Origin of the sequence: Curvibacter delicatus NBRC 14919 (genome assembly GCF_001592265.1) — a bacterium.
GTDB lineage: Bacteria > Pseudomonadota > Gammaproteobacteria > Burkholderiales > Burkholderiaceae_C > Hylemonella > Hylemonella delicata.
In genome coordinates this window covers 56578-167955 of the sequence record NZ_BCWP01000002.1, presented here as the reverse complement: position 1 = coordinate 167955, position 111378 = coordinate 56578, and the positions used below count along the sequence as shown (strand labels likewise).

Here is a 111378-nt window from a genome sequence, read left to right as displayed (position 1 = left end):
TGCCGGTGGCTCTCGCTGTAGTGGGCCAGCAATTGGTCAACACGGCGCGCGTTGGTTGGCGTTTCGTGGACAGCGGTGTTCATGGTGTTCTCCTCCAGATGTTGTTGTGTGGCGATTCTCGCACCGCTCAGGCGAGGACGCCAGCGGTGCAAACACGGGTGCCGCGCAGGGGCAATGGCATACGGCCCGGGGTAGTGGAGCGGCTCGGCTATAGTGCCGCGGATGAACCCGCCACCCATGCGCCAGCCGCAGTTCGTCCAGCTGCACCGGGAAGACCGTGCAGCCGTACATGCCGAACTGGTTGCCGGTCTGCTGGCGCCACAGGCCAGCCTGGCGCCCAAGTACCTGTACGACCCATTGGGCTCACGCCTGTTCGACGCCATCACCGCGCTGCCCGAGTACTACCCGACACGCACCGAAGCGGCCTTGCTGGTGGCGCATGGTGGCGCCATCGCAGCCCGGTTGCCGCAGGGTGCCACGCTGGTCGACCTGGGGGCCGGCAACTGCGAGAAGGCGGCACGCCTGTTTAACCTGCTGCAACCGGTGCGTTATGTGGCGGTCGATATCTCGGTGGATTTCCTGCGCACGGCACTGCAATGCCTGCAGCGGCAGTTTCCAGCGCTCGACATGCTGGGCGTGGGGCTCGATTTCTCGTCTGAACTGACGCTGCCGCCTGAGGCCGGGACTGGGCCGCGCCTGCTGTTCTACCCGGGCTCCAGCATCGGCAACTTCACGCCGCGGCAGGCGCTGGGTTTCCTGCGCCAGGTGCGCGCGGCAACCCAGGGCGGCGGTCTGCTGATCGGCGTCGATCTGGTGAAGCCGCTGGACATTCTGGAGCCGGCTTACGACGATGCGCTGGGTGTCACGGCAGCCTTCAACAAGAACCTGCTGCTGCATGTCAACGGCCTGCTCGGCAGCGACTTCCGTGTGCAGGACTGGCAACACGTGGCCTTTTTCAACCAGGCGCATTCGCGCATCGAGATGCATCTGCAGGCGCTGCATGATCTTGTGGTGCGTTGGCCCGGCGCAGAGCGTCGTTTCAAAGCAGGTGAGCGCATCCACACCGAGAATTCCTACAAATACCAGGCGTCAGACTTCGAGGCCTTGCTGCGCGAAGCCGGCTTCAGCCAGACCCAGGCCTGGACCGATGAACGCGGCTGGTTTGCGGTGTTCTGGGCGCAAGCTTGATGGCATGACAAAGCCCCTGGTCCTCATCGTCAGCCCGGCGCTGGCCGATGCCAACAACGGCAACTGGCAGACCGCCTGGCGCTGGTCGCGTCTGCTGGCGGGCCACTACCAAACCCGCATCGTCCAGGACTGGCAGGCCAGCCAGGGCGAGGAGGCCGTTGCCCTGCTGGCCCTGCACGCGCGCCGTTCGGCGGCCTCGATCCAGGCATGGGCGCAGGCGCATCCGGGCCGTGGCCTGGGGGTCGTGCTCACCGGCACCGACCTGTACCGCGACATCCAGACCGATGCCGCAGCGCAGCGTTCCCTGGCGTTGGCGCAGCGGCTGGTGGTGCTGCAGGCGCAGGGGCCGCAGGCCTTGCCGGTGGCGTACCGGGACAAGACGCGCGTCATCTTCCAGTCCACGTCAGCGCGGCGCGCGTGGCTCAAGAGCGATCGTCATCTGCGTGCCGTCATGGTGGGGCACCTGCGCGAAGAAAAATCCCCGGAGACCCTGTTTGCGGCTGCGCGCCTGTTGCGCAACCGCCCTGACATCCACATCGACCACATCGGCGCCGCACTGGCGCCGACCTTGGGTGAGCTGGCGCGGCAGACCGCGGCCGACTGTCCGAACTACCGTTGGCTCGGTGGCCTCGACCATGAGACGACGCGCCGGCGCATCCAGCGCGCCCACGTGCTGGTGCATGCCAGCCGCATGGAAGGTGGGGCGCATGCCATTCTGGAGGCGGTGTGCAGCGGCACGCCGGTGCTGGCCTCGCGCATCGACGGCAACGTCGGCATGCTGGGTGACGACTACGCCGGCTACTTCCCCTGGGGCGATGCGGCCGCATTGGCTGAACTGCTGCAGCGCTGCCGCGACGACAGCAGCATGATTCCTGCCTTGCAGGCACAATGCAGTCTGCGTGCGCCACTCTTCGAGCCGGCCGCCGAACGTGCTGCCCTGCTGGCACTGCTGACCGAATTGATACACACACCATGACTGCCAACACCTCCTCCAAGTCCGAACCTCGCCTGACCTCGCTCTCGCATGGCGGCGGCTGCGGCTGCAAGATCGCCCCCGGCGTGCTGTCGGACATCCTCAAGAGCGGCATTGGCATGCCGGTGCCACCGGAGTTGCTGGTGGGCATCGAGACCGCCGACGATGCCGCCGTCTACCAGCTCAATGACGAGCAGGCGCTGATCGCCACCACCGACTTCTTCATGCCCATCGTCGACGATCCGTTCGACTTCGGCCGCATTGCCGCCACCAACGCCATCTCCGACGTCTACGCCATGGGCGGCAAGCCCATCATGGCGCTGGCACTCGTCGGCATGCCCATCAACGTGCTGTCGACCGACACCATCGGCCAGATCCTGGCCGGCGGCCAGGCGGTGTGCAAGGCCGCAGGCATTCCGATTGCCGGCGGCCACACCATCGACTCGGTCGAGCCGATCTACGGCCTGGTGGCCATGGGCCTGGTGCATCCCAAGCGCGTCAAGCGCAACGCCGACGCGCGTGTGGGCGATCGCCTGATCCTGGGCAAGCCGCTCGGGGTGGGTGTGCTGTCGGCCGCGCTGAAAAAAGAACAGCTGGATGCCGCCGGCTACGCGCAGATGATCGCCACGACGACCCAGCTCAACACGCCGGGGCCGGAGCTGGCCGCACTCGATGGCGTGCATGCGCTGACCGATGTCACCGGTTTCGGCCTGGCCGGCCACGGGCTGGAACTGGCCCGCGGCGCGGGCTGCACGGTGCAGATCGACTGGGCTCATGTGCCCTTGCTCAAGGGCGTGCGTGAACTGGCCGCCCAGGGCATGGTCACTGGTGCCTCCGGCCGCAACTGGGCCGGTTATGGTGCGTCTGTCACGCTGCCGGCCGGTTTTGCTGCGGTGGACCAGGCACTGCTGAGCGATCCGCAGACCAGCGGTGGCCTGCTGGTGTCGTGCACGCCCGAAACGGTGGAGCAGGTGCTGGCGATCTTCCGCCAGCACGGTTTTGAGGCCGCGGCCGAGATCGGCGAGATCACGGCCGACGGTGTCGGCCGGCTGGTGGTGCGTTAAATCAGCGCAGGGCTGGCTCAGCCCTTGGGGGCCAGCACCGCCATGGTGATGCGCGAGGTGCAGGTCATGTCACCGTCTTCGTTGCGCATGTCGATCTGCCAGACCTGGGTGGTGCGGCCGATGTGCACCGGCCGCGCAGTGCCGGTGACCCAGCCGCTCTTCACGCCGCGCAGGTGGTTGGCATTGATGTCCAGCCCCACGGCCTGGTGGCCTTCGGGCGCGGCGAATGCGGCACCGCAGGAGCCCAGCGTTTCGGCCAGGACCACGCTCACCCCACCGTGCAACAGGCCGTAGGGCTGGCGTGTGCGGTCGTCCACCGGAATGCGGCCGACGATGAAGTCGTCACCGACTTCCAGGAACTCAAGGCCCAGGTGCGCGCCTGCCGTGTTGCGCATGAGCCCGTTCAGGATGTCAACGGAGATGGGGGTTTTCCAGATGGCTGGCATGGTGCAGTTTGCTCACGGAGGTCTCAGGCCTTGGGCAGCATGCGCCCCTCGCGTTCGTAGCGGCTGTGCCACGACAGCGCTTCGTCCAGCAGATGCGGCGTGTGCATGCCGGCCAAGCCGTTGAGGGCATGGCGCTCGGCGCGCGCCACATAGTCGCGCAGCGCAGGCTGGAAATCAGGATGGGCGCAGTGCTCGATCACCACCGAGGCGCGCTGGCGCGGCGCCAGGCCGCGCAGGTCAGCCAGACCCTGTTCAGTGACGATGATCTGCACGTCGTGCTCGGTGTGGTCCACATGCGAGGCCATGGGCACGATGCAGGAGATGGCACCGCCCTTGGCGGTGGACGGCGTCATGAACATCGACAGGTAGGCGTTGCGGGCAAAGTCGCCCGAGCCGCCGATGCCGTTCATGATGCGCGTGCCCATCAGGTGGGTGGAGTTGACGTTGCCGTAGATGTCGGCCTCGATCATGCCGTTCATCGAGATCACGCCCAGGCGGCGGATGATTTCCGGGTGGTTGCTGATCTCCTGCGGGCGCAGCACGATGCGCTGGCGGTAGAAGTCGATGTTGGCCAGGAAGTCTTCCATCGCCGTCGGGCTGAGCGACAGCGCGGTAGCCGAGGCCATGCGCATCTTGCCCGAGCGCAGCATCTCCAGCATGCCGTCCTGCAGCACCTCGGTGTAGCCGGTCAGGTTGTTGAACGGCCCCTGGTTCAGGCCCGACAGCACGGCATTGGCGATGTTGCCCACCCCCGACTGCAGCGGCAGCAATTCGCGCGGCAGCCGGCCCTTTTTGACTTCGTGTTCCAGGAATTCCAGGATGTGGCCGGCAATGCGCTGCGACATCTCGTCCGGCGGCGTGAAGGTGGTGTTGCGGTCCGGCAGGTGCGTCTCCACGATGGCCACGATCTTGGCCGGGTCGCAGCGCAGGTAGTTGTCGCCGATGCGGTCGCCAGGGCCGGTCATCGGGATCGGCTTGCGGTTCGGCGGCAATTCGGTGCCGTAGTAGATGTCGTGCATGCCCTCCAGGCCCAGGGGCTGCATGGAGTTGACTTCCAGGATCACCTTGTCGGCCTGCTCCAGCCAGGTCTTGTTGTTGCCGACCGACGAGGCGGGAATCAGCCGGCCGTCTTCCAGGATGCCGGCCACCTCGATCACCGCCACGTTGAGCTTGCCGAGGAAACCGAACCAGACGAACTGTGCCACGTGCGAGAGGTGGATGTCGATGTAGTCCATCTGCCCAGCGTTGATGCGTTCGCGGCAGGTCGGGTCGGACTGGTAGGGCAGGCGCATCTCGATGCCGCCGACCTTGGCCAGCGCGCCGTCCAGTTCGGGCGCGGTGGAGGCGCCAGTCCAGACGCCGATGCGGAAGTGGTTGCCTCCCTGGTTGGCCCGCTCAATCTGGCGCGCCAGCGCCTGCGGAATCACCTTGGGGTAACCGGCCCCGGTGAAACCGCTCATGCCAACGTGGTCGCCGTGCTGGATGAAGGCGGCCGCCGCCTCGGCGGACATGACTTTCTGGCGCAGCCCCGGATGGGCGATGCGTGCGTTCTGGCTCATACGAAAAACTTTCAGGAAAGCAGGGCTTGTGCGAATTCGCGCGCGTTGAAGGTTTCCAGCTCGTCGAGCTTTTCACCCACGCCGATGAAGTAGACCGGGACCGGCCGTTCGCGTGCAATCGCCGCCAGCACGCCGCCTTTGGCGGTGCCGTCGAGCTTGGTCACGATCAGTCCCGTGAGTTGCAGTGCGTCGTCAAAGGCGCGCACCTGGGCCAGCGCGTTCTGGCCGGTATTGCCGTCGATCACCAGCAGCACCTCATGCGGCGCCGTTTCGTCGGCCTTCTGCACCACGCGCTTGATCTTGCGCAGCTCCTCCATCAGGTGCAACTGCGTCGGCAGGCGCCCGGCGGTGTCCACCAGCACCACGTCCTTGCCGCGTGCGCGGCCGGCGCTCACCGCATCGAAACACACCGCGGCTGGGTCGGCACCTTCCTGGCTGATGATCTCCACCCGGTTGCGGTCGGCCCAGACGCCGAGCTGCTCGCGTGCCGCGGCACGGAAGGTGTCGGCCGCGGCCAGCAGCACCGTGGCACCTTCGTTGGAGAGGTGGTGCGTGAGCTTGCCGATGGAGGTGGTCTTGCCGGCACCGTTGACGCCGGCCACCATGATGACGGTGGGCTTGTGCTCGCCGATCACCAGCGGTTTTTCCAGCGGCGCTAGCAGCTCGGCCAGTGCGTCGGCCAGCAGGCCCTTGACGGCGGCGGGCTCGGTGGTCTTGCTCTCCTTCACGCGGCGCTTGAGGTCTTCCAGTAGGTGCTCGGTGGCCTTGACGCCGGTGTCGGCCATCAGCAGGGCCGCTTCCAGCTCCTCGTACAGCGCATCGTCAATCTGCGTGCCGGTGAACACCGTGGTGAGGCTGGAGCCGGTCTTGCGCAGGCCGGACTTGAGCTTGTCGAGCCAGGACTGGCGCGTCGGGGCCGCAATGGGAGCTACGGGCGGGGCTGCGGCAGGCGCGGCCGGAGCTGTCACACTGGGGGTGGCAGCATCGGCAGGGGCCGGTGCAGGGGATTTCTTCTTGAAAAAACTGAACATGTGGGGCGTTCTTAGAATCCCCAATTCTATGAAACGCATCCTTTCCCTTGTTTTCTGCGCTTTTCTGGGCCTTCCGGCCGCCGCGCAGGCGCCGGCCCAAGCCGCGCAATTCACCCTCGCCAACGGCATGACGCTCATCGTCGCGCCCGACCGGCGTGCCCCCACGGCCGTGCACATGGTCTGGCTGCGCGTCGGCGCCATGGACGAGGTGGACGGCACCAGCGGCGTGGCGCACGTGCTGGAGCACATGATGTTCAAGGGCACGCGCAAGCTCCAGCCCGGCGAGTTCTCGCGCCGTGTGGCCGCCCTGGGCGGGCGTGAAAACGCCTTCACCGGGCAGGACTACACCGGTTACTACCAGCAGATCCCGGCCGCGCGCCTGGCCGACGTGATGCAGCTGGAGGCCGACCGTTTTGCCAACAACCGCTGGTCCGACGACGAGTTCCGCAAGGAACTGGAGGTGGTGAAGGAAGAACGCCGCATGCGCACCGAAGACAACCCGCGCGCCCTGCTGTACGAGTCGCTCAACGCCGCCACCTTCCAGGCCGCGCCCTACCGCCGCCCGATCGTGGGCTGGATGAGTGACCTCGACGCCATGACGCCCGACGACGCCCGCGCCTTCTACCGCCGCTGGTACGTGCCGGCCAACGCCGTGGTGGTGGTGGCCGGTGATGTGAATGTGCAGAAGGTCAAGCGCCTGGCCGAGTTGACCTACGGCCGCATCCCGGCCCGCGCCGTGCCGGCGCGCAAGCCGCTGACGGAGCCGCCGCAGATGGGCTTGCGCCGCATCGAGGTCAAGGCGCCGGCCGAGCAGGCCTACGTGGCGCTGGCCTTCAAGGTGCCGGGCCTGCAGTCCCTGACGGCACCCACCGCGCAGGACGACGACGCCCTGGCGCTGACGGTGCTGGCCGCCGTGCTCGACGGTTACAGCGGTGCCCGGCTGGAGCGGGCGCTCACCCAGGGCCCCGATCGCCTGGCCGACGGCGCCGGCGCTTCCAATGGCTTGCTCGGGCGCGGGCCGCAGCTGTTTGTGCTCGACGGCGTGCCGGCTCCGGGCAAGACGGCGGCGCAGCTGGAAGCCGCGCTGCGCGAGCAGGTGGTCCGTGTGGCGCGTGAAGGCATTTCTGCCGCCGAGCTGGAGCGCGTCAAAACCCAGTGGGTGGCCAGCGAGGTCTACAAGCGCGATTCGGTCATGAACCAGGCGCGCGAGCTCGGCAGCCAGTGGGTGCAGGGCCTGCCGCTCGATGCCAGCGAACGCCTGCTGACCCGTCTGCGCGCCATCACGGCCGAGCAGGTGCAGGCGGTGGCCGCACGTTACTTTGGCGACGATCAGCTCACGGTGGCGCATCTGCTGCCGCAGCCGCTCGATCCGAACCGCCCGCGGCGCCAGGCACCGGCCGGCAGCCGCCACTGAGGAATGTCCATGTTTGCTATTAAAAACGTAGCTGTTTGCGCAGTTATCACGGGGGCTGTAGCCTTGTTTGGCATGCAATCCGCGCAGGCGGCGCTGCCCGTCCAGCACTGGGTGCAGCCGTCCGGTGTGGCGGTCTACCTGGTGGAAAGCCCGGCCGTGCCGATGGTGGATGTGCAGGTCGACTTCGACGCCGGCAATCGGCGCGACCCGGCGGAGAAAGCCGGCCTGGCCAATGTGACCGCGGGCATGACGACCAAGGGCGTGCGGGCGATCGGCAGCGTGAGCGCCGCCGGGCCGTCCCAAGGCGCGAAGGCCCCCTCGGGGGGCAGCGTCGTACGCGAAGCGACAAGCGTGGGGGCTTATGACTCGGCGCTGGACGAGAACGCCCTGGGCGAGGCCTGGGCCGACCTGGGCGCCGCCTTCAGTGCCGGTGCCAGCAACGACCGCATGAGCTTCTCGCTGCGCTCGCTCACCTACCCCGACCTGCTGGCCCGGGCCGTTGCGCTGGCAGCGCGCCAGCTGGCCGAACCCAGCTTCCCGCCAGACGTCTGGCTGCGCGAACGTGAACGCCTGTCGGCTGCCATCCGCGAGGCCAACACCCGGCCCGGCACGGTGGCCGGGCGGGCCTTTGCGCAAGCGGTTTATGGTGCGCACCCTTACGGCTACGAGATGACCGAGGAAACGCTGGCCCGCATCAGCGTGGCCGACATGCAGGCCCAGCATGCGCGCCTGCTGCCTTGCCGCGCCAAGGTCAGCATCGTCGGTGCCGTCACGCGCGCGCAGGCCGATGCCCTGGTGCAGCAGCTGTTTGCGCGGCTGCCCACAACCGCCTGTGAGGCGCAGCCGGCCGTGGCTGAAGTGGCGCCACTGGCCGCAGCGGTGGAGCGCATCATTCCGTTCGATTCGGCCCAGGCCCATGTGCTGATCGGCCAGCCCGGCTTCAAGCACGACGACCCGGATTTCTTTCCCCTCACCGTGGGTAACTACATCCTGGGCGGTGGCGGGTTCGTCTCGCGCCTGACCACCGAGGTGCGCGAGAAGCGCGGCTTGAGCTACAGCACCTACAGCTACTTCGCCCCGGCGCTGCATGCCGGCGCCTACACCGTGGGCCTGCAGACCCGGCCCGACCAGGCGGCGCAGGCGGTGCAGGTGGCACGCGAGGTGGTGCGCAAGTTCGTGGCCGAGGGGCCGACCGATGCGGAACTGAAAGCGGCCAAGGACAACCTGATCGGCGGCTTTGCGCTGCGCATCGACAGCAACCGCAAGCTGCTCGGCAGCGTGGCCAACATCGCCTGGTATGGCCTGCCGCTGGACTACCTCGACACCTGGACGCAGCAGGTGGCACGTGTGACGGTGGCCGACATCAAGGCCGCCTTCCTGCGCAAGTTGCAGCCCGAACGCATGGTGACGGTGGTGGTCGGAGGCAAGCCGTGAAGCCATCCCCCCAACACAAGCCCGCCGCCAAGAAGACCACGGCCCGCGTTGCCGCGGGCGAGGTCCGCATCATCGGCGGCCAGTGGAAGCGCAGCAAGCTGCCGGTGGCCGACAAACCCGGCCTGCGTCCCACGCCTGACCGCGTGCGTGAAACCCTGTTCAACTGGCTTGGGCAGGACCTCACCGGCTGGCGTTGTGTGGACGCCTTTGCCGGTACCGGCGCTTTGGGCTTCGAGGCCGCCTCGCGCGGCGCGTTGCAGGTGCAGTTGGTGGAGCAGGACGCGACACTCATTGCCCAGCTCAAGAAGATCAAGGAACAGCTGAAGGCCGAGGCGGTGCAGGTGCAGCGCGGTGACGGCATCACCGCCCTCAAGCAACTGCCGCCGGCCAGTGCCGATCTGATTTTTCTTGATCCGCCGTTTGATGCCGCGTTGTTCGACGCCGCCTTGCAGGCGGCCGCGCGTGCGGTGGCGCCTGGTGGCTACATCTACCTGGAAGCGCCGAGCGCCTGGGGCGACGAGCAGCTCACCCCGCTGGGGCTGACGCTGTACCGCCACCTCAAGGCGGGGGCGGTGCATGCGCACTTGCTGCAGCCGCTGGCCTGATCCGCTTTCATGAGGTGCCTGGTGAACGGACAAGGAACGGCCCAGACCCACTGCCACCGGGAGCACGAATAGCATGCCCACTTTCTTCAAGACAGCGTCTGAGTTCGGTGCCTGGCTTGCCAAGCATGCGGCGACGGAGTCCGAGCTGATCGTCGGTTTTTACAAGCGCGACAGCGGCCAACCGAGCATGAGCTGGCCGGAGTCGGTTGACGAGGCGCTGTGCCATGGCTGGATCGATGGCGTGCGCAAACGCATTGATGAACATGCGTACCTGATCCGCTTTACGCCCCGCAAGACGACCTCGACCTGGAGCGCGATCAACATCGGGCGGGTGCATGTTCTTCAGTGCGCGGGTCGGATGACAGAAGCCGGCTTGCGGGCGTACTCGCATCGGCGCGAGGCCAAGTCGAAGATCTACGCTTACGAGCAGACTGATAACGCCAGCCTGGAGCCAGCGCAAGAGGCGTTGTTTCGCAAGAACAAAAAAGCCTGGAAGTTTTTCGAAGCGCAAACACCGCGATACCGCCACCAGATGATCTGGCGCATCATCAGTGCCAAGCGGGCCGAGACACGCCAAGCGCGCTTGGCCAAGCTGATCGCGGCCTCGGAAAACGGTCTTCGGCTCTGAAACCGCGTACACAGCCCGTTCACCTGTGAGGCCTTGAGTACCTGAAAAACCAGCCTTCTATTGCAAATAGGAATTATTCTCAATAGAATAGAAATCTTTCATCAACCAGCCAGCAACCCAGGAATCTCCGGAGGCAGCCAGCTAACGCCTTTAGGAGTTTCTGTATGCGTAGCTGCGCAAGCTTGGCGCTTGTTTTCCGTCGCCAGCCCCTGGCCGTCCTGATTGCCGCCTTGTGTGCCTCGGGCGCGCAGGCTGCCGATGCCCCCGCCGACAAGGAGGTCAGCCTGAGCACCGTCACGGTGACGGGCAATTCGGACTACCAGGCCCCGACCGAGGGCACCGGGCTTTACACCACGCGCAAGAGCAGGTCGGCCACGGGCCTGAAGCTGAGCCTGAAGGAGACGCCGCAGACGGTGTCGGTGGTATCGCGCAGCCAGATGGATGACTTCGGGCTCAACAGCGTCAATGACGCGCTGGCCGTGACCTCGGGGATCCGGGTGGAAAAGGTCGAAACGGACCGGACCTACTACACCGCGCGCGGCTTCGACGTCACGAACTTCCAGATCGACGGCGTGGGCCTGCCCATGATGTACGGCAATGTCTATGGCGATCTGGACACCGCGCTCTACGACCGCATCGATGTGGTCTACGGCGCCAACGGCCTGAGCACAGCGTCGGGTTACCCCTCGGCGACGGTGAACTTCGTGCGCAAGCGCACGCTGGGCGACTTCGCGGCCAAGGCGGGCATCAAGCTCGGTTCCTGGAACCGCGTCCGCTTCGACGGTGACATCAACACCAAACTCAACGAGGACGGCAGCGTGCGTGCCCGCATTGTGGTGGCCAAGGAGAAGGGCGACTCCTACCTGAACCGCTACAAGCAGGACAAGACCTTGTTCTACGGCGTGATCGAGGCCGATCTCGACAACGGCACCCAGTTGGCCCTGGGGCACACCTGGCAAGAGAGCAAGTCCACCGCCGCCATGTGGGGAACCCTGCCGATGCTCTATTCCAACGGGGCGCGCACCAACTACGACGTCTCCACCAGCTCGGCCGCCGACTGGACCTATTGGAACAACACGACCAGCAACACCTTTGCCGAACTGAGCCGCGAGCTTGGCGAGGGCTGGAAGGGCAAGGCCACCTTCACGCGCACCGAACGCACCAGCCGGGGCGCGCTGTACTACCTGTCGGGGCAGCCGAATCCGACCACTGGCACCGGCCTGTCCAGCCTGGCGTCGCTGTTCGCAACCGACAGCCGCGAGGACACGCTGAGCTTGACGGCCGACGGCAGCTACACCCTGGGCGGACGCCAGCATGAGCTGAACCTGGGCCTGAGCGCCGGCCTGGCCAAGCACCGCGATGCGTCCTACTACACCGTCACAGGCGGCGCAGCGAACCCGCCCGCCGTAGCCCTGGACCGTTGGGATGGCAGCACCAACACGCCGGTTTTCGCCAGCACACCGGGCGGCAGTGCCGATTTCAAACAATCGGTCTACACGGCTCATGCCGCAACGCGCCTGAACCTGAGTGATGGCCTGCACCTGATCGGCGGCGTGCGCCAGACCAGTCTCGAGCAGGACGGCAAGTCGTACGGGGAGAGTCGGCAGACCTCGTATGCGCGCGCCACGTTTTATGGCGGTGCCACCTACGACCTGAGCAAGGACCAGCTGCTCTACGCCAGCTATGCCGAGATCTTCAATCCGCAATACCAGATCAACGTGAACCGCCAGACCCTCAAGCCGGTGGAGGGCAACAACGTCGAGATTGGCTTCAAGCAGGAACTCCAGGGCGGCAAGGGCAATGCCTCGGTGGCCCTGTTTCGCAGCGAGCAGAACAACCTGGCCGATGCGGGCGGCAATTTCGCCGACGGGACCGCCTACTACCGCGGCATCAACGCCGTCGCGCAAGGTCTGCAGGCCGACGTCACCGGGCAGCTCAGCGAACGCCTGCAGGCCGGCCTGGGCTACACCACGATGACGATCAAGGACCCCGGCGGCAACGAAGCACGCACCTTCATGCCGCGCCAGATGCTGCGCCTGAGCGCCACCTACCGTGTACCGGGCCTGGAGCAGCTCAAGGTGGGCGGCAACCTGAACTGGCAGGGCGACACCTATGCCGTGTACCAGGGTTCCGAAATCCGGCAGAAGGCCTACGCGTTGCTCAACCTGATGGCGCGCTACGACATCAGCAAGAAGGTCTACGCAACCATGAACCTGAACAACGTCACCGACCAGAAATACCTCAACAGCCTGTACTGGGGCTCGTGGGGCCAGGGCTTTTACGGCGCGCCGCGCAACATCAGTGTGGCGCTCAACTGGACCTATTGAGCGTCAGACAAAAGGGGAAGACCATGCGCTCCATTCTCGTGTTGCTGCACCGCTGGTTCGGGCTGGCCACGGCCTTGTTCCTGTTCGTGGCCGGTGCCACCGGTGCCGTCATTTCGTGGGACCACGAGCTGGACGAATGGCTCAACCCCCATCTCTACCAGGCGCGGGCCGAAGGCCAGCCGCTGGACGCGCTGACGCTGGCGGCGCGGCTGGAAGCCGCCGACCCGCGCCTGCGCGTGCGTTACCTGCCGCTTCATGTGGAGGCCGGCCACAGCCTGCTGCTCATGGTTGACCCGAAGACCGACCCCGCCAGCGGTAAGCCCCATGTGCTGGGCTTCAACCAGATTGCGCTCGACCCCGTCAGCGGTGAGGTGCTGGGCCGGCGCGAGTGGGGCAAGGTGGCGCTGGACCGCGAGAACCTGCTGCCCTTCCTCTACAAGCTGCACTACAGCCTGCACATCCCCGACGCCTTCGGACTGCCGCTGGGCACCCTGTTCATGGGCATCGTGGCCATCGTCTGGGTGTTCGACAGCCTGGTTGCGTTGTGGATCGCCTTCCCGAACTGGGCCGCCTGGCGCCAGTCCTTTGCTTTCCGCTGGCGCACCGGCGGCTACCGTCTGGTGTTCGACCTGCACCGCTCCGGTGGCGTCTGGCTCTTTCTGCTGGTGCTGATGCTGGCCGTGACCTCGGTGTCGATGAACCTGCGGGAGCAGGTCATGCGCCCGGTGGTGGCGTGGTTCTCCGAGCTGACGCCGTCACCCTTTGCCAGCCGTACCCTGAGCGCACAGCCTATCGAGCCCAAGCTCTCGGCCGCGCAGGTGCTGGTGTTGGCGCAAGCGGAGGCGCAACGCCGGCAGCTCAGCACGCCGGCCGGCGGCGTGTTCCTCTCCTCCGAGTTCGGTCTCTACGGCGTCGGTCTGTTCGAGGGCGACAACAGCCACGGCGACGGCGGCCTGGGCAACCCCTGGCTCTACTTCGACGCCCAGACCGGTGCGCCGCTCGGCGCCGATGTGCCGGGCCGTGGCAGCGCGGGCGACATCTTCCTGCAAGCCATGTTCCCTCTGCACTCCGGCCGCATCCTCGGCGTGCCGGGGCGCGTGCTGATCTCGTTCTGCGGTCTGGCCGTGGCCGCCTTCAGCGTGACGGGCGTGATGATCTGGGCGAAGAAACGGCGGGCGCGACGTCCGACCTTGCAGCGACGTGGCGTCGCCACATCGTTAGGCCAGCAAGCGGTGAAAGTCAGGTCTTGAGCAAGCCGCGTGTCTCGATGAAACTTACCACCTCATCCACCCCCGCCAGTGTCTTGAGGTTGGTCATCACAAACGGTTTCAGCCCTTGCGCATTGGTTCGCATGCGGCGCGTGTCGGCTTCCATCACGTCCAGGTTCGCGCCCACGTAGGGTGCGAGGTCGGTCTTGTTGATGACGAAGAGGTCGCTCTTGGTGATGCCGGGGCCGCCCTTGCGCGGGATCTTTTCGCCGGCGGCCACATCAATCACGTAGATCGTCAGGTCGCTCAGCTCGGGGCTGAAGGTGGCGGCCAGGTTGTCGCCGCCGGATTCGATGAAGACGACGTCGGCATCGGGGAAATCGGCCAGCATGCGGTCGATGGCCTCCAGGTTGATGGAGGCGTCTTCGCGGATGGCGGTGTGCGGGCAGCCGCCGGTTTCCACGCCCATGATGCGCTCGGCCGGCAGTGCGCCGCTCACCGTCAATAGGCGCTGGTCTTCCTTGGTGTAGATGTCGTTGGTGATGGCCACCAGGTCGTACTGGTCGCGCATGGCCTTGCACAGCATTTCCAGCAGCGTGGTTTTGCCGGAGCCGACCGGGCCGCCGATGCCCACGCGCAGCGGCGGCAGGGTCTTGGTGCGATTGGGGATGTGGTGCAGGGTCATGTTGTCAGGAGCGGAACAGGCGTGAATACTGGGTTTCGTGCTGGCTGGACAGAATGGCCAGCATGGGGCTGAAGGCTTGCCAGTCGGCTTCGGGCAACTGGCAGGCGGCATCCACCGCGGCGGGAATCTCGGCCGCCAGCCGGGCCAGGATGCGCTGGCCGGCACTCTGTCCCAGCGGCACGGCCTTGATGGCGGCTTGCATCATGTTCTCGGCCCAGCCGAAGGCGTAGGCCAGCAGGCCGTCGCGCACCGGGGCCTGGATGCTGGCGGCGGCCAGCGCAAAGGCGATGGGGTAACCCGGCTCCAGCGCGGCGCAGGCCTGCAGCTGCGCGGGTTCGATGCCTTCGTGGTTGCGAAGCCATTCCACCAGCGAGCGGCCCATCTGCACCGTCTGCGCCCGCAGCTCGCTGGTTTCGCGCGTCTGCAGCAGCCAGCTGTTGAGCGCGTGCAGGGCGGCGTGGTCGTCGGCGCGCCAGGCGCTGATGGCGCGTGCCAGCACCGGCAGGTCGGCCCGTGCCAGCGTCAGGTTCAGTTGCTCGGTCAGCCACTCGGCTGCTTCTTTTTCTGTAGCGACTCGCGCAGTATCGACGGCGGCTTCCAGCCCTTCCGAGTAGGAAAAACCACCGACCGGCAGCGCCGGCGAGGCGAGCCAGATCAGTTGCAGCAGGCTGGCGGCTGGCAGTGGTGTGTCAGTGCGCATGTCCATGATCGTGTCCGTGGCCATGGTGCTCATGCGGCTGGTCGTGATCATGGTCGTGTGCATGATCGTGCGGGTGGGCATGCCCCGCCTCATGACCGTGCGCGTGGCCATGTCCATGTCCATGTCCATGTCCATGGCTGTGACCACCTTGCGCATAAGCGCCGCCTTCGGGCTCGAAGGTCGCCTGCTGTTCCACCACCGTCAGGTGCATGGCGCGCAGCATGTCGGCCAGCACGTGGTCGGGTTCGATCTTCAGGTGGTCGGGCTGCAGCTCGATCGGCACATGCCGGTTGCCCAGGTGGTAGGCGGCGCGCGTCAGGTCAAACGGCGTTCCGTGCTCGGTGCAGGCGGTGATGCGCAGCACTGCTTGCGGTGCCGCAATCACTTGGATGAGCGAGCCGTCTTCGGCCACCAGCACGTCGCCGCCGCGCACCACGGTGCCGCGCGGCAGGAAGATGCCGAGTTCGCGGCCTGACGAGTCGGTGGCGGCAAAGCGGCTTTTCTGGCGCACGTCCCAGCCGAGTTCCACCGTCGTTGCACGCTTGAGCAGCGGTGCGGCCAGGCCCTGGCCACCGGGAAGAAGTTTGGAAACTTGCAGCATCAGAATAAAAAGTAGCGTTGTGCCATGGGCAGGCTCACGGCTGGTTCACAGGTCAGCAATTGGCCGTCGGCGCGCACCACATAGGTCTGCGCATCCACCTCCATGCGCGGCGCGTAGTCGTTGTGGATCATGTGCCGCTTGCCGATGCCGCGGATGCCTTTCACCGCCGCCAGCCGCTTGGACAGGCCGAAGCGCGAGCCGATGTCGGCCGCAATGCCGGCCTGCGAGACGAAGGTGAGCGAGGTCTGGGCAATGGCGCCGCCAAAGGCACCGAACATCGGCCGGTAGTGCACCGGCTGCGGTGTCGGGATGCTGGCATTGGGGTCGCCCATGGCCGCCATGGCGATGAAACCGCCCTTGAGGATGAGGGCGGGCTTGATGCCGAAGAAGGACGGCTTGAACACCACCAGGTCAGCCCACTTGCCCACTTCGATGCTGCCGACCTCATGGCTGATGCCATGGGCAATCGCCGGGTTGATGGTGTACTTGGCGATGTAGCGCTTGACGCGGAAGTTGTCGTGCCGGTCCGAGTCACCCGGCAGCTTGCCGCGCTGCTGTTTCATCTTGTGCGCGGTCTGCCAGGTGCGGATGATCACTTCGCCCACGCGGCCCATGGCCTGCGAGTCGGAGCTGAACATGCTGATGGCGCCCAGGTCGTGCAGGATGTCCTCCGCCGCAATGGTTTCCTTGCGGATGCGGCTCTCGGCAAAGGCCAGGTCTTCGGCAATCGCCGGGTCGAGGTGGTGGCACACCATCAGCATGTCCACATGCTCGTCCAGCGTGTTCACCGTGTAGGGGCGCGTGGGGTTGGTGGAAGAGGGCAGCACGTTGGCCTCGCCTACCACCTTCAAAATGTCGGGCGCATGGCCGCCACCGGCGCCTTCGGTGTGGAAGGTGTGGATGGTGCGGCCCTTGAAAGCAGCCACCGTGTCTTCCACGAAACCGCTCTCGTTGAGCGTGTCGGTGTGGATCGCCACCTGCGTGTCGGTTTCCTCCGCCACGGTCAGGCAGTTGTCGATGGCCGCCGGCGTGGTGCCCCAGTCCTCGTGCAGCTTGAGGCCGATGGCGCCGGCCTTGATCTGCTCATGCAGCGCGCCCGGCAGCGCGGCGTTGCCCTTGCCGAGAAAACCCAGATTCATGGGGAAGGCGTCGGCTGCCTGCAGCATGCGCTCCAGGTTCCACGGCCCCGGCGTGCAGGTGGTGGCAAAGGTGCCGGTGGCCGGGCCCGTGCCGCCGCCGATCATGGTGGTGATGCCGCTGCACAGCGCCTCCTCGATCTGCTGCGGCGCGATGAAGTGGATGTGGGTGTCGATGCCGCCGGCGGTGACGATGTTGCCCTCGCAGCTGATGATCTCGGTGCCGGGGCCGATGACCATGTCCACGCCGGTTTGCGTGTCCGGGTTGCCGGCCTTCCCGATGGCGGCAATGCGCCCGCCCTTCAGCCCAATGTCGGCCTTGACGATGCCCCAGTGGTCGAGGATGAGCGCATTGGTCAGCACCGTGTCCATGGCGCCGCCACCGGAGGGGCCCAGGCCGTGGCCATCGCGGCTGCGCTGGCTTTGCGCCATGCCGTCGCGGATGGTCTTGCCGCCGCCGAACTTCACTTCCTCGCCGTAGCCGCCGGCGCGCAGGGTGTAGTCCTGCTCAACCTCGACGATCAGCTCGGTGTCGGCCAGGCGCACGCGGTCGCCCACGGTGGGGCCGAACATCTCGGCATAGGCGCGTTTTCCGATCGTTGCCATAACTAGACTTTTCCTTGGATGAGGCCGCGAAAGCCGTACACCAAGCGGTCGCCCGCGTAATCCACCAGCTCCACCGTGCGCTGCTGGCCAGGCTCGAAGCGCACCGCCGTGCCACTGGCGATGTTGAGCCGCATGCCACGCGCGGCGTCACGGTCGAAACCCAAGGCGGCGTTGGTCTCGGCAAAGTGGTAGTGCGAGCCGACCTGGATCGGCCGGTCGCCGGTGTTCTTCACCACCAAGGTCAGCGTGCGGCGCCCGGGGTTGAGCTGGTGCGCGCCTTCGTCGATCAGCAGTTCGCCGGGAATCATGCGGGCCTCCTGGGGGGCGTCACTTGCGGCCCTGCCAGATGGCAACGGCCAGCACCACGCCGATGGCGACAAAACCCCACAGGTCGGTGGCGTGCCAGTGGCTGCCGTGCAAGCCGTGGCCGTCATGAGCAAAAGAGGCGTTGGCGCTTGTCAACAATGCGCCAGTTGCTATGAATTTGATAGCTTTTGGAAAGGTGCGAAACATGGGGGCTCCTGTTCGTGGGGGATCAGACGATGGGCTGGTGCACGGTGACGAGCTTGGTGCCGTCGGGGAAGGTGGCTTCCACCTGGATGTCGGGAATCATCTCGGCCACGCCGTCCATCACGTCGGCGCGCGTGAGCAGCGTGCGCCCTTCGCTCATGAGCTGGGCCACGGTCTTGCCGTCGCGTGCGCCTTCCATCACGGCGGCGCTGAGGTAGGCCACTGCCTCCGGGTAGTTGAGCTTCAGGCCGCGCGCACGGCGGCGCTCGGCCAGCAGGGCGGCGGTGAAGATCAGCAGCTTGTCTTTTTCACGGGGAGTGAGTTCCATATCGCTTCGCTTCAAAATCAGACCGTGCGGCCGCCAAGGCCGGCCGAACACGGGGAGTCCAGTTCCATGGCGTGCGCATCAAGTGTTCATCTGCTCATGCAATAGCCGTGCCGCCTTCTCATGACTGCCATAAGGCCAACAGGATGGCGGTGCAGCGGCCACGCCCGTACCTGGTGCGCACGCCGGCGTGCACCACGGTGGGATGTGCGCCATGTTGGTGCGCAAGGCGAGGTCGGTGCATGGCCCGCGCTCAGAGCGTCGCCAGCCGGTCATAGAGTTCGCCCAATTGGCATGGCAACTGCACAGCGGTCTTGGCCACGCGGTAGTTGCGCCAGCCGAAGATGCGGCGTGCGTAGGCATCAGCCCCGGGGTCAACCACCAGACCATGGCACTGCACGCCCAGGCGCCGCGCGGCCAACACGGCGGCGCGGGCGTCCTCGGTCAGATAGCGGGTGTCGAAGACGTCAATGTCCGACGGCGCGCCGTCGGTGATGAGCACGATGGCGCGCGGGCCGGTGGGCTCGGCCAGCAGGCAGCGCGTGGCATGGCGCAGCGCAGCGCCGATGCGGGTGGACCCGGCAGCGCGGGTGCCCAGGATGCGCTGCGTGTGCGCCGCATCCAGCGGCGTGCCGAAGTCCAGCAGCCGCAGGTAATGCACCGCAGCGCGGGTGTTGGAGGCAAAGCCGTGGATGGCAATGCGGTCCTGCCCGGCCTGTGCGGCACGCGCCAGCAGCAGCGCTGCCTGCTGCTCGACGGCCAGCAAGGGCTGCGTGCTGCCGGCAGCCACGTCGCCGGTGGAGGCCGACAGGTCAAGCAGTACCAGCACGCTGCAGCGTGGCGCCTCGTTGCCCGGGCGCACGAACAGCCGACCATCGGGTGCCAACGCCAGGCGCCGCTCCACCTGCACATCGATGGCGGCGTCGAGGTCGAGGTCTTCGCCTTCCCACTGCCGGCGCAGGCGCTGGTTGCGGCTCAAGCGGCGCCGGCTGCGCCAGGGCGTGGCAGGCTCGGCTGCGGGCGGCAAGCCGTGAAGTGTTGCGGCCGGAGGCACCACCTCGCGCACGGTGCACCAGTCGGTGCGTTCGCGCTGCAGGCGATAGTCCCATTCCGGGTAGAGGTGGCAGATGCCGTCGTCGATGGGTTGCTCTTCGGCATCGGTCGGCGGTGTGTCGGCCGGTGAGGCGTCGGCGGGCGGGGGGGGCGCGGTGGGGACCTGCAGCGCTTCAGTGGTGTCGTCGGCCGTGGCGCCGTGTTGCCAGAGGTAGCTGTGGTCGTCACGGTAGGCGGCCGGCACCACGCACTGCTGCGGGTCCAGCCGCACGCGCATCTGGCCCAGGTCGTTGGCGAGGATGGAGGCCAGACGCCGGAACGCGGCCTGGTCTTCCAGACCGTGGTCATGGCGGGTGGCGGCAAACAGCGTGCGGCCCTTGTGCACCCAGTGGTTGCCGTCAGCGTAGCGGCCGTCCAGCAGTGCGCGGCCCAGACGGGCCAGCAGGCTGGGCACGTCCAGCCCGTGCGGGTCGTGCGCCGGCTGGGCCTGCAGGAACCAGCGACGCACGCCGGGCAGGCGCTGCATCAGCAGCGCTTCAACGCGCGCATCCTCGATCGTTGACGCCACGGCCAGGCCCAGTGGCTTGAGCGTACCCGCGGCCTGGGCCGGTGGCGAGTACAGCAGGTGGGCCGCTGCGTGGGCGATGGCGGCGCGTGACAGCGTGGCATCCTGCATGACCGCCGCCGGCAGCAGCAGGTGCGTGGCACTGAGCACGGCGCGCGGGGCCGTGGACGGCGACGGGGAGGCGCCGGCCAGTGTTTGCAGCGTGAGCGTGCGCCGGCTCAGGGCGCCGAGCAGCAGGCCCAGCGCGGCGAGGGTGGGCGTGTCAGCGTCGGCGCGGCCCATTGCGGTTCAGGGGAAGTGGGCATCCACGAGGTGGCGCAACGCGGCCAGCAGGTCCGGGTCGTCGGTCAGCGCGCGCGTCAGTGTCATCTCGCAGCTGTCGCGCGGGGCCACGCCGTCGCGGATCAGGATGCCGGCGTAGATGAGCATGCGGGTGGAGATGCCTTCGTCCAGGCCCTGCTGGCGCAGCGCGCGTGAGCCCTGCGCCACGCCGACCAGCTGCGCGGCCAGGGCAGCGTCGATGCCAGCCTCGTGCGCCACGATCTCGGTTTCCACCGCGGCGTCGGGGTAGTCGAACTCCAGCGCGGCGAAGCGTTGGCGCGTGGACGGTTTCATGTCCTTGCTGCGGCTCTGGTAGCCCGGGTTGTAGGAGACCACGAGCTGGAAGTCCGGGTGGGCGTGCACCAGCTCGCCCTTGCGGTCCAGCGGCAGCATGCGGCGCGCGTCGGTCAGCGGGTGGATGACCACCGTGGTGTCCTGGCGCGCCTCCACCACCTCGTCGAGGTAGCAGATCGCGCCATGGCGCGCCGCCAGCGTGAGCGGTCCGTCGTGCCAGCGCGTGCCGTCGGCGTCGAGCAGCCAGCGGCCCACGAGGTCGGCCGCCGTCATGTCCTCGTTGCAGGCCAGTGTCACCAGCGGTCGGCCGAGCTTCCAGGCCATGTACTCGACAAAGCGCGTCTTGCCGCAGCCGGTGGGGCCCTTGAGGATGAGCGGCAGCCGGTGCGCGTAGGCGTGCTGGTACAGCGCCACCTCGCCACTGCACGGGCGGTAGTAGGGCGCTTCGGTGATGCGGTAGGCCGCGAGCGGATCGGAGACAGGGGCAGGAGCAGACACGGCGCAGCCTCGGGACAACTGGGGACATGCCGGCCCGGGTGCCGGGCCGGCGGTAGCGGCTCAGCGGTGGCTGGGCGCCTCGTTCGGGATGCCGTCGATCGGGCACTCGGGGGTGCCGACGGTGGAGCGCGTGAACGACTCGACCTGCTTGCGCGTGCCTTCCGGGTCGCTGATCCACTTGCCGTAGAACTCATACGGGCAGGCCGCCACGCCCTTGGCATCGTCGCCGCTTTCGCCGGAATTGATCTTGCCGGTGTAGCCACGGTGCAGCAGCTTGAACAGGTGGTTCTCGCTCTGGCCGTTCTTGCGGAAGTCGCGGATCAGGCTCTTGGACAGCGCTGCGTACTGCACGCCCATTTCCTCTTCACCGCATTCACCCAGCGTGCGGCCGTCGAAGCCGATGAGCGCGCTGTGGCCGAAGTAGCTGTAGACGCCGTCCCAGCCGGTGGCGTTGGCCACGGCCACGTAGCTGTTGTTGGCCCAGGCCATGGCCTTGGCCATGAGCACCTGCTGGTCCTTGGCCGGGTACATGTAACCCTGGCAGCGCACGATGAGTTCGGCGCCTTTCATGGCGCAGTCGCGCCAGATCTCGGGGTAGTTGCCGTCGTCGCAGATGATGAGGCTGACCTTCAGACCCTTGGGGCCTTCGCTGACGTAGGTGCAGTTGCCCGGGTACCAGCCTTCGATCGGCACCCAGGGCATGATCTTGCGGTACTTCTGCACGATCTCGCCCTGGTCGTTCATCAGGATGAGCGTGTTGTAGGGCGCCTTGTTCGGGTGTTCTTCGTGGCGTTCGCCGGTGAGCGAGAACACGCCCCACACCTTGGCCTTGCGGCAGGCCTCGGCAAAGATGGCGGTCTCCTCGCCCGGTACCGCAGCGGCGGTGTCGTACATCTCCTTAGCGTCGTACATGATGCCGTGGGTGCTGTACTCGGGAAAGATCACCAGGTCCATGCCAGGCAGGCCCTGCTTCATGCCGACCACCATGTCGGCGATCTTGCGCGCATTGGCCAGCACTTCGGCCTTGGTGTGCAGGCGTGGCATCTTGTAGTTGACGACGGCAACGCCGACGGTGTCGTTGCTGCTGGAAATATCGCCGTGGATCATGGTTGTTGACTCCGATTCATCTATACAAAAACAGGTGCTGCACGCGCCGGCCGTTTGCCACTCCCGATCGGAGGGACACCGTGGAACCGGCTCAGCCGGGCCACAGGTATCCGCCCCCTGCAAGGGGGGTGGCGAAGCGACACGCCCTTTGCGCAGCCTGGGGGTGAGCCCTTAGTGACTGATCATCCAGGGCCGCTTCGAAGGAAAGGTCTTGGCGCCACTGGGGGCGGTGACGGTGGCCCCGCGCTTGCCGCTGGTCGAGCAACAGCCACACCCCGCCGGGTGCTTGAGCCGCCCGTACGAGCCGTCGCGCGAGGAACGCGGCGCATGCGACGCCCGTTCGTTGGTCTCGTGCGCGCGGCGCGTTTCGCTGCTCAGGCAGGCCAGGCGCGGTGCGGCTACGAACACACGCGTGGAGGCGGTGCCGCAGTCCGGGCAGGCGCAGGGCTCGTTGCGTTGTGCCAGGCTGCGCAGGGTTTCAAACCCTCCGCAGCTCGGGCACGCATAGTCATAGGTCGGCATACGCGTGCTCCCGGCTTACTTGACGTCGGGCGAGATCGGCATCTGCACGCTGCCGTCGAGCATCTTGATCGGGCCGGCCGCCGTGGGGTTGATGTCGAACTCGAAGATCTCGGTTGGCAGCCACAGCGTGGCGCAGGCGTTGGGCACGTCCACCACGCCGCTGATGTGGCCCTGCACCGGTGCCGTACCGAGGATGGAATAGGCCTGGGCGCCGCTGTAGCCGAACTTCTTCAGGTACTCGATGGCGTTCAGGCAGGCCTGGCGGTAGGCGACGTTGACGTCCAGGTAGTGCTGCTTGCCCTGCTCGTCGACCGAGATGCCTTCGAAGATCAGGTAGTCCTTGTAGTTGGGTGTCATCGGGCTCGGCTTGAACACCGGGTTCTTGATGCCGTACTTGGCCATGCCGCCCTTGATCAGGTTGACGCGCATGTGCACCCAACCGGCCATCTCGATGGCGCCGCAGAAGGTGATCTCGCCGTCGCCCTGGCTGAAGTGCAGGTCGCCCACACTCAGGCCGGCGCCATCCACATACACCGGGAAATACACCTTGGAGCCGCGCGACAGGTCCTTGATGTCGCAGTTGCCACCGTGTTCGCGCGGCGGCACGGTGCGTGCGCCCTCGGCGGCAGCCTTGGCTTTGGCATCACCGCTGAGCTTGCCCATGTGGGCGGTGGCGGCAAAGGGCGGGTTGGCCAGGCCGGGCACGCGGTTCGGGTCGGTGGCCAGCAGTTCGGCCTCGCGCGCATTCCAGGCGTCGAGCATCTTCTTGTCGGGCAGGCAGCCGATCAGGCCGGGGTGGATCAGGCCGGCGTATTCCACGCCGGGCACGTGGCGGCTCTTGGTGAACATGCCATTGAAGTCCCAGATCGACTTCTGCGCCAGCGGGAAGTGGTCGGTCAGGAAACCGCCGCCGTTCTTCTTGCTGAAGAAGCCGTTGAAGCCCCAGGGGCTCTCGTCCTTGGCGCCGATGTCCAGCAGGTCGACCACCAGCAGGTCGCCGGGTTCGGCACCCTTCACGCCCACCGGGCCGGACAGGAAGTGGACGATCGACAGGTCGATGTCGCGCACGTCGTCGGCGCTGTCGTTGTTCTTGATGAAACCGCCGGTCCAGTCGTAGGTTTCCAGGATGAAGTCGTCGCCGGGGTTGACCCAGCAGGCCATCGGCACGTCCGGGTGCCAGCGGTTATGGACCTGCTCGTTCTGGTAAGCAGATTGCTTGAGGTCGACTTTGATGAGGGTTTCAGCCATGATGAGACTCCTTGAAGGCGTGGGACAAAAAAAGAGGGAATGACTCGGTGGGTGGGGTCAAACCGAGAGGTAGGACTTGATGCGGTTGACATCGGTCTGGGCGCGCGGGGTCTCGTGCACCAGGCGGCCGCCTTCGATCACGAACAGCCGGTCGGCCACATCCATGGCGAACGACAGCACCTGCTCGGAGACGACGATGGTGATCTCGCGCAGCTTGCGGATCTCGTTGAGCGCCTTCGCGATGTCCTTGATGATGGACGGCTGGATGCCCTCGGTCGGCTCGTCCAGCAACAGCACCTTGGGGTCGGTCACCAGCGCGCGGGCAATCGCCAACTGCTGCTGCTGGCCGCCCGACAGGTTGCCGCCCTTGCGCCGGCGCATGTCCCACAGCACGGGGAACAGCGCGTAGATTTCGTCTGGGATCTGCTTGGTCTTCGAGTTCTCCAGGCCGGTCTGGATGTTCTCCTCCACCGTCAGGGTGGGGAAGATCATGCGGCCCTGCGGCACGTAGGCAATGCCCTTGGCCACGCGCCGGTAGCTTTCGTCTTTCGAGACATCCTGGCCGGCCACCTCGATCTGGCCCGACTTGAGCGGCAGCACGCCCATCAGGCCCTTGAACAGCGTGGTCTTGCCCATGCCGTTGCGGCCCATGATGGCGATGGTCTCGTTCGTGCGGCCCTCGAAAGAGATGCCGTGCAGGGCTTCGCTCTGGCCGTAGGCCACGAACATGTCATTGACTTTGAGCATGGTGTTTTCTCCTGTGGAATCAGTGACCGAGATAGACGTCGATCACCTTCGGATCGGCCTGCACGGCTTCCATCGAGCCTTCGGCCAGGATCTTTCCCTGGTGCATCACGGTGACCTTGTGCGCGATTTGCTTGACGAACTCCATGTCGTGCTCGATCACGATCACCGAGCGGTTCTTGCAGATGCGCTTGAGCAGGTCGGCGGTGAGTTCGCGCTCGCGCGCGCTCATGCCGGCAATCGGCTCGTCCAGCATCAGCAGCTCGGGCTCCTGCATCAGCAACATGCCAATCTCCAGCCACTGCTTCTGGCCGTGCGAGAGCAGGCCGGCCTCCATGTCCAGCGCGTCGGCCAGGCCGATCTCCTCGGCCACCACCTGCACGCGCGCCTTCACCTCGTCGCTGCACTTGAAGCCCAGCGCGCCGAAGACCGAGCGCCCGGCCGGGTAGGACACCTCCAGGTTCTGGAACACCGAAAGGTTTTCGTAGATGGACGGCGTCTGGAACTTGCGGCCGATGCCGCGGCGCACGCGGATGTGTTCGTCCAGCGTGGTCAGCTCCTCGTTCTTGAACTTGATGCTGCCGGCGCTGGCCTTGGTCTTGCCGCAGATCAGATCGAGCAGCGTGGTCTTGCCGGCGCCGTTGGGGCCGATGATCACGCGCAGCTCGTTCTTGTCGATGTACAGCGTCAGGGTGTCGATGGCCTTGAAGCCGTCGAAGGAGACCGTGAGGTCTTCCACGGCCAGGGCGAAGTCGGTGTTGCTCATGGTGTGCTCCTGGTGAACTCGGTTCAGGCGGCCTGTCCGCTCACGTGGCTGGACAGCGGGGCGGTCGGGGTGCTGGTCGTCGCATTCGGCGTCTCGGTGGCGTCAAGGGCGGCGTCAGCCTTCACAGCGCGCCGGATCGCCAGGCGCTCAGCCTGCTTGCGTTGCCACCAGGGCACGACCTTTTGGCTCCACACGCCGGCCAACCCGTCGGGGAAGGCCATGGTCACGCCGATGAACAGCGCCGCCATCAGGAACAGCCAGAGGTCGGGGAAGCTCTCGGAGAAGTAGGTCTTGCCGAAGTTCACCAAGAGCGCGCCGTAGACCGCGCCCACCAGGCTCATGCGCCCGCCCACGGCGGCGTAGATCACCATCTCGATCGAGGGCACGATGCCGACGAAGGACGGCGACATGAAACCCACCTGCAGCGTGAACAGCGCACCGCCGATGCCCGAGAGGGCTGCAGCCAGGCAGAACACGAAGACCTTGAAGCTCGCCACGTCGTAACCGGAGAAACGCACGCGGTCTTCCTTGTCGCGCATGGCCAGCAGCAGCGTGCCGAGCTTGCTCTTCTGGATCCACAGGCACAGCAGCACGCTGCCCAGCAGCACGGCGCTGCAGAGGTAGTACAGGATGTACTTGGCGCTGTCGGTGCGGATGTCCCAGCCCAGCAGGGTCTTGAGGTCGGTCATGCCGTTGACGCCGCCGGTGTAGCCCTGCTGGCCGATGATGAGCACGGTCAGGATCAGCGCCACGGCCTGCGTGATGATGGCGAAGTACACACCGCCCACGCGCCGCTTGAACATGGCGTAGCTGATGATGAAGGCCAGCAGCGTGGGGATGGCGATGACGGCAATCAGCGCGAACGGCAGGTGCTCGAACGGCTTCCACCACAGGGGCAGGGCGGTGAGCTGGTTCCAGTCCATGAAGTCCGGGATGCCGGGGGTGGACTGGATCTTGGTGGTGATGGGGTCGGACGCCTCCAGCTTGAGGAACATGGCCATGGCGTAGCCGCCCAGGCCGAAGAAGACACCCTGGCCCAGGCTCAGGATGCCGCCGTAGCCCCAGACCATCACCAGTCCGAGGGCGACGAAGCCGTAGGTCAGGTACTTGCCTACCAGGTTGAGGCGGAAGATGTCGAAGGCGAGCGGGAAAACCACCAGCAGCAGCACCGCCAGCAGGGCCACGCTGCCCAGGCCGCGCTTGTTGATCCAGGTCGTGAAGTTGTTCATGGTGTTACTCCGTTGTGTTGCGGGCCGATCAGCGGCGCACCTTGCTGGCGAACAGGCCTTGCGGGCGGATCATCAGGATCACCACGATCAGGGACAGGGTCAGCACCTTGGCCATGGAGCCGGTCATGAAGAATTCGGCGATCGATTGCGTCTGCGCGATGCCGAAGGCCGAGGCCACCGTGCCCAGCAGGCTGGCGGCGCCGCCGAAGGTCACGACCAGGAAGGCGTCTACGATGTAGAGCGAGCCCGAGGTCGGCCCGGTGGAGCCGATGGTGGTGAAGGCCGCCCCGGCGATGCCGGCCACGCCGCAGCCGATGGCGAAGGTCAGGCGGTCGGTCTTCTGTGTGTTGATGCCGATGGCATTGGCCATCACGCGGTTGCTCACCGTGGCGCGGACCCGCAGGCCCCAGCGGCTCTTGTAGAGCGCCAGCAGCACGGCGCCGGTGACCAGCGCGGTCAGGCCCAGCACGAACAGGCCGTTGATCGGGATGTCCAGGCCCTCATGCGGTGCCCAGGAGCCCATCAGCCACTCCGGCAATGTGGGGCTGACTTCCTTCGGGCCGATGGCGGTGCGGAACACCTGCTGGATGCCCAGGCTCAGGCCCCAGGTGGCCAGGAGCGTGTCGAGCGGGCGCTTGTAGAGGTGGCGGATCAGTCCCCACTCCACCAGCCAGCCGGCAATGAAGGCCAGGCCGAATGCCACCGCAATCGAGAGCGGGAAGTAATACGGCATGAAACTGGGGGCGAGGTGCTCCACCAGCGTGGAGAACATGTAGACCGTGTAGGCGCCAATGGTCATGAACTCGCCATGCGCCATGTTGATCACGCCCATCTGGCCGAAGATGATGGCCAAGCCCAGGCCCATGAGGAGCAGGACCGAGAACAGGCTGAGTCCCGCGAAGCCCTGCATCAGGGTAATGTTGAGGATTTCCGAAAATTCCATGGCGTCACCTGCCTGTCTGTCTGTGTACGAATCTGGGGTGGCGACCCCTGAACCGCCAGGCGGCCGCCACCTTGTTTCCCTTCAACCGGAGCTGATTACTGGTAACCCTTCGGGAACGGGTTGGGTTCGATCAGCGCGGGCGACTCGGCCACCACCTTGAAGGTGCCGTCCTTCTGGCCCTGGGCGATGCGCGACTTGCTCCACAGGTGGTGGTTCTCGTGCAGCTTGACGTAGCCTTCCGGTGCGGTCTTGAGCTCGATGCCGGGCGAAGCGGCCACGACCTTGTCGACGTCGAAGCTGCCGGCCTTCTCCACGGCGGCCTTCCACAGCCAGGGGCCGAGGTAACCGGCCTGCGTCACGTCGCCGATCACGGCGTCCTTGCCGTACTTGGCCTTGAAGGCGGCAACAAACTTCTTGTTGTTGTCGTTGTCCAGGGTCTGGAAGTACTTCATCGAGGAGTAGAAGCCGGCGAAGTTCTCGCCGCCCACGCCCAGCATCTCGTCTTCCGTCACGGCCAGCGTCAGCAGGAACTGCTTGTCACCGGTGATGCCGGCGGCCTTGAGCTGCTTGTAGAAGGCCACGTTGGAGCCACCCACCACGGCGGTGAAGATGCAATCCGGCTTGGCGACCTTGATCTTGTTGATCAGCGAGTTGAAGTTGGTGTTGCCCAGCGGGTAGTACTCCTCGCCGACCACCTTGCCCAGCTTGCCCACGGTCTCGATGTGCTTGCGCGCGATCTTCATCGAGGTGCGCGGCCAGATGTAGTCGGAGCCGACCAGGAAGAAGGTCTTGGCTTTTTTCTCCTTGGCGCCCCAGTCCAGGCCGTAGATGATCTGCTGTGTGGCTTCCTGGCCGGTGTAGATCACGTTCTTGGACTGCTCCAGGCCTTCGTAGAAGGTAGGGTAGTACAGCAGGCCGTTTTCCTTCTCGAAGATCGGCAGCACGGCCTTGCGCGAAGCGCTGGTCCAGCAGCCGAACACGGCGGCGACCTTGTCGTTGACCAGCAGCTTCTTCGACTTCTCGGCGAAGGTCGGCCAGTCGGAGGCGCCGTCTTCCTTGATCACGCGGATCTTGCGGCCCAGCACCCCGCCCATGGCGTTGATCTGGTCGATGGCGAGCTGCTCGGCCTGGATGGAGCCGGTCTCGGAGATGGCCATGGTGCCCGTGGACGAGTGCAGCTGGCCGACCACCACCTCGGTGTCGGTCACGGCGAGCTTGGTGGTGTTCACCGCAGAGGTCGGCGGCGCGGCGGCGTGGCCCAGGGCCGGCAGGCCGACCATGGACATGGCGCCCATGGCCTGCAGCACGTGGCGACGTTGCAGGCCGGCGGCCGACGGGGTTGCGGAGGGGGCGGGCTGTTTCTTCATGAGGCACTCCTGAAATGAAAGGTGGGAACCAAGAACACCTGCAACAGGTGCTGGGCGACAGGGCGTCACCACGGCCTTGAGATTAGGGAGAACCCGAAAGACAGCCCATACGTCATTCGACGTACGCAGGGGGGTGCGGCCAAGTGAGAACGGTTCTTGCATGTGCACCAGGGATGACCACCAATGCACCAAAACCGCGCGCATGAAAAACGCCCCCCAACGCATCTTTCGCATCCGGCGCGACTACAACTCCTGGGTTGCCAACGAAACCCTGGAGGACTACGCGCTGCGCTACACGCCGCACAGTGCACGCAAATGGAGCGAGTTCCGCGTCGCCAACACCGCGCTGGGCGGCATGTCCTTCCTGGCGCTGGAGGCCATCGGCGGCGCCATCGCGCTCAATTACGGTTTCAGCAATGCGCTGTGGGCCATCCTGGTGATGGGGCTCATCACCTTCCTCACCGGCTTGCCGATTGCCGTCTACGCGGCGCGCTACGGGCTGGACATGGACCTGCTCACGCGCGGTGCCGGCTTCGGCTACCTGGGCTCCACCGTCACCTCGCTGGTCTATGCCTCGTTCACCTTCATCTTCTTCGCGCTGGAGGCGGCCATCATGGCGCTGGCGCTGCAGCTGGCGTTCGACTGGCCGCTGGTGTGGTGTTATGTGCTGTCCTCGCTGATCATCATTCCGCTGGTGCTGTACGGCATCACCTTCATCTCGCGCCTGCAGACCTGGACCCAGCCGCTGTGGGTCGTGCTGCTGCTCTGGCCCTTTGCCTGGTTTGCCGTGGCGCAGCCCGAGCTGTACGGTGAGTTCACCGGCCTGTCGGGCCTGACCTCGGGCAGCAACGGCTTCGAGCCGCTGATGTTCGGCGCCGCCGCCGCGGTGGCCTTCTCGCTGGTGCTGCAGATCGGCGAGCAGGTCGACTACCTGCGTTTTATGCCCGAGCGCACCGCCGCCAACCGCTGGCGCTGGTGGGGCGGCGTGCTGGCCGCCGGGCCGGGCTGGATCGTGCTGGGCATGCTCAAGATGCTGGGCGGCGCCTTCCTGGCCTTCGTGGCGCTGCAGTACGGCGCGGCGCCGGCGCAGGCGGCGGAACCGACGCAGATGTACCTGGTGGGCTACATGCGCTCGCTCGGCGACGCCACCGTGGCGACGGTGCTCACCGTGCTGTTCGTGGTGATCTCGCAGGTCAAGATCAACGTCACCAACGCCTATGCCGGCTCGCTGGCCTGGTCCAACTTCTTTGCCCGGCTCACGCGCAGCCACCCGGGGCGTGTGGTGTGGCTGGTGTTCAACGTCATCATCGCCATGCTGCTGATGACGCTGGGCGTCTTCGGTGCGCTGGAGAAGGTGCTGGGGCTGTACAGCAACGTGGCAATTGCCTGGGTCGGCGCGCTGGTGGCTGACCTGGTCATCAACAAGCCGCTCGGCCTGAGCCCCAAGCACGTGGAGTTCCGTCGCGCCTACCTGTACGACATCAACCCCGTCGGCCTGGGCGCCATGGGACTGGCGGTGCTGTTGTCCGTCACCGCCCATGCCGGGCTGCTGGGCGAATACGCGGCGGCCTTTTCGCCCTTCATCGCGCTGGGCACGGCCCTGGTCGCGGCGCCGCTGATCGCCTGGGCCACACGCGGGCGCTACTACCTGGCGCGCAAGGACGCCTCGCCCTGGGCGCCGGGTCAGGTGGTGCGCTGCTCTGTGTGCGAAAACCAGTTCGAGAGCACCGATATGGCCAGTTGCCCGGCCTACGGCGCGCCGATCTGCTCGCTTTGCTGCTCACTCGAATCGCGCTGCCACGACCGCTGCAAGAGCCAGGCGCGCGTGGCCGACCAGGTGCGCCAGGCCATGGCCGCCATCCTGCCGGCCAGTCTGAACAACCGCTTCAACTTCCGCGTCGGCCAGTACTTCACGGTTTTCCTCTCGCTGTGCGCGGTGCTGGCCTTCGTGCTGGGCGTGGTCTACATGCAGGAAAGCCTGCAGGCGCCGGTGGGGGTCCTGCGCATGCCGTTCATCAAGGTCTTTTCGCTGCTGGCGGTGCTGGCGGCGGTGTGGGCCTGGTGGATCGTGCTGGCCAACGAAAGCCGGCGCATGGCTCACGATGAATCGGAACGCCAGACCCAGCTGCTGCAAAAGGAAATCGATGCCCACCAGCGCACCGACGAGGCACTGCAAAGCGCCAAGGAAGTGGCCGAGGCCGCCAGCCAGGCCAAGACGCGTTATGTGGCCGGCATGACGCACGAGCTGCGCACGCCGCTCAACAGCATCCTGGGGTATGCGCAGATCCTGCTGCGCAATGCCGAGCTCAAGGGTGGCCTGCGCGAGGCGGTGACCACCATCCAGCAAAGCGGCCAGCACATGCACGCGCTGATCGACGGCCTGCTCGACCTGGCGCGCATCGAGGCCGGCCGCCTGCGGCTGGACATGGCGCCGCTGCCGTTTGCCGAATTCCTGTCGGAGCTGGCGCGCATGGTGAAACCGCAGGCCGAAGGCAAGGGCCTGTCGTTCCGGCTGGAGACGCAAGGGCGCGTGCCGGCCTGGGTGCAGGCCGACGCCAAGCGCCTGCGGCAGATCCTCATCAACCTGCTGGCCAATGCGGTGCGTTTCACCGACGCCGGTGGCATCGTCTTCCGTGTCGATTGCCGGCACGAAGTGGTGCGCTTCGAGGTGGAAGACACGGGCATCGGCATTGCGCCGCAGGACCAGGAACGCATCTTCATGCCCTTCGAGCGCGGCAGCGCCGGGCGGCGCGCCAGCGAAGCCGGCACCGGCCTGGGCCTGACCATCACCCACCTGCTGACCGAACTCATGGGCGGCGAACTCACGCTGCGCAGCGCGGTCAAGCAGGGCAGCACCTTCACCGTGCGGCTCTACCTGCGCGAGATCGAGCCGCCGGCCGCGCAGCTGGTGCGCCACCTGCGCCCCATCGTCGGTTACCTGGCGCCGCGGCGCACCCTGCTGGTGGTGGACGACCAGCCCATCCAGCGCCAGCTACTGGCCAGCCTGCTGGTGCCGCTGGGCTTCATCATGCGCGAGGCCGCCAGCGGCCGCGAATGCCTGGAAATTCTGCAGCAGCACAAACCCGATGCGGTGCTGCTTGACATCAACATGGACGACCTCAACGGCTGGCAGACCGCGCAGCTCATCCGCAGCAATGTCGGGCCCGACTTGCCGATCGTCTTCGTCTCGGCCGACCCGTTCGAGAACCGGCCCGAGCTGCTGGAAGCCGTCGGCTGCCAGGGTTTTGTGAGCAAGCCGGTGATCGAGTCCGAGCTGCTGGACCTGCTGGCGCGTGTGCTGCAGCTGGAATGGGTGCATGAGAGCAACCTGCTGCCCAGCCCGGAGGCGCCGCCGGCAGAACGCGAGCCGGCCGGCAAGCTGCCGCTGCCGGATGAACTGCGCCACAGCCTGATCGGCCTGGCGCGCATGGGCAATGCCAGCGGCCTGCGCAGCCTGCTGCGCAGCAGTGCCGAGCAGGAGCCGGCGATTGCCGACGTGCTGCAAAGCCTGGTGGTGCATGTGGACCGCTTTGACTTCTCTGCCCTGATTGAACGCCTGAAAGAAACCGAAGATGAAAGCTGAACCCGTGATGCCGCCTGCCGTCTCCAGTGTCGTCCTGGTGGTGGACGACGCCCCCGACACCCTGCGCATGCTGTGCGATGCGTTGGCCATCGAGGGCTACACCGTGCTGGTGGCGCGTGACGCCATCGAGGCGCTGGAGCGCTTCGAGATGGCGGTGCCCGACGCCGTGCTGCTCGACGCCATCATGCCGGGCGAGAACGGCTTTGCCTTGTGCCGTCGCCTCAAGTCGGAGCCCTCCTGGGCCCACGTGCCGGTGATCTTCATGACCGGCCTGGCCGAGACCGAGCAGATCGTCGAAGGTTTTGCCAGCGGCGGTGTGGACTATGTCGTCAAGCCGCTGAAGATTCCCGAGGTGCTGGCACGCCTGGCCACCCACCTGCGCAACGCGCATGTCAGCCGACTGGCGCGTGAGGCGGTGGACGTGGCCGGCCTCGGTGTGGTGCTGCTCGACTCCCAGGGCCGCATCGCCTGGCGCTCGCCGCAAGCCATGCATTGGCTGGAAGAGGCGCTTGGCCCGCAGGACGACGCGGCGCCGCTGAAGGACTGGCTGCAGGCCGCCGTCACCCAGGGCGAAACACTGACCGCGCTGCCCGACGGCAGCCAGCTGCAGGCCCAGTACCTGGGGCAGACCGGCCCGGGCGAGACCATGATCCTGCTGCGCCAGAGCGGGCCGGCGGTGGATGCCGCGCACAAGCGTTTGAGCGGTGCGGCCCTCACGCCGCGCGAAACCGAGGTACTGTCCTGGCTGGCCAAGGGCAAGACCAACCGCGACATCGCCGACATCCTCGGCATGAGCCCGCGCACGGTGAACAAGCACCTGGAACACATCTTCGAAAAGCTCGGCGTGGAAACGCGCACGGCCGCCGCGGCCATTGCCAGCAGCCTGCTGCAGGACGGCTGACAAGCAATCGGGAACTGACTTGATGCCGAGTGACACGTGCGAAACGAAGGCATCCCGGATTCGTGCGCGTTCCCAAGGGGCTTGCTTCAGATGATTTCTGCATGAACAAATGAAAACATGTTGGTTGGATTCTGGCGGCATGACGCCTAGCATCGCGTTTTCATCATTCCGTTGGGCATCATGCGTACACATAAATTTTCTTTGGCGTTGCAAGCACTCCTTGTCGCGGGCACCGTCCTTGCCTCTGCCGCGTCCTTCGCGGCTGACCAGATCATCAAGATCGGCGCGCCGCTGCCCCTGACCGGCGCCTTGTCGCCGGAGGGCACCAAGTTGCGCCAGGGTTACGACCTCTGGCTGGATCAAGTCAATGCCCAGGGTGGCATCAAGGTTGGCAAGGATCGCCACAAGGTCCAGCTGTTTTTCTACGACTACCAGTCGAACACGCCCAAGGCGGTTCAACTGGCCGAGAAGCTGATCACTGACGACAAGGTGGACTTTCTCTTCTCGCCCTTCGGTTCTGGCGCTACCAAGGCTGCCAGCACGGTGGCGGAGAAAAACGGTGTACCGTTGATCGCCTCCAGCGCCTCGTCGGCCGAGGTGTTTGACCAAGGCTACAAGAACCTCTTTGGTCTGTATACCGACAACAGCAGCCTGACCGAGCCCATCGCCGATCTGGTCAAGACCAATCTGCCGCAGGCCAAGCGCGTGGCCATCCTGGCGCGCAATGACCTGTACCCGCTGTCCCTGGCCCAGGAGTTCGAGAAGTCTGCCAAGAAGCGCGGCCTTGAGGTGGTCTACTTCGAGCGCTATGCCATCGGCACACTGGACCATGCCGCTGCGCTGGCCAAGCTGGGCGCCACCAAGCCGGACTGGATCGTCGCCACCGGCTATATCAACGACCTGATCCTGGTACGCAAGCAGCTCGCCGATGCACGTATCGACGCCAAGGTGCTGACGCTCATCAACGGGCCGGCTTATGACGAATGGGCCAAGGCCGTGGGCAAGCTGGCAGAGAACGTCACCACCGCCAGCTGGTTCCACCCCGTGTTGAACTACAAAAGCGACGACGTCTTCGGCTCCACCAAGAACTTCGTCGAGCTGTTCCGCAAGAAGTACGGTATCGAGCCCGATTTCACCCAGGCTTCCGGTGCCGCCGTGGGCGTGATCATCCAGCAGGCCATTGAGCGCGCTGGCAGCACTTCGCGCGACGCAGTACGTGCCGAGCTGCAGAAGGGCGGCTTCAAGACCTTCTTCGCGCCGATCTCCTTCGACAAGACCGGCATCGCGAATTCCTACATCCCGCCGGTGTACCAGCTGCAGAACGGCAAGGTCACCGTGGTCTATCCGGCCAACATCGCCACCAGCCAGTTCCGCACCGGCCTGGGCAACTGAAGCGGGCCCCAGCCCGGCACCCCGGGGCGCAAGCCCCGGGTGAATCTGCATCGGATCTCACGTGATTTACCTGCAAGTCCTGCTGAGTGGACTGGCGCTGGGTGGGCTTTATGCCTGCATCGCCGCCGGCTTCTCCCTGATCTGGGGGGTGTTGAATATCGTCAACATCCTCCACGGCTCCCTGATCATTCTCGGGGCCTACTTGGCCTATTTCGCCCACCAGCTCTATGGCATCAACCCCTTTGTCTTCGCGCCCTTCGGTGGACTGCTGCTCTTCGTCCTGGGTTACGTGCTGCAGCGCACGCTGATCAGGCGCGTCATGGGTGAGGCGGTGCTGATGACGTTGACGCTCACCTTCGGCCTGAACCTGCTGCTTGACAACCTGATGCTCAAATTTTTCCTGGCCGATTTCCGCAAGATCACCCTCGATCCGCCACTGGGCATCCTGGAGTTGGGCTCGCTGGGTGTGCCGGTAGACCGGCTGCTGGCCACGGGCGTGGGCCTGCTCATTGTGGGGGGGCTCTGGCTGCTGCTGCGCACCACCCAGTTCGGTCGCGCCATCGTGGCCGTGCGCATGGACCGGCAGACTGCTGCGCTGATGGGTGTTCGGGTCGACCACACCTATGCCCTGGCCTTCGGCCTGGGTGCCTTCATGGCGGGTGCGTCTGGAGCCTTACTGGCCGCCATCTTCCCAATTTCGCCTGTGGCCTCCGGGGTCTACCTGGGTAAGGCTTTCGTGATCTGTGTGCTAGGCGGCCTGGGTAGCGTGCCGGGCGTGGTGTTGGGCGGCTTCGCGCTGGGCATCATCGAGAGCTTCGGCACACTGGCGTTCGGCCCCGAGCATGCGCTCACCTTGTCCTTCCTTCTGCTGATCGGTCTGTTGATGTTCCGTCCTTCGGGGTTGTTGGGTCGTCGGGGGTTTCAATGAAAGTACGCAACTTCGTGATCCCCGCCGTGCTGGTCTTGCTGGGCCTGCTGGCCTGGCAGGCCGACAACTACGTGCTGCGCTTGAGCACCACAGTGTGCATGTACGCTGCGCTGGCAACGTCGTGGAACCTGATCGGTGGTTACGCGGGCTACCCCTCGTTCGCAACGGCCGCCTTCTTCGGCCTAGGGGCCTATGTTGCCGGCGTCTTGCAGACCCATGGCCTGGCCTTCGGCTGGGCGTGGACGGCGGCGGCCTTCTTCGTGGCTTTTTTCGCCGGCCTGCTGGGCCGGGCCATCCTGCACCTGCGCGGCCACTATTTCGCCATTGCGAGCCTGGTGGTGGCCGATGTGTTGCGCGAAGTCAGCAACTCCTGGACAAGTCTCACCGGCGGTGGCATGGGGCTGAACCTGCCCCTGCTCAAGCTCGGTAACGTGAACCAGCAAGCCCAGTTCTATTTCGCTGCGATGCTTGTCGTGGCCGCGCTCGCGCTGCTGCTCTCCTGGCACGTGAACCGCTCACGTCTGGGCTGGGCGCTGCGCTGCATCGAGCAGAACGAGGACGCCGCCCTGATCATCGGTGTCGATGCCCGCCGCGCCAAGGTGACCGCTTTTGCACTCTCGGGCTGGATCGCTGGTGCGGCCGGCGCAGTCTATGCCTCGTGGGTGACCTACATCGATCCGACCGACGTGTTCGACACGCTGCTCTCCGTCAAGCCCATCATCATGGCGCTGCTCGGCGGTGTGGGCACGGTCACCGGGCCGGTCATTGGCGCCGTGGTCTACCTCGGGCTCGAGGAATTGCTCTGGCGCAATGTGCTGGAGTTCCATGCAGGCCTGCTGGGTATCCTGGTGGTGTTGCTGGTTTTGTTTCTGTCCGTCGGGCTGCATGACGCCCGTTTGCAGAGGGCTTTTGTTTGGGTGCGTTCCCGTCTGGGTCGACAAGGCGAGGTGAACGCATGAACGCCCTGCTCGAACTCAAAGGCGTGACGCAGCGCTTCGGCGGCATTACGGCGCTGCAACAGCTCGACTTTTCCCTGGGGCAGGGCGAGATCGTGGGCGTCATCGGCCCCAACGGCGCGGGCAAGACCACGCTGGTGAACGCCGTCACGGGCGTGAACCGCATGAGCGCGGGCGAGGTGTTTTTCGAGGGACGCTCCATCACCGGCCTGCGCCCTGACGAGATCGCCCGCCTGGGCATCGCCCGCACCTTCCAGATCGTCCAGCCTTTTCCGCGCATGAGCGTGCTTGACAACGTGGCGTCCGCCGCCCTGTTCGCCGGTGGTAGCCGCACACCGGAAGCTGCGCGCGAGCAGGCCCGTGAATACTTGCGCTTCTGCGGTTTGGACGCCCAGGCCGACAAGCCGGCGGCGGCCTTGACGCTGGCCGGCCGCAAGCGGCTGGAGCTGGCCAAGAGCCTGGCACTCAAGCCACGCCTGCTTTTTCTGGATGAAGTCAATGCCGGTCTCAACCCGGCCGAGGTGGAGCACGCCCTGTCGCTGATCCAACAGATTGCAGCGAGCGGCGTCACCATCGTGCTGATCGAACACCTGATGAAGGTGGTGGTCAACTCCTGCACCCGCGTGATGGTGCTGCACCAAGGGCAGCTGATTGCCAACGGTACACCGCAGGAGGTCGTGGCCAACGAGAAAGTCATCGAGGCTTATCTGGGCCAGCGTTATGCGCGTCGCGCACAGGAGGCCGCAACATGAGTGCAGCACACAAGCCGATCCCGCCACTGCTCTCGGTCTCGTCTCTGGAGGTCGCCTATGGCGACGTGCAGGTGCTTTGGGACGTGAGCCTGGACATCCGCCCAGGAGAGATCGTCTGCCTGATCGGCTCCAACGGCGCCGGCAAGACGACGCTGTTGCGCACCCTGTCGGGCCTGATGCCTGTGCAGAGCGGCACGCTGCAGTGGGGCGGTCAGGATGTCCGGGGTTGGTCTCCGTCCGAGCGTGTCGCACGGGGAATCGCACATGTGCCCGAGGGGCGTCGCCTCTTTTCTGGCCTGTCCGTCTACGACAACTTGCTGCTCGGTGCCTACAGCCGCACCGATGGGCGCGCTGCCATTCAGCGCGACATTGAGCGGATGTATGACTTGTTCCCCCGCCTCGTTGAGCGGCGTCGGCAGGATGCCACCACCCTCTCCGGCGGTGAGCAGCAGATGTGCGCGATTGCGCGTGGTCTCATGGCCTCGCCCAAACTGTTGCTGATCGACGAGTTGTCTCTGGGGTTGGCACCCAAGGTCGTGGACGAGCTCGTCCAGACCCTGGGCCGCGTGCGTGACGCCGGCACCAGCCTGCTGATTGTCGAGCAGGACGTGGCCACAGCCCTGGAACTGGCCGATCGGGGTTATGTCATTGACCAGGGGCGCACCGTGACCGAGGGGCTGGCGTCCGCACTGCAGAACAATCCCACGGTTCGAGCCGCCTACCTGGGGGTCTGAGGCCGGCACACCGCCCCCACTTTGAAGGACATCCAAAGCATGAGCACAACCAAACCGCAAGTCACTTATTACTTCAGCTTCATTTCGCTCTGGAGCTATGTGGGCAGCCTGCACTTCCAGGAACTGGTGGCCAAGCACGATATTGATGTTGTCTACAGACCCATCGACCTGCTGGCCGTGTTCGCCGCCGGCGGCGGCAAGCCCGTGAAGGAGCGGCCCTTGCAGCGCCAAGCCTACCGCCTGGTGGAGATGCAGCGCTGGCGGGCCCAACGCAAGATCGACTTGGTGCTGCACCCCAAGTACTACCCCGCCGATCCCGCACTGGGGCACCGAATGCTGCTGGCGGCCCAGCGTGACGGACAGGACGTGGGCGCCTTTGTTCATGCTGGCTTGCGCGCTGTCTGGGCCGACGAACTCAACATCGAGGACCCCGAGACTTTGGTCGTCCTGGCCGATCGCAGTGGTTTGAAAGGGCGGGCGCTGCTCGCACAGGCCAATGAGCCGGAGTTCTTTGCGCAGTCGGATGCCCTGACGCAGGAAGCGATCGACCGGCAGCTCTTTGGTGCGCCTTTCTACTTCTACAAGGGTGAGCCCTTCTGGGGGCAGGACCGCTTGGACATGCTGGATGCGGCCATCTCCGAGTCCCGCGCTCCTTTTTTGCCGCCGACGCTCTGAATCTGCCATCACTCGCGACGAGACGCCCAAGTTTGGGGTGATGTTCGTCGCAGCCTCCTGGCATGAACCCGCGCACGGCAGCGGCCATTGCCAGCAGCCTGCTGCAGGACAGTTGACTGCGTGCCGGGTCTTGGCGGCGTCACCCGGCTCTGTTATAAGCATTTTTGGCCTCTAACCCTTATTGAATAAGCGGGAGCAGCTATATGTTTGATAGCAAGCCGGGCGCGATCAACCTGGCGCTGCAAGGCGGTGGCGCACATGGTGCCTTTACCTGGGGGGTGCTTGATGCGCTGCTGCAGGACCCACGCCTGCAGTTCGAAGGCATCAGCGGCAGTAGTGCCGGCGCCATGAACGCGGTGGTGCTGGCCGACGGCTGGCTCAAGGGTGGGCGCGAGGGCGCGCGCCAGGCGCTGGCCGACTTCTGGAACGAGCTGGGCCGCCAGATGCCCTGGGGCCTGCTGACGCGCCGCAAGGGCGACGTGATCACCATGGCGCCGGCCAGCCGCTTGCTGGCCAGCTGGGCGGGTTACTTCTCGCCCTCGCAGCTCAACCCGTTTGACCTCAACCCCCTGCGCGACCTGCTTTACCGCCAGATCGACTTCGAGCAGTTGCGCACGCGCTGCCCGTTCAAGCTCTTCATCGGCACCACGCAGGTCAGCACCGGCAAGCTGCGCCTGTTCCGCGAGCACGAGCTCACGGTCGATGTGCTGCTGGCCTCCGCCTGCCTGCCCAAGATCCACCGCACGGTGGAGATCGACGGCGAGGCTTATTGGGATGGCGGCTACAGCGCCAACCCGGCGGTGTTCCCGCTGGCCTACGACTGCCAGGCACGCGACATCCTGCTGGTGCTGCTCAACCCGCTCAAGCGCGAAGGCATACCGCAGACCGTGGAAGAGATCGAGGCGCGCATCGTTGAGCTGGCCTTCAGCGCCAATTTCATGCGCGAGATGCGCATGTTCGCGCACGCGGCCGAGTTTTCCGGCTCGGCCCTGCGGCCCAAGGGCCGGCTGGAACGTCGCCTGCAGGAGCTGCGTTTCCACATGATCGATGCCAGCCAGCTCGACAGCCTGCTGCGCACCGACACCAAGCTGCTGGCACACGGCCCGTTCTTCGAGCAGCTGCAGGAACAGGGCCGTATCTGTGCCGAGACATGGCTGGCAAAGGAGTACCATGCCATCGGGCGTCACTCCAGCATCGATGTAAAACAACTGTTTGGGTAGGGCGAAGAGACCCTGGACGCCACCAAGCTCTGGGAGGAGCCCATGCGTGACGACTCAGCTCACTCTGCCGGCCACGACGCTTCGCGCGCCATGTACCGCTGGCGCGCCTTGTCCTACGACCTGCAACTTGCCCCCTACGAATTCATCCGCCGCCACGCGGTCGAGCGGCTGCAACTGCAGCCCGGCCAGTGCGTGCTCGACCTCGGCTGCGGCACCGGCATGAGCCTAGCCCTGCTGCGCCAGGCCGTCGGCCCGCAGGGGCGTGTGGTGGCGGTGGACCAGTGCCCCGAGATGATTGCGCTGGCGCGCAGCCGCGTGCAACTGGAAGGCTGGGACAACGTCGAACTGCTCTGCGCCGAGGTGGAAGACGCCGCCTTGCCCGAGCAGGCCGACGCCACCATCTTCCACCTGGTGCACGACATCCTGCAAAGTCCGCGTGCTGTGGAACACGTTTTGCACCACCTCAAGCCCGGCGCACGCATTGCCGCCACCGGCCTGAAGTGGACCGCCCCCTGGCTGGCGCCATGGAACGCCTTGGTGGGCCTGTTCGCTGCACAGTCCATCACCAATTTCGACCGCCTGGCCGCGCCCTGGCAGCTCCTGCTCGACCACGGGGCCGAGCTGCAAGTGGAAAGCGTGCTCATGGGCACGCTCTATGTGGCCAGCGGCACGGCGCCGTCTGTCCGCCCGGGCCAGGCACGCCGCACGCATTGATATGCTTGCCGCCTGACAATCAACTTGGCCGGGCCCACCGGCCCACCCAGGAGTTTCCATGCCCTACATGCTGCTGATGATGGAGCCGCCCGGCCAGCGGCGCACACGCACCGAGGCCGAAGGCCGCGAGGTGTACGCACGCATGCAGCGTTTTGCCGAAGAACTGCAGGCACGCGGCCAGCTGCTGGCGGTCGAGTCGCTCGCCTCGCAGGCCAGTGCCGTGCGCGTGCAGGTGCGCGACGGCCAGGCCCAGGTGCTGGACGGTCCCTTTGCCGAAGCCAAGGAAATGGTGGGCGGTTTTTTCCTGATCGACTGCCCGACCCGGGCCGAAGCCGTGGCCATTGCCCGGCAATGCCCGGCGGCCGAGTGGTGCACGGTAGAAGTGCGCGGCGTCGGGCCGTGTTACGAAGACGCGTGAGGTCTGCCGGCTGGCCTAGGGTTTTTACCTAGTTGCCGGGCTGTCGATTTTGCGCCGCGTCGTTCGTCGTGGGAATGCAAGCCAGTGTTTGGCTGAACAACCCCATGAAGGAGTGCAGAGATGCGATACATGATCATTGTCAAAGCCACGCCCCAGTCGGAGGCCGGCGTCTTCCCGCCCAATATGGCCGAACTCATGGCCGTGATGGGCACCTTCCACGAAGAGCTGGCCCGCGCCGGCGTGCTGCTGGACGCCTCGGGCCTGGCGCCCAGCTCGCAGGGCTGGCGCATCCGCTACGACGGTAAGGAGCGCAAGGTGCTTGACGGCCCCTTTGCCGAAAGCAAGGAGCTGATTGCCGGCTACACCCTGATCCAGGTGCGCTCGCGCGACGAAGCACTGGAGTGGACGCGCCGTTTCCCCAACCCGGTGGGTGAGGGCTTGGCTGCCGAGATCGAGGTGCGCCGCCTCTACGAAGAGGAAGACTTTGCCGGCGTCGGCCGCTGAAGGAGGCGCACCATGGTCAGAACCATCCTCATCATCGCCGTGCTGGCCCTGGCCGGCCTGCTGCTGTTTGCCGCCACGCGGCCCGACCGTTTCAGCCTGCAGCGCAGCATCGTCATCCAGGCGTCGCCGGACAAGCTCCACGCGCTCATCAACGATCTGCACCAGTTCAACACCTGGAACCCCTACGACAAAAAAGACCCGGCCATGCAGGGCAGCTACCGTGGCCCGGCCGCCGGCCCGGGGGCGCGTTACGAGTTCAAGGGCAACAAGGAGGTGGGCGAGGGCAGCCTGGAGATCACCGCCAGCACCCCCACCCAGGTGACGATGCGGCTCGACATGAGCGCGCCCATGCAGGCCAGCAACACCATCGACTTCACCCTGGTGCCGCGCGGCAGCGCCACCGAAGTCACCTGGGCCATGCAGGGCAACTGCCCCTTCATCGCCAAGCTGATGGGCGTCTTCATCAACATGGACGCCATGATCGGCCGCGACTTCGAAGCCGGCCTGGCCAGCCTCAAGACCATTGCCGAAAAAACCTGATGCACGGGAGCACACCATGAGCACATCACCCACAGAAACTGCGGCGGCGCAAGCCGCGCGCGAGATTGTCAGCACCCGCCATTTCGCGCAGCCGCGCGAGCAGCTCTGGGCCGCCTTTGCCGATGCGCAGCGCCTAGCGCGCTGGTGGGGGCCGGCGGGGTTTCGCAACACCTTCGAACTGTGCGAGTTCCGCCCTGGTGGCCTCTGGCGTTTCACCATGCATGGCCCCGATGGGCAGGACTACCCCAACCGCAGCGTGTTCCACACCATTGAGGCACCCGCGCGTATCGTGCTGGAGCACGAGAATGCACCGCACTTCCACCTGCACATCACGCTGAGCGACGAGGCCGGCGGCACCCGGCTGGGCTGGCGCATGCAATTCGACGACGCCGCCACGCGCGAAGCCGTGGCCCGCTACGCCGTGCCTGCCAATGAGCAGGTCTTTGACCGCCTGCAGGCGGAACTCACCCACACCACTCACCAGGGAGCACTCGCATGAACCAGCAGATCTACGTCAACCTGCCCGTGCGCGACCTGGCGCGTTCCAGGGCTTTCTTCAGCGCCCTGGGCTACAGCTTCAACCCGCAGTTCAGCAACGAGCAGGGCGCCTGCATGGTCATCAGCGATGACATCTACGTCATGCTGCTGACCGAACCCTTCTGCCAGACCTTCACCAGCAAACCCCTGGCCGACGCCCGCAAGACCACCGAGGTGCTGATCTGCCTGTCGTGCGCCAGCCGCGCCGAGGTCGACCAACTGGTGGCCAAGGCCCGCGCCGCCGGCGGCACGGTGCCGCGTGCCTCGCAAGACCACGGTTTCATGTACCAGCACGGCTTTGAAGACCTGGACGGCCACATCTGGGAACTGGCCTACATGGACATGGCCGCCTGCCCGGCCACGCCGGCGCAGGCCTGAGCGCCCGACCGCCTGATGCACTCCGCCACCCACCAGGCCATTGCCGCCGTCTGGCGCATTGAGTCCGCGCGCATCGTGGCGGCGGTGGCGCGCCTGCTGCGCGACATCGGCCAGGCCGAGGAGGTGGCACAGGACGCCCTGGTGGCGGCGCTGGAGCACTGGCCCACCGAGGGTGTGCCCGACAAACCCGGTGCCTGGCTCATGGCCACCGCCAAGAACCGCGCGCTCGACCGCCTGCGCCGCGACAAGGTGCAGGGCAGCAAGTTCGAGCAGATCGGCCATGACCTGGAAGCGCAGCAGGCGCTGGTGGTGCCCGACTTCGTGGACGCGCTCGACGCCGCGCGTGCCGACGAGATTGGCGACGACCTGCTGCGCCTGATCTTCACCGCCTGCCACCCGGTGCTCAGCGCCGAGATGCGCGCCGCGCTCACGCTCAAGCTGCTGGCCGGCCTGAGCACGCACGAGATTGCGCGCGCCTTCCTGGTGAGCGAGCCCACGCTGGCGCAGCGCATCGTGCGTGCCAAGCGAACCCTGCGCGAAGCGCGTGTGCCCTTCGAGCTGCCGCGCGGCGCCGTGCTGGGCGAACGGCTGGCCTCGGTGCTGGAGGTGGTGTACCTAGTCTTCAACGAAGGCTATACGGCCACCGCGGGTGAGGACTGGATGCGCCCCGCCCTGGTGGACGAAGCCCTGCGCCTGGGCCGCATGCTGGCCGAACTGGCCGCCGACGAACCCGAGGTGCACGGCCTGCTGGCGCTGATGGAACTGCAGGCCTCGCGCACTGCTGCCCGCACCGACGCCAGTGGCCGCCCCGTGCTGCTGCTGGCACAGGACCGCACGCGCTGGGACCACCTGCTCATCCGCCGCGGGCTGGCGGCGCTGGCGCGGGCCGAGGCCTTGTGCGCCGCCCAGGGCCAGTCGCTCGGCGCCTATGCGCTGCAAGGCGCCATTGCCGCCTGCCACGCGCGCGCCGTGCAGGCGACCGACACCGACTGGGTGCGCATTGCCTCGCTGTACGAGGCGCTGGCGCAAACCACACCGTCACCCGTGGTGGAACTCAACCGCGCCGTCGCTGTGGCCATGGCCTACGGGCCGGCCGCTGGCCTGGCCCTCATCGACGCGCTGCGCGAAGACCGTGCCCTGCAAAACTACCAGTGGTTGCCCAGCGTGCGTGGCGACCTGCTGGCCAAGCTGGGCCGGCTGGACGAGGCGCGCGCCGAGTTCGCACACGCCGCCACGCTGACGCACAACCTGCGCGAGCGCGAGCTGCTGCAGGAACGTGCGCAGACCTTGGGCGAGGCCGGGGCCTGAGCGTCTGCACCGTTTCTTGTGTCTTCATCACGAAGGAGCCTCACCATGCTGAACCCGATCAAGATCACGCCCTGCTTGTGGTTCGACCAGCAGGCCGAAGAAGCCGCCGCGTTCTACACCGGCATCTTTCCCAATTCGCGCATCACCGGCGTGAGCCGTTTTCCCGATGTCGGGCAGGAGATCCACGGCCAGCCTGCGGGCTTGGTGATGACGGTGGGCTTCGAGCTCGACACCCAGCCTTTTGTGGCCTTGAACGGCGGCCCGGTGTTCCGCTTCAACGAAGCGGTCTCGCTGCAGATCCACTGCGCCGACCAGGCCGACGTGGACTACTACTGGGAGCGGCTTGGCGCCGGCGGCGACGAGGCTGCTCAACAGTGCGGCTGGCTGAAAGACCGTTATGGCCTGTCATGGCAGGTGGTGCCCACGCTGCTGACCACCTTGGTGCAAGACCCCGACCCGGCGAAAACGCGCCGCGTCATGCAGGCCCTGCTGCAGATGAAGAAGCTGGACATCGCAGGCCTGAAGCGCGCCGCGGCTTGAGGTTCAGGGTGTTTTTGGCCTCCAGAGCTTGCTGAATATGCGCAAACAGCTATAAAATTTGTAGCAATTGCCGGTGGCCAGCTTGCCAAAGCTGGCCCGCTTCAGGAGTCAACCATGAATTACCCGCTGTCTTGTGTGCTGTCCGTGTTGCTCGTGGGGCTGGGCCTGCCGCTGGCGGCCGAGGCCCGTTGCGTCACCACCCGCTACGGCGAAACACTGTGCGCCCCGGCCGAAAGCCGCTGCGTCAATGACCGTTATGGTGATCCCCACTGTTCCGGCAGCGGCGGCGATGCCGTGCTGGACCGCTACGGCGCTGCGGTGTGCGGTGTCGGGCGCTGCGTGATGGAGCGCGATGGCAATGTAATGTGCTCAACCGAGCCGCGGGGCAGCGCAGCGCTGGACCGTTATTCCCAAGCCGTCTGCACCGGTGGCTGCGAACCGGCACAGGCCAGCCGCTGCAAACCACTGACCAAGTAGGCCCGGCGGGGCAAGGGGGCGGCGGAGCGTTCGCCGTGTGAAGAACGGCTTGCTCCGGCCCCTTGCCTGACAGACTTATTTCTTCATCGCATCCTTGCCCATGGCGTCCTTGGCCATGCTGTCCTTTTTCATGCTGTCTTTCGCCATGCTGTCCTTGGTCATGGCGTCTTTTTTCATGCTGTCCTTGCCCATCGCGTCCTTGGCCATGGTGTCTTTCGTCATGGCATCCTTGGCCATGCTGTCCTTCTTCATCGCGTCTTGCGCAAAGGCGCCGCTGCCGGCCAGCAGCAGGGTGACAGCCAAAAGGGTCGAGCTGATCGTTTTCATAGTGAACTCCATTGAAGTGATGATGAGATGGCGTTAGTGCCGATTTTTCAGGGCGTCTGAGCGGTCAGGCTCAGCTGCCTCCGAACCAGTTGTACCCCTGGTCTTCCCAGTAGCCTCCGGGGTAGGTATTCGTGACGAAAATCGCCTGAATGTGTTTTGGATTTTTGTAGCCCAGCTTGGTGGGCATGCGCAATTTCATGGGGAAGCCGTACTTGGGCGGCAGGGGCTGGCCGTCGTAGGTCAGCGCCAGCACGGTTTGCGGATGCAGTGCCGTGGGCATGTCGATGCTGGTGAAATAGTCGTCGGCACATTTGAAGCCCACGTACTTGGCGCTGAGGTCGGCGCCCACCTGGCGCAGAAAGCTGCCGAATGACACGCCGCCCCACTTGCCGATGGCGCTCCAGCCCTCCACGCAAATGTGGCGGGTGACCTGGTCGGTCTGCGGCATGGCGCGCAGTTCGGCAAGCGTCCATTTGCGCTTGTCGGCGACCAGACCCGTCACTTCAAGGCGGTAGCTGCTTTCCTCGATGGCCCGGACCTCATCTTCGCCGTAATAGGCGTTGAAGGGAAACGGGCGCGTGATCATCGACTCGGGGTAGGTCGGCGCCAGCCGGTTGGGGTCAAACAGCCAGCCCTGCACATCGTCGTTCAGGCGCGAAATTCTGGTCAGTGCCGTTTCAACACTGCTTTCATCAACCAGCGAACAACCGCTGAGCATGGTCAGGCCGCCCAGTGTGAGTGAGCGGCGCAGGAAATCGCGTCGCGCGGTCTGGCCGATGCGTTGCACGGCTTCTTTCAGGACGGCATCGCCGTCGATGCGCCAGGCGGACGTGGTGGGTGTGGGGCGGGTGGTCATGGCGTGCCCTCCTTAGCGGCCGCGGAGCATGTGGAGTAGCGTGCGCGGCACCAGCGCCACCATCGCCAGATGAACGGCCACGAACGCGGCCAGTGCCGCCATGGCGAAGAAGTGGACCCGACGGGCGCCTTCATAACCGGCCATCAGTTCGCGCAGCAGCGGGAACTGCACGGATTTCCAGAGCACCAGGCCGGACAGCACCAGCAGGACGCTGTCCAACATCACAAACAGATAAGCGAGCCGTTGCACCGCGTTGTAATGCTGCGGGTCGGCATGGGCCAGCCGGCCTTGGAGGGCTGCCAGCAGGTCGGCCAGCAAGGCGCGCGGGGACAGGGGAAAGAACCGGTGCCACAGGCGCCCGCTGGCCAGATTGAAGCCCAGGTACAACAGCCCATTGCCCGCCAGCAGCCACATGGCGGCAAAGTGCCACTGAAGCGCCCCGCCCAGCCAGCCGCCCAGGGTGATACCTTTGGGAAACGCAAAGCCGAGGAAGGCCGTGGCGTTGTAGATCCGCCAGCCGCTCATCATGAGAACCACCACCGCCAGGGCATTGAGCCAGTGCGTGGCGCGCAACCAGGCGGGGTGAACGACCTCTGTCTGTGAACGCATCAAAAGAGACTCCATGGATTGCCAGGCGGGCGGAATGCCGCTGCTTGAGGGGTAGTTCGTCGGAACTTGGCTGCGGGTTACAGTTCTCAGCAAAGTCCGGCGAAATATTTTTTTCGGCACGCTGTAACCTGAAGCCGCTATGGAACGAATAGAAGAAAGAGATGTTCGGTTCGCGACCAGCGAAAACCAGTTGCGCGAGTTGCTGGTGCAGGGGCTGGACGGTGATGCCGCCGCCTACCACCGCTTCCTGAAAGCGCTGAGCGCGCATTTGCGGGCGTATTTCAGAAAGCGGCTTTTTCAGCGCCCCGACGAAGTGGAGGACCTCGTGCAGGAAACATTGCTCGCCGTGCACAACCAGCGACACACCTACCGCCTCGACCTGCCCCTGACCGCCTGGGTGCACGCGATCGCGCGCTACAAGCTGGTTGATCTGTTGCGGACCCACACGTCGCGCGAGGCCCTGACCGATCCGCTGGACGACGAGCACGAGCTCTTTGCCGTGTCCGACACCGAGGCAGACGAGGCCCGCAAGGACCTGAACAAGCTGCTGGCCGGTCTGCCCGAGCGGCAGCGCCTGCCCATCGTGCACGTCAAGCTGGAGGGCCTGTCGGTGGTGGAGGCGGCGCAGCTCACGGGCATGTCGGAGTCGGCCATCAAGATCGGCGTGCACCGGGGCCTGAAGGCGCTGGCGGCCAAAATCAGGGGAATTGCATGAAGACCGATGAACTTGTTTCGCTGCTGGCGGCCAGTGCCGATCCAGTGCCTGTGAATGCGGTGGGCCGGCGCTTTGCCGTGGCCCTGGGCTGGAGTGTGCCGGCCGCTGCCTTGGTGATGGCCGTCACGTTCGGCATTCGCCATGACTTGGCGCAGGCCATGGCGGGATGGCTGTTCTGGATGAAGCTGGTCTTTGCGGGCAGTCTCGCGCTGGCCGGTTTTGTCGCAACCGAACGGCTGGGCCGGCCTGGCATGCGGCTGACCGGCATCTGGATGGCATTGGCCGCGCCGGTGCTGCTGCTGTGGCTGGCTGCGGCCGCGGTGCTGTTTGATGCGGAGCCGGCGCAACGCGCCGACCTCATTTTCGGGACGACCTGGAAGACCTGCCCTTTCAACATCGCGCTGATCTCGCTGCCGCTGTTGGCGGCAACGCTCTGGACCATGAAGGGGTTGGCCCCGACCCGTCTGACGCTGGCCGGCGCTGGCGCCGGTCTGTTGGCCGGGGCGCTGAGTGCGCTGGTCTATGCGCTGCACTGCCCGGAGTCGGCCGTGCCCTTCATCGGTATCTGGTACGTGCTGGGCATCGCCATGCCGACGCTGGCCGGCGCGCTGCTGGGGCCCCGGGTGTTGCGCTGGTAGTGCGCAAGCATCGGCAAGGGTTGTCGGCGATGCCGTGTTGGACCGCAATGCAGCGGGAGCAGTCGATCGCAACCAAATTACGGGCGACGGGTTTGGAGGGCAAAGCAGTTCTTCGCGAAGAGCCAGCCGAGTCCTTCCGACTAATTGCCCCGCACTTTGATCGGGCACTTGTATACCTTTAAGCGCGTTGCGCAGAGCGTTCCTAACTATGCAGGCCCAGGATCGCCTCCGCGACGCGTCGGGCGCCTGCGATGGGGTTGTTCAAGCTGATCGTCGCGGGAAGTTCCACGCGGAAGCTGAGCGACTGGGCGTCCACATGCTGGTGGGCGACCACGTCATCGTGCCGCAGCACATCGACGGCCGGGGCTGCCATGTCGTAGCCCCGGACGAAGGTCACGCTAAACGGGGTCGTGAACGGAGCCTCGTTGGCCATCGTGGCATGCTCGTATCCAATACCCGACTCCGAGCCGTACATGGCTACGCGTTTGAGAAACTCGTCGACCAAGCCGCTAGCTCCGCTCACGGTGAGTCGCGCGACGATGCTCTCCACCAGGGATGGGATCGACAAGGCAGGCACGTTGGGATCTGTCTGTTGCAGACCGATGCTTACGAGGAGCAGGCGCGATTCCCCAGGGCCGTCATCAGTGGCAGCGGCAGGCTCGATCTGGTGCACGCCATGGACGGCGTGACTTGAGGTACTGCGAGTTGTGGTCTTTATCTCCACGCCCGTGCCCTCCCACGTGAGGTCCCTTGCTGAGCGGCGCCAGCCATCCCAAGCCTGGACGACCGGCCCAACGTACATATCATCTGCGCGGCGGCAGAGAGCGTCGAGAAGGAGCAATTCCCCGAAAAGTCCGATGATGGCGTTCTCGGAGATCTCCAAACGCTTGATGGCGAGTTCGATCAAGGGCTCGGTGACCGCGAAGGCGCGCTCCAGATTGACGTCAGCTTTCTCGCGCAGCAGTTCAGCGGTGATGAATGCACCCACCTGGTCGAAGTGCCCCAGGGCGGGCAAGCGTATGCGGTTGGCGCTCAACGGCGGCTGGTTGTTACGGTGCCAATAGTGGTGGTGCATCGCAGACTTCACGGTGCCAGTCCGCGGCTTCAACTGGTCGCCTGCTAGGAACAACTCCAAGTGCCCGCGATTGTTCCGGGCGATACCGACCACCTGCGCTTCGGTCAACCAGGTTATGGTTCGGTCATCTCCTGTGATGCCTGCCGGGGTGGCGTTGATCTGGTCGAGAACTTCTTCGTAGCTGGTCATGGAGGGCTCCTCGTGATGCTGGCCACTCCAGCGCGGGTAGCTGAGAACTGCTCTGGGCCTCCTGCAGGGATGCAGACTCCAACTGCGATCGTGGGGTGCAGGTCGTCCGGAAGTTGGTTGACGTAGAAGAGAATCTGACCGTCGGAGCCGCTGGGTCGCCATGTTGTGATGTCGCTCGACGGGGCGGCACCGTAGCGGTGGTAGTAGTCGAAGTAGACGTCGCCGCGATACTGGCCCGGGCCGGCGTTGGGGTCGCTCGCTCCCCAAGTCGTCTTGAGTTCGCCTCCGACCACCCTCTTGGTGGTGGCGCGAATGTTGAAAGGGAGCCGTGCCAGCGGACCAGTGGACACAGTGGCACCATCTCCGTAGCGAATGCCGACCCAGAACCGTGGCTGCTCAGCCGTCTTGCGGCCGAGGTCGGCGTAGGACCACAAATCGCCGGGGCGGCCGGTGACAAACAGTCCCGTGATCGAGCGAGCGAGAGCGGCCGACCAGAGTCGAAGGTAGGCGGCGATGGCATAAGGGCAGGCCCGCCGGGTCAAGTCCCCCTCACCGTTCCTCACAGGCGGTCGGTAGAACGGCGGGTCTGGGAGTGGGGTGGCCGCGTGTGCTCGGGCTTCGATGCGGCTCCAGAAGTCCGCTTGGAAACCCTCGCTCCCGGGCCGGTATTTGGCGAAAGTCAGGCGGTCCAAGAGTTCGGCGGCCTCTGTAAGTTTGAGTGGCACGTCCAGGATCCGGCCTCGCTGCACGTTGGCCACAGTGAGATCGCTGGAGGGTCGAGTAAAGAGTTCCGCAAGGACGGTTGCATTAGGATCCGCCTGCTGGCCGTCATTGATGACAGTGACGAAGGGGCGAGCCCCTGGAGACAGGGGAAGGTTGCCGACGCCCGTTATCTTTCCGGTGGCTTCGAAGTTGAGGCCCTGCAGAACAGCCGGTTCAGGGGAGCCGCGCATCATGCGCTCGGTGATAGCTGTGCGCACCGCTTCATCGACATCGTGATAGGCGCGGAAGAGGGCGAGTTGAGCGCTCGAGGCGAAGACGCGGCACAGTTCGATATAGGATCCGCGATACCCGAACCAGCGCTGCATCTGCATCTGAGTGTCGGCTAGTGGGTTGGCCGATGAACGTTGGAATAACGCCGTGGTCATCCCTTCCAGGGTCAGTCCCCGGGCCATGACGTTACCTGAGACGAAGATCGTGCTGATGTCGCGGGCGGCGCTCCACTTGCCGGTTCCCGGATCCTGGCTCGGCGCGTAGGCAGGACGGTCATCAGCGTTGGGGTCGCTATTGACCACGGCGACCCTAGTCCCCGGGATCATCTCGTCGATGAGCAGAGTTTCGATGGTCTTCCAGTCCGGGAAGGTCATCGGAGGCAGTACGTTGAACTCACCCTCAATTGCTTCGGCGGAGGCACGGTACTTGTCGAGCCATTGCGCCCACGGGGTGGGGGCCGCCTGTAGGTCATTCGCCAAACTTTCGGGGAGCCTTGCGTCACCTGCGTCGAGCAAATTCCGAGCCGTCGCCCGGTCCTGGATCCCAGCCCAGAGCAGGATGTTCTCAGCCCCCCGGAAGTGATCCATGATCGCGGCCGAGGGGTGGTAAAGCATCGAGTGCGGCGGAGCCACGCAGGCAAAGGCTTCGTGCTCGGTGTCGAACTGGGTAGTGATGGCGGACGCCGGGCCAAGTTTGCCGGAGCGGTGCAGGCGGATGGCGCCCGCCACCAGGAATGCGCGGACGGCGTCGGCGAGATCCTGTTGCGCGGAAATGGTCGTGGGCACGCACAGACCGGCTGCCTCCGCACGGCGGTAGAAGACCTCGCCGCCGGTGTAATAGGAACGGATCCCCACTGCCTCGGGGTAGGTCGATGAGCGAGGGGCGTTGAGGTTGCCAGGGTCGGTTGTGTCTACTGGATGGCCGACGTCGAGCGGCGTGCGAAGAGAGATCAGGAAGTCTCGCGGTGCCAGGGGGTTGTGGTCCTCCTGAAGGAGGTTGACCTGGGGTGTTGCCGTGTAGGCGATGTAGGTCGTGAATAGGTTGTCAGGGGAACCTTGCGGCGGGTCCCAGAGGTTGGCGATAGCACGTGGGATCTGCTTTAACCGGCCATAGATGGGATCCTGCGAGGACTCAACAAGGGCATCCAGGATCGAACCGTCGTCGGCCTCGTCGTCCAGCACGAGCATGTGGGTACTACGACCGAGTTCCTTGATAGCGGTGAAGACGTTTGTGCGGAGGCTTGCTGCCAAGGCATGCAGATGGTCAGTCTGCTTCATCGCCACGATGATCAGTGGCTTGCCCTGACTCAGGCGTTGGCGAACCTGAGCCGGCGGCAGCCGGTAGGTGGTTGTCAGTGGGTGCGTCTGCTCTGACAGTGCGATGCCAAGCGGTGGGCAGAGCAGGCGGCGCTTGATCTTCTGTGCGTTCTCCTTTCCCGAGTCCAACTGCTGCACCAGCCTCTCATAGGTCTGGCGCCACAAGGAGAGACGAGTCCCGGCCAGTACGACGATGATGTCGAGGCCGTTGTCGATGGCCAGGGCTGAGACACCCAGCATAGAGGCGGTCTTGCCAGACTGGACCGAACCCATGACGAGTCCGGTGCGCGATCGGCGCGATGACCACTCTTCGGTTTTCGCGGTGTCGGCTGCCAAGATTCCGCGCTGGAGAATGTAGCGGGAGTCAGCTTCAACTGAGGCACGCGCTGTGTCGGTCAAGCCGGTGAGTTGAGCCTTATAGCGGGCCCACCACGAGTCCGCCTCCTGGGGAGCGGGTGGATTGAAGTAGACGTGCTCGACGAGTGGGGAGCTTCCTGGCACTGCTATCAACTCTTCGGTTTGATGAGCATCCTCTGCAACGACGCGTACCCGGAGGACCCGAACTGCTGACGTACGGCCTCAGCTGCATGAGACGGGTCGATGTCTAGGTGTTCAAGGAGGCTCTTGCAGATCCTGGCAATGTAGTCCCACTGGGTCTTGGTCTGCGTCTTACTGGGGCGTTCCCAGTCCGCTGATTCTTCGCTGGCCACGCGGATAACATCACCCTTCGCCTCGATGCGGTCCTCGATGTCTTGCGGCGATGCTGCCAAGGCCAAGGCCATGGCCATGCCCACGAGGGTGCCCACGAGTTGGAGTTCCTGCCACTTGACGCCCTTGCCACCGTCCATAAAGTGGCCGGACCACAACTCATCGTGCGATGAGTGGAGTTCGACAGCCTGCAGCAGCAGCGAAAACAGCCTGGTTAGCGTTGAGGACTGGGCCAGCGGGTGGGACGGCTTGTTCTGAATTGCGATCAGCAACTGGTCGATCGTGCGGCTGGTCGATGCCAGGTCCTTTCCAGCGGTGTCGTGCACCAGGACGGAGATGACCCACGCGAGAACTTTAGTGCGCTTGTAGCGCGTGTCGCCGAAACCGTAGTTCTTCAGAGCAACACCGAGACGGCTAAGACCCGGGATACCGGCCAGCGACTCGGCGATTTCAGCGACATCAGTGTTAGGGTCGGCGTCACCGGCGGCGGCGAGAGTCGCTCGGGTGAGTTCGACCTCGTGGTAGACCGCGTTACGGATCTCTTCCGCGTTCAGGTGCACGCCCTGCTTGTTGTAAAGGCGAAAGACCTCATGAATCTGAGCCTGGGTGGCCTGGGTGTACTCGATGACGGGAATGGTGTACTCCACAACGTCTTCGAACAGAGACTCGACGGTGAGTTGCTGGCCAGCGACGTTAATCTCTTGGCCCTTGATCTGCGTGTAATACTTACCGCGGAGAGGCTCAAGGTATGGACCGACCAGTCCGCCGTCTCCGGTCGTGCGCAGCTTGAACGGGAAGTAATAGTCGTCCTCATGCTTGGCCTTGAGTGCGTAACCCTCCAGCGCTTTCCACGCACGACGGAAGGCCGGATAGTCGTTGCTGAACAGATCCGCCAGATTCCTGTCACCGTTGTCGTCGAGACGTCCTTGTTCGTTGAACTTCTTCCCTCTGTGCCGGGCGGTGACCTCAGCAACTTTCTGTTTGGCGACAGGATGCTTTCCTACAAACCGGAGGATTGCCGTGAGCCGCTGCTTGCCGTCGACGACTTCGTGCGGGGTGGACGATCCGGTGCGCAGCAGGATGATCGAGGGCAACGGGACGCCCCGGAGGATGGACTCCATTAGGGACTGCCGGTCACCGTTGCGCCAGACGTCGCCCCGCTGGTAGGACGGCGTTAGGTTCGGCGGCTTCTTGGTGAGTTGGAAGATCGGCCAGACTGCGGCCTTTGCCGTGACCGGTTCCGGGCTCACCGCATCTTCACGCGCGTCGAACTCGGCCCACGCGTCAGCCCAGGATTGGGTGGCCGTCGCACGGCTAGTGCCCTTGGTCTCAAGCTCTTCGAGGAAGTCGGCCTGCAGCCGGCAGGCGGTGTCCACGCGCTCTTTCAGACGCTCCAGCGCGCGGATGGTCAGCGGCGGGGAGGCGGTCCCGGGGGCGAGGAGGTCGGTGGGATCGAGTTCGAGTTCAGCGATGAGCGCCTGAAGGAAGGGTTCGCCACCCGTGAGCGGGAGGTCATCGCTGAGGTTTAGCCAGCCTTGAATCTCAGCCAGTTGGTTCGTCCATGCGCCGGAGGCGAAGTCGACGTCTACGCTGCTGAACATCGAAGACACTGGGGAAACGCCGTTGGGCGTGTCTGAAGCCTCCGAGAGGGTCGCCAACCCGTCCGCGAGGCTCTCCAGCAATTGGACCCGCGGATCCTCCTCGTCCAAGTCGTCGTTCTCGTGTTCGATGTGGTCGGTCATGCAGTAGCCCTCAACGGTTCGAGGTCAGAGTTGATGATCGGGGTAGGACGGATGAGCTTGCACAGCAATCGTTCTGCGATCGCTTTGACGACGTGGGCGTTAACTGCGTTGCCAAGGGCCTTATACGCATTGGTGTCGGACGCTGGCAACTGGATGCCGCCGAGACACTGAAGTTCAGCGCACTCGGCTGGAGTCATGTAGCGACGTTTACCGGCCAGGTTAGCACCGAGGATGGGCACCTGGGTCTCCGTGAAGGCGATGAGACTTGGGGAGGTCGTGGGACGCTTGACCCGCAGCCCAGACGCACGTACCTGCAGCACGAAGTTGTCGATGTTGCGCTCTTCACCCTGTGCGTTCCACTCCAGCTTTTGGAAGCTGGAGGGGAAGTCTTGAGGGCGCCACCGCTCTAGCCAGGGATCAATCCAGGACCGGTTGGCTTGGTAGAATTCACGGTTCTGCCTGATGAAAGTCCGCTTCCATTGTGGGAAATAGAAGTCGCCTGCGCGGTTGGCATGGCTCGGTATCCGCGTGATTTGCTCGTCGATCGTGCACTCGAGGGATTGGCCGAAGCTGCCCTTGAAGCCCATCTGGCGAAGACCCCACACAGGTCTGCTAGCCCAAACCCCTGGTGGAGTTTCGTCTTCGTAGGGGTAGGTCGCCCCGAACTCCATCGCCCAGATCGGGAAGGAAGGCAGCTTCAGCGCAGCCGGCGAGCGGCGCAGGAAGTCGCCCCACATGTCGATGGCTCGCAGCGTCTGTTCCGGGATGGCGCGCCTGGAATGTGCTTCGTGGCGCAGTACCCAGTGGATTTCGGTGGGATCCTTGTGCTTCGCCGGCCACTCGAAATAATCGAGACCCTTGAGTGAACCTACGAAGTAGGCGCGGTTTCGCACCTGTGGAATGCCGAACTCGTGGGGCGAGAAGTGCTCTACGTCGACGGAGTAACCAAGCTCCTCCAGCAAGCGGATGATCGTGGTCCTGGTGCGGCCGCCGTCGTGCTTGAGGATGTTGGGCACGTTCTCCAAGATGAAGTGCAGCGGCCGCTTGACGCGCAGGATGTCGTGCACCTTGAAGAAGAGATTGCCCTGATTTGTGTCCTTGAAGCCCAGTTGGTCTCCTGCTTTCGAGAAGGGTTGACACGGGAAACCCGCAGTAAGGACGTGGTGATCGGGCACGCTCCGGGCGATGATTTCGTCGCTGCTCAGGTCGTTAAGGTCACCCCAGACGTCGATACCGAAATTGACCTTATAGAGGGCCTTCAGCGTGGGCTCCCACTCAGCAGCGAACACGCCACGTCCCCCCAACTCATCGAGGGCGACGTGGAAGCCACCCAGCCCAGCGAAGAGGTCGACGAAACGGAAGACCTCACTAATAGTTCCCATCACTTCGGTCCTGTCCGTCCCCGCCTGATCGGGTGACATTTCTCATGGTTTGTTCAAAAGCTCGCATTGTGTCACTTCTTGCTGTGCGCGGAAACGAGGCAGGGTCATGATAGCCGCCTTAGTGAAAAGCCGCTGCAGGACCGACAGCGGCCATAAAGCGGCTGCACGGGACTGGCTGCTCTCAGCCTGAAGCAGCCACTCGGTTCAAATACAAAAGTGGCAATTACTGGCTGATTGAAGTTCTACCGCATAGCACCCATCAAGACCGAATGAGATGATGCGCTTCGTGTCACATCGCTCTAGGTCGCCCAGACCCGCGGCGGCACCGCCGCCATCTCCCACAACGTTTTCCTCCATTCAGCCCGCGCCTGCTTGAGCAGCTCCAGTGCCGGCTCCACCAGCGGGGCCAGCACGCGCAGCACCAGCACCTGGGGGTGCGGGCTGGTGGCACCGGCCGTGGCATGCAATGCGTGGCCGGCCAGCACGGTGCGCACCACCTCCAGCGCCTGCTCGCGTCGTGTGCGTTCAATCGGGGACCCGGCCACGAAAAACAGCGTGGCCATGCAGCGTTGGCCGGCCAAGCCGAGCGGGCCGTCCATCAGCCGCAGGTCGGTGGCATCAATGCGGCCCTGTTCGCGCCAGACGCCGGGCACTTCGATGTGTTGCGCAAACGTGCCTTCGACGAACGGTAACCCGGCTTCCGGCAGGCCCAGCGCGGTGATGTCCCAGCCCATCAGCTCGGCGCCGGGCGCGAGTTCAAACACGGCCTTGTTCTCGGCACGGCACTGGTTGTAGGCCAGTGCTTCCAGCGGCAGCCACTCCAGCCGCGCACCGGGGGCCAGTTGAGCGTGCACGCTTTGCACGGCGGGTTCGGTGGCCGATTTGTAGAAGCGGGTGGCACCCGGTGTGGTGACGAGGCCATGCGCCTCCGGCTGCACCTCGATCTTGATGGTCAGTGTGTCGCCGCCCACCAGGCCACCCGGCGGGTGCACCAGCACGTTGTGACACACCGCATTGCCTTCCGGGTACAGGCTTTGCAGCACGCGCAAAGGCCCTTTGTGGTGGTGGTGCGCAACGGTGCGCTGGTGCTGCCGTGTGTAGCGCAGGTCGAGGGTGGCGTGCCAGGTCATGAGGGGAGTCTAGAGCGAGTGAGGTAATGGAGCTAGAAGCGCAGGCGCAGGCCCAGCCGCAGGGTGCGCGGTTCGCCGGGGTGCACGTGCAGGTCATCCACGCTGGCGGCTTCGCTGCGCAGGCGCGAGGCGTAGTAGTACTGGATGTCGTTCACCTTCGCATCCAGCAGGTTGAACACGTCGCAGTACAGCTCGGCACGGGCGTGCAGGCGATAGCCCAAGCGCAGGTTCCAGGTCTGGCTCGGGCTGCTGCGCACGCTGTCGTCTTCCTTCAACGGTGCGGCGCCGATGGCGCGCCAGTGCAGGCTGGCCGACCAGGGGCCGCGCTCGCGCACGGTGGCGGCGATCTGCGCCACCTGGCCGACGGCATTCGGAATGGCATCACCGGCTGCAGCGGCATCGGCATAACGCGCCTGGGTCCAGGCAAGGTCGGCGTCCAGCACGAACCAGGGGGCCGGCTGCCAGCGGGTGCTCCACTCCACACCATGGCGCCGGCTGGGGCGGCCGGCTTCGGTGCTGCCGGCGTCACCCAGGTAAACGAGCTCGGAGTCGAAGTCCAGTTGCCAGAACGAGAGCGAGCTTTGCAGGCCGGGCCAGGCTTCGGTGCGCACGCCCACCTCCTGCCCGCGCGAGCCCACCAGGCCAGCCACCGGGGCCTGCGCGGTCACGCCGTCGCGCGGGTCGAGCCGGGCGGTGGTGCCGCGTGCGTCGTTGCTGTGAAAGCCGCGCCCGGCGTTGAAGAAAAACTCCGTCTGGTGCCAGGGGCCCAGCACCACGCTGAACTTGGGCGAGAGCCGGCCGGTGCGGGTGCTGCCGCTGTTGGTCGCCAGCGTGAGGCTGTCCACCGTGGCATCGAGCTGGTCGAAGCGCAGGCCGGCCACGGTACGCAGCCAGGGCGTCCAGGCGATGTGGCTTTCAGCATAAAGGCCGGCCAGGGTCTGGCGCACTTCGTCCTCGCGCACGGTGGTAGTGATGACACGGGCCGCACTGTCGTACAGGCCAACGCGGATGCGGTCGCTGCGCAGTTGCACGCCCAGTGTGTTCTGCATGGGGCGGCCGCCGGGCAGCGATTGGTCCCACAGGCGCGAGGCGCTGAGGCCGTAGACGGTGCGCTGATCCTTCTGCGCGAACTGGTCGCCCTGTGCCGGCCGGTCCAGCGCGTAGGTGAAGTTGGAATAGAGGTCGAGGTCGTAGTGCAGGGCATAGGCGGCCAGCCGGTCGCGCACGGCGCCGCGTGTGCTGTGCCACTCGCCCGACAGGCTGTGCCGGCTGGTCTGGCCGCCGTCGCTGCTGTCCAGCGAATCAAAGCGGCCGAAGGCAGCGCCCTGATAGCTGCCGGCGTCCAGCAGGCGCTGGGGCACTTGGTCGGTGGCGGTCCAGCGCGCGTGGTAGCCCATGACACTGGCCGACCAGCCTTGTGCCGCGGAGCCATCGCTGAGCGTGAGGATGGCATTGGTTTTGCGCAGCCCTTCCGGCACGCGCCACGGGCCGTCGTTGTTCATGCGCTCGAAGGCCATCAGCAGCGTCTGCCCGGCCGTGAGTTCCTGCGAGCCGGCCGCCAGCAGCCGCGCATAACCGCGTTCGCCGGTCGAGACGTCCAGCAGCGGCTGGTCGAGCCGGGTGCGGTAGACGAAGTCCGCCGCCCCGGCGGAAGCAAAGTCGCCATCGGCCGCATGGTAGGGGCCCTTGCGGTAGTCGATGCGTTGCAGCAGTTCGGGGATCAGGAAGTTGAGGTCGCTGTAGCCCTGGCCGTGGGCATGGGTGGGCATGTTCACCGGCACACCGTTCACCCGGGTGGCGAAGTCGGTGCCGTGGTCGAGGTTGAAGCCGCGCAGGAAGTACTGGTTGGCCTTGCCGTCGCCCGAATGTTGCGTGACCACCAGGCCGGGCACGAACTCCAGTGCCTCGGCGGGGCGCTGCAGGGCCCGGTCGCGGATCAAGGCCGGGCCGACGCTGCCTTGCGAGGCGGCGTCGCTGCTGCCCACGGCATTGTCGTAGTGGCCGGCAATCTCCACCACCGGCAGGCTGGCCACCTGCTGCGCCTGTGCCGCTTGGCACAACAGCAGCCCGCCCAGGCAGGCCAGGGGGGGTATCCATGCACGACGAGCGGGAAATCGCATGCAAGGGGCAACGCAAGTTCCATACCCAAAATGGTGCAGCGAGGCCTGATGGGCACTGCATAATGCACTGCAGGAGAAGCCCACCATGTCCCGCAATGTGATTGCCGTCTACCCCGGCACCTTCGACCCCATGACCCTCGGCCACATCGATGTGGTGCGCCGGGCCGCCCAGCTGTTCGACCGCATCATCGTGGCAGTGGCCGCCGGCCATCACAAGAAGACGCTGTTCACGCTGGCCGAGCGCATGGCCATGGTGCAGGAGCTTGTGAAACCGTACCCGCAGGTGTCGGTAGAGACGTTCTCCGGCCTGATGCGCGACTTCGTGGTGGCGCGCGGCGGCAAGGCCATGATCCGTGGCCTGCGCGCCGTGACTGACTTCGATTACGAGTTCCAGCTCGCTGGCATGAACCGCAGCCTGATGCCGGACGTGGAAACCGTGTTCCTGACGCCGAGCGACAAGTACCAGTTCATCTCCAGCACCTTTGTGCGAGAGATCGCCACCTTGGGCGGCGAGGTGGACAAGTTTGTCGACCCATTGGTGGCGCAGCGTCTGCAGGAAAAAGTCCGCAGCCTGGGCCGCGAATAAGCGCCACAGGTCAGCGCCAGCCGGACCTGCCGCGTCATCACAGGCTGGCCGCCGGTAGATCGGCATGGGAGTGACATGAACGAACGCATCCGCGACCTGCTGGGCCAGATCTCCTCGCTGGAAGACGACTTGCGCACCGCCCTGCATGAACAGGAGCAGCGCGTGAGCTTCACCATCAAGGGCAAACGCGTCGAGTTCGAGCAGTCGGTGAAGCAGATGCACCAGCGCCTGAAGACCGGCATCTTCCCCTGGCTGCTGAGCATCCGGCCGCTGAACCTGCTCACCTTTCCGATCATCTACGCCATGATCTTCCCCTTGCTCATGCTGGACCTGTGCGTGAGCTTCTACCAGGCCACCTGCTTCCCGATCTACCGCATTGCCAAGGTGCGGCGCGCCGATTATTTCGTCTTCGACCGGCAGTACCTGGGGTATCTGAATGTCATCGAGCGCTTCCAGTGCGCCTACTGCGCTTATGCCAATGGTCTGATGGCCTATGTCACCGAGATCGTGGCGCGCACCGAGCAGTACTTCTGCCCCATCAAGCATGCGCGCAAGATCCTCGGTACCCATGAACGTTACGCCCGGTTCCTGGAATATGGCGATGCCACGGACTACCCGGCGCGGCTGGAAGAGTTTCGTCGTGCTCTGGAAAGGAAAACACCATGAAGATCCTGTTGCCTGTGGATGGTTCGGACATTTCGCTGGAGGCGGTGCGCCGGGTGGTGCAGCTGACCTGCGAAGGGCTGCGTGCCCATGTGGTGCTGGCCAACGTGCAGGAGCCGGCTTCGCTGTACGAGATGCTGGTGGCGCACGACGCCGAGGTGCTGGACCGCATCAGTGCCGAAGCCGGTGTGCACGCGATGATGCAGGCCGAGGCGCTGCTGCAGCAGGCCGGCATCACCTACGAACGCGAAGTGGCCAAGGGTGATCCGGCGCATACCTTGGTGGACATCCTGGAAAACTACGGCTGCGAGCTGGTGGTGATGGGCGCACGCGGCCAGGGCACGCTGCGCAGTGCGCTGCTGGGCTCGGTGTCGCACGAGCTGCTGCATGCGGCCGGCGTGCCGGTGATGATCGTCAAGCCGCCGCAGGAGGACTGAGCTTGGCGGAACGCCCGTCCCCGCGCCGCGACTGGCACCTGCGCGACGCGCATGAGCTGACACGCGAACACGGTGTGGACCCGGCCCACGGCCTGCCGGACGACGAGGCCGGCCGGCGTCGCGCCGACCACGGCCCCAATGTGCTGGTGCAGTCGAAGGCGCGCGGGCCGCTGGCCTTGCTGGCCGACCAGTTCCGTGACTTCATGATCCTGGTGCTGGTGGCGGCAGCGCTGGTCTCCGGCTTTCTGGGCGACTGGATCGACACGCTGGCCATCCTGGTCATCGTGCTGCTCAATGCGGTGATCGGTTTTGTGCAGGCCTGGCGCGCCGACCGCGCCATGGCGGCGCTGCGCCAGCTTGCCGCCATGCAGGCCACGGTGCTGCGCGGCGGCCAGGTGCAGGTGCTGGCCGCCAGCGAATTGGTGCCGGGTGACATCGTGCTGCTGGAGGCCGGCAACCAGGTGCCGGCCGATCTGCGCCTGCTCGACATCGCGCAGCTCAAGGTCGATGAATCGGCGCTCACCGGCGAGTCGGTCACGGTGGAAAAACACACGCATCGCCTGCAGGGCACGCACCATGTGCTCGGCGACCGTCTCAACATGGCTTTCAAGGGCACCACCGCCACCCACGGCCACGGGCGTGGCCTGGTGGTGGCCACCGGCATGGCCACCGAGCTGGGGCAGGTGGCCCGCCTGCTGCAGACAGGCCGCAGCGCCGACGGGGAGGGCGAGGCGGGCGAGCGCATGACGCCGTTGCAGCTGCGCCTGGCCGACTTCGGCCGCCGGCTGGCGCTGGCGGTGCTGGGCATCTGCGCGGTGATCTTTGTGGTGGGCGTGCTGCGCGGTGAAGACCCGGTGCTGATGATGCTCACTGCGGTCAGTCTGGCGGTGGCTGCCATTCCCGAGGCGTTGCCGGCGGTGGTGACGGTGCTGCTGGCGCTGGGCGCGCGCCGCATGGCGCGGCAGAACGCGCTCATCCGTCGCCTGCCGTCGGTCGAGACGCTGGGCTCGGTGACCTTCATCTGCTCCGACAAGACCGGCACCCTGACGCAGAACCGCATGCATGTGGAGCAGGTATGGATGGCGGATCGGGTGTGGCATGCCGGGCAGCCGCATGACCCGGCCATGGCGGAGGTGTTGCGTGCGGCGGCGTTGTGCAACGATGCCCGCCACGGCCGCGGCAACGCCTGGCATGGCGACCCGACCGAAACCGCGCTGGCGCAGACCGCGCTGGAGGGCGGGTTGGACAAGACGGTGCTGGAGCAAGCGTGGCCGCGGGTGCAGGAGCTGCCGTTTGATTCCGAGCGCAAGCGCATGAGCACGGTCCACCGCAGTGCGCAAGGTGATCTGGTGGTTTTTGTGAAGGGGGCGCCGGAGTCGGTGTTGCCGCTGTGCACGCGGCAGTGGTCTGCCGATGGGACACAGCCCCTGCAGCAGCAGGGGGTGCTGGACCAGGCCATGGCGCTGGCCGCGCAGGGCCTGCGTGTGCTGGCGCTGGCGCGGCGCGACCTGGACGCGCTGCCTGGGGACGACGAGATGGCAGCGGTGGAGCAGGGCTTGAGCCTGATCGGCCTGGTGGCCATGATCGATCCGCCGCGGCAGCAGGCACAGGCGGCGGTGCGTGATTGCCTGTCGGCCGGCATCACGCCGGTGATGATCACCGGCGACCACCCGGCCACCGCGCTGGCGATTGCGCGCCGCCTGGGCATCGTGCACGACGGGCATGACGTCGAGGTGCTGACCGGAGCCGAACTGGCCACCATGAGCGAGCCGTTGCTGCACGAGCGTGTGGCGAGCGTGCGTGTGTATGCGCGCGTCGACCCGTTGCAGAAGATCCGCATCGTCGAGGCGCTGCAACGCCACGGCGAGTTCGTGGCCATGACGGGCGACGGCGTCAACGATGCACCGGCGCTCAAGCGCGCCGACATCGGCGTGGCCATGGGGCGCGGCGGTACCGACGTGGCGCGCGAGGCGGCCAGCCTGGTGCTGCTGGACGACAACTTCGCCACCATCGTGCGTGCGGTGCGCGAGGGGCGGCGCATCTACGACAACATCCGCAAGTTCGTGCGCTACGCGCTGACCGGCAACTCGGGCGAGATCTGGGTCATCTTCCTGGCGCCGCTGCTGGGCCTGCCGATTGCGCTGCTGCCGATCCATATTTTGTGGATCAACCTGGTGACCGACGGCTTGCCGGGGCTGGCGCTGGCGCGCGAGCCGGCCGAGCGCGGCATCATGCAGCGGCCACCGCGCCCGCCGCAGGAAAGCCTGTTCGCCCACGGCCTGTGGCAGCACGTGCTGTGGGTCGGCCTCCTGATGGCCGGGCTGTGCCTGGGGCTGCAGGCCTGGGCGCTTGCCGATGGCAACGCGCACGGCCCGAGCATCGTGTTCACCACCCTCACGCTGGCGCAGATGGCGCATGTGCTGGCGATCCGCTCCGAACACGACTCACTCCTCACACTCGGCCTGCGTTCCAACCTGGCGCTGCTGGGCGCCGTGCTGCTGACGCTGGTGCTGCAGCTGGCCACGCTGTATGTGCCGCAACTCAACCCGATCTTCAAGACGGCACCGCTGAGCGCACTGGAGCTGGGCCTGTGCTTCGGTGCTGCCGCGCTGGTGCTGCTGGCGGTCGAGCTTGAAAAATTTCTGAAACGTCGTCGCCGTATCATCTCTGCATGACCGAACTCATCCTCCTGCGCCACGGCGAGACCGACTGGAACCGTGAGCTGCGCTTCCAGGGCCAGCTGGATGTGCCGCTCAATGCCATCGGCCACACGCAGGCACAGCGCCTGGCCGCGCGGCTGGCGGGCGAGGAAGTGCAGCATCTGGTCAGCAGCGACCTGCTGCGTGCGCGCCAGACCGCCGAGCCGGTGGGTGTGCAGCGCCTGCAGCCGTTGCCCCTGGCGCCCGAGCTGGATGCCGCCTTGCGCGAGCAGCACTTCGGTGTGGCCGAAGGCCTGCGGGTGGCTGACATCAAGGCGCAGTACGCCGAAGCCTGGGCGCAGTGGATCCGTTTCGAGGAGGACTACGCCTTCGAGGGCGGCGAGAGCACGCGCCAGTTCCACACGCGCGTCATCGCGGCGCTGCGGGCGCTGGGGCGCCGCCATCCGCATCAGACCCTGGTGGTGGTGACGCACGGTGGCGTGCTCGACATGGTGTACCGCACCGCCCTTGGGCTGCCGCTCTCCGGCCCGCGCCAGAGCGAGATTCCCAATGCCGGCCTCAACCGTGTGCGCCTGCAGGGCGAGACGATCGAGATCGTCCAATGGGCCGACACCGCGCACCTGGTCGACCTGCCGCCGCAGCCGGTTTATGACCAGACCAAGCTGGCGCAGCCCCGGCCAGCGCCGGACCTGGCCGGCTCGCAGTAGGGTCTTGGCCGCAGCCCCGATAATTGGGGCTATGCGAATCCGAGTGCAAATTCCTGCTGGTCAGACGGTGGAGGCCCTATGGCGCTGATGATCACCGACGAGTGCATCAACTGCGATGTCTGCGAGCCCGAGTGCCCGAACGAGGCGATCTACCTCGGCAAGGAAATCTACGAGATCGATCCGAATCGCTGCACCGAATGCGTCGGCCATTTTGACGAGCCGCAGTGTGTGCAGGTCTGCCCGGTGGCCTGCATTCCGGTCAACCCCAACTTTGTGGAAGACCGCGAGACCCTGATGCAGAAATTCCACCGCCTGCAGGCCGAGGCGCAGCAAGCGCAGGCCGAGGCCGCTGCCCGTAAGGCGGCGGGTTAAGGCGCGGCGCTTTTCTCGCTTTTCTTCTTGTCCGCTTTCTTGTCGCCGGCGGTTCTGGCCGTGAAGTAGGCGGGTTCTTTGTGTTTCTTCTTGCTGCTGGAGTGCGGTGCGGCAGCGGCTGCCGGCGCCTTGGCTGCTTCGGCCTTTTGCGTGCTGGCGTTGGCCGCCGCTTCCTGCTTCAGCCGTTCCTTTTCCAGCGCCTGGGCGGCTTGTCGGTCGCGTTGGGTGTCTGCATCGGCTTGCGCTTTCTGGCCCTTCGTGCGGCTGTCGCTGGCATCGATGGCCACGCCGCCGGGGCAGGGTGACTGGCTGTAGCTGTCGCCGCAACGATAGACATTCTGGGCCTCTGCCCTTGTCAATAATGCGCAGACAGCTATGAAAAAGATAGCAAAAGAACGGATGCGAATCATGCGCTGTCTCCTTCGGCGGGGGCTGGCGTGGGGGCGGGCCGTGGTGGTTTCGGCCGCGGCGGTTTGCTGGTGTGGATCAGCATGGTGGCTTTTTCCATGTCGCCGGCCAGCAGTTCGGGTAGCGCCTTGAGTGAGCGGGTGATGCAGTCTTCGATGGCGGTGCGGTGCTCGGGCGAGGGCTTTTTCAGTACCCAGTTGACCACTTCGGATTTCACGCCTGGATGGCCGACGCCGATGCGCAGGCGCCAGTAGTCGTCGGTGCCGAGCTGGGCATGGATGTCGCGCAGGCCGTTGTGGCCGGCATGGCTGCCGCCGAGCTTGAGTTTGACCTGGCCCGGCACGATGTCGAGTTCGTCGTGCGCCACCAGGATTTCGTTCGGCTGGATCTTGAAGAAGCGCGCCAGCGCCGCCACCGACTTGCCCGACACATTCATGAAGGTCTGCGGCTCCAACAGCCAGACCGTCTGGCCCTTGACCGAAGTGCGTGCCACCAGGCCGTGGTAGCTCTTGTCCATCACCAGGTTGGCCTTGAGTTCGCGCGCCACGGCGTCGATCCACCAGAAGCCAGCGTTGTGCCGGGTGGCTTCGTATTCAGGGCCCGGATTGCCGAGGCCGACAAACAGTTTGATCATGCGCGGATTATCAATGCATCGCCCCGGCTGCCTGGGTTACCAAAAGAAACGGCCCACCGAAGTGGGCCGTTGCAGTTCAGGCAGCGGGGCCTGGACTTACTTCTTCTTGGCCGGAGCCTTCTCAGCAGCCGGAGCTGCTTCAGCGGCAGCGGCAGCAGGTGCAGCTTCGGCTTCTTCAGCCGGAGCCACCACCGACACCAGCACCGGGTTGGCCTTGCCGTGGGTCACGGCGGTCACGCCCTTGGGCAGCTTGATGTCAGCCAGGTGCAGGGACTCGCCCTTCTTCAGGCCGCTCAGGTCCACATTGATGAACTCAGGCAGGTCCTTGGGCAGGCAGGACACTTCGAGTTCGGTGATGACGTGGTTCACCAAGCACAGGTCCAGCTTGACGGCGGGAGAGTTCTCTTCACCGCTGTAGTGGAGCGGCACCTTCATGTGCAGCTTGGTGTTGGCGTCCACGCGCTGGAAATCGATGTGTAGCACGAGTTGCTTGAACGGGTGCATCTGCACGTCGCGCAGCAGAACCTTGCTTTCCTTGCCATTCAGTTCCATGTCGAGGATGGACGAGTGGAAGGCTTCCTTTTTCAGGGCGTGCCACAGTGCGTTGTGATCGAGTTCGATCAGAAGCGGCTCACCGGTGCCACCGTAGACGATGGCCGGCGTACGACCCGAATTGCGGAGACGGCGGCTCGCACCCGTGCCCTGCTTGGCGCGCTCAAAAGCGACGAATTTCATAGTTCACTCCATTAAGAGTCCACCGCGACCAGTGTGACTCCGGTTTAACAAGGACCCGGCACGACGCAGTGGTGTGCGGGTCCACTTTTTGTCTCAGAACAGGTCTTCCTGCTCCGAGAACAAACTCATGACCGACTCGCCCTTGGCGATGCGGTGGATGGTTTCCGCGATCAGCGGTGCCACGCTGAGCTGGCGAATCTTCGTGCAGCCGGCCGCGGACGGGCTCAGCGGGATGGTGTTGGTCACCACGACTTCGTCCAGGGCCGTGCCCTTGGCGATGCGCTCGATGGCCGGGCCGGAGAAGATCGGGTGCGTGCAATACGCGTAGACCTTCTTGGCGCCACGTTCCTTCAGCACTTCGGCGGCTTTGACCAGCGTGCCGGCGGTGTCGATCATGTCGTCCATGATCACGCAGTTGCGGCCTTCGATTTCGCCGATCACGTGCATCACTTCGCTCACATTGGCCTTGGGGCGGCGCTTGTCGATGATGGCCAGGTCGCAGCCGAGCTGCTTGGCCAGGGCGCGCGCGCGCACCACACCACCGACGTCGGGCGAGACCACGATCAGGTCTTCGTATTTCTTCTGGCGCAGGTCGCTCAGCAGCACCGGCGAGGCGTAGATGTTGTCGACCGGGATGTCGAAGAAACCCTGGATCTGGTCAGCGTGCAGGTCCATGGTCAGCACGCGGGCCACGCCCACGGCCTGCAGCATGTTGGCCACGACCTTGGCCGTGATTGGCACGCGGGTGGAACGCGGCCGGCGGTCCTGGCGGGCATAACCGAAATAGGGGATGACGGCGCTGATGCGTTCGGCCGAGGCGCGCTTGAGCGCATCGACCATGATCAGCAGTTCCATCAGCGTGTCGTTGGTCGGCGCGCAGGTCGACTGGATCACGAAGACGTCGCGGGCACGGACGTTCTGGTTGAGTTCGACCGTGACCTCGCCGTCAGAGAAACGGCCCACGGTGGCAGCACCCAGCGAAATGCCGAGGTACTTGGCAATGTCAGCGGCCAGGCCAGGATTGGCATTGCCGGTGAAAAGCATGAAATCAGGGGAAGGAGCGACCTGCATGAACGACGTCCCAGCGATTAATACCCAGAAAAATTTGGCAGGGGAGGAAGGACTCGAACCCTCGCATGCCGGAATCAAAATCCGGTGCCTTGACCAACTTGGCGACTCCCCTACACTGGTTGACAGCTGAAACAGCTATCGACCGACAACTCTATCGCTGGTCGCCCAACCTGCAAGAGGATGAGCATCCAGGTTGCTGCACAACCTGACCTCCATCGCGTCCGGCGCCTTCGGAACACGCAAAGAGGGCGGTGCCCATGCAAAAACGGCGCTTCCTGAACCTGTCATCCTTCCCTGCAATCCCAATGTGGCCAGCCAGTCGATGGCTTGGGTCACACCAGGGCAAAGTTTCTGGGCAACAGGCTGCAAGTCGTTGTGGCCGAAGCTGTACGGGTCTGCAGCAAAGCCTGAGATTATAGCAGCAATACTGTCGCGCTTCAAGGTTGGGTCAGAAAAAATTGCAGCGGTTTCGAGTCCGGCGTCGGGTTTGACCACCAGCAGCTGGCCGTGCGGCACGTCCAGCGGCGTGATCTGCTCGCCGATGCCTTCGACCCAGGCGTTGCGGCCATGCAGGAAGAAGGGCACATCGGCGCCCAGTGTCAGGCCAATGGCTGCGAGCCGTTCCAGGCTGAAATCCAGTTGCCACAGCCGGTTGAGCGCCAGCAGGGTGGAGGCCGCATCGGACGAGCCGCCACCCATGCCGGCCTGGGCCGGCAGGCGTTTCTCGACGCCGATGTGCGCGCCTTGTGTCGTGCCGCTGGCGGTTTGCAGCGCGCGCGCAGCGCGCAGGACCAGGTCATCTGCCGGCAGCGGCTTGAGCAGGTCCTCGCGGCTGAGGGTGCCATCGGTGCGGCGCTCGAAGTGCAGGGTGTCGGCCCAGTCGATCAGCATGAAGGCCGACTGCAGCAGGTGGTAGCCGTCAGCGCGCCGGCCCGTGATGTGCAGGAACAGGTTGAGCTTGGCCGGTGCCGGAATGTCGTAGAGCGCCTTCATGGCCTGATTATCGGTGGCGTCCTCGCCGGCGCGTCAGCGTTCCAGGATGAGGCGCAATTCGGCGGCCGGCAAGGGCTGCGAGCGCCGGGCCGTCAGCCGGCCGCTCTCCAGCTGCGAGAGATCGGCGCTCCAGCCGGCCGCACCGGTCTGCACGCCTGTCAGCCACTGGAACAGGGCCGCAATCGGGATGGCGGTGCCGGTGGCCTGGGTGGCCAGGGCGTCGAGCGACTCGAACTGCCGCGTTTCGCCATTGTTCGACAGGGTGGCCGACTGGGGTGACCAGCGCAGGTCCGACAGGGTAGTGCCCAGCGGGCTGAAGAGGCGCAATGTGCCCTGGTCGGCATCGCCGCTGAGTTCGAAGCCGGCGGAGAAGGATTGCGGCGGCTCGCTGTCAACGCGCAGGCCCAGGCGACCGCGCCAGAATTGCGATTCAATGCCGCTGGGGCTTTCTACCCTCGGTGGTTGTGCGCAACCAGCTATCAAAAAGATAGCAATCAGGAGCAGGCCGGCTGCCGTTCGGCTCAGCAGCTTCACGGGTTCACACGCAGGCGCTTGAACGTTTCCAGCAGGGTCTCGTTCTCGGGATTGAGTGCGCGGCCTTCCTTCCAGACGCTGAGGGCCTGTTCACGCTGCCCCAGACTCCACAGCACTTCGCCGAGGTGGGCAGCGATCTCGGCATCGGGCCGTTTCTTGTAGGCATCCTGCAGGATGCGCAGTGCTTCGGCCGTGTTGCCGCTGCGGAACTCGACCCAGCCCAGGCTGTCGGCAATGAAGGGGTCGCCCGGTGCGAACTCCAAGGCCTTGCGCACCAGCTGGCGTGCTTCGTCCAGGCGGATGTTGCGATCGGCGAAGAAATAACCCAGCGCGTTGTAGGCGTGGTGGTAGTCGGGCTTGATGACCATGATCTGGCGCAGCAGGCGCTCCATCTCGGTCGCGTTGCCCAGCTTTTCCGCCAGAGTGGCCTGGTCATAGAGCAGGTGCACGTCTTGCGGTTCACCGCGAATGGCCTCAGCCAGCAGGTCGTAGGCGGCCTGGTACTGCTTGTTGTCACGCAGCAGCTGGACTTCGGCGCTGAGTTTCAGCCGTGCATCGGCCGGGTTGCGCTCGGGCAGGCTGCGAATCAGCTGGCGCCCTTCTTCCAGTTTGCCCTGCCGTGCCAGGATGGCAGCGCGCCGGCTCTGGGTGCTGACCATGTCTTCCGCATTGCTGATCTTGGCAAGCCAGCTTTCGGCCTGGGCGTAATCCTTGCGCTGCTCGGCAATCTGCGCCAGCAGCAGGTAGGCCTGCGTCAGGCTGCGGTTGCGCTCTTCACGGGTGGCCGGTGGGTTGGTGGTGATCAGGTCGACATAACGCCGGATCGAGCTCTCCGCGGCGCTCAGGCGGTTGTCCTGCAATTCCAGCGTACCGCGCAGCAGCCAGGCGGGTGCTGCGTCCGGCTGATCGGTGGTGACGATGCGCAACTGCTCAAAGGCTTCGCTGTGGCGTTGGGCATTGAGCAGCACCCGGGCGTACTCCAGGCGCAGGTCGTTTTGCGGTTTGCCGGCCAGATAGGTGAGCACCAGGCTCTCGGCCTGCGGCTGGGACAGGCTGAGCAGGGCCAGGGCCAGCAAGGCGGGGCCTTCAGCCTGCACGTCCAGGGCCTGGCCGCGGCGGGCGGCGTCCAGCGTGCCGGGCAGGTCCGCTGCGGCCAGACGCAAGCGGCCCATGGCCGTCCAGGCGGCCGCACCGGTGGCGGGGCTGGTCAGGTGGTCGGCCAGTGCCTGCTCCAGCACCTGGGCCGCGAGTTTCTTGTCATTGGCACGCGCGAAGTAGTTGGGCAGCAGGTTGATGAGGACGCCGCGTTCGGGCGCATCGGCCAGCGCGATCTCGCGCTTGAGCGGCTCCACGGTGTCGCCCAGGCGGTTCAGGGCAATCAGGATCTGCAGCACATAGCGGTTGGCTTCCTTGGAGGCCGGCTGTGCCTGGCGCCAGGCGCGTGCGGCCTGCAGGGCCGATTCGCCGGAGCGTGCCTGCAGCGCAATGTCGACGCTGCGCTTGTACAGTTGCTCGTCACCTGTTTTGCGTGCCGCATCCAGCAGCAGGGCATAACCCGTTCCGGGGTCGCCGCCCTGGGTGGTGAGTTCACCGAGTAACAGTTGGTAAAAGAGTGCTCCGTCGAGCGCCGAATTGGCCGGTGGGGCGGCGACGGTGGGGGCGGTGTCCTGAGCCTGCGCGCCGAGCGCGCCTGCCAGCATCAGGACGGCAATGCTTTTGGATGGCGACATCGGACCATAATAATCCAAGCCAGCCCCCTTGTAGACCATGCCCGAACTACCGGAAGTTGAAGTCACCCGCCTGAGTTTTGCCGACCGGATCGCCGGTGCGCGCATCGGTGCGGCCGTGCTGGGAAAGCCGCTGCGTTGGCCCTTGGGCATCCCGGTGCAGCAGTTGACGGGGCGCACCGTGCGCGGCGTGCGCCGGCGCGGCAAGTACCTGCTGCTCGATCTGGATGAGGGGCTGCTGTTGCTCCATCTGGGCATGTCGGGCAGTTTGAGTTTTGGCCCGCAGCTGCCGCCCCGCGGCGTGCACGATCACTTCGAACTCGTGACCACGCGCGGCACCCTGCGCCTGCACGACCCGCGCCGTTTCGGCGCCGTGGTGTTCGTGCCGGACGAGGCCTCGCCGCAGGCGCGCAAGCTGCTCGGCGGCCTGGGCATGGAGCCGCTGTCGGATGACTTCGATGTGGTCGCTTTCCATGCCGGCCTCAAGGCACGCCGCGCGGCCATCAAGCAGGTGCTGCTGGCCGGCGACGTGGTGGTGGGGGTGGGCAATATCTACGCTTCCGAAGCGCTGTTCCTGGCCGGCATCCGCCCCACGCTGAGTGCCGCCCGTCTGAGCCGGCCGCGCGCGGCCAGGCTGCATGCCGCCATCCGCGATGTGCTGGCACGGGCGGTGGAAAAAGGTGGCAGCACCTTGCGTGATTTCTCCAATGCGCACGGTGAAAATGGTTACTTCCAGCTCGACGCCATGGTGTATGGTCGGGAAGGTCAGCCTTGCAGGGTGTGCGGCACCCCGATCAAGGCCATCCGGCAAGGCCAGCGGTCGACGTTCTACTGTCCGACCTGTCAGAAAAATTAACGGCCTGGATGCTATATTGAAAAGTTCATCGGGAGAGATTGTGGCAACCTCATTCAACGAGAAGTTCGATCAGCACGGCACATGGCGGCGCGAGTTCGCCCTGCGCCTGAAGCTGCTGGCCGAATGGATGAAGGACCATGACCTGCTTGACGCAGCCGTCGAGGAACGGTTGCGCAGGCTGGAAAACCAGGTGCGTTCCGACAAGGTCATGGTGGCCTTCGTCGCCGAGTTCTCGCGCGGCAAGTCGGAGCTGATCAACGCCATCTTCTTTGCCGGTTATGGCCGGCGCATCATGCCGGCCAGCGCCGGGCGCACCACCATGTGCCCGACCGAGATGGGCTACGACGCCGAAGTGCCGCCTTGCCTGCGCCTGCTGCCGATCGAGACCCGACTGCAGACGCAGTCGCTGATGGAATGGCGCATGGTGCCGGAGAAGTGGACGCGCATCGATCTGGACGTCAACGACCCGCAGCAGCTGGCCGTGGCGCTGGAGAAGGTGGCCGAGACCCTGCGCGTGACCCAGGACGAGGCCCGTGCGCTGGGCTTCTGGGATGGCCAGACGCCGGAAGACAACCCGCTGACCGATGCCGAAGGCATGGTGGAGGTGCCGCGCTGGCGTCATGCGCTGATCAACATCGCCCATCCCCTGCTCAAGCAGGGCCTGGTGATCCTGGACACCCCGGGGCTCAACGCCATCGGTGCCGAGCCGGAACTGACCGTCAGCCTGGTGCCGCAGGCCCATGCCGTGGTGTTCATCCTCGGCGCCGATACCGGCGTGACCAAGTCCGACCTCGCCATCTGGCGCGAGCACCTCATCACCGAGTCGGCCGACGTGGACACCCGGCTGGTGGTGCTCAACAAGATTGACTCATTGTGGGATGCCCTGAGCTCGCCCGCGCAGATCCAGATGCAGATCGAGCGCCAGTGCGAGACCACGGCCGAGATCCTCGGTATTTCGCGCGAACTGGTTTTCCCGGTCTCGGCACAGAAGGGGCTGGTGGCCAAGGTCACCGACGACCAGGCCCTGCTGCAGTCGAGCTGCCTGCCGGCGCTGGAAGATGCCCTGGGCCGGCGCATCATGGGGCAGCGGCAACGCATCCTGGGCGCCGCCGTGGCAACGGGCATTGCCGATCTGCAGACCGAGACCGGTCGCGTCTTGAACATTCGCCGCCGCGACCTGGCCGAGCAACTGCTTGAGCTCAAGGGCCTGCGCGGCAAGAACAGCACTGTCATCAAGCACATGCGCACCCGCATTTCACAGGAGCAGGCGGAATTCGACCGCAGCGGCGCCAAGATCCATGCCGTGCGCTCAGTCCACCTCAAGCTGCTGCGTGATGTGTTCGGCCTGCTCGGCTCCACCACCTTGCGCCAGGAGATGGCCCAGCTGACGCAGGCACTGCAGCACAAGGGGCTCAAGCTCGGCGTCAAGAAGGCCTACGGTGACACGTTTGACCGCCTGCGCGAGAACCTGCGGCGCGTGCAGTCGCTGACCGGTGAAATCCAGTCCATGCTGGCAGCGACATTCCGCCAGCTCAACGCCGAGCACGGCTTTTCCCTGCAGGCGCCGACCGAGCCGCAGATGCAGGACTACCTGAACGATCTCGACAAGGTCGAACACGGCCATCTGCAGTACCTCGGCATCGGCAATGCCTTCCGGCTGGCGCAACCCGAGTTTGCCGACCGGCTGGTGCGTGCGCTTTCCACCCGCTTGCGCAGCGTGCACCAGATGGCGCTGGGTGATGTCGAGTTGTGGAGCAAATCGGCGGCAGCCCAGCTGGACGCGCAACTGCGTGAGCGCCGCCGCAACTTCAGCCGCCGCATCGAGGCGATCGACCGCATCCAGCAGGCGGCCGGCGGGCTGGATGAGCGGATTGCAGAAATCCAGGCCCAGACCCATGCGATCGACCAGTTGGATGGCAAGCTGCAGGAGCTGACCAACTACCTCGTCCGGTCGCCTGAGACCGCGTCGACGGCGGCCCGCGCCGAGCCGGAACTGGCGCAGGCCTGAAACCGATGGCAATCGATCTGGCCACGCCAGTGGTGCGCTGGCAGCAAAGCCATGGCCGCAACGACCTGCCATGGCAGGCCACGCGTGATCCCTACCGCGTCTGGCTGTCCGAGATCATGCTGCAGCAGACGCAGGTGGTGACAGTGCTGGACTACTTCGCCCGCTTCCTGCAGCGCTTTCCCGATGTGCGTGCGCTGGCGGCGGCGCACCTGGACGAGGTGCTGGCCCTGTGGAGCGGTCTGGGCTACTACAGCCGCGCGCGCAACCTGCACGCCTGTGCCGTGCAGGTGGTGGCATTGCACGGCGGAGAGTTCCCGCGTAACGCTGAAACCTTGCAGACCCTGCCGGGCATCGGCCGCTCCACGGCAGCGGCGGTGGCCTCGATCTGCTTCGGTGAACGGGTGGCCATCCTGGACGGCAACGTCAAGCGGGTGCTGACACGCGTGCTGGGCTTCAACGCTGATCTGGCCGTGGCCGCGAACGAGCGTGCGCTGTGGGCGCAGGCGACCGAGCTGCTGCCTCAACGCGACTTGCAGCGTGCCATGCCACGCTACACCCAGGGTGTGATGGACTTGGGCGCAACTGTGTGCACGGCGCGCAAACCGGTGTGTGATGCCTGCCCGGTGGCCAAGCTGTGTGTGGCACGACGCGAAGGCCAACCGGAACGCTACCCGGTGAAAACGCGCAAGCTCAAGCGCAGCGCGCAGTCACTCTGGCTGTTGTGGGCGCAGACGCGCGACGGCGCCGTCTGGTTGCGCCAACGGCCCACGCCCGGCGTCTGGGCCGGCCTGTATTGTTTTGAGCTGTTCGACAGCCGTGAGGCGCTGGAGGCGACCGTACCGGCGAAATACCGGGCTGCATTGCAGGACGAGGCGGTGTTCACCCATGTGCTGACGCACAAGGACCTGCATCTGCACCCGGTGCGTGTGTTACTCCCGTCCCGCGCCTTGAACACGGCAGGCAGCTGGCATGCGGCGGATGCCTGGCCGCAACTGGGGCTGCCGGCGCCGGTGCGCAAGCTGCTCCAGCAAGGCTGAATGCCCATGGGGCGGCTGGCAGCCTGATGGGCAGCGTCAGCCGGCGTCGAGTTCGCGGTGCCGCTTGAGTGTGGTCCAGCGCGCACTGAAGCGTCGCGCCAGCTCTTCCACCAGATAGACTGAGCGATGCTGCCCGCCGGTGCAGCCGATGGCCACCGTGACATAGCTGCGGTGGTTGCGTGACATGGCATCGAGCCAGTGATCGAGAAACTGCGAGATGTGCTCGCACATCAGGTCGACATCGGGCTGCGCCTTCAGGAAGTCCACCACGGCTGCATCCTTGCCGGTCAGCGGCCTGAGTTCCGGCTCGTAATGCGGGTTGGGCAGCATGCGGATGTCGAACACGTAGTCGGCGTCGACCGGGATGCCACGTTTGAAGGCGAACGATTCAAACACCAGCGTGAGCTGGCTACCCGGTACCGAGATCACTTCCTTGATGTAACCCTGCAGCTGTGAAGGCCGGATCAGGCTGGTGTCGATCACATGGGCCTGTTCGCGCAAGTCGTTCAGCAGCTCGCGCTCCAGTTCGATGGCATCGACCAGGGCGCGCGTGAGATCGGGCGAGGTGGCTGCCGGCATGGTCTGCGACAGCGGGTGCTTGCGCCGCGTTTCCGAGTAGCGCCGCACCAGGGTGTCGGTGGCGGCGTCCAGGAACAAGGGCTTAATGATGATGCCTTGCTGGCGCAGCTTGGTGAGCAGTGCTGGTACCTGTGGCAGGGAGGTGGCACTGCGCACGTCCATGGCAATCGCCAGGCGGCTGGCCCGGTGCTCCTGCTCCAGCGTGACAAAAGGCAGCAGCAATTCAGGTGGCAGGTTGTCGACGCAGTAGTAGCCGGCATCTTCCAGCGAATTGAGCGCCACCGATTTGCCGGAACCGGACATGCCGGTGATGAGGACGATTTCCATGGGCATCGTGAAATGTCCTTCTTCTCAACCCTGCGACTGCAGCATTTCCTTGGCATGTGCCAGCGTCGTGCCCGACAGGCGCTCGCCGCCGAGCATGCGCGCGATCTCGGCCACCCGTTGCTCGCCCAGCACGGTCGCCACGGTGCTGAGCGTGGCCTGGCCTTGCCGTTGCTTGGCCACGACCAGGTGGTGGTCGGCACAGGCGGCAACTTGCGGCAGGTGGGTCACCGCCATCACCTGACGGTCACGGCCGAGTTGCTGCATGAGCCTGCCCACCGTCTCGGCCACTGCGCCGCCGACGCCGGAATCCACTTCGTCGAAGATCAGGGTCTGCGCGGTGCCGAGCTGGCTGGTGGTGACGGCAATGGCCAGGGCAATGCGCGAGAGCTCACCGCCCGACGCCACCTTGCCCACCGGGCGGGGTGTGCTGCCGGCGTGTCCCGCCACCAGAAAGGCCACGTCTTCCAGCCCGTTTTGCATCGGCTGGGCCGCTGGGGTGAGCGCCACTTCGAAGCGGCCGCCCTGCATGCCCAGGCCCTGCATGGCTTGTGTAATCGCTTTGGCCAGTTGCGGGGCGGTCTTGTTGCGGGCCTTGGAAATGGCCGTCGCTTCTTCCATGTAGGCACCGCGGGCTTTCTGCTCGGCCGCTTCCAGGCCCGCCAAGTCAGCGGCGGCATCGAGCCGGGCCAGCTCTTCTTTCCAGTCGGCCAGTGTGGTGACCAGCTCTTCGGGTGTTCGTTTGTAGCGCCGTGCCAGTGACACCCACTGCGTCAGCCGGGCATCCAGCTCGGCCAGACGTTCGGGGTCCAGATCGGTGCGGCGCAGGTAGCTGCGCAGCGAATGCACGCTGTCTTCCACCTGGGCCAGGCTGGAGGCCAGCACCCCGGTCAGTTCCTTGAAATCAGGCTCCAGATGTTCCTGCTGCTGCAGCGCTTGATGGGCGGCCGTCAGTGCGGATGCGGCGCTGCCTTCCTCGCCCTCCAGGGCATCGAGCGCGCTTTGGGCGGCATCCAGCAGCGCTTGGGCATGGGCCAGGCGGCTGTGGTCGGTGTTGAGTTCTTCCCATTCGCCGGCTTGGGGGGCCAGTTTCTCCACCTCGCCAATCTGCCAGCTCAGGCGCTCCCGTTCGCGTTGCAAAGAGTCCTGTGCACTGCGTGCCTCGCTCAGTGCGGTCTGCGCCTGGCGCCACTGTTGCCACAGCGCGGTGAGCCGGCTGGTCTCGATGCGGGCATAGGCGTCGAGCAGGCCACGCACGGCGTCCGGGCGCGTCAGGCTTTGCCAGGCGTGCTGGCCATGGATGTCGAGCAGCTGCTCGCCAATCTCGCGCAGTTGCGTGGCGGTGGCCGGGCTGCCATTGACCCAGGCGCGGCTCTTGCCTTGTGTGTCCACCGTGCGTCGCAGCAGCAGGCTGTCGCCGGGCTCGAAACCGGCCTCTTCCAGCCAGCTTTGCAGGGACGTGCTGCTGTCGAACTCAGCACTGACTTCGGTGCGGCTGGCGCCTTCGCGGATGACCCCCGTGTCAGCACGTGCGCCGGTGACCAGTTGCAGGGCGTCAATGAGGATGGACTTGCCGGCACCGGTCTCGCCGGTGAGCGCCGTGAAGCCTTGGGCCAGATCCAGCTCGAGTTCGCTGACGATGACGAAATCCCGCAGGACGATGCGCTTGAGGCTCACGGTCAGGCCACTCCCAGATTCCAGTGCAGCTTTTGCCGCAACGTGTCGAAATAGGTCCAGCCCCTGGGGTGCAGAAAGCGAACCTGGTGCTGCGAGCGTGTCACGATGATGCGGTCACCGTGCTGCAGCGAGGCAAGCGACTGCATGTCGAAGTTGACACTGGCGTCACGGCCGGCCACGATTTCGATGGCGATTTCCGAGGTGTTGGAAAACACGATGGGCCGGTTGGACAGGGTGTGCGGTGCGATTGGCGCCAGCACCCAGCCGGCAATTGACGGATGCAGGATGGGGCCGCCGGCCGACAGCGAATAGGCGGTGGAGCCGGTCGGGGTGGCGATGATCAGGCCGTCGGCGCGCTGGTTGGCGACGAAGTGGCCGTCGACCTCGACACGCAGCTCGACCATGCCGGAGATGCCGCCGCGGTGTACCACGACGTCATTCATGGCCAGGGTGTCAAAAATGCATTGACCGCCGCGCATCACGCGCGCCTGCATCAGGCTGCGCAGGTCTTCCTCGAATTCGCCGCGCAACATGGGCGTGAGTGTGGCCTCGACGCTGCCGAACGGGATGTCGGTGATAAAGCCCAGGCGGCCGTGGTTGATGCCGATCAGCGGGACTTTGTAGCATGCCAGCTGGCGGCCGATCCCCAGCATCGTGCCGTCGCCGCCGACCACCAGACCGAGGTCGCAATGCTGGCCGATGGCCTCCACGTCCATCACCGGGTAACCGTTCATGCCGGTGTTGTCGGCAGTCTGCGCTTCCAGGACGACCTGGCAACCCTGGGCCTGCAGGAAGCGCGCAATGTCCTCCAGTGCCGGGCGCGACGAGGCGCCCGTACCTGCTGTCGATGCGGACTGGTATTTACCGATCAAAGCGACTTGCTGGAATTTGGAACTCATGCGCAAATTACAACATTAAATTCGGTCGCTTGAGGGCACTCTGTTGTCAGGCGGAAATTGACCAGAAGCCGCGGTGGGGGCGGATTGGTCTCGGATGGCTCAGTGCGCGTTTTCTCGGACGGTGTTCACTCTTCCTGGCGCCCGATCCATAAGCGCTGAGGGCCTGGTCCTTTGGTTGCCAGCTTGTCGAGGGGGTTGCGCAGCCGGCATCGATCAATGGACAGGCAACCGCAGCCGATGCAGTCATCCAGCGTGTCGCGCAACTTCTTGAGTTGAGCCATGCGTTCGTCCAGATCGGCTCGCCAGGCGGTAGACAGGCGTTGCCAGTCCTCACGTCCGGGTGCCGCTGCTGTGGGCAGGGTCGCCAAGGCCGCCTCTATGTCAGACAGTGCAATGCCTACCCGCTGCGCCACGCGGATGAACGCGACCCGACGCAACACATCGCGCGCATAACGACGTTGGTTGCCTTGGGTTCGCGAACTGCTGATCAGGCCCTTGGTCTCATAGAAATGCAGGGTTGACACGGGTACACCGCTGCGACGCGCCACCTCGCCGACAGAGAGCGTTGGAAAAATTCCGGCTTGTTCCAGTGTGGTTTTCATCGGACACCTCTTGACCTTAAGTTTACTTGAGGTTTTAGAGTGTGGTTTCCGCGAGCATGTCGCACGCGAATCATGGGAGTTTTCCAGATGTCAATCAGACCTTCATCCAATCCTTCGGCGCCGGTGTTCCGGGTCGACAAATTTGTGGTGCCAGCGGATGCGCTGCCAGCGTTCATTGAGCAAGTGCGCCGGACACAACAAGCACTGGGTGTTTTGCCGGGATGCCGGCAGAACCTGGTCCTGACCCAGACCGGCGGTCCCGGTGAGTTCAATGTGGTGACCCTGGTGGAGTGGGCGAACACCCAGGCCATCGCTGCAGCGACGGCAGCCATGCAGCAGAAATACGCGGAAGAAGGTTTCGATCCGTCGGCATTCATGCGGGGCTTGGGCGTGCGGGCCGATCTGGGGCTGTACAACCATGCCTGACTTGAACTCTAGCGTTGAGCCTCGACTTTGGAGGAACATCATTAGAATGAAGCCATGCTGGATGATCGTGCCAAGTTGTTGTTGAAAGCGCTGGTGGAGCGCTACATCGCCGAAGGGCAGCCTGTCGGCTCCCGGACGCTGTCGCGCGCCTCCGGGCTGGAGTTGTCGCCGGCCACCATCCGCAACGTCATGGCTGATCTGGAGGACCTGGGGCTGATCGCCAGCCCTCATACTTCGGCCGGGCGCATCCCGACTGCGCGTGGTTACCGGCTGTTTGTCGACACCATGCTGACCGTGCAGCAGGGGCAGTTCGCAACGCACAGCCTCGCACCCGATCAGCCGCAGAAGGTGATCTCCAGCGCGGCCAACCTGCTGTCCAACCTGTCGCAGTTCGTCGGCGTGGTGATGGCGCCGCGGCGTGCCTCGGTGTTCCGGCATATCGAGTTCCTGCGCCTGTCGGAGCGGCGCATCCTGGTCATTCTTGTATCTCCCGACGGCGATGTGCAGAACCGCGTGATCTTCACCGAGACGGATTACTCCCAATCCCAGCTCGTCGAGGCTGCCAACTACCTGAATGCCCATTACCTGGGGCTCACCCTGGAGCAGGTGCGCGAGAAACTGCAAGGGGAGGTCGAGACGCTGCGTTCCGAGATTGCCTCGCTGATGCAGGCGGCGGTTCACGTCGGTACCGAGGCCATGTCCGAGGCGCAAGAGGATGTGGTGATTGCCGGTGAGCGCAATCTCTTGTCTGTCACCGATTTTTCCAGTGACATGAGCCAGCTGCGGCGCGCCTTCGACCTGTTCGAGCAGAAGGCCCAACTCATGCGCCTGCTCGACATCGCCGGCCAGGCCGAGGGTGTGCGCATCTTCATCGGCGGCGAAAGCCAGGTGGTGCCGTTCGAGGAGCTGTCGGTGGTCAGCGCGCCTTACGAGGTGGACGGCCAAGTGGTGGGCACACTGGGCGTGATCGGTCCGACCCGCATGCCGTACGACCGCATGATCCAGATCGTGGATATCACTTCCAAGCTGCTCGGTAATGCGCTGAGCCACAGCAAGTAGGCCCTTACAATCACGCCTTCGGTCGGGGCGTTAGCTCAGTTGGTTAGAGCAGGGGACTCATAATCCCTTGGTCGCAGGTTCAAGTCCTGCACGCCCTACCAAGTATTCATGCGGGTTTCCAGGGGGATTGGGGATTTTTCATGAGTGATGAATTCCTATCAAGGCTCCCCCAAGGCTCCGCCAGATTGAGGGAAATTGAGGGAAATGAGCACAAAGAAGGCCTCTGCCGCCCCCAGCGCTACGGCGAAAGACGATCTATCGCCCACGCCAGGCGCGAAGAAGTCCCGCTCTCGTAAGACCGAGCAGGCAGCTACTCTGCCGAGCCTGCCGGACGCGGCGCTAAATGACATCATTGCGCCTGAGGATCGATGGTTTTCGCCCAAGGTAATCGCGGCTATTCTCGGTGTTGACGAGAAGTGGTTGAGCAGCCTACGGGAGGGATTGAAGGGTGTGGAAGGGCCGCCCTACAAGAAGTTGGGCGAAGGTAGGTCAGCGCCTATCCGCTACAACTATGGCGAGTTCAAGAAGTGGCTCGACGAGTTCCCGCACTTGATCAACACCCACGGCAAAGTCGTCTCTCGATTTGTGAGCGCTGGGGCGTTCTTTTCCGGTACTGACTTGAATGGTTCTTGGCTGTTCGCCCAGAATGGTGACGAGCTGGAAGACATCGTCATTGCCATCAATAAGGGGCTTTTTGACGGTGAGAACGAGCCAGAGGTGTGTTGGTTGACCTTCTGGGAGTGGCTGCAAAGGGCAGCAAACTCCCAGAGCATGGGTAAGGTGATCAAGAAGGCTATCGGCACAGTCCGCGAAGATGCATTGGCTCGGTATGAGGCGGCCTGTTTCGAGCAAGAAGCGAAGCCCGGGAAGAAGGCCAAGCGGAAATTGATTGATGATTGACCGGTGGAAAATAGACAGCCGGCAATGAAAGGAACTCAGCCTGGCTGACAAGAACGAGAACGACCGTCAGCAGCCGGATAACTAGGGAGACAAGTGCATGGCGACAACCAACGAAGCATTCGCCCGCGTCAAGATCGATACGCTTCTGGCCGCGCAAGGCTGGAACACGCAAGACACCAACGCGGTCCGCTTCGAGGTGGTCATGCCCGATGGCAAGCGCGCGGACTACGTGCTGTGTGATCGCCATGGTCGCGCTCTCGCGGTGATCGAGGCCAAACGCTTCTCTGTGAATCCCGGCGATGCTGCCACCCAGGCCAAGAACTATGCCCAACAGATAGGCGTCCCCTACGTCTTCTTGTCCAATGGCGCCGAGGTGCAGTTCTGGGAGTGGGAGCGCGAGGCCTTCCCCCACGCGGTCAAGACCTTCTTCAAGCAGGACGACTTGGAGCGCCGCTTTGCCTCGCGCCAGGTCCGGCGTGACCCCTTAGACGTCGCGATTGATCGGCGCATCGTTGAGCGCGACTATCAGATCGCCTGTATCGACACCCTCTGCACCGAGATCGACGGGGGCCGACGCAAGCTGCTGGTGGAGATGGCCACCGGGACCGGCAAGACCCGTACCGCCGCTGCTTTCATCAAGCGCCTGTTCGAGGCCAACGTCTCCACGCGCGTGCTGTTTCTGGTGGACCGTATCCCACTGGCCAAGCAGACCGAGGACGCCTTTGCCGAGCACCTTCCCGACTACCCGGCCTACGTGCTGCGTGCTGGGCGCCGGTTTCAGGACGAGAAGCGCATCACCATCACCACGCTGCAAAGCATGGTGAACCTCTATGCCGAATATTCGAGCGGCTACTTCGACCTCATCATCAGTGATGAGTGCCACCGCAGCATCTACGGGCAGTGGAGCGGCGTGCTCAAACACTTCGACGGCATACAGGTCGGCCTCACTGCAACCCCTTGCGTTGCCAACGTGGAAGACGAGAACAGCGACGAGGAAGACCGGGCTTTCGTGCGCGACACGCTGCGCTTCTTTGAGGTGGATAAGCCCACCTTCTCCTACAAGCTCAAAGACGCCATCCGCGATGGCCACCTCGTTCCCTACCAAATCTACAAGGCACAGACCGTCAAGACTGCAGCGGAGGGCGGCTTCGAAGTGAAGAAGTCTGAGTTGGACTGGACATCGATGGATGCGCAGGCTCGCGCCGAGCTGGAGCAGGTGTTTGGCGACAAGGACAGCGTGATCATCGACCCGTCAGCCTTGGAGCGGCGCTTCACCATCCCCGAACGCAATCGGGCCATCGTGCGCGAATTCAAGGGCGTGCTCGACAAGGGCTATGTGGATGCCAAGGGCGTGCTACGCAAGCCCCTGCTGGGCAAGACCATCGTGTTTGCCGTCAACAAGCGCCATGCGGAAACACTGGCCAGGATGTTCGATGCCGAGTTCGCTCACCTGAAGCCTTCGCCTGATGTGCGCGTGGCCGACTATGTGGTTAGTGGCTTTGGCAGCGACGACACCGTGGATGGCATGGCCAAAATACGGCGCTTCAAGAAGGAGCCATTCCCGCAGATTCTGGTGTCGGTCAACATGCTCGACACCGGCTTTGACTGTCCCGAGGTGGTGAACCTCGTTTTCGCGCGTTTCACGCGATCCAGCATCCTCTATCAGCAGATGCGTGGCCGGGGCACGCGCAAGGCCAAGGGCAAGCCCGCCTTCACCATGTTCGACTTCGTGGGGGTGTGTGACTACCACGGCGACGATGACGATTACGCCGAGGGTGGCCCCGTCCTCGCGAAGATCGCTAAGAAGAAGTATCAGCCGCGCCGTCTGCTGTCGCTGGACGTGGACGACCACATCGACCCGACCACTCGCGAATGGATCACGGTGGACGAGAACGGCAACATGGTCTTCCCCGAGGCCTCCGAGCAGCACGCCGCCGAGCTGGGCGCCAAGTTCGAAGCCTGGCTGCTGGCCCGGCTCGATGCGGGCGAGGTCAACCCTGGAGAGGAGACCTGGCTGCGCATGATCGGCAGTCAGTTCCGCGCCAACCCCGAGCAATACAGTGCCCCCGATGCCGAGTTCATGGTTGAGCAGTTCGCGTTTCATCCTTTCCAGCAACTTGGCGGCATGGCCCAGGCCGTTCGGGTGTTTGGGGACCAGACGCGCCTGCAAGCTCTGTTGGACAGCCTGAACGAGCACATGTTCGCCGATAGCAGCGGCAGCGCCGGTACGGACGCAGCGGGCACCACCTCCCGCCCGGCGCCACTTCATTGAGAGCAGCCAGCCCACTGCGGCGGCTTGCATAGCAACAAGAACAAAGGAAATCCCATGCCATTGACCCCCGACATGCGTCGGTCCATCGACCAGATTCGCGATTACCTCTTCGGCGGTGGCTACCCCGATCCGGTGAACAACGCGGAGCAGTTGTCCTTTTTGTTCTTCTTCTACCTCGTCGAGACCATCGACGCGGAGAACAAGATGCGGGCGAAGGTGTTGAAGAAGCCATACACCAGCCTCTTTGAGGGGGAGTGGACTCTGCGCAACCCTCTCAATGCACCGAAGGCTGGCGTGACCGTGATCCCGCGTGATCAGTTTCGTTGGTCGGTCTGGGCTAAGGCTTTGTCGGGTGAGTCCTTGGTGCGCTTTGTGCGTGATGAGGTGTATCCGTTCTTCGGCGAGCTGGGACACCAAATATGCAGTGGGCGTTTCAGCCCGTGCACAGATGCCAAAGGTAAACCGCGAAACGCTGTTCGCCTATGAACATCCGTTGCCACCTCTGTCATTGCAGAAAGTGTTTGCGGAGCGTGTTCAGGCAATCGACTCAATCGCCAAGCAACAATACAGCGCCACCCGCGGAGCGGAACAAGTCTTCGAGTCACTGCTTGCGCGTAACTTTTCGACCGGAGGTTAGATGGCTGATGTGTTCATTTCACACGCAACAAGCGAGCTTGGCTTTGCCCAGTTTCTGAAAAGGCACTTGGAGACTGAAGGTCATAGCGTCTACGTAGCTGCCTTAGACATGAAGCCTGGGGAGAAATGGATGCCGGCGATCATGGAAAACCTGAAGTCATCCCAGTGGGTCTTATGTCTTGCGAGTCGCAGTGCATGTGCGTCGCCCTGGGTCATGCAAGAGATGGGGGCGGCGATTGGGTCGAATAAGAAGCTGGTCCCAATTGTTTGGGACCAGCGCCCAAGCGAACTCCCAGCATGGATGCGACAGTACCAAGCCGTCGAGCTTGGACATGATGAAGCTACGGCGAAAGCTGCAATTGCACGCATCGCTGAGCAGATTAAGGCAGACAAACAACGAGGTCTATTAATCCTGGCGCTCCTGGCAGCGGGGCTTCTGATATTCGGAGGGAAGTAGATGGCTACCTATCCACCCTACGGCATGAGAACCTCAGGAATCCTTGGGGCAGCCATGCAGCCGAGGATTCGACGCAAGATTTTTGTCAGCTATCACCACGGCGGCGATCAGTGGTATTACAACGAGTTCTCACGTCTCTTTCATGATGAATGGGAGACTGTTTACGACAACTCCTTGGAGCGACAGGTCGATAGCGATAACACCGACTATGTGATGCAGCGCATAAGGGACAACCATATCTCTGGCACCTCTTGCACCGTGGTTCTGATTGGGGGACAGACCCATCAGCGCAAGTATGTTGATTGGGAAATCAAGGCCACGCTGGACAAGGGGCATGGGTTGTTAGGCGTCATGTTGCCGAACCACCTTAGGACCAGGGAGGGGAACATTATTGTCCCTGACCGCTTTCATGCAAATGTGTTGTCCGGCTATGCCTCGTTTATTCACTGGTCTGATCTGAATTCCCAGTTGCTCGCCAGGGCTGTCGATGCCGCGACCAAGAAGCAACAGGGTTTGATCGATAACAGCCTTCCAATGAAGGCGCGAAATGGATAGGAGTCGATCATGGCGGTAATGAAGAAGGGCAACTTCGCCATCGATATCGGGTTCATGAAAATTGGCGCCGATTTCGAGGAAACTGATCGTCAGTGCGCCTGGGAGCTTTATACGGAGTTGGCAACTCGCGTAGCTTTGACAGGCAAACCGAAAGACCCTGAGTGCACTGACTTCACGGGTGAAATCTATGCGGAGAGCTTGGTCTCGCTCTACACGTTTTTTGGGGAAGCGCGGAAGATCATGCGTCAGTTCCCTGTCGGGACCATCGGCGGTATGAAGATCGAAAACCACCTTGGGGCGTTGATTCATCGCTCGATGCGAGACGTGCTTCGCCCTTTTCTTGAAACATGGCAGGCAGACTTCCGATATTGGTGGGAGGAGAAGTCCGACAAGGCGCTCCCACCCTTTGAACGGCAGGCTCAGTACCCGCGAGTTAAGGACATGCTCTCTCAGTGGAGTGATCTGAGAGCCATCATGCGCGCCATTCAAGATCAGCTCGTTACGACATACAAGCTGATCGACGTTTCAAAGTTGCAGTGAGGCTGCGTGAAAGCGGAGCGTATTAGGGTAAACCCTAGTGTTTTGTATATATAGGCAAAACCTACTGCCGATTGAAAATAATAGTTTTTATTGACTTCTGGGGCGCATTTCCGTAAGATGAGCCCTATGAACCAGCACGTAGGAAGCATTTCGCTAAGCCTCAGAAGTAGCTCGCACCGGTCGCTGCACCGGCTTGTGTGGGCACTGGTTCATTCGTGTTCGATTTCATCGACGGATCACAGCGTTGGCTCTTCGAGCCATCGTGGGGCAACCCCACACCTGAGGACGGGCTGTTTCCGAAAACTCTCAACCCGTGTTGGGGTTGCAGAAGCTGGACAAGGGTCCGTGCCCCCCAGCGTCCTCAAAAGCAACTTCGTGACAGGCGGCACCGCCGCCTGTTGCGTGCTTTTGAGACGCGACCATGCATACCCTTTCCACTACCAAATCCAACACATCTAATTCCCAAAATCTCGCCCAGCCTGGGAACCCCAGCCACACTGCTTGCAAGAACGCGGTGGGCTTTGCCGTTTCTGTAAAAAACACTGACTTTTCCCACGCTGACGGGGGTGCCCAAAACCCATCCGTCGGGATTTCGCTTGCACTGAGCAAGCACCAATTCATCAACGACAAGCTCCGTGGCCTCACGCCACGCGAAACCTGCCGCATGCACGGCTTGCCTGACTGGTTTGAGCACGACCCGGACACCCGGCGCGCGCTCAAACAGGCCGGCAACGCCCTCGCTTACCCGCTGTTCCGAGCACTCGGAACCCAACTCGCCGGCGTGCTGAAGCCACGCCCCTGACCGCTTTCCTGGTCCGTAACCCGAGTACGGACCAACCCGGGATGCGTTCAGGTGCCGCAGCCAGCACGGGGGAAATCCGCGCCTTGTTTTCCCAACTTTCATAGGAGATCACCATGGGAAATCGCAAAAACGCCAAGTCCGTCGCCATCAAGTTCGTTGATGACCATCTGCCCGCCGTCGTGAAGCTGATTCGCGACAAGAGCCCGCAATTGGTTCCGGCCACACGGGCATTGCTCAATCTGAGCCGTAAACCCATCGCAGTGGATGCTAAGGGCTTGACCTTCGGCGCGGGAACTGCCGCGCCGTATCGGATCGAGATGTCGAGCAAGACTGCTCAGTGGGTCATGACCGAGCTGGTGGGCAAGTTCGATGTGTGCAATCCAGCGGTCGTCCAGGCCTTCATCCGCAACCAGTGGTCGCATTATGTGCCCAAGAGCGACAAGGAGGCACGCGGGCAGTATTTCACGCCCGCGAATGCGGTCAACGCCATCACCAAACTGATCACTCCAGTCTTGCAGGGCATGCCCAACGCGGTGTTGCTTGACCCCGCTGCGGGTGCGGGTGCTTTGCTGGCACCGTTCGACGCACACCGTCGCATCGCAGCGGACATCGACCCCGTGGCAACGGCCTTGCTCAATGAGCTGGGCTTCGCGGAGGTCATCACGGGCAACAGCCTGGTCGGGGCCAATCGCGCTAAGTTCGGTCTGAACGCGCAAGATGACTTGGCAGTGATGCTCAATGCTCCGTTCAACGGCGGCAACAAGAAGAGCATTGCCTGCGACCCCGCTTTCAGGGCGACGGATGAATGCGTATCTTTCTTGAAGATGGTGGCGTCGCTCAACCCGAAAGCGATCCTCAGCATTCAGCCGCTCACGACGCTGATCAAGGAGCGCAACTTCAAGGAGCTGGGTAACTTCGCCAAGTCCTACTGCATCCAGTCGGGCTTCGTCATGTCCAGTGATGAATTCGCCCTGGGTGGTGAGGAGTTCCCGCTGGCTGTGATGGTTTACACACCAGGCAGCATGACATTCGCTGATGTCGAGCAGTTCGCATTTCCGATTTTCCGGAACGTCGGCGGCGTGCTGATGGACAGCGGCGAGCGTCTGCAACTCTCCAAGGTGGAGACCACCAAAGGCCTGATCCGCAACATGCCGCCCAAGCAGGGGGTGGAAAAGCAGTCCGAGCTGGGCATTTATCAGTTCAACTTCCGCCACATCAACTTCGTGAAGGCCAAGGGCAATCTGTCTGACAAGACGTCCCCGAGCATGATCCCGGTGCAGATGGCGGATTTCTGGCAATACGCCTACATCAACTGCTTCAAGCGGCACTTCCAGACCGACTTTGTGTTCGGCAATCTGGACCCTCTGTGCCGGAAGGCGGATTTCACGAGCATGGACTTCGTGGATGCCTGCATCTACGACACGATCATGGCGAACAGCCATCGTCTCACGCCGTTCGATCGTGCCAATGCCAATTCCGTGGTGCTCACCCACCGAATCCTCGCAGACGCCAAGGCCAAGGCTGTCTCCTTCAAGGGGGCGGGCGTGAACCCACATCAGGCCTTTGTGGACTTCTGGACCAAAGGCACCGGCAAGGACGCTCTGACGCCGTTCTTTCAGGACTACTTTGCCAAGTTGAAGGCGGCGACTCTGGCCCAGCCCACTGCCGCCACAGCTACTCCGGTTGTAGCAGCCGCTGCTATCTGAACAGTCCGATGGCCGAGTACGGCCTGTCTCGGCCTCAATTTAATGAAAGGAAGAATATGTTTGACTATTGCGGTGAACTTCAAGCGAGCCTCAGCGACTATCGCGACCTTCTTGAAAAGGTTATCAGGGAGATGTTTCCAAAAGCTCAGATGATCGTCCGGGTTCATCAAACCAAGGCGATGCGGGTGCCTAGGATATCGATTTCGATTATCGATGGGCCAAGCCCGACGGACCTCGTTAAGGCCATCCCAATGCTCTCCGAACTCAGATTGCGCACACGTTGGGCATATCGCGGGAAGATATTGCCAAGGCTTGGCTATTCGGTGAGAACGAAGGCCCGCTCACCTCAATACATTCGAGCACAAGAGATTTGGAAAATGCTCGAAGAGGAGTTCGGAAGTTCCCGCTTCATCGAGTATCGAAAAGGGAGCCGACGCTGGAATCCAGCACTGGTTCGACAAGTCGAAGAGCGCATGTCGGCGGCTGGCCGGCTGAATCATCCGGTCCAGCACTCGCCTACCTTGGCGCTACTGTGTCAGGGTCATGATGCCAACATCGAGCGGATTGCTGTTGGGCAGAGGCGAGACTATCTCGAACAAGCTGCACTCCAGGCGCCCACCAAAGGCCTTGGGCAGCAGCAAGCGCCACGGCGAAATCGGCTCTAACGGGCCGCACTTGACAACCGGGCCAGGCTTTGAGAGGTATAGAGGGACCGGCTTGTAGCGAGCAATGTCCTTCCCCGGTTAAAAGCCGGCTCAGAACGCTCGTGCCTGCCGGCCTCTCTTGGAGACCGCTCGATGCCTGCACCTCTCAAATCCAGCCGCGACCTACGTGAACGCTTCGACCTCTACCTCAGCCCGGTCGAGTTCGAGCAGGTCCGAGCCAACGCTGCCGCTGCCCGCCTGCCGATGTCCACCTTCGTGCGGCGGCTGCGCTTGATCCGTTGCCGGCCCCTGGCCGCAAGTTGATGGGCAAGGCAGTTCTTCGGGATGAAGACTTCGCGGGCGACTTCTCCCCTCGGGCGGCAGCGAAAGTCGGCCGGGTCTTGCTCAAGCATGTTGAACTGCACCCGTTTTGGCTCAGAACCTGGGACGCCCTCGCTGAAACACGTTTGGCTCAAGGCACATTGAATCCTCGGCTGGACCGCGACCTTATCGTCAGGCAATTCCACGCTGACTACGGGCATCTTGACCATCCGACCGGCGGCGGGGTGGGGAGGGCGACTCAGCGGCGCCGCAAGAACACAGACTTGATCGACCTGATCGGAGCCGCCATTGGCTCTTCCGCCATGGTGCCGAATTGGCGGGCGCGCAGCGAGAAGTACATTGAGGAAAGCGACGACGCCTTCCGGCAGATCGTCGCCATGGCCTTCGCGATGAAGGCAGGTTGACCGGGCTTCAGGGCGGTGATGCGGCACGCGATAGACGCATCACGAGCCTGGTCAGCATTCAACGGCTTCCGCATCGTCATCGTCGCCCCACAGTTCGGGCGGCGGCTCCACCGCATTGGACAGCGTGAAGATGTCGCCCAACGGGATTTCCTCGCCGCTCACGGGCGGTGGCGTCGTGATGTCGAAGCCGATGGACTCGAAATAGGCCACCTGACGCTTGTAGGCCTTGGGCTCCAGCAGAACCTGCAAATCGTCGCCGTGTTCCCAGCAGCGGTAGGTTGTGCGGTACATGTGCTTCACGTCGCGGAGGTCCAGCGCGCTCAAACCCGCACGCACTGTCCCGCTGAGATGCAACCTGTCGAAGGCGCTGACCAGTTCGGCCTTCAGCTTGGCGAGGGTCCAATCGCGGGGCTTGGTCATCTCCAAGATTTTCATCTTTGGATAGCGGAGCACGATCTCGGACCGAATCACCGTTTTGGCGAACTCCATGATGGCGTCCCGATTCGGTAAGTTAGACGGCAGGCCTCGCGTGTCGTACAACTGCTTGGCCTTGTCATAGAACTTGTGCGAGGAACTCTGCGAGTGCTGGCTCCGGTAGACCGTTTCGCCGTAGCCATAGGTGGACGTGTCGATTCCCGCGTCAACCATCTTGTGTGCCAGTTCGACCAGCACGCGGCTGATCGGCGTATCTGGCGGCAGGGCCAGATTCACCCCAACGTCCAGACGCTTCAGTGTCATGCCTTCGTCTGCTTCAATTCGGCGCTTTTCCTGTTCGGAGAATTCGTAGCACCACTTGCAGTGCGTACCGACGAGTGATGAGAGCGGCGTTGCTTGCAAGGTTTACGCAGCATCAAAACTTGCGCAGACGCCTTTTGGCTATGTGTTGCTCCGTCGCCGTGGCTGACTTACCCGGTGGCTTGGTTGAGGAAGTCGCTGCGATGCTGTAGCAAATACGAGCCGGTCAGGCGACCGGCTCGGCAACCAACTCGCTCATGGTCACACCCAGCGCACGGGCAATCCGCTCAATGTTGCAGATCGAGATATTGCGTTCGGATCGTTCGACGGAACTGACGTAGTTGGGATGAAGGTCAGCAAGCTCCGCCACCTTCTCCTTAGTCAGTTTCCTTTCCAGTCGGATGCGCCTCATGTTGGCGGCGAACAGTTGCTGCGCACCACACCCGTGGACTTGATTGCGCATTCAATGAGTCTTCTCGAACCAAACTCAAAGTTCCACAGCCTTTGAGTTTGGTTTTGCGTAGACTCGCCGATTTACAAAACTCAAAGTGTGATTTCATGCCGCGCAAATGTCCAAATGATCAGAAAAGGAAGAAATGGTTTGGCCTAGTGCCGCTGGACCGAAAGGCGGGAATAGACATGCTCAGCCGAGTTCTCGTACCACTGTCCATCGCGTTTGCAGCCTGCACTGTCCAGGCGGAGGGCTCACTGTTCAAGGTGCCTACTCGCGATGGCGTCGTGACCACGCTGTTCTGGGAGGCCGCGCCCGACGCCAAAGCCACGGTCTTCCTGTTTCCAGGCGGCGGTGGGGGCTTTGGCAAATTCGAGGACGGCAAGGCCACTGGCGGCAACTTCCTGGTGCGCTCCGCGCCGTACTTTCTTGCCAACGGCTTCAATGTCGCGATCTTCGGGCGCCCCAACGACATGGAAGAGCTGGGATGGACAGAGCGAACCGAACCCAAACATATGACCGACGTAGCCAAGGTACTGGAATTTGTCAAACAAAGAAGTGGCTTACCTGTCTGGATCGTGGGCACCAGTCGCGGCACTGTCTCGGCGACCGCGATGGCGATAAATGTTCATGACCCGGCCATAGCAGGGCTGGTGCTGACCTCCAGTGTGGTGCGCTATGCCACGCCGGGAGCTGTTCCGCGCCAAGACCTCAAGGCCATCACCCTGCCGGTGCTGGTCTATCACCATGCCAAGGACGCCTGCAAGCACTGCCAAGCCAGCGAAGCCCCTTACATCATCAAGGGGCTGAGCACCGCACCAATCAAAAAGTTGATGGTGGTGGATGGCGGTGCGAACCCCAGCGGCGATGAATGCGCTGGCCAGCACTGGCACGGCTTCATTGGCATGGAGCAGGAGGCGATTTCCCAGATCGCAAGCTGGATCAGAAGCCCAGCGAACTGAGGCACGACTCCATCTGATTGGTTCGCTGGTCGGATCAAGACCTCTGTCCAAAGGCTCATCTGCTGAGCCAGCCAACAGAAACAATCACAAAGGAGCCAGTCAGACCGCCAACCTTGAAAATTTTGCACTATCCTGTCGTGGTTTGCCCTAATCTGGTTGCCGCCATGTCATCAAGTACCCGTGAGGGCGAAATCCTCACCATCAAGCAGGTAGCCGAATACCTGAAGGTCACCGAAAGGACGATCTACAGGTTGGCCGCTGCCAAGAAGATCCCCGCCTTCAAGGTCGGGGGCACTTGGCGGTTTTCGCTGGCCGACATCGACAGCTGGATCAAGCAGCAGTCGATGGAGGGCTTGGACACGGGGCGAGATTCGGCCGGCGAAGCCGGAGAGCAAATTCAGGACAGGGAGAAGAAGTAATGCTGGGACTGACGCTACGCGAGGAATTCCGGGGCAAGCGCCTCAAGGGAACACCGTTACTGACTGCGTGAGATTCAGCGGAAGCCATGGATGATGTGGGCTAACTCAATGTATCCCGCAAACCCTGCGGGATAAAACGGACGATGCAGGATATTTTGGTCACGATTTCCTCCTGTTTTCTCTTTTAAATCAATCACCTGTCGGCAGCCTGCTGAGCCGTCAGCTCAATAAAAAGACCTGCAAACCACAGCACCATTCTGCCGCACAGCCTGCCCGGATCTGGCGCGCCATCATCATTTCAAAATTCATAGCTGCTTACGCTTTACAAACAAGCGACAGAGCCATTTTTTCTTCACAAAATTCACCCCTCCCCACCCTTGGCCTTGTCCAGGATGAAGTCAATGCAGGTCCGCACCGCGCGGGTGTGGTGGCGGTTGGGCATGGTCAGCAGGTACATGCGGGTGCCGAAGATGCTCAGGCGGTAGTCGTCCAGTGCGGTCACCACGTCGCCGCTGGCGATCACGTCGTGCACCACGTAGTCGGGCACCAGCCCGATGCCCAGGCCCGCCAGCACGCCTTGGCGCAGAAAGGGGTAGTGGTCTGAAATCAGCGTGGGGGCCAGCAGCACTTCGTGCCTTTCGCCGTTGCGGTAGCCGCGCAAGGACAGCTGTCGCCCCACCACGTTGGCGGTGATCAGGGGCAGGGTGCTCAGTTGGGCCAGTTCGGTGGGCAGGCCGTGGGCCTGGGCGTAGGCCCTGGAGGCGCAGGCCAGGTAGCGCACGGTGCCCATGTCCCGCGCCACCAGTTGCTGGGGCGGCTCGGGCAGGATGCGGATGGCAATGTCCACTTCGTCGCGCAGGTTGTCCACGCGGTTTTCAAACACCACATCCAGCACGATGCCGGGGTACAGGGCCTTGAACTCGATCAGCCAGTGCGACACCACCATTTGCCCGTAGCCGCTGGGCACGCTGATGCCCACGCGCCCTTGCAGGCCCTGGCCCAGGCTGGTGATGGTTTCGCGGGCGGCCCGCATCTCGTTCTGGATGTTGCGGCCATGTTCGTACAGGCGCAGCCCCACCTCGGTGGGCTCCACGCGCCGGGTGGTGCGGCGCACCAGCTGCACCCCCGCAGACTTTTCCAGTTGCGCCAGGTGGTAGCTGACGTTGGCGCGGGTCATCTTGAGCTTGCGGGCCACCTGGCTGAGGTTGCCGCATTCCACGATCTCCACCAGCAGGTTCAGGGCTTGAATGTCCATGGCTTTGTCAAATAGTGTTTGACAGTTTGTCAACAAAGTTTGGAATTGTAAAAAACCATGCGCTGAAAAAGAATGCGGGCTGCCTTTCAAAGAGAACCCTGGAGACATTCGCATGGCGAACGAAGCGCAGTCACCCGCAGTGACGACCCAACGGCATGGCCACGTTCTGGTGGTCACCGTCAACAACCCCCCCGTCAACGCCTTGAGCGCCGCCGTGCGCCAGGGTCTGTTTGCCGCCATCGAGCAGGCCGACGCCGATGCCGATACCCAGGCCGTGCTGATCGTGAGCGAGGGCAAGACCTTCATTGCCGGGGCCGACATCCGCGAATTTGGCAAGCCGCCCGTGCCCCCGGCCCTCCCCGATGTGTGCAACCGCATTGAGGCCTGCACCAAACCCGTGGTGGCCGCCTTGCAGGGGGCCGCGCTGGGCGGCGGCTTGGAGGTGGCGCTGGGCGCCCACTACCGCCTGGCCCTGCCCGCCGCCAAGGTGGGCCTGCCCGAGGTGGACCTGGGCCTGATGCCCGGTGCCGGTGGCACGCAACGCGCCCCGCGTCTCATGGGCGTGAAGGCCGCGGCCGAATTCATGCTGAGCGGCAAGCCCATGGGGGCACAGGCGGCACTGCAAGCGGGGTTGTTGGACCGCATCGTGGACGGCACCCCCGAAGGGGCCAGCGAGGGCAGCCGCCCCGCGCAGGAGGCCGGGCTGGCCTATGCCAACGAGCTGCTGGCCAGCGGCGCACCCGTGCGCCGTGTGCGCGACATCGCCATTCCGAATGCCGAGGCCGCCTTGGCCGAGCTGAGCGCCCTGGCTGACGACACGGCCAAGAAGTCGCGCGGGCTGTTCTCGCCGCTCAAGATCATCGAGGCCGTGCGTGCGGCGGTCGAATTGCCGTTTGACCAGGGCATGGCGCTGGAACGCCGTTTGTTCCTGGCCTGCATCGACAGCCCGCAACGTGCCGGGCTGATCCACGCCTTTTTTGCCGAGCGCGAAGTGACCAAGGTGCCCGAGGCCCGCGCTGCCGCACCGCGTGCGGTGGCCAGCCTGGCCATCATCGGCGGGGGCACCATGGGCGCGGGCATTGCCGTGTCGGCGCTGGACGCGGGCTTTCCTGTGGTGATGGTGGAGCGCGATGCCGAGGCGATTGCCCGTGGCGTGGCCAACGTCACCAAGGTGTACGACGGCCTGCTGGCCAAGGGCCGCATGACCGAGGCGCAAAAGGCTGCGGTGCTGGCCCGCTTCACCCCCAGCACCAACTACGCCGATGTCGCCGCTGTGGACTTGGTGATTGAAGCCGTGTTCGAGGACCTGGAGGTCAAGAAAGCCGTGTTCCAGCAGCTGGACAAGGTCTGCAAACCCGGCGCGGTGCTGGCCACCAACACCTCTTACCTGGACATTGACGCCATCGCGGCCAGCACGTCGCGCCCGCAGGACGTGATCGGGCTGCACTTCTTCAGCCCGGCCAACATCATGAAGCTGCTGGAAATCGTGGTGCCCGCCCAGGTCAGCGCCGACGTGGTGGTGACCGCGTTCGAACTGGCCAAGCGCATGAAAAAAGTGCCGGTGCGCGCCGGGGTGTGCGACGGTTTCATTGGCAACCGCATCCTGGCCACCTACAAGCAGGCCGCCGACTACCTGATGGAAGACGGGGCCAGCCCCTACGAGATTGACGCCGCCGTGCGCGGCTTTGGCTACCCCATGGGCCCCTGCCAGGTGACCGACCTGGCCGGTGGCGACATTGGCTGGGCCACGCGCAAGCGCCGCGCCGCCACCCGTGACCCCAAGGCCCGCTACGTGGAAATTGCCGACCGCATTTGCGAACGCGGCTGGTTTGGCCAGAAAACCGGGCGCGGTTTCTACCTGTACCCGCAGGGTGCTCGCACCGGCCAGCCCGACCCCGAGGTGCTGGCCATTGTGGACGCCGAGCGGGCCAAGAAAGGCATCACACCCCGCAGCTTCACGCCCGAAGAAATCATGCGCCGCTACATGGCCGCCATTGTCAACGAAGGGGCCAAGGTGCTGGCCGACGGCATTGCGCTGCGCCCGCTGGACATTGACGTGACCTTCCTCTATGGCTATGGCTTCCCGCGTTTTCGCGGTGGCCCCATGAAGTACGCCGACACGGTGGGCCTGGACCAGATCCTGGCCGACCTGCGCAGCTTTGCCCAGGAAGACCCGCTGTTCTGGCAGCCCGCGCCGCTGCTGGAACAACTGGTGGCCGAAGGCCGCAACTTCGACAGCCTGAACCAGGCTCAACGCTGAACCCCGCTCACAGAACACCCCCCGGAGACTCACACCCATGCGCCAAGCCGTCATCGTTTCGACCGCCCGCACGCCGCTGACCAAATCGCACCGCGGCGAGTTCAACATCACCCCCGGTCCCACGCTGGCCAGTTTTGCCGTGCGCGCCGCCGTGGACCGCGCGGGCATTGACCCGGCGCTGATCGAAGACGCGATTTTGGGTTGCGGCTACCCCGAAGGCATCACCGGGCGCAACGTGGCGCGGCAGACCATCATCCGCTCGCAACTGCCGCTGACGATTGCGGGCACCACGGTCAACCGCTTTTGCGCCTCGGGCCTGCAGGCCATTGCCATTGCCGCAGGGCGCATCGTGGTGGACGGTGCCCCGGCCATGATTGCCGGTGGGGTGGAAAGCATTTCGGGCATTCGCAGCCGCCAGGACGGCCAGAGCGGCCTGGACCCGTGGATCGTGGAGCACAAGCCCGCGCTGTACATGGAAATGATCGACACCGCCGACGTGGTGGCCCGCCGCTACGGCATCAGCCGCGAGGCGCAGGACCGCTTCTCGGTGGAGAGCCAGCGCAAGGTGGCCGAGGCCCAGGCCGCAGGCCGGTACGCCGAGGAAATCGTGCCTTGCACCACGGTGATGGCCGTCACCGACAAGGAAACCGGCACGGTCAGCCAGCGCGAAGTGACCGCCACCGCGGACAACTGCAACCGCGCGGGCACCACCTACGAGTCGCTGGCTAAGCTGGCCCCGGTGAAGGGGCCGGAGCAGTTCATCACCGCGGGCAATGCCTCGCAGCTGTCCGACGGTGCCAGCGCCTGCGTGCTGATGGAAGCCGCCGAGGCCGAGCGCCTGGGCCTGCAACCGCTGGGGGCCTTCCACGGCATGGCGGTGGCCGGTTGCGAGCCGGACGAAATGGGCATTGGCCCCGTGTACGCCGTGCCCAAGCTGCTCAAGCGCCACGGCCTGACGGTGGATGACATTGACCTGTGGGAGTTGAACGAGGCCTTTGCCTCGCAAGCCCTGTATTGCCAGCAGACGCTGGGCATCCCGGCCGAGCGCCTGAACGTCGATGGCGGTGCCATCGCCATCGGCCACCCCTTTGGCATGACCGGGGCGCGGCTGGCCGGCCACATCCTGCTGGAAGGCCGCCGCCGCAAGGCCGCGGGCCAGCGCGTCAAGTGGGGCGTGGTGACCATGTGCATTGCCGGGGGCATGGGTGCCGCCGGGCTGTTTGAAATTTTCTGAAGCAGGGGAGCTGCCGAAATGGACCTTCAATTCACCCCGCAGGAGCTGGCGTTCCGCGACGAAGTGCGCGCCTTCCTGAAAGACAAGCTGCCCGAACGCATTGCCCACAAGGTGAAGGCCGGGCAACGCCTGACCAAGGCCGACCAGGAGGAATGGCACGCCATCCTCAACGCCCGTGGCTGGCTGGCCAACCACTGGCCCAAGGCCCACGGCGGCCCGGGCTGGGGCGCGGTGGAAAAGTTCATTTTCGACACCGAGTGCGCACTGGCCGGTGGCCCGCGCATCGTGCCCTTTGGCGTGAACATGCTGGGCCCGGTGCTCATCAAATACGGCAACGAGCAGCAAAAGGCGTACTGGCTGCCCCGCATCCTGAGCGGGGAAGACTGGTGGTGCCAGGGCTACTCCGAGCCCGGCGCGGGGTCGGACCTGGCTTCGGTGAAAACCACGGCAGTTCGCGAGGGTGACCACTACATCGTCAACGGCCAAAAGACCTGGACCACCCAGGGCCAGCACGCCAACATGATCTTCTGCCTGGTGCGCACCGACCGCGAGGCCAAGGCCCAGTCGGGCATCAGCTTCCTGCTGGTGGACATGAACAGCCCCGGCGTGGAGCTGCGCCCCATCCGCACGCTGGACGGCGACCGCGAGGTGAACGAGGTGTTCTTCACCGACGTGAAGGTGCCCGCCGAGAACCTGGTGGGCGAAGAAAACAAGGGCTGGACCTACGCCAAGTTTTTGCTCACCTACGAGCGCACCGGCATTGCGGGCGTGGGCTTTTGTGTGGCCGCGCTGGCCAAGCTGAAGGTGATTGCCGCCCGCGTGTTGAAGAACGGCCAGCCGCTGGACCGCGACCCGCTGTTTGCCGCCCGCATGGCCCGCGTGGAAATTGACCTGGAGAACATGAAAACCACCAACCTGCGGGTGATTGCCGCCGTGGCCGGTGGTGGCGTGCCGGGGGCCGAAAGCTCCATGCTCAAGATTCGCGGCACCGAAATCCGGCAAGAGATTTTGTCGCTCATCCGCCGGGCCATGGGGCCTTACGCCATTCCGTTTGTGGAAGCCGCGCAGTACGAAGGGTATGCCGAGCCGCCGCTGGGCGAGCCTGAAGCGGCCACCGCTGCGGCCAACTATTTCAACTACCGCAAGCTGTCGATCTTCGGTGGGTCCAACGAGATCCAGAAAAACATCATCTCCAAGATGATTTTGGGCCTGTGAGCCGCGCCAGAAGGACACACACATGAACTTCCAACACACCGAAGACCGCCGCATGCTGGCGGACTCGCTGAACCGCTACCTTTCTGAAAACAATAGCATCGAAAGACGCCACCAAAGCGCGGAAGGCACTTTTGGCTATTCAACATCGCTGTACGCCGGTCTGGCGGAACTGGGGGCCATTGGTGCCCTGTTCCCGGAAGAGGCGGGCGGCTTTGGCGGCTCGGGTTTTGACGTGAGCCTGGTGTTCGAATGCCTGGGCCGCAACCTAGCCGTGGAGCCCATGCTGGGCGCGCTGGTGGTGGGGCAGGCGCTGATCGCGGCGGGCACCGACGCACAGCGGGCGCAGCTGGAGGGCATCGTCAGCGGTGGCACCGTGGCCGCGCTGGCGCACGACGAGCCCGGCAGCCATTACGAGCTGAGCCATGTGGCCATGACCGCTGCACAGACGGCTACAGGCTGGGTGCTGAACGGCACCAAGGCCGTGGTGCCGTTGGGCGATTCGGCAGACCTGCTGCTGGTGTCGGCACGCACCTCGGGCGCTGCACCGGATGCAGACGGCATCAGCCTGTTCCTGGTGCCGGGCACGGCGGCGGGGCTGTCCAAACGGGGCAATGGCCGCATCGACGGGGGCCGCACGGCGGAGCTGACCTTGGCCAGCGTGGCCGTGGGGGCCGACGCGCTGCTGGGCACCGAGGGCCAGGGCCTGGCGGTGCTGGAGCGCATCAGCGGCTATGCGCTGCTGGCGCTGGCATCTGAAAGCCTGGGTGCCATGGACGTGGCCAAGGACCAGACGCTGGAGTACCTGCGCACCCGCAAGCAGTTCGGCGTGCCCATTGGCAGCTTCCAGGCCTTGCAACACCGCATGGCCGACCTGCTGCTGGAGGTGGAGCAGGCCCGCTCGGCGGTGATCAACGCGGCAGCCGCGGTGGACGACACCGACCGCCTGGCGCGGGAAAAAGCCTTGTCGGCTGCCAAATACAGCGTGGGCCGCATCGGCACGCTGGTGGCGGAAGAAAGCATCCAGATGCACGGCGGCATTGGCATGACCTGGGAGCTGCCTCTGTCGCACTACGCCAAGCGGTTGGTGATGATCGATCACCAGTTTGGCGACGAAGACCACCACCTGGCGCGCTTCATCGCGCTGTCCCAGGCCACGGCAGAGGTCTGAGCCATGAGCACGCAGACCGCAGCTTCCGATGCCCTGCTGACCCGCCGCGATGGGGCCGTGCTGGTCCTGTCCAACAACAACGTGGCCGCGCGCAACGCGCTCACCCTGGAGTTCTACCTGGGCGTCAAGGCCGCGCTGCAAGCCGCAGCGGCCGACCCCACGGTGGGCGCGGTGGTGCTGACCGGGGAGGGCGGCCACTTCTGCGCCGGGGGCGATTTGCGCCAGCTCATCAAGCGGCGCGAGCTGCCGGTGAGCGAGCGGCGCGAACGGCTGGAGGGCCTGCACGACCTGATCCGCTCGGTGCGCGACTGTCCCAAACCCGTCATCGCCGCCGTGGAAGGCGCGGCGGCGGGCGCGGGCCTGTCGCTGGCGCTGGCTTGCGACATGCTGGTCGCCGCCCGCAACGCGGTGTTTTCGGTGGCTTATGTGAAAGTGGGCCTCACGCCCGACGGCGGGGCCACGGCCTTTCTGGCCGAGTTCGTCTCGCGCCAGGTGCTGACCGAGCTGTGCCTGACCGGCGAGCGCGTCAGCGGCGAGCGCCTGCATGCGCTGGGGCCCGTCAACCGGCTGGCCGAACCCGGGCAGGCGTTGGACGCCGCGCTGGCGCTGGCCCGCCAGGTGGCCGATGGCCCCACAAAGGCCATGGCCCGCATCAAGGACCTGTGCCGCCACGCCCACCGCGACGGGCTGGAAGCCCAGCTGGAGCGCGAAGCGGGCCACATGGTGCTGGCGCAGGAAAGCGCCGAATCGCTGGAGGGCATTGGGGCGTTTCTGGACAAACGCCCGGCCGATTTCGTCAAGCTGCGCCGCCCCGCTGCCTGACCCCATCCCACGCATCACACGACATGGCACAAACCTCTATCGATTCCGACACCCCCGATCTGCCGCTGAGCGGCGTGCGGGTGCTGGACCTGTCCCGCGTGTTCGCCGGGCCGCTGTGCGGCCAGGTGCTGGCCGACTTTGGGGCCGAGGTCATCAAGGTGGAGCACCCCGGGCGGGGTGACGACACCCGCGACTGGGGCATCCGCATCGGCAAGACCGAGACCACCTACTACAACGGCATGAACCGCAACAAGCGGTCCATCACGCTGGACCTGCAAAGCCCCGAGGCCTTGCGCATCGTGCAGCAACTGCTGCCGCAGTTCGACGTGGTGATCCACAACTTCAAAACCGGCGGGGCCGAGAAGCTGGGTCTGGGATACGAGCAGCTCAAGGCCCTCAAGCCCGACCTGATCTACTGCGCCATTGCGGGTTACGACAGCAGCGGCCCCGAGGCCAAGCGGCCGGGCTATGACCTGGTCATCCAGGGCGAGGCGGGCCTGATGGCGTTGAACGGCGACGCGGGCATGCCTCCGCTGAAGTTCGGCGTGGCCGTGGTGGACATGATGACCGGCATGTATGCAGCGCAGGCCGTGCTGGCCGCGCTGTTCCGCCGCGAGCGAACCCAAAAAGGCCAACTGATCGAGTTGGCGCTGTACGACTGCGGCCTGATGGTCACCGGCTACTACGGGCTGGACGCGCTGATTCTGGGCAAAGACCCCGCCCGCTACGGCAACGCGCACCCCTCCATCGTGCCCTACGGCATGTTCGAGGCGGCGGACGGCCCGCTGATCATTGCCGTGGGCAACAACAGCCAGTTCGACAAGTTCTGCCGCCAGGTGGTGATGCGGCCCGACATCGTCGAAGACCCCCGCTTTGCCACCAACGTGGAACGTGCCCGCAACCGCCTGGAACTGGCACCCATGGTCACCGAGCTGATCCGCCAATTCCCGCGCGACGTGCTGCTGGAGCGGCTGACCGCGCACGGCATACCCTGCGGCAAGGTGGCGGGCCTGCACGAGGCGCTGACCAGCGAGCGCACCCAACGCGGCGGGCTGGTGCAACACATGCCGCACCCGGTGGCGGGCAGCACCCATGTGTTTGCCCCACCGTACCGGCTGGACGGGCAGCGCCTGCCCATCCGCAACGCACCGCCCACGCTGGGCGAAGGCACCCGCGAGGTGCTGACCCAGTTGCTGCACATGAGCGACGAACAGCTGGAAGCCCTGCGCGCCCAGGGCGTGCTGACGCTGCCGGATTGAGCCCCCCAGCCTTCGACGCCCACACCGTTCCCTTTCCACCACCCACAGGAGACATTGAGATGAACGCATTTTTTCAACGCCGCACCTTGGCCACCGCGCTGGCTGCTGCCAGTGCCCTGGCCGCACTGGGCATGACGGGCACTGCGCACGCGCAAGCATGGCCCAGCAAGCCCATCAAACTCATCGTGCCCTACGCGGCAGGCGGTGCCACCGACATCACGGCGCGCACCATTGGCGAAAAGCTGTCCACCCGCCTGGGCCAGCCCGTGCTGGTGGACAACCGGGGCGGGGCAGGGGGCGTGACGGGCACCGACGCAGCGCTCAAATCACCCGCAGACGGCCACACCCTCCTGGTGTCGTTGGGCACCACCATGCTGATCAACCAGTTCCTGTACGAAAAGCTGCCCTACAACCCGCAGAAAGACCAGGCGCTGATCACGCAGATTGCCCTGGCGCCTGTGGTGTTGCTGGTCAACCCGCAACTGCCGGTGGCCACCGCGCCCGAACTGCTGGCTTACATCGAAAAGAACAAGAGCAAGATCGCCTACGGCTCGTGGGGCATGGGCTCATACGCCCACCTGGCCGGCGCCTGGCTGTCCGACAAGCTCAAGGCCGACATGAACCACGTGGCCTACAAGGGCGAAGCCCCCATGCTGCAAGACCTGGTGGGCGGGCAACTCCAGATGGCGTTTGCCAGCCTGCAGTCGGCACGGCCCTACATCGAATCCGGCAAGCTCAAACCCCTGGCCGTGACGGGCACCCAGCGCATGGAGGCCCTGCCCAAGGTCAGCACCATGTCCGAGCAGGGTGTGAAGGACGAGGTGTTCCAGGTCACCGGTTGGCTGGGCATGAGTGCGCCGGCTAAGACCCCGCCCGAGGTGGTGGCCCGCCTGGGCAAGGAAGTGCAGGCCGTGCTGGCGCTGCCTGAGGTGCGCGAACGCATCCAGCAAATGGGCTTTTTGCCCGTGGGCAGCAGCCCCGAGCAGTTTGCCGCCCAGTTCAAGAAGGACGCCCTGGTGTGGGAACGCGTGGTGAAGGTGTCCGGCGCCAAGCTGGACTGATCCCCGCGTTGTTTGACGTTGTTTGAGTCCAAGGCAAGGAACCTGAGCATGAACCCGACTTCCCTCCCTTTCGCGCCGTCCCGGTTGGGGCGCCGCACCTGTTTGGCGGCCCTGGTGGGCGTGGCGGCCGCCCTGGTCGGCCCCTCCGCGCTGGCCCAGGCCTGGCCAGCCAAACCCATCAAGCTGGTGGTGCCGTTCCCGCCCGGTGGTCCCACCGACACGGCCGCGCGCATCGTGGGCCAGAAGCTGGCTGAGCGGCTCAAGCAGCCCGTGGTGGTGGAAAACCGCGCCGGTGCGTCCGGCTCCATTGCCGCGGTGCAGTTCATGAAGGCGGCCCCCGATGGCTACACCCTGATGATGCTGGCCACCCCCACGCTGCTGGCCCCGCACCTGTACAAGAAGGCGGGCTACCACACCGTGAACGACTTCACGCCCGTGGCCACGCTGTACGACCTGCCCATCGTGGTGGTGGTCAACCCCACGCAAATGCCCACCGTCACCGACGTGCAGCGCATGATCACCCACGCCAAGGCGCAGCCGGGCAAGCTCAACTACACCAGCTCGGGCCCGGGCAGTTTCGGCCACCTGAGCATGGAGCTGCTCAAGCAAATGGGCGGTTTTGACATGCAGCACGTGCCCTACAAAGGCGGTGTGCCCGCCATCACCGACATCATTGGCGGTCAGGTGCCGCTGATGTATGCCGACTTGGTGGCGGCCCTGCCCCACATCCAGTCGGGCAAGCTGCGCGCCATTGCGGTGGGTTCGCCGCAGCGGGTCAGCGTACTGCCCGATGTGAAAACCATCGCCGAGCAGGGGTTCAAGGGTTTTGAGGCGGTGTCCTGGGGCGGCTTGCTGGCTCCGTTGGGCACGCCCAAGGCCATCGTGGACCGCGTGGCGGCCGAGTGCAGCCAGATCCTGGCCGAGAAGGACACACAAGACAAACTGCTGAATGCGGGCGCCATTGCCCGGTATCAGAACCCCGCTCAACTCGCCCAACGGGTGGAGCAGGACTACACCAAGTGGGGCAAGGTCATCCAAGACAAAGGCCTCGCTGTCGAATGACCCCCGTCCCTGCCATCCACCCGGACACCCCGTTCATCCCGCTTCCCGAACGGCTGCGCACGCTGGCCGCTGCGCAACCCGCTGCCCTGGCCGTTCAAGACCCCGAGCGGTCGCTGACCTACGCCGAGTTGGACGCCCGCATGGACCGGGTGGCCGCCGCGCTGCAACGCGACGGTGTGCAGGCGGGCCAGGCCATTGCGGTGTATGCCAACGCCAGCGTGGACTACGTTGTGTTGTTCCTTGGGGCTTTGCGCGCGGGTGTGGTGGTGGCGCCGCTGGCCCCGTCCGTCACCCCTGACACGCTGGTTGCCATGCTGCGCGATGCGCAGGCACAGCACCTGTGGGTGGACGCCAGCACCCAGGCCCTGGTGCCTGCGGACCACGGTGTGCCCCAGGTGTCTTTGCTGGCGGACCTGGGCACCTGGATGGCTCCTGAAGGTTCACAACCCCAGCCGGTGGCCATCGCGCCCGAGGCACCGTTCAACATCATCTATTCGTCGGGCACCACCGGGACGCCCAAAGGCATCGTGCAGTCGCACGGCATGCGCTGGACCCACGTGCGCCGGGGGCTGGCCTACGGCTACGGCCCCGCCAGTCGGGCCCTGCTGTCCACCCCGCTGTATTCCAACACCACGCTGGTGGTCTTTTTCCCCACGCTGGCCTTCGGCGGTGCCGTGGTGCTGATGCCGAAGTTCGATGCACGGCGTTACCTGGAACTGGCGCAGCAAGAGCGCATCACCCACACCATGCTGGTGCCGGTGCAGTACCAGCGGCTGATGGCCGTGGCGGACTTTGATGCCTTCGACCTGTCGGCCTTCCAGATGAAGTTCTGCACCAGCGCGCCGTTTTCGGCGGCGCTCAAAGCCGAGGTGCTGCGCCGCTGGCCGGGCGGGCTGGTGGAGTTCTATGGCATGACCGAAGGCGGTGGCACCTGTTTGCTCAACGCCCACGAACACCCCGACAAGCTGCACACGGTGGGCCGTCCAGCCGAAGGGCACGACATCCGCCTGATTGACGAGGACGGCATTGAACTGAACCTGGCCGTCAACCCCGATGCCGTGGGCGAGGTCGTGGGCCACTCCCCCGGCATGATGACGGGCTACCACAACCAGCCCGACAAAACCCGCGAGGCCGAATGGTTCGATGCCCAGGGCAAGCGCTTCATCCGTACCGGCGACGTGGGCCGCTTGGACGCAGACGGCTTCCTGGTGCTGATGGACCGCCGCAAGGACATGATCATCAGCGGCGGCTTCAATGTTTACCCCAGTGACCTGGAGGCCCAGTTCCGCCAGCACCCTGCCGTGCAGGACGTGGCGGTGGTGGGCATGCCCAGTGTGCAATGGGGCGAAACCCCGGTGGCGTTTGTGGTGGTTCGCCCTGCAGCCGATGCCGGTGATGCCAGCCCCGAGAGTCTGAAAGACTGGTTCAACGCCCGCGCGGGCAAAACCCAGCGCGTGGCCGCTGTGCATGTGGTGGGCGAACTGCCCCGCAGTGCCATCGGCAAGGTGCTCAAACGTGAACTGCGCGATTCGCTCGCTGGCGAAGCCTCGCGCACATCCTCCAACTGAATGAAAAGGTGAAAACCATGAAAGTACTGGTCGCGGTCAAGCGAGTGGTGGACTACAACGTCAAGGTACGGGTCAAGTCGGACGGCACGGGGGTGGACATCGCCAACGTGAAGATGAGCATGAACCCGTTTGACGAGATTGCCGTTGAAGAAGCCGTGCGCCTGAAAGAAAAAGGCGTGGTGACGGAAGTCATCGCGGTGTCGTGCGGCGTGAGCCAATGCCAGGAAACCCTGCGCACCGCCATGGCCATCGGAGCCGACCGGGCCATCCTGGTGGAGTCTGCAGACGAACTCCAACCCCTGGCCGTGGCCAAACTCCTCGCTGCTCTGGTGGCCAAAGAACAACCCGGCCTCGTCATCCTCGGTAAACAAGCCATCGACGACGACGCCAACCAAGTTGGCCAGATGCTCGCCGCCCTGACCGACCTGCCCCAGGCCACCTTCGCCTCCAAGGTCGAGATCGCCGAAGGCAAAGCCACCGTCACCCGCGAAATCGACGGCGGCCTGGAAACCCTGGCCCTGAGCCTGCCCGCCGTCGTCACCACCGACCTGCGCCTGAACGAACCGCGCTACGTCACCCTGCCCAACATCATGAAAGCCAAGAAAAAGCCCTTGGAAATCGTGACCCCGGCAGCCCTGGGCGTGGACGTTGCCCCGCGCCTGAAGACCGTCAAGGTCAGCGAACCCGCAGGCCGCAAAGCCGGCATCAAAGTCCCTGATGTCGCCACCCTGGTCGACAAACTCAAGAACGAAGCGAAAGTGATCTGAACGGCCGCCACGTCACATCGACCCAGCCCCCCATTCAGACCACCCACCCGATTCAAGGAAACCACACCATGACCGTTCTTGTCATCGCCGAACACGACAACGCCAGCCTCAAAGGCGCCACCCTCAACACCGTCACCGCCGCCGTGGCCTGTGGTGCCGGTGACGTGCACGTGCTGATCGCCGGCCACAACGCCGGCGCTGCCGCTGCGGCCGCGGCCCAGATTGCGGGCGTCGCCAAAGTCCTGCACGCCGACAGCGACACCCTGGCCCATGCCCTGGCCGAGAACCTGGCCGCCCAAGTGCTCGCCGCCCAGGCCGCCAACGGCTACAGCCACATCCTCTTTGCCGCCACCGCCATCGGCAAAAACGCCGCCCCCCGCGTCGCTGCCAAACTCGACGTCGCCCAGATCAGCGAAATCACCAAGATCGTCAGCGCCGACACCTTCGAGCGCCCCATCTACGCCGGCAACGCCATCGCCACCGTGCAAAGCGCGGATGCGGTCAAAGTCATCACCGTGCGCGCCACCGGCTTCGACGCCGCTGCACAAGGCAACACCGCCCCGATTGAAACCACCGCAGCAGCGGCCGACAGCGGCAAGAGCGCCTACAAAGGCAGCGAACTCGCCAAGAACGACCGCCCCGAACTGACGGCGGCCAAGATCATCGTCAGCGGTGGTCGGGCGCTGGGCAGCAGCGAAAAGTTCACCGAAGTCATGACCCCGCTGGCCGACAAGCTGGGTGCGGCCATCGGGGCCAGCCGTGCGGCGGTGGATGCGGGCTACGCGCCCAACGACCTGCAAGTGGGTCAGACCGGCAAGATCGTGGCGCCGCAGCTGTACATCGCGGCGGGCATCAGCGGGGCCATCCAGCACCTGGCGGGCATGAAGGACAGCAAGGTGATCGTGGCAATCAACAAGGACCCCGAAGCCCCCATCTTCAGCGTGGCCGACTATGGGCTGGAGGCGGACCTCTTTGCCGCTGTGCCTGAGTTGGTCAAGTCGCTCTGAAATGAATAGCTGACTTTTACCGCCAATCAGGCGGTAAAGACCATTTTGTTCAATAAAAAGGAGACAAGCCATGTCCGCCAACCTTTCCCGCCGCATCGTGCTTCAGGCCACGGCAGCAAGCCTCGCCTCTGCCGCCGTGCCCGCCATGGCACAAACCGCGTGGCCTACCAAACCCATCAAGATCATCGTGCCTTACACCGCGGGCGGTTTCACCGACCAGATGGCCCGGCTGGTGCAGGCCGGTTTGCAAAAGGCGCTGGGCCAGCCGGTGGTGATCGACAACAAGCCGGGCGCCAACAGCATCATCGGGGTGGACATGGTGGCCAAGGCCGCGCCCGACGGGCACACCTTCGGCGTGGTGATCGCCGCCTATGCGGCCAACACCACCCTGTACCCCAAGCTGCCCTACAACCCGCGCAAAGACCTGGTGGGCGTGTCGCTCATGGGCGTGTCGCCCCTGCTGGCGGCGGTGCCCAACAACGCGCCGTTCAAAAACACCAGAGAGCTGGTGGCCTACGCCAAGGCCAACCCGGGTAAGGTCAGCTTCGGCTCGTCGGGCACGGGCTCGGCCGCGCACCTGACCAGCGAGTTGATGAAGGCACTGACGCAGACCTACATGGTGCACATCCCCTACCGGGGCGCGGCCCCAGCGTTGACCGACTTGCTCGGCGGCCAGATTCAGCTGTTCTTCGACGCGCCCACGGGCCTGATCCAGTCAGGCAAAAGCGGCCGGGTGCGGCTGATCGGCGTGTCCAGCGACAAGCGTCTGCCCGCCGTGCCCGACGTGCCCACGTTCGTGGAGCAGGGCATCCCTGGCCTGATCGGCAGCACCTGGGCCAGCATGATCGCCCCGGCCGGCACGCCGCGCGACGTCGTCAAGCGGATGTCGGATGCCGTCAACGCCATCATCCACAGCGACGACACCCGCGCCAAGCTGGAGGCCATGGGCACCTTTGCCGAGGGCACCAGCCCCGAGGCTTGCGATGCGTTCATCGCTGCCGAAACCACCAAGTGGGAAAAGGTGATCAAGCAGGCGGGTGTGACGCTGGACTGACCGTTGACGGATTGGTTTCTCAAAAAATTTGAAATCAATCGTCAAATACGGTCAATTTTCGTGAATGGTGCCATGCCTAAACTGCTGGGCATGGCACATAAGCAACCCCTTTCATCCTCGTCGGCCGGTGCTTCGGCCGGCCGCTACACCCCGGTGGCCATGCTGCTGCACTGGGTGATGGCGCTGGGCCTCATCGGCCTGGTCGGCTTTGGCCTGTACATGACCAGCCTGCCGTTCTCGCCCACCCGCCTCAAGGCAGCACTACAGAGACAGAAGCATGGTTGGCAAGGGCACCGGCTGCCAATTTGCGATAGCCAATGTGTATCAATGAAGTGAGTGCAACACCATGCCAAGCAAGCTGTCGAAATGGGGTAACTCGCTCGGTGTTCGAGTGCCGAGCCATATTGCCGAACGGGCCGGTCTGCAATGCGGCGACCACCTCTACATCCGTCTGCTCGATTCGGGCGACATTCTGGTGAGGGCGGCTCGTCCGGGCGCGGTCCCATCGGGCTACGCTGTCCCGAATGGCGCCGCGTCCAACCTTGCGGACAAATCGTCCGATGACGGCAGCTGGGATGTGTGGTGATTTCTGGTTCGTCTGAAGCGAAGTCACACCGAGATTGCGGCCGGTTTCGCCCCGCGCTACTGTGACGACGCGGCAGTGGCTGGCTTCAACTGGTCAGCCGCGCCGCACAAGCAAATCTGCCGACCGCTGTCGGTCACCGCCAAGGGCTGAGACGTTTTGTCTCAGCCCTTTGTCGTTTCTGGCGGGCAGGTTGGCGCAACCCCATCTGAAGGAACCCCCATGTCTCAAGAATCCGCCATGCCGCCGAAGGCAGGCCCTGCATCGCCCAACGATCCACTGCCCATCGCCATCCATCCGCCCGTGCTCTTTGAGTTGGGCGATGTCGTCGCCACGCCGCCCGCGCTGCGGTTGATCGAGAAGCGCGGCGCAAACGTCCTCGACCTGCTGCGCCGTCACCAGCGGTGCGAGTGGGACGCCATGTGCGCGGAGGATCGCGATGCCAACTGGCAGGCTGTTTTGTCTGGCGAGTCGCGCATCTTCTCGTCGTTCGACATCGGCAAGGAAGGCGCCCCGGCAGTCGTGTGGGTCATCACCGAGTGGGACCGGTCGGTCACCACGGTGCTGCTGCCCAGCTGCTACTAACTCCAAATCACCGTCCGCAGGCCGCAGCGCAAAGTTGCGGCCAGTTCATTCCGCCGTGCCGCGTTCGCGCCGCACGGCTTTTTTGTCGCTGCGTTCGTAGCGATAGCACGCACTTATCACTACCAAAATGACCACCAAAAAGCCGCACGCATCGGCTGGCACCAAATCGCCAGCGTCGAGCGAAGAATCCACCGCCAGTACCGCAGCCAAAACGGCAGAGAAGCCGCCGACCGGCTCCGTGGCTGGCTATGTCGCCTCTGCCAGCTCGAAAGCCACCAAGCGGGCCTATGCCAGCGATGTGCGCCATTTCATCCAACACGGCGGGGCCATACCGGCAACACCGGCCATGGTGGCGGAGTACTTGGCGAAGTTAGCCCCGGCCATGAAAGTGGCGACGCTGGAGCGGCGCTGCGTGTCCATCGCTCAGGCCCACCGCGACCAAGGGCTGAAGTCGCCGACGCGGGCCGATGTGGTCGTGGCGACCATGAAAGGCATCCGCCGCCAGCACGGCACCCGCCAGCGTGCGGTGAAGCCAATCACCCGCGACGTGCTGCTGGAGATGCTGGCCGTGCTCGACCAGCAGAAGTCACACCCCACCAAGGCAGCGCGAGACAGGGCCTTGCTGCTGGTTGGTTTCGCGGGTGCGTTCCGCCGCGCTGAGTTGGTGGCCTTGCGGGTTGAGGACGTGACCTTCCACGAGACCCATGCCGAGGTGCTGCTTCGGTTTTCCAAGACCGATCAGTTTGGCAAGGGGCGTTCGGTGTTTCTGCCGCAGGCCAGCGGCGAGCGGTGCCCCATCCAGAGCCTTAAGGCGTGGCTGGAGGTGGCGGGCATCGAGACCGGCTTGCTGTTCCGCTCGGTGACCAAGGGTGGCGTGGTGTCTGATGACCCGCTGACGGCGCAGTCGGTGGCATTGATCGTGAAGCGCGCGGCCAAGGCCATGGGGCGTGAGCCGGAAGAATTCTCAGGTCACAGTCTCCGCGCAGGCTACGTGACCACAGCGGCGATGGCGTCTCTGCCCACATGGCTCATCCGCGAGCAGACTGGGCACCGCAGCGATGCCGTGCTGGCCCGCTACATCCGGCCGGTCGAGAAGCGGAAGATTCCGTCGCTGCTTTGAAGATGCCCGAAGCCGTTGCAGGTTGGGCTAGACCCAGCGCAGGGCTTCGGGACGCCATGTGGCTGTTGCCTGACTGCCAGAAGCCGCAACCTGCGTCGGTGGCCACAGCAGGTCGTCCAGCAGTGCGACGGTCTCACCCAGGCTCGCGGCTTCGATGCGGTTCTTGTTCAGGAAGGCCTGCCACTGACGCAGCTTTGCGGCGTCTTCACTGAACTGCTGGGTCAGTGCCAAGGGCCGCTCGGTGGGCAGGGCGGTCTGGCGTCGGGCAAAGGTGGCGGCAATGGCCGCTGCCAGTGTGGCACCGTCCAGTTCCGTGCGCCGTGCGATCACCGCCAGGTCGAAGAAGTCCTTCATGCGGCTGTTCGCTTGCCCCAGCATGACCATGGCCTGGTACTTCTCGGCGATCACGGTGTAGACCGGATAGACCCGCAGCGTGGGGGCTGGGAAGTCGCCCAGCAAGGTGGGGTAAGCCACTGTTTGTGGCCCCGGCGTGACGGCATCACCGAAGCCCACGTCGATCTGCAGGGCGCAGCGTGCGGAGCCGATGCGTGCCACCAGCGTGATGCGGGTGCCGCCGTAGGTGTTGTCCTCGCGAATGGCGCCGGCCTTCACGGAGCCGGGGTCGAACACGATGCCGTCGCCCAGGTCCATGGCGGCGATGTCGCGGAAAGTGGCGATCAGGTTCGCCTCATCGTCGGGGCCGAAGGCCAACAAGTCGGCGTCCTTGGTCGGTCGGTGCGGGGTGTCGTACCAGAGTGCAAAGAGCAGGGCGCCCTTCAGCAAGAAGCGGTCGGCATGCGGTGAGGCGCTGACGCGAGCCAGCAGGCGCTCCATGCCGAAGCGGTGCAGCAGCAGGCTGTAGTCGTCGCCGCGCTGTTTGGCGAGGGTCAGCAGTCGGGCCAGGATCGACGCGGACAGGTTGCCGGTCATTGCGCCACCGCCTCTAGATAGGGCTGCATCACGCGTTCGACCCGGTTGATCTTGGCGAAGTGGCTTAGTTCGGCCATGGTGACCTTGCGGCTGTGCCATGCATCTTTCAGCGCCTCCAGCGCCACGTCCAGGCCGATCTTGTTGCGGAACTTGAA

General features: G+C 64.6%; 115 protein-coding genes and 2 tRNA genes (2 of these 117 cut by a window edge). 70 read left to right on the top strand and 47 right to left on the bottom strand.

Translation table 11 applies throughout. The features are described from left to right. On the bottom strand, positions 1 to 83 hold the start of the coding sequence (locus CDE01S_RS02050; protein WP_066702946.1) for an Mpo1 family 2-hydroxy fatty acid dioxygenase. Its footprint begins 376 nt before the window's first position; only the first 83 of its 459 coding nucleotides appear in the window; it begins with the start codon at positions 81 to 83; its stop codon lies beyond the left edge, outside the window. A 139-nt stretch (positions 84 to 222) separates the two neighbouring features. Between CDE01S_RS02050 and egtD the strand changes: the two genes are divergently transcribed. From egtD to selD, 3 genes are read left to right on the top strand one after another with little or no spacing between them, the layout of a single operon-like run. After that, the gene (gene egtD, locus CDE01S_RS02045) at positions 223 to 1188 is read left to right on the top strand and encodes an L-histidine N(alpha)-methyltransferase (RefSeq protein WP_245636083.1); all 966 of its coding nucleotides are present in this window, start codon (positions 223 to 225) and stop codon (positions 1186 to 1188) included. A 4-nt stretch (positions 1189 to 1192) separates the two neighbouring features. Continuing rightward, complete coding sequence (gene senB, locus CDE01S_RS02040; protein ID WP_066702942.1) at positions 1193 to 2164, top strand: selenoneine biosynthesis selenosugar synthase SenB; 972 nt, start codon at positions 1193 to 1195, stop codon at positions 2162 to 2164. Continuing rightward, positions 2161 to 3225, top strand: coding sequence for a selenide, water dikinase SelD (gene selD / locus CDE01S_RS02035; protein ID WP_066702941.1), 1065 nt, complete (start codon positions 2161 to 2163; stop codon positions 3223 to 3225). The genes senB and selD overlap by 4 nt, the downstream gene beginning before the upstream one ends. A gap of 17 nt (positions 3226 to 3242) precedes the next feature. On the opposite strand, the gene CDE01S_RS02030 is transcribed toward selD, so the two are convergent. Genes CDE01S_RS02030 through ftsY form a run of 3 tightly spaced genes read right to left on the bottom strand, consistent with a single transcriptional unit; the run spans position 3243 to position 6261 of the window. Then, positions 3243 to 3671 (bottom strand): hotdog fold thioesterase, encoded by a 429-nt coding sequence (locus CDE01S_RS02030; RefSeq protein WP_066702939.1) that lies wholly within the window; start codon positions 3669 to 3671, stop codon positions 3243 to 3245. Positions 3672 to 3694: 23 nt separating this feature from the next. Then, on the bottom strand, positions 3695 to 5230 hold the full coding sequence (gene scpC / locus CDE01S_RS02025; RefSeq protein WP_066702937.1) for a succinyl-CoA:acetate CoA-transferase ScpC: 1536 nt from the start codon (positions 5228 to 5230) through the stop codon (positions 3695 to 3697). Positions 5231 to 5241: 11 nt separating this feature from the next. After that, entirely contained in the window at positions 5242 to 6261 is a 1020-nt protein-coding gene (ftsY, locus tag CDE01S_RS02020; protein ID WP_066702935.1) for a signal recognition particle-docking protein FtsY, read from the bottom strand. Between the two features lie 28 nt (positions 6262 to 6289). On the opposite strand from ftsY, the gene CDE01S_RS02015 reads away from it, so the two are divergent. The 6 genes from CDE01S_RS02015 (at position 6290) to CDE01S_RS01990 (ending at position 13919) form a co-directional block, all read left to right on the top strand. Continuing rightward, on the top strand, positions 6290 to 7675 hold the full coding sequence (locus CDE01S_RS02015) for a M16 family metallopeptidase (protein WP_084382634.1): 1386 nt from the start codon (positions 6290 to 6292) through the stop codon (positions 7673 to 7675). 9 nt (positions 7676 to 7684) lie between these two features. Beyond that, positions 7685 to 9109 carry a M16 family metallopeptidase gene (locus tag CDE01S_RS02010; protein ID WP_066702932.1) on the top strand — a complete coding sequence of 475 codons (1425 nt, stop codon included), beginning with the start codon at positions 7685 to 7687 and terminating at the stop codon, positions 9107 to 9109. Then, entirely contained in the window at positions 9106 to 9714 is a 609-nt protein-coding gene (rsmD, locus tag CDE01S_RS02005; RefSeq protein ID WP_066702930.1) for a 16S rRNA (guanine(966)-N(2))-methyltransferase RsmD, read from the top strand. The genes CDE01S_RS02010 and rsmD overlap by 4 nt, the downstream gene beginning before the upstream one ends. A 73-nt stretch (positions 9715 to 9787) precedes the next feature. After that, positions 9788 to 10342 carry a YdeI/OmpD-associated family protein gene (locus CDE01S_RS02000; protein ID WP_066702921.1) on the top strand — a complete coding sequence of 185 codons (555 nt, stop codon included), beginning with the start codon at positions 9788 to 9790 and terminating at the stop codon, positions 10340 to 10342. Positions 10343 to 10506: 164 nt separating this feature from the next. After that, on the top strand, positions 10507 to 12669 hold the full coding sequence (locus CDE01S_RS01995) for a TonB-dependent siderophore receptor (RefSeq protein ID WP_084382633.1): 2163 nt from the start codon (positions 10507 to 10509) through the stop codon (positions 12667 to 12669). 23 nt (positions 12670 to 12692) lie between these two features. Further along, a complete protein-coding gene (locus tag CDE01S_RS01990) occupies positions 12693 to 13919 on the top strand; it encodes a PepSY-associated TM helix domain-containing protein (RefSeq protein WP_066702917.1) in 1227 nt (408 codons plus the stop codon). Here the strand turns inward: CDE01S_RS01990 and ureG are convergent. The 17 genes from ureG to urtA form a co-directional block, all read right to left on the bottom strand. Beyond that, positions 13909 to 14562 carry an urease accessory protein UreG gene (gene ureG, locus CDE01S_RS01985; protein WP_066702914.1) on the bottom strand — a complete coding sequence of 218 codons (654 nt, stop codon included), beginning with the start codon at positions 14560 to 14562 and terminating at the stop codon, positions 13909 to 13911. The genes CDE01S_RS01990 and ureG overlap by 11 nt on opposite strands. Before the next feature lie 4 nt (positions 14563 to 14566). Beyond that, on the bottom strand, positions 14567 to 15262 hold the full coding sequence (locus tag CDE01S_RS01980) for an urease accessory protein UreF (RefSeq protein WP_066703012.1): 696 nt from the start codon (positions 15260 to 15262) through the stop codon (positions 14567 to 14569). Then, complete coding sequence (ureE, locus tag CDE01S_RS01975) at positions 15252 to 15863, bottom strand: urease accessory protein UreE (RefSeq protein WP_066702908.1); 612 nt, start codon at positions 15861 to 15863, stop codon at positions 15252 to 15254. The genes CDE01S_RS01980 and ureE overlap by 11 nt, the downstream gene beginning before the upstream one ends. Continuing rightward, positions 15863 to 17605: an urease subunit alpha gene (ureC, locus tag CDE01S_RS01970; protein ID WP_066702901.1), complete on the bottom strand. Its 1743-nt coding sequence runs from the start codon at positions 17603 to 17605 to the stop codon at positions 15863 to 15865. Before ureC ends, ureE begins: the two co-directional genes overlap by 1 nt. 2 nt (positions 17606 to 17607) lie before the next feature. Continuing rightward, on the bottom strand, positions 17608 to 17913 hold the full coding sequence (locus CDE01S_RS01965; RefSeq protein WP_066702899.1) for an urease subunit beta: 306 nt from the start codon (positions 17911 to 17913) through the stop codon (positions 17608 to 17610). Between the two features lie 19 nt (positions 17914 to 17932). Beyond that, the gene (locus CDE01S_RS18405; protein ID WP_157077013.1) at positions 17933 to 18118 is read right to left on the bottom strand and encodes a hypothetical protein; all 186 of its coding nucleotides are present in this window, start codon (positions 18116 to 18118) and stop codon (positions 17933 to 17935) included. Between the two features lie 22 nt (positions 18119 to 18140). Then, positions 18141 to 18443 carry an urease subunit gamma gene (locus tag CDE01S_RS01960; RefSeq protein ID WP_066702897.1) on the bottom strand — a complete coding sequence of 101 codons (303 nt, stop codon included), beginning with the start codon at positions 18441 to 18443 and terminating at the stop codon, positions 18141 to 18143. Between the two features lie 250 nt (positions 18444 to 18693). Continuing rightward, positions 18694 to 20340 (bottom strand): nitric oxide reductase activation protein NorD, encoded by a 1647-nt coding sequence (locus tag CDE01S_RS01955; RefSeq protein ID WP_066702895.1) that lies wholly within the window; start codon positions 20338 to 20340, stop codon positions 18694 to 18696. Between the two features lie 6 nt (positions 20341 to 20346). Continuing rightward, positions 20347 to 21171, bottom strand: a complete 825-nt coding sequence (locus CDE01S_RS01950; protein ID WP_084382632.1) for a CbbQ/NirQ/NorQ/GpvN family protein — start codon at positions 21169 to 21171, stop codon at positions 20347 to 20349. A 60-nt stretch (positions 21172 to 21231) separates the two neighbouring features. Further along, complete coding sequence (locus CDE01S_RS01945; protein ID WP_066702882.1) at positions 21232 to 22278, bottom strand: aliphatic amidase; 1047 nt, start codon at positions 22276 to 22278, stop codon at positions 21232 to 21234. Positions 22279 to 22449: 171 nt separating this feature from the next. Then, complete coding sequence (locus CDE01S_RS01940; RefSeq protein ID WP_066702879.1) at positions 22450 to 22800, bottom strand: FmdB family zinc ribbon protein; 351 nt, start codon at positions 22798 to 22800, stop codon at positions 22450 to 22452. Positions 22801 to 22815: 15 nt separating this feature from the next. Next, a complete protein-coding gene (gene fmdA / locus CDE01S_RS01935) occupies positions 22816 to 24048 on the bottom strand; it encodes a formamidase (RefSeq protein ID WP_066702876.1) in 1233 nt (410 codons plus the stop codon). A 57-nt stretch (positions 24049 to 24105) separates the two neighbouring features. After that, the gene (gene urtE / locus CDE01S_RS01930) at positions 24106 to 24795 is read right to left on the bottom strand and encodes an urea ABC transporter ATP-binding subunit UrtE (RefSeq protein ID WP_066702875.1); all 690 of its coding nucleotides are present in this window, start codon (positions 24793 to 24795) and stop codon (positions 24106 to 24108) included. A gap of 19 nt (positions 24796 to 24814) precedes the next feature. After that, entirely contained in the window at positions 24815 to 25558 is a 744-nt protein-coding gene (gene urtD, locus CDE01S_RS01925; protein ID WP_066702873.1) for an urea ABC transporter ATP-binding protein UrtD, read from the bottom strand. 23 nt (positions 25559 to 25581) lie between these two features. Beyond that, positions 25582 to 26787: an urea ABC transporter permease subunit UrtC gene (urtC, locus tag CDE01S_RS01920; protein WP_066702871.1), complete on the bottom strand. Its 1206-nt coding sequence runs from the start codon at positions 26785 to 26787 to the stop codon at positions 25582 to 25584. Positions 26788 to 26815: 28 nt separating this feature from the next. Beyond that, positions 26816 to 27730 carry an urea ABC transporter permease subunit UrtB gene (urtB, locus tag CDE01S_RS01915; protein WP_066702868.1) on the bottom strand — a complete coding sequence of 305 codons (915 nt, stop codon included), beginning with the start codon at positions 27728 to 27730 and terminating at the stop codon, positions 26816 to 26818. A 95-nt stretch (positions 27731 to 27825) separates the two neighbouring features. After that, positions 27826 to 29025 carry an urea ABC transporter substrate-binding protein gene (urtA, locus tag CDE01S_RS01910; protein WP_439648659.1) on the bottom strand — a complete coding sequence of 400 codons (1200 nt, stop codon included), beginning with the start codon at positions 29023 to 29025 and terminating at the stop codon, positions 27826 to 27828. Positions 29026 to 29299: 274 nt separating this feature from the next. Here urtA and CDE01S_RS01905 point away from each other — a divergent pair, with 274 nt between their 5' ends. From CDE01S_RS01905 to CDE01S_RS01820, 18 genes are all read left to right on the top strand, one after another. After that, complete coding sequence (locus CDE01S_RS01905; protein WP_066702862.1) at positions 29300 to 32680, top strand: hybrid sensor histidine kinase/response regulator; 3381 nt, start codon at positions 29300 to 29302, stop codon at positions 32678 to 32680. After that, positions 32670 to 33581 carry a response regulator transcription factor gene (locus CDE01S_RS01900; RefSeq protein ID WP_066702859.1) on the top strand — a complete coding sequence of 304 codons (912 nt, stop codon included), beginning with the start codon at positions 32670 to 32672 and terminating at the stop codon, positions 33579 to 33581. Before CDE01S_RS01905 ends, CDE01S_RS01900 begins: the two co-directional genes overlap by 11 nt. Before the next feature lie 207 nt (positions 33582 to 33788). After that, positions 33789 to 34973 carry an amino acid ABC transporter substrate-binding protein gene (locus CDE01S_RS01895; RefSeq protein WP_218016487.1) on the top strand — a complete coding sequence of 395 codons (1185 nt, stop codon included), beginning with the start codon at positions 33789 to 33791 and terminating at the stop codon, positions 34971 to 34973. 61 nt (positions 34974 to 35034) lie between these two features. Then, the gene (locus tag CDE01S_RS01890) at positions 35035 to 35901 is read left to right on the top strand and encodes a branched-chain amino acid ABC transporter permease (protein WP_066702856.1); all 867 of its coding nucleotides are present in this window, start codon (positions 35035 to 35037) and stop codon (positions 35899 to 35901) included. After that, complete coding sequence (locus CDE01S_RS01885; protein ID WP_066702854.1) at positions 35898 to 36860, top strand: branched-chain amino acid ABC transporter permease; 963 nt, start codon at positions 35898 to 35900, stop codon at positions 36858 to 36860. Before CDE01S_RS01890 ends, CDE01S_RS01885 begins: the two co-directional genes overlap by 4 nt. Continuing rightward, a complete protein-coding gene (locus tag CDE01S_RS01880; RefSeq protein WP_066702852.1) occupies positions 36857 to 37609 on the top strand; it encodes an ABC transporter ATP-binding protein in 753 nt (250 codons plus the stop codon). Before CDE01S_RS01885 ends, CDE01S_RS01880 begins: the two co-directional genes overlap by 4 nt. After that, a complete protein-coding gene (locus CDE01S_RS01875) occupies positions 37606 to 38343 on the top strand; it encodes an ABC transporter ATP-binding protein (RefSeq protein ID WP_066702850.1) in 738 nt (245 codons plus the stop codon). The genes CDE01S_RS01880 and CDE01S_RS01875 overlap by 4 nt, the downstream gene beginning before the upstream one ends. Positions 38344 to 38382: 39 nt before the next feature. Next, positions 38383 to 39018, top strand: a complete 636-nt coding sequence (locus CDE01S_RS01870) for a 2-hydroxychromene-2-carboxylate isomerase (protein WP_218016486.1) — start codon at positions 38383 to 38385, stop codon at positions 39016 to 39018. A 203-nt stretch (positions 39019 to 39221) separates the two neighbouring features. Continuing rightward, complete coding sequence (locus CDE01S_RS01865) at positions 39222 to 40238, top strand: patatin-like phospholipase family protein (protein ID WP_066702841.1); 1017 nt, start codon at positions 39222 to 39224, stop codon at positions 40236 to 40238. A gap of 42 nt (positions 40239 to 40280) precedes the next feature. Next, complete coding sequence (locus CDE01S_RS01860; protein WP_066702838.1) at positions 40281 to 40952, top strand: class I SAM-dependent methyltransferase; 672 nt, start codon at positions 40281 to 40283, stop codon at positions 40950 to 40952. A gap of 58 nt (positions 40953 to 41010) precedes the next feature. Then, positions 41011 to 41370, top strand: a complete 360-nt coding sequence (locus CDE01S_RS01855) for a YciI family protein (RefSeq protein WP_066702830.1) — start codon at positions 41011 to 41013, stop codon at positions 41368 to 41370. Between the two features lie 120 nt (positions 41371 to 41490). After that, positions 41491 to 41874, top strand: coding sequence for a YciI family protein (locus tag CDE01S_RS01850; RefSeq protein WP_066702828.1), 384 nt, complete (start codon positions 41491 to 41493; stop codon positions 41872 to 41874). Positions 41875 to 41886: 12 nt separating this feature from the next. After that, positions 41887 to 42414 (top strand): SRPBCC family protein, encoded by a 528-nt coding sequence (locus CDE01S_RS01845; protein ID WP_066702825.1) that lies wholly within the window; start codon positions 41887 to 41889, stop codon positions 42412 to 42414. A gap of 16 nt (positions 42415 to 42430) precedes the next feature. Next, positions 42431 to 42913, top strand: coding sequence for an SRPBCC family protein (locus tag CDE01S_RS01840; protein ID WP_066702820.1), 483 nt, complete (start codon positions 42431 to 42433; stop codon positions 42911 to 42913). Beyond that, on the top strand, positions 42910 to 43329 hold the full coding sequence (locus tag CDE01S_RS01835) for a VOC family protein (RefSeq protein ID WP_066702817.1): 420 nt from the start codon (positions 42910 to 42912) through the stop codon (positions 43327 to 43329). Before CDE01S_RS01840 ends, CDE01S_RS01835 begins: the two co-directional genes overlap by 4 nt. 15 nt (positions 43330 to 43344) lie before the next feature. Next, a complete protein-coding gene (locus CDE01S_RS01830) occupies positions 43345 to 44637 on the top strand; it encodes an RNA polymerase sigma factor (protein WP_066702816.1) in 1293 nt (430 codons plus the stop codon). A gap of 45 nt (positions 44638 to 44682) precedes the next feature. Further along, positions 44683 to 45177, top strand: coding sequence for a VOC family protein (locus tag CDE01S_RS01825; protein WP_066702815.1), 495 nt, complete (start codon positions 44683 to 44685; stop codon positions 45175 to 45177). 114 nt (positions 45178 to 45291) lie between these two features. Further along, the gene (locus CDE01S_RS01820; protein ID WP_066702813.1) at positions 45292 to 45654 is read left to right on the top strand and encodes a hypothetical protein; all 363 of its coding nucleotides are present in this window, start codon (positions 45292 to 45294) and stop codon (positions 45652 to 45654) included. Positions 45655 to 45729: 75 nt separating this feature from the next. Here the strand turns inward: CDE01S_RS01820 and CDE01S_RS01815 are convergent, their stop codons facing one another. From CDE01S_RS01815 to CDE01S_RS01805, 3 genes are all read right to left on the bottom strand, one after another. After that, positions 45730 to 45981 carry a pentapeptide MXKDX repeat protein gene (locus CDE01S_RS01815; RefSeq protein WP_066703004.1) on the bottom strand — a complete coding sequence of 84 codons (252 nt, stop codon included), beginning with the start codon at positions 45979 to 45981 and terminating at the stop codon, positions 45730 to 45732. Between the two features lie 70 nt (positions 45982 to 46051). Then, entirely contained in the window at positions 46052 to 46837 is a 786-nt protein-coding gene (locus tag CDE01S_RS01810) for a molybdopterin-binding protein (RefSeq protein ID WP_066702811.1), read from the bottom strand. A gap of 12 nt (positions 46838 to 46849) precedes the next feature. Next, a complete protein-coding gene (locus CDE01S_RS01805) occupies positions 46850 to 47446 on the bottom strand; it encodes a cytochrome b/b6 domain-containing protein (protein WP_066702801.1) in 597 nt (198 codons plus the stop codon). Between the two features lie 139 nt (positions 47447 to 47585). Between CDE01S_RS01805 and CDE01S_RS01800 the strand changes: the two genes are divergently transcribed. Both CDE01S_RS01800 and CDE01S_RS01795 read left to right on the top strand, forming a co-directional pair. Next, positions 47586 to 48161: a sigma-70 family RNA polymerase sigma factor gene (locus CDE01S_RS01800; RefSeq protein WP_066702799.1), complete on the top strand. Its 576-nt coding sequence runs from the start codon at positions 47586 to 47588 to the stop codon at positions 48159 to 48161. After that, positions 48158 to 48799, top strand: coding sequence for a DUF1109 domain-containing protein (locus tag CDE01S_RS01795; protein ID WP_066702797.1), 642 nt, complete (start codon positions 48158 to 48160; stop codon positions 48797 to 48799). Before CDE01S_RS01800 ends, CDE01S_RS01795 begins: the two co-directional genes overlap by 4 nt. Before the next feature lie 202 nt (positions 48800 to 49001). Here CDE01S_RS01795 and CDE01S_RS01790 read toward each other — a convergent pair whose 3' ends face one another. The 6 genes from CDE01S_RS01790 to CDE01S_RS01765 all read right to left on the bottom strand — a co-directional run bounded on the left by CDE01S_RS01790 (position 49002) and on the right by CDE01S_RS01765 (position 59454). Then, positions 49002 to 50063 (bottom strand): PD-(D/E)XK motif protein, encoded by a 1062-nt coding sequence (locus CDE01S_RS01790; RefSeq protein WP_066702795.1) that lies wholly within the window; start codon positions 50061 to 50063, stop codon positions 49002 to 49004. Continuing rightward, positions 50060 to 52708, bottom strand: coding sequence for a Z1 domain-containing protein (locus tag CDE01S_RS01785; RefSeq protein WP_245636081.1), 2649 nt, complete (start codon positions 52706 to 52708; stop codon positions 50060 to 50062). The genes CDE01S_RS01790 and CDE01S_RS01785 overlap by 4 nt, the downstream gene beginning before the upstream one ends. A 170-nt stretch (positions 52709 to 52878) precedes the next feature. Continuing rightward, complete coding sequence (locus CDE01S_RS01780; RefSeq protein WP_066702790.1) at positions 52879 to 54822, bottom strand: DUF262 domain-containing protein; 1944 nt, start codon at positions 54820 to 54822, stop codon at positions 52879 to 52881. Continuing rightward, on the bottom strand, positions 54819 to 56243 hold the full coding sequence (locus tag CDE01S_RS01775) for a DNA cytosine methyltransferase (protein ID WP_245636080.1): 1425 nt from the start codon (positions 56241 to 56243) through the stop codon (positions 54819 to 54821). The genes CDE01S_RS01780 and CDE01S_RS01775 overlap by 4 nt, the downstream gene beginning before the upstream one ends. Before the next feature lie 260 nt (positions 56244 to 56503). Next, on the bottom strand, positions 56504 to 57334 hold the full coding sequence (locus tag CDE01S_RS01770; protein WP_066702788.1) for an urease accessory protein UreD: 831 nt from the start codon (positions 57332 to 57334) through the stop codon (positions 56504 to 56506). 32 nt (positions 57335 to 57366) lie between these two features. After that, positions 57367 to 59454: a TonB-dependent receptor gene (locus CDE01S_RS01765; protein ID WP_066702786.1), complete on the bottom strand. Its 2088-nt coding sequence runs from the start codon at positions 59452 to 59454 to the stop codon at positions 57367 to 57369. A gap of 85 nt (positions 59455 to 59539) precedes the next feature. Here CDE01S_RS01765 and coaD point away from each other — a divergent pair, with 85 nt between their 5' ends. From coaD to CDE01S_RS01735, 6 genes are all read left to right on the top strand, one after another. Then, complete coding sequence (gene coaD / locus CDE01S_RS01760; RefSeq protein ID WP_066702784.1) at positions 59540 to 60040, top strand: pantetheine-phosphate adenylyltransferase; 501 nt, start codon at positions 59540 to 59542, stop codon at positions 60038 to 60040. 75 nt (positions 60041 to 60115) lie between these two features. Continuing rightward, positions 60116 to 60706, top strand: a complete 591-nt coding sequence (locus tag CDE01S_RS01755) for a hypothetical protein (protein WP_066702781.1) — start codon at positions 60116 to 60118, stop codon at positions 60704 to 60706. Then, complete coding sequence (locus CDE01S_RS01750; RefSeq protein WP_066702778.1) at positions 60703 to 61140, top strand: universal stress protein; 438 nt, start codon at positions 60703 to 60705, stop codon at positions 61138 to 61140. Before CDE01S_RS01755 ends, CDE01S_RS01750 begins: the two co-directional genes overlap by 4 nt. A gap of 2 nt (positions 61141 to 61142) precedes the next feature. Beyond that, positions 61143 to 63815, top strand: a complete 2673-nt coding sequence (locus CDE01S_RS01745) for a cation-translocating P-type ATPase (RefSeq protein ID WP_174525445.1) — start codon at positions 61143 to 61145, stop codon at positions 63813 to 63815. Next, positions 63812 to 64507 carry a histidine phosphatase family protein gene (locus CDE01S_RS01740; RefSeq protein ID WP_066702772.1) on the top strand — a complete coding sequence of 232 codons (696 nt, stop codon included), beginning with the start codon at positions 63812 to 63814 and terminating at the stop codon, positions 64505 to 64507. The genes CDE01S_RS01745 and CDE01S_RS01740 overlap by 4 nt, the downstream gene beginning before the upstream one ends. A gap of 78 nt (positions 64508 to 64585) precedes the next feature. After that, positions 64586 to 64879 carry a YfhL family 4Fe-4S dicluster ferredoxin gene (locus CDE01S_RS01735; protein WP_066702769.1) on the top strand — a complete coding sequence of 98 codons (294 nt, stop codon included), beginning with the start codon at positions 64586 to 64588 and terminating at the stop codon, positions 64877 to 64879. On the opposite strand, the gene CDE01S_RS01730 is transcribed toward CDE01S_RS01735, so the two are convergent. From CDE01S_RS01730 to CDE01S_RS01695, 8 genes are all read right to left on the bottom strand, one after another. Further along, positions 64876 to 65289, bottom strand: coding sequence for a hypothetical protein (locus CDE01S_RS01730; RefSeq protein WP_066702764.1), 414 nt, complete (start codon positions 65287 to 65289; stop codon positions 64876 to 64878). The genes CDE01S_RS01735 and CDE01S_RS01730 overlap by 4 nt on opposite strands. Beyond that, positions 65286 to 65921 carry an aminoacyl-tRNA hydrolase gene (gene pth, locus CDE01S_RS01725; protein WP_066702762.1) on the bottom strand — a complete coding sequence of 212 codons (636 nt, stop codon included), beginning with the start codon at positions 65919 to 65921 and terminating at the stop codon, positions 65286 to 65288. The genes CDE01S_RS01730 and pth overlap by 4 nt, the downstream gene beginning before the upstream one ends. A gap of 96 nt (positions 65922 to 66017) precedes the next feature. Further along, the gene (locus CDE01S_RS01720; RefSeq protein ID WP_066702760.1) at positions 66018 to 66656 is read right to left on the bottom strand and encodes a 50S ribosomal protein L25/general stress protein Ctc; all 639 of its coding nucleotides are present in this window, start codon (positions 66654 to 66656) and stop codon (positions 66018 to 66020) included. Between the two features lie 93 nt (positions 66657 to 66749). Continuing rightward, the gene (locus tag CDE01S_RS01715) at positions 66750 to 67727 is read right to left on the bottom strand and encodes a ribose-phosphate pyrophosphokinase (RefSeq protein WP_066702758.1); all 978 of its coding nucleotides are present in this window, start codon (positions 67725 to 67727) and stop codon (positions 66750 to 66752) included. Between the two features lie 35 nt (positions 67728 to 67762). Continuing rightward, a tRNA-Gln gene (locus CDE01S_RS01710) sits at positions 67763 to 67839 on the bottom strand. Positions 67840 to 67862: 23 nt separating this feature from the next. Next, positions 67863 to 68720 carry a 4-(cytidine 5'-diphospho)-2-C-methyl-D-erythritol kinase gene (ispE, locus tag CDE01S_RS01705; protein ID WP_066702755.1) on the bottom strand — a complete coding sequence of 286 codons (858 nt, stop codon included), beginning with the start codon at positions 68718 to 68720 and terminating at the stop codon, positions 67863 to 67865. Positions 68721 to 68753: 33 nt separating this feature from the next. Further along, complete coding sequence (locus tag CDE01S_RS01700) at positions 68754 to 69254, bottom strand: outer membrane lipoprotein LolB (RefSeq protein ID WP_084382631.1); 501 nt, start codon at positions 69252 to 69254, stop codon at positions 68754 to 68756. Continuing rightward, positions 69251 to 70984, bottom strand: coding sequence for a tetratricopeptide repeat protein (locus CDE01S_RS01695; RefSeq protein WP_066702994.1), 1734 nt, complete (start codon positions 70982 to 70984; stop codon positions 69251 to 69253). Before CDE01S_RS01695 ends, CDE01S_RS01700 begins: the two co-directional genes overlap by 4 nt. 37 nt (positions 70985 to 71021) lie before the next feature. On the opposite strand from CDE01S_RS01695, the gene mutM reads away from it, so the two are divergent. From mutM to mutY, 3 genes are read left to right on the top strand one after another with little or no spacing between them, the layout of a single operon-like run. Beyond that, positions 71022 to 71837, top strand: coding sequence for a bifunctional DNA-formamidopyrimidine glycosylase/DNA-(apurinic or apyrimidinic site) lyase (gene mutM / locus CDE01S_RS01690; RefSeq protein WP_066702752.1), 816 nt, complete (start codon positions 71022 to 71024; stop codon positions 71835 to 71837). A gap of 40 nt (positions 71838 to 71877) precedes the next feature. Next, the gene (locus tag CDE01S_RS01685; RefSeq protein ID WP_066702750.1) at positions 71878 to 73845 is read left to right on the top strand and encodes a dynamin family protein; all 1968 of its coding nucleotides are present in this window, start codon (positions 71878 to 71880) and stop codon (positions 73843 to 73845) included. A gap of 5 nt (positions 73846 to 73850) precedes the next feature. Then, positions 73851 to 74882 carry an A/G-specific adenine glycosylase gene (gene mutY, locus CDE01S_RS01680; protein WP_066702749.1) on the top strand — a complete coding sequence of 344 codons (1032 nt, stop codon included), beginning with the start codon at positions 73851 to 73853 and terminating at the stop codon, positions 74880 to 74882. Between the two features lie 36 nt (positions 74883 to 74918). Here mutY and rapZ read toward each other — a convergent pair whose 3' ends face one another. The 4 genes from rapZ to soxR all read right to left on the bottom strand — a co-directional run bounded on the left by rapZ (position 74919) and on the right by soxR (position 78963). Beyond that, complete coding sequence (gene rapZ / locus CDE01S_RS01675; RefSeq protein ID WP_066702747.1) at positions 74919 to 75794, bottom strand: RNase adapter RapZ; 876 nt, start codon at positions 75792 to 75794, stop codon at positions 74919 to 74921. Positions 75795 to 75812: 18 nt separating this feature from the next. Then, complete coding sequence (recN, locus tag CDE01S_RS01670) at positions 75813 to 77462, bottom strand: DNA repair protein RecN (protein ID WP_066702745.1); 1650 nt, start codon at positions 77460 to 77462, stop codon at positions 75813 to 75815. Positions 77463 to 77464: 2 nt separating this feature from the next. Then, a complete protein-coding gene (locus CDE01S_RS01665; protein ID WP_066702737.1) occupies positions 77465 to 78361 on the bottom strand; it encodes an NAD kinase in 897 nt (298 codons plus the stop codon). Between the two features lie 125 nt (positions 78362 to 78486). Then, a complete protein-coding gene (soxR, locus tag CDE01S_RS01660; RefSeq protein ID WP_066702735.1) occupies positions 78487 to 78963 on the bottom strand; it encodes a redox-sensitive transcriptional activator SoxR in 477 nt (158 codons plus the stop codon). Between the two features lie 87 nt (positions 78964 to 79050). Here soxR and CDE01S_RS01655 point away from each other — a divergent pair, with 87 nt between their 5' ends. From CDE01S_RS01655 to CDE01S_RS01595, 14 genes are all read left to right on the top strand, one after another. Beyond that, positions 79051 to 79389 (top strand): antibiotic biosynthesis monooxygenase, encoded by a 339-nt coding sequence (locus CDE01S_RS01655; protein ID WP_066702733.1) that lies wholly within the window; start codon positions 79051 to 79053, stop codon positions 79387 to 79389. A 54-nt stretch (positions 79390 to 79443) separates the two neighbouring features. Beyond that, complete coding sequence (hrcA, locus tag CDE01S_RS01650; protein ID WP_066702730.1) at positions 79444 to 80448, top strand: heat-inducible transcriptional repressor HrcA; 1005 nt, start codon at positions 79444 to 79446, stop codon at positions 80446 to 80448. 24 nt (positions 80449 to 80472) lie between these two features. Beyond that, positions 80473 to 80549 (top strand) — tRNA-Ile (locus CDE01S_RS01645). Positions 80550 to 80652: 103 nt separating this feature from the next. After that, the gene (locus CDE01S_RS01640) at positions 80653 to 81348 is read left to right on the top strand and encodes a hypothetical protein (RefSeq protein WP_066702727.1); all 696 of its coding nucleotides are present in this window, start codon (positions 80653 to 80655) and stop codon (positions 81346 to 81348) included. A gap of 97 nt (positions 81349 to 81445) precedes the next feature. Beyond that, the gene (locus CDE01S_RS01635; RefSeq protein ID WP_066702724.1) at positions 81446 to 83620 is read left to right on the top strand and encodes a DEAD/DEAH box helicase family protein; all 2175 of its coding nucleotides are present in this window, start codon (positions 81446 to 81448) and stop codon (positions 83618 to 83620) included. A gap of 54 nt (positions 83621 to 83674) precedes the next feature. Beyond that, a complete protein-coding gene (locus tag CDE01S_RS01630) occupies positions 83675 to 84106 on the top strand; it encodes a hypothetical protein (RefSeq protein ID WP_066702722.1) in 432 nt (143 codons plus the stop codon). 151 nt (positions 84107 to 84257) lie between these two features. Further along, positions 84258 to 84713, top strand: coding sequence for a toll/interleukin-1 receptor domain-containing protein (locus CDE01S_RS01625; RefSeq protein WP_066702721.1), 456 nt, complete (start codon positions 84258 to 84260; stop codon positions 84711 to 84713). After that, positions 84714 to 85268: a TIR domain-containing protein gene (locus tag CDE01S_RS01620; RefSeq protein WP_066702718.1), complete on the top strand. Its 555-nt coding sequence runs from the start codon at positions 84714 to 84716 to the stop codon at positions 85266 to 85268. It begins immediately after the preceding gene. A gap of 9 nt (positions 85269 to 85277) precedes the next feature. Next, complete coding sequence (locus CDE01S_RS01615; RefSeq protein ID WP_066702714.1) at positions 85278 to 85808, top strand: hypothetical protein; 531 nt, start codon at positions 85278 to 85280, stop codon at positions 85806 to 85808. 421 nt (positions 85809 to 86229) lie between these two features. Next, a complete protein-coding gene (locus tag CDE01S_RS01610) occupies positions 86230 to 86610 on the top strand; it encodes a DNA cytosine methyltransferase (RefSeq protein WP_084382628.1) in 381 nt (126 codons plus the stop codon). A 113-nt stretch (positions 86611 to 86723) separates the two neighbouring features. Continuing rightward, positions 86724 to 88316 (top strand): N-6 DNA methylase, encoded by a 1593-nt coding sequence (locus CDE01S_RS01605; protein ID WP_066702707.1) that lies wholly within the window; start codon positions 86724 to 86726, stop codon positions 88314 to 88316. 8 nt (positions 88317 to 88324) lie between these two features. Further along, entirely contained in the window at positions 88325 to 88981 is a 657-nt protein-coding gene (locus CDE01S_RS01600; protein ID WP_157077011.1) for a hypothetical protein, read from the top strand. A gap of 132 nt (positions 88982 to 89113) precedes the next feature. Continuing rightward, positions 89114 to 89284: a hypothetical protein gene (locus CDE01S_RS18400; RefSeq protein ID WP_157077010.1), complete on the top strand. Its 171-nt coding sequence runs from the start codon at positions 89114 to 89116 to the stop codon at positions 89282 to 89284. After that, positions 89284 to 89706, top strand: coding sequence for a hypothetical protein (locus CDE01S_RS01595; RefSeq protein WP_066702704.1), 423 nt, complete (start codon positions 89284 to 89286; stop codon positions 89704 to 89706). The genes CDE01S_RS18400 and CDE01S_RS01595 overlap by 1 nt, the downstream gene beginning before the upstream one ends. A gap of 51 nt (positions 89707 to 89757) precedes the next feature. On the opposite strand, the gene CDE01S_RS01590 is transcribed toward CDE01S_RS01595, so the two are convergent. Together CDE01S_RS01590 and CDE01S_RS01585 are read right to left on the bottom strand one after the other, a co-directional pair. Beyond that, positions 89758 to 90543: a phage/plasmid replication domain-containing protein gene (locus tag CDE01S_RS01590; RefSeq protein ID WP_369406352.1), complete on the bottom strand. Its 786-nt coding sequence runs from the start codon at positions 90541 to 90543 to the stop codon at positions 89758 to 89760. A gap of 124 nt (positions 90544 to 90667) precedes the next feature. Next, complete coding sequence (locus CDE01S_RS01585; protein ID WP_066702702.1) at positions 90668 to 90904, bottom strand: helix-turn-helix domain-containing protein; 237 nt, start codon at positions 90902 to 90904, stop codon at positions 90668 to 90670. 275 nt (positions 90905 to 91179) lie between these two features. On the opposite strand from CDE01S_RS01585, the gene CDE01S_RS01580 reads away from it, so the two are divergent. Together CDE01S_RS01580 and CDE01S_RS01575 are read left to right on the top strand one after the other, a co-directional pair. Continuing rightward, entirely contained in the window at positions 91180 to 91854 is a 675-nt protein-coding gene (locus CDE01S_RS01580; RefSeq protein WP_245636079.1) for an alpha/beta hydrolase, read from the top strand. Positions 91855 to 91967: 113 nt separating this feature from the next. Further along, on the top strand, positions 91968 to 92273 hold the full coding sequence (locus tag CDE01S_RS01575) for a helix-turn-helix domain-containing protein (protein WP_374663315.1): 306 nt from the start codon (positions 91968 to 91970) through the stop codon (positions 92271 to 92273). Between the two features lie 361 nt (positions 92274 to 92634). Here the strand turns inward: CDE01S_RS01575 and CDE01S_RS01570 are convergent, their stop codons facing one another. Then, positions 92635 to 93528, bottom strand: coding sequence for a LysR family transcriptional regulator (locus CDE01S_RS01570; RefSeq protein ID WP_066702699.1), 894 nt, complete (start codon positions 93526 to 93528; stop codon positions 92635 to 92637). Positions 93529 to 93640: 112 nt separating this feature from the next. Between CDE01S_RS01570 and CDE01S_RS01565 the strand changes: the two genes are divergently transcribed. The 16 genes from CDE01S_RS01565 to CDE01S_RS01495 all read left to right on the top strand — a co-directional run bounded on the left by CDE01S_RS01565 (position 93641) and on the right by CDE01S_RS01495 (position 110293). Next, positions 93641 to 95788 (top strand): 3-hydroxyacyl-CoA dehydrogenase NAD-binding domain-containing protein, encoded by a 2148-nt coding sequence (locus CDE01S_RS01565; protein WP_066702697.1) that lies wholly within the window; start codon positions 93641 to 93643, stop codon positions 95786 to 95788. Positions 95789 to 95825: 37 nt separating this feature from the next. Further along, positions 95826 to 97022 (top strand): acetyl-CoA C-acyltransferase, encoded by a 1197-nt coding sequence (locus tag CDE01S_RS01560; RefSeq protein WP_066702695.1) that lies wholly within the window; start codon positions 95826 to 95828, stop codon positions 97020 to 97022. An 18-nt stretch (positions 97023 to 97040) separates the two neighbouring features. Continuing rightward, complete coding sequence (locus CDE01S_RS01555; protein ID WP_066702693.1) at positions 97041 to 98237, top strand: acyl-CoA dehydrogenase family protein; 1197 nt, start codon at positions 97041 to 97043, stop codon at positions 98235 to 98237. Positions 98238 to 98259: 22 nt separating this feature from the next. Beyond that, the gene (locus CDE01S_RS01550) at positions 98260 to 99405 is read left to right on the top strand and encodes an acyl-CoA dehydrogenase family protein (protein ID WP_066702690.1); all 1146 of its coding nucleotides are present in this window, start codon (positions 98260 to 98262) and stop codon (positions 99403 to 99405) included. A gap of 3 nt (positions 99406 to 99408) precedes the next feature. Next, positions 99409 to 100227, top strand: coding sequence for an oxepin-CoA hydrolase, alternative type (locus CDE01S_RS01545; protein WP_066702687.1), 819 nt, complete (start codon positions 99409 to 99411; stop codon positions 100225 to 100227). A gap of 23 nt (positions 100228 to 100250) precedes the next feature. Continuing rightward, the gene (locus tag CDE01S_RS01540) at positions 100251 to 101486 is read left to right on the top strand and encodes a CaiB/BaiF CoA transferase family protein (RefSeq protein WP_066702684.1); all 1236 of its coding nucleotides are present in this window, start codon (positions 100251 to 100253) and stop codon (positions 101484 to 101486) included. A 59-nt stretch (positions 101487 to 101545) separates the two neighbouring features. Then, positions 101546 to 102547, top strand: coding sequence for a Bug family tripartite tricarboxylate transporter substrate binding protein (locus CDE01S_RS01535; RefSeq protein WP_066702682.1), 1002 nt, complete (start codon positions 101546 to 101548; stop codon positions 102545 to 102547). A gap of 48 nt (positions 102548 to 102595) precedes the next feature. Then, positions 102596 to 103609 (top strand): Bug family tripartite tricarboxylate transporter substrate binding protein, encoded by a 1014-nt coding sequence (locus CDE01S_RS01530; RefSeq protein WP_066702680.1) that lies wholly within the window; start codon positions 102596 to 102598, stop codon positions 103607 to 103609. After that, entirely contained in the window at positions 103606 to 105177 is a 1572-nt protein-coding gene (locus CDE01S_RS01525) for a class I adenylate-forming enzyme family protein (protein ID WP_066702677.1), read from the top strand. The genes CDE01S_RS01530 and CDE01S_RS01525 overlap by 4 nt, the downstream gene beginning before the upstream one ends. Before the next feature lie 17 nt (positions 105178 to 105194). Then, on the top strand, positions 105195 to 105944 hold the full coding sequence (locus CDE01S_RS01520) for an electron transfer flavoprotein subunit beta/FixA family protein (RefSeq protein WP_066702674.1): 750 nt from the start codon (positions 105195 to 105197) through the stop codon (positions 105942 to 105944). A 68-nt stretch (positions 105945 to 106012) separates the two neighbouring features. Continuing rightward, complete coding sequence (locus tag CDE01S_RS01515; protein ID WP_066702672.1) at positions 106013 to 106951, top strand: electron transfer flavoprotein subunit alpha/FixB family protein; 939 nt, start codon at positions 106013 to 106015, stop codon at positions 106949 to 106951. Positions 106952 to 107021: 70 nt separating this feature from the next. Beyond that, positions 107022 to 108005: a tripartite tricarboxylate transporter substrate binding protein gene (locus CDE01S_RS01510; protein WP_066702670.1), complete on the top strand. Its 984-nt coding sequence runs from the start codon at positions 107022 to 107024 to the stop codon at positions 108003 to 108005. Between the two features lie 72 nt (positions 108006 to 108077). After that, positions 108078 to 108341 carry a hypothetical protein gene (locus tag CDE01S_RS19225; RefSeq protein ID WP_369406351.1) on the top strand — a complete coding sequence of 88 codons (264 nt, stop codon included), beginning with the start codon at positions 108078 to 108080 and terminating at the stop codon, positions 108339 to 108341. A 10-nt stretch (positions 108342 to 108351) separates the two neighbouring features. Next, positions 108352 to 108591 carry an AbrB/MazE/SpoVT family DNA-binding domain-containing protein gene (locus CDE01S_RS18040; RefSeq protein WP_084382627.1) on the top strand — a complete coding sequence of 80 codons (240 nt, stop codon included), beginning with the start codon at positions 108352 to 108354 and terminating at the stop codon, positions 108589 to 108591. 219 nt (positions 108592 to 108810) lie between these two features. Beyond that, positions 108811 to 109173 (top strand): hypothetical protein, encoded by a 363-nt coding sequence (locus tag CDE01S_RS01500; protein ID WP_245636078.1) that lies wholly within the window; start codon positions 108811 to 108813, stop codon positions 109171 to 109173. A gap of 127 nt (positions 109174 to 109300) precedes the next feature. After that, positions 109301 to 110293, top strand: coding sequence for a site-specific integrase (locus CDE01S_RS01495; protein WP_245636077.1), 993 nt, complete (start codon positions 109301 to 109303; stop codon positions 110291 to 110293). Positions 110294 to 110320: 27 nt separating this feature from the next. Here the strand turns inward: CDE01S_RS01495 and CDE01S_RS01490 are convergent, their stop codons facing one another. Further along, entirely contained in the window at positions 110321 to 111223 is a 903-nt protein-coding gene (locus CDE01S_RS01490) for a nucleotidyl transferase AbiEii/AbiGii toxin family protein (RefSeq protein WP_066702665.1), read from the bottom strand. Further along, positions 111220 to 111378, bottom strand: partial view of a type IV toxin-antitoxin system AbiEi family antitoxin domain-containing protein gene (locus tag CDE01S_RS01485; RefSeq protein ID WP_066702663.1) — the 3' portion only. It continues 441 nt past the right edge of the window; the window shows 159 of its 600 coding nt (coding positions 442-600); its start codon lies beyond the right edge, outside the window — the gene reads right to left on this strand; it ends in the stop codon at positions 111220 to 111222. The genes CDE01S_RS01490 and CDE01S_RS01485 overlap by 4 nt, the downstream gene beginning before the upstream one ends.

Coding starts and splice junctions, on each gene's coding strand:
- ispE (WP_066702755.1), bottom strand. CDS start 68,720: ATGAAGGCGCTCTACGACATTCCGGCACCGGCCAAGCTCAACCTGTTC.
- CDE01S_RS01540 (WP_066702684.1), top strand. CDS start 100,251: ATGGCACAAACCTCTATCGATTCCGACACCCCCGATCTGCCGCTGAGC.
- CDE01S_RS01900 (WP_066702859.1), top strand. CDS start 32,670: ATGAAAGCTGAACCCGTGATGCCGCCTGCCGTCTCCAGTGTCGTCCTG.
- CDE01S_RS01850 (WP_066702828.1), top strand. CDS start 41,491: ATGCGATACATGATCATTGTCAAAGCCACGCCCCAGTCGGAGGCCGGC.
- CDE01S_RS01740 (WP_066702772.1), top strand. CDS start 63,812: ATGACCGAACTCATCCTCCTGCGCCACGGCGAGACCGACTGGAACCGT.
- CDE01S_RS01615 (WP_066702714.1), top strand. CDS start 85,278: ATGGCGGTAATGAAGAAGGGCAACTTCGCCATCGATATCGGGTTCATG.
- CDE01S_RS01515 (WP_066702672.1), top strand. CDS start 106,013: ATGACCGTTCTTGTCATCGCCGAACACGACAACGCCAGCCTCAAAGGC.
- CDE01S_RS01570 (WP_066702699.1), bottom strand. CDS start 93,528: ATGGACATTCAAGCCCTGAACCTGCTGGTGGAGATCGTGGAATGCGGC.
- soxR (WP_066702735.1), bottom strand. CDS start 78,963: ATGAAAACCACACTGGAACAAGCCGGAATTTTTCCAACGCTCTCTGTC.
- CDE01S_RS01500 (WP_245636078.1), top strand. CDS start 108,811: ATGTCTCAAGAATCCGCCATGCCGCCGAAGGCAGGCCCTGCATCGCCC.
- CDE01S_RS01625 (WP_066702721.1), top strand. CDS start 84,258: ATGGCTGATGTGTTCATTTCACACGCAACAAGCGAGCTTGGCTTTGCC.
- CDE01S_RS01780 (WP_066702790.1), bottom strand. CDS start 54,822: ATGACCGACCACATCGAACACGAGAACGACGACTTGGACGAGGAGGAT.
- urtA (WP_439648659.1), bottom strand. CDS start 29,025: ATGGGCGCCATGTCCATGGTCGGCCTGCCGGCCCTGGGCCACGCCGCC.
- urtC (WP_066702871.1), bottom strand. CDS start 26,787: ATGAACAACTTCACGACCTGGATCAACAAGCGCGGCCTGGGCAGCGTG.
- CDE01S_RS01730 (WP_066702764.1), bottom strand. CDS start 65,289: ATGATTCGCATCCGTTCTTTTGCTATCTTTTTCATAGCTGTCTGCGCA.
- CDE01S_RS01695 (WP_066702994.1), bottom strand. CDS start 70,984: ATGTCGCCATCCAAAAGCATTGCCGTCCTGATGCTGGCAGGCGCGCTC.
- CDE01S_RS01845 (WP_066702825.1), top strand. CDS start 41,887: ATGGTCAGAACCATCCTCATCATCGCCGTGCTGGCCCTGGCCGGCCTG.
- selD (WP_066702941.1), top strand. CDS start 2,161: ATGACTGCCAACACCTCCTCCAAGTCCGAACCTCGCCTGACCTCGCTC.
- CDE01S_RS01905 (WP_066702862.1), top strand. CDS start 29,300: ATGAAAAACGCCCCCCAACGCATCTTTCGCATCCGGCGCGACTACAAC.
- CDE01S_RS01790 (WP_066702795.1), bottom strand. CDS start 50,063: ATGACCAGCTACGAAGAAGTTCTCGACCAGATCAACGCCACCCCGGCA.
- CDE01S_RS01880 (WP_066702852.1), top strand. CDS start 36,857: ATGAACGCCCTGCTCGAACTCAAAGGCGTGACGCAGCGCTTCGGCGGC.
- CDE01S_RS01830 (WP_066702816.1), top strand. CDS start 43,345: ATGCACTCCGCCACCCACCAGGCCATTGCCGCCGTCTGGCGCATTGAG.
- CDE01S_RS18400 (WP_157077010.1), top strand. CDS start 89,114: ATGCCTGCACCTCTCAAATCCAGCCGCGACCTACGTGAACGCTTCGAC.
- CDE01S_RS01490 (WP_066702665.1), bottom strand. CDS start 111,223: ATGACCGGCAACCTGTCCGCGTCGATCCTGGCCCGACTGCTGACCCTC.
- coaD (WP_066702784.1), top strand. CDS start 59,540: ATGTCCCGCAATGTGATTGCCGTCTACCCCGGCACCTTCGACCCCATG.
- CDE01S_RS01565 (WP_066702697.1), top strand. CDS start 93,641: ATGGCGAACGAAGCGCAGTCACCCGCAGTGACGACCCAACGGCATGGC.
- rapZ (WP_066702747.1), bottom strand. CDS start 75,794: ATGCCCATGGAAATCGTCCTCATCACCGGCATGTCCGGTTCCGGCAAA.
- CDE01S_RS01525 (WP_066702677.1), top strand. CDS start 103,606: ATGACCCCCGTCCCTGCCATCCACCCGGACACCCCGTTCATCCCGCTT.
- CDE01S_RS01605 (WP_066702707.1), top strand. CDS start 86,724: ATGGGAAATCGCAAAAACGCCAAGTCCGTCGCCATCAAGTTCGTTGAT.
- CDE01S_RS01860 (WP_066702838.1), top strand. CDS start 40,281: ATGCGTGACGACTCAGCTCACTCTGCCGGCCACGACGCTTCGCGCGCC.
- CDE01S_RS01810 (WP_066702811.1), bottom strand. CDS start 46,837: ATGACCACCCGCCCCACACCCACCACGTCCGCCTGGCGCATCGACGGC.
- CDE01S_RS01520 (WP_066702674.1), top strand. CDS start 105,195: ATGAAAGTACTGGTCGCGGTCAAGCGAGTGGTGGACTACAACGTCAAG.
- CDE01S_RS01555 (WP_066702693.1), top strand. CDS start 97,041: ATGGACCTTCAATTCACCCCGCAGGAGCTGGCGTTCCGCGACGAAGTG.
- CDE01S_RS19225 (WP_369406351.1), top strand. CDS start 108,078: ATGCCTAAACTGCTGGGCATGGCACATAAGCAACCCCTTTCATCCTCG.
- CDE01S_RS01990 (WP_066702917.1), top strand. CDS start 12,693: ATGCGCTCCATTCTCGTGTTGCTGCACCGCTGGTTCGGGCTGGCCACG.
- ureE (WP_066702908.1), bottom strand. CDS start 15,863: ATGCTGCAAGTTTCCAAACTTCTTCCCGGTGGCCAGGGCCTGGCCGCA.
- CDE01S_RS01980 (WP_066703012.1), bottom strand. CDS start 15,262: ATGCGCACTGACACACCACTGCCAGCCGCCAGCCTGCTGCAACTGATC.
- CDE01S_RS01770 (WP_066702788.1), bottom strand. CDS start 57,334: ATGACCTGGCACGCCACCCTCGACCTGCGCTACACACGGCAGCACCAG.
- CDE01S_RS01630 (WP_066702722.1), top strand. CDS start 83,675: ATGCCATTGACCCCCGACATGCGTCGGTCCATCGACCAGATTCGCGAT.
- CDE01S_RS18040 (WP_084382627.1), top strand. CDS start 108,352: ATGCCAAGCAAGCTGTCGAAATGGGGTAACTCGCTCGGTGTTCGAGTG.
- CDE01S_RS01960 (WP_066702897.1), bottom strand. CDS start 18,443: ATGGAACTCACTCCCCGTGAAAAAGACAAGCTGCTGATCTTCACCGCC.
- CDE01S_RS01665 (WP_066702737.1), bottom strand. CDS start 78,361: ATGAGTTCCAAATTCCAGCAAGTCGCTTTGATCGGTAAATACCAGTCC.
- CDE01S_RS01875 (WP_066702850.1), top strand. CDS start 37,606: ATGAGTGCAGCACACAAGCCGATCCCGCCACTGCTCTCGGTCTCGTCT.
- CDE01S_RS01955 (WP_066702895.1), bottom strand. CDS start 20,340: ATGGGCCGCGCCGACGCTGACACGCCCACCCTCGCCGCGCTGGGCCTG.
- urtD (WP_066702873.1), bottom strand. CDS start 25,558: ATGAGCAACACCGACTTCGCCCTGGCCGTGGAAGACCTCACGGTCTCC.
- CDE01S_RS01550 (WP_066702690.1), top strand. CDS start 98,260: ATGAACTTCCAACACACCGAAGACCGCCGCATGCTGGCGGACTCGCTG.
- egtD (WP_245636083.1), top strand. CDS start 223: ATGAACCCGCCACCCATGCGCCAGCCGCAGTTCGTCCAGCTGCACCGG.
- CDE01S_RS01815 (WP_066703004.1), bottom strand. CDS start 45,981: ATGAAAACGATCAGCTCGACCCTTTTGGCTGTCACCCTGCTGCTGGCC.
- CDE01S_RS01750 (WP_066702778.1), top strand. CDS start 60,703: ATGAAGATCCTGTTGCCTGTGGATGGTTCGGACATTTCGCTGGAGGCG.
- CDE01S_RS01765 (WP_066702786.1), bottom strand. CDS start 59,454: ATGCGATTTCCCGCTCGTCGTGCATGGATACCCCCCCTGGCCTGCCTG.
- CDE01S_RS01655 (WP_066702733.1), top strand. CDS start 79,051: ATGTCAATCAGACCTTCATCCAATCCTTCGGCGCCGGTGTTCCGGGTC.
- CDE01S_RS01805 (WP_066702801.1), bottom strand. CDS start 47,446: ATGCGTTCACAGACAGAGGTCGTTCACCCCGCCTGGTTGCGCGCCACG.
- CDE01S_RS18405 (WP_157077013.1), bottom strand. CDS start 18,118: ATGTTTCGCACCTTTCCAAAAGCTATCAAATTCATAGCAACTGGCGCA.
- CDE01S_RS02010 (WP_066702932.1), top strand. CDS start 7,685: ATGTTTGCTATTAAAAACGTAGCTGTTTGCGCAGTTATCACGGGGGCT.
- CDE01S_RS02000 (WP_066702921.1), top strand. CDS start 9,788: ATGCCCACTTTCTTCAAGACAGCGTCTGAGTTCGGTGCCTGGCTTGCC.
- CDE01S_RS01840 (WP_066702820.1), top strand. CDS start 42,431: ATGAGCACATCACCCACAGAAACTGCGGCGGCGCAAGCCGCGCGCGAG.
- CDE01S_RS01635 (WP_066702724.1), top strand. CDS start 81,446: ATGGCGACAACCAACGAAGCATTCGCCCGCGTCAAGATCGATACGCTT.
- CDE01S_RS01940 (WP_066702879.1), bottom strand. CDS start 22,800: ATGCCGACCTATGACTATGCGTGCCCGAGCTGCGGAGGGTTTGAAACC.
- CDE01S_RS01965 (WP_066702899.1), bottom strand. CDS start 17,913: ATGATTCCCGGCGAACTGCTGATCGACGAAGGCGCGCACCAGCTCAAC.
- senB (WP_066702942.1), top strand. CDS start 1,193: ATGACAAAGCCCCTGGTCCTCATCGTCAGCCCGGCGCTGGCCGATGCC.
- CDE01S_RS01825 (WP_066702815.1), top strand. CDS start 44,683: ATGCTGAACCCGATCAAGATCACGCCCTGCTTGTGGTTCGACCAGCAG.
- CDE01S_RS01585 (WP_066702702.1), bottom strand. CDS start 90,904: ATGCGCAATCAAGTCCACGGGTGTGGTGCGCAGCAACTGTTCGCCGCC.
- CDE01S_RS01720 (WP_066702760.1), bottom strand. CDS start 66,656: ATGAAATTCGTCGCTTTTGAGCGCGCCAAGCAGGGCACGGGTGCGAGC.
- CDE01S_RS01795 (WP_066702797.1), top strand. CDS start 48,158: ATGAAGACCGATGAACTTGTTTCGCTGCTGGCGGCCAGTGCCGATCCA.
- CDE01S_RS01535 (WP_066702682.1), top strand. CDS start 101,546: ATGAACGCATTTTTTCAACGCCGCACCTTGGCCACCGCGCTGGCTGCT.
- ftsY (WP_066702935.1), bottom strand. CDS start 6,261: ATGTTCAGTTTTTTCAAGAAGAAATCCCCTGCACCGGCCCCTGCCGAT.
- CDE01S_RS01595 (WP_066702704.1), top strand. CDS start 89,284: ATGGGCAAGGCAGTTCTTCGGGATGAAGACTTCGCGGGCGACTTCTCC.
- CDE01S_RS01995 (WP_084382633.1), top strand. CDS start 10,507: ATGCGTAGCTGCGCAAGCTTGGCGCTTGTTTTCCGTCGCCAGCCCCTG.
- CDE01S_RS01855 (WP_066702830.1), top strand. CDS start 41,011: ATGCCCTACATGCTGCTGATGATGGAGCCGCCCGGCCAGCGGCGCACA.
- CDE01S_RS01865 (WP_066702841.1), top strand. CDS start 39,222: ATGTTTGATAGCAAGCCGGGCGCGATCAACCTGGCGCTGCAAGGCGGT.
- ureC (WP_066702901.1), bottom strand. CDS start 17,605: ATGGCAACGATCGGAAAACGCGCCTATGCCGAGATGTTCGGCCCCACC.
- CDE01S_RS01530 (WP_066702680.1), top strand. CDS start 102,596: ATGAACCCGACTTCCCTCCCTTTCGCGCCGTCCCGGTTGGGGCGCCGC.
- hrcA (WP_066702730.1), top strand. CDS start 79,444: ATGCTGGATGATCGTGCCAAGTTGTTGTTGAAAGCGCTGGTGGAGCGC.
- CDE01S_RS01835 (WP_066702817.1), top strand. CDS start 42,910: ATGAACCAGCAGATCTACGTCAACCTGCCCGTGCGCGACCTGGCGCGT.
- CDE01S_RS02030 (WP_066702939.1), bottom strand. CDS start 3,671: ATGCCAGCCATCTGGAAAACCCCCATCTCCGTTGACATCCTGAACGGG.
- urtB (WP_066702868.1), bottom strand. CDS start 27,730: ATGGAATTTTCGGAAATCCTCAACATTACCCTGATGCAGGGCTTCGCG.
- CDE01S_RS01560 (WP_066702695.1), top strand. CDS start 95,826: ATGCGCCAAGCCGTCATCGTTTCGACCGCCCGCACGCCGCTGACCAAA.
- ureG (WP_066702914.1), bottom strand. CDS start 14,562: ATGACCCTGCACCACATCCCCAATCGCACCAAGACCCTGCCGCCGCTG.
- CDE01S_RS01640 (WP_066702727.1), top strand. CDS start 80,653: ATGAGCACAAAGAAGGCCTCTGCCGCCCCCAGCGCTACGGCGAAAGAC.
- CDE01S_RS01755 (WP_066702781.1), top strand. CDS start 60,116: ATGAACGAACGCATCCGCGACCTGCTGGGCCAGATCTCCTCGCTGGAA.
- mutY (WP_066702749.1), top strand. CDS start 73,851: ATGGCAATCGATCTGGCCACGCCAGTGGTGCGCTGGCAGCAAAGCCAT.
- pth (WP_066702762.1), bottom strand. CDS start 65,921: ATGATCAAACTGTTTGTCGGCCTCGGCAATCCGGGCCCTGAATACGAA.
- CDE01S_RS01820 (WP_066702813.1), top strand. CDS start 45,292: ATGAATTACCCGCTGTCTTGTGTGCTGTCCGTGTTGCTCGTGGGGCTG.
- CDE01S_RS01870 (WP_218016486.1), top strand. CDS start 38,383: ATGAGCACAACCAAACCGCAAGTCACTTATTACTTCAGCTTCATTTCG.
- scpC (WP_066702937.1), bottom strand. CDS start 5,230: ATGAGCCAGAACGCACGCATCGCCCATCCGGGGCTGCGCCAGAAAGTC.
- CDE01S_RS01495 (WP_245636077.1), top strand. CDS start 109,301: ATGACCACCAAAAAGCCGCACGCATCGGCTGGCACCAAATCGCCAGCG.
- CDE01S_RS01545 (WP_066702687.1), top strand. CDS start 99,409: ATGAGCACGCAGACCGCAGCTTCCGATGCCCTGCTGACCCGCCGCGAT.
- urtE (WP_066702875.1), bottom strand. CDS start 24,795: ATGCTCAAAGTCAATGACATGTTCGTGGCCTACGGCCAGAGCGAAGCC.
- mutM (WP_066702752.1), top strand. CDS start 71,022: ATGCCCGAACTACCGGAAGTTGAAGTCACCCGCCTGAGTTTTGCCGAC.
- CDE01S_RS02015 (WP_084382634.1), top strand. CDS start 6,290: ATGAAACGCATCCTTTCCCTTGTTTTCTGCGCTTTTCTGGGCCTTCCG.
- fmdA (WP_066702876.1), bottom strand. CDS start 24,048: ATGGCTGAAACCCTCATCAAAGTCGACCTCAAGCAATCTGCTTACCAG.
- CDE01S_RS01775 (WP_245636080.1), bottom strand. CDS start 56,243: ATGTCACCCGATCAGGCGGGGACGGACAGGACCGAAGTGATGGGAACT.
- CDE01S_RS01800 (WP_066702799.1), top strand. CDS start 47,586: ATGGAACGAATAGAAGAAAGAGATGTTCGGTTCGCGACCAGCGAAAAC.
- CDE01S_RS01510 (WP_066702670.1), top strand. CDS start 107,022: ATGTCCGCCAACCTTTCCCGCCGCATCGTGCTTCAGGCCACGGCAGCA.
- CDE01S_RS01600 (WP_157077011.1), top strand. CDS start 88,325: ATGGCCGAGTACGGCCTGTCTCGGCCTCAATTTAATGAAAGGAAGAAT.
- CDE01S_RS01945 (WP_066702882.1), bottom strand. CDS start 22,278: ATGATCCACGGCGATATTTCCAGCAGCAACGACACCGTCGGCGTTGCC.
- CDE01S_RS01735 (WP_066702769.1), top strand. CDS start 64,586: ATGGCGCTGATGATCACCGACGAGTGCATCAACTGCGATGTCTGCGAG.
- CDE01S_RS01620 (WP_066702718.1), top strand. CDS start 84,714: ATGGCTACCTATCCACCCTACGGCATGAGAACCTCAGGAATCCTTGGG.
- CDE01S_RS01885 (WP_066702854.1), top strand. CDS start 35,898: ATGAAAGTACGCAACTTCGTGATCCCCGCCGTGCTGGTCTTGCTGGGC.
- CDE01S_RS01715 (WP_066702758.1), bottom strand. CDS start 67,727: ATGCAGGTCGCTCCTTCCCCTGATTTCATGCTTTTCACCGGCAATGCC.
- CDE01S_RS01610 (WP_084382628.1), top strand. CDS start 86,230: ATGCATACCCTTTCCACTACCAAATCCAACACATCTAATTCCCAAAAT.